This window comes from Thermococcus sp. 21S9 (assembly GCF_012027635.1).
In the GTDB taxonomy this organism is placed as follows: Archaea; Methanobacteriota_B; Thermococci; order Thermococcales; family Thermococcaceae; genus Thermococcus.
In genome coordinates this window covers 1,582,373-1,695,666 of the sequence record NZ_SNUS01000001.1, presented here as the reverse complement: position 1 = coordinate 1,695,666, position 113,294 = coordinate 1,582,373, and the positions used below count along the sequence as shown (strand labels likewise).

The following is a 113,294-nucleotide window of genomic DNA, read 5'->3' as shown; positions in this document are numbered from 1 at the left end:
AATAGAGTGCCTATGTCGGAGCCAATCGCTATCGCGACCGGCATTTTGCCGTCGTTCCTCTCGAGGTAGTCCCTCCAGGCCTGACTCCCGCGCTTGTGAACCTGCCAGTGGATTACACCCCTCTCGCCGTCGAGGAGCATGACGCGGTAGACGCTGATGGAGTTAACCCCTTTCGGGTCCGAGAAGCAGACGAGCGGGTAGGTGAGGTAGCGCGAGCCGTCCATCGGCCACGTTTTAAAGGCCGGAACGAAGTTCAGGGGCTCGTCCTCCACAACGTTCCTCGTGAACTCCGCTTTTCTCACGAGCTTTGGGAGATAGGCGCTCATCTCCTTCAGCTTCCCCAGCGAGGAGAGCTTGTCGGCAAAACCCAGGGGCAGGCTTTCCATGAGCTTGAGCGGTCTCTCGCCGATTTCCTCAAGCCTTTCAACGCCGAGGGCTTCCCTAACGGTCTCAACACTCGTGAAGAGGTTTCCGATAACTCTCCACTCAGGGTAACCCTTAACGCGCTCGAAGAGGACCGCACCGGCCTTTTGATACATCGCCCTCCTCAGAAACGCGGGAATCTCAAGCTCGGGCGAAAGCTCCTCACTAACTCTAATCAGCTCGTTTCTCGCTTCAAGCCATTCCAGATAGTCGCGCACGTCCCTCATGGGAGCACCTCCGGAAGGACCCTCAAAACCCTTTCCCCGTTGCACTCTATCACCTTAAGCTTAACCCCGTAAAGCCCGCTCAAAAGCTCCTCGGACAGGACCTCCGAGGGCTTTCCTTCAGCCACTATCCTTCCGTCCCTCATGAGGACGACCCTGTCGGCGAAAAGGTAGGCTAAGTTGGGGTCGTGGAGAACCGCTAGGACACCAACACCATCCCTCGCGAGCCTCTTAACGGTTCCGAGGACAAGGAGGGCGTTCTTGAGGTCGAGCTCACTCGTCGGCTCGTCGAGGAGGAGGTATTTCGGCGACGTCATCATCGCCCTCGCGAGGAGGAGAAGCCTTTTCTGTCCACCGCTTAGAGAAGTGTAGGGTTTTTCCCGATAAGCATCGAGGCCGAAGTGTTTGAGCAACCTTTCAGCCCTTTCCCTGTGCTCCTTCCCTGGCGAGCCGAAGGCCCCGAGTTCAGGGGTTGCCCCGAGGAGAACGAAGTCGAGAACCCTGAATGGGAACGTCGGGAAGTGGCTCTGAGGAACGTAGCCGAGCAGTTTCGCCCGCTCCCTGGGGGACAGCCTTAGAACGTCCCTTCCCTCAACCATGACGCGTCCCTTTTCGGGCCTCAACAGGCCGTAGATTAGACTCAGGAGCGTGCTCTTCCCCGCGCCGTTCGGCCCGATTAGGGCGACGAACTCACCCGTCTCAACCTCCAGGCTAACCCCCTCGATTTCGAAGTCCCCGTAGGAGTACGAGAGGTTTTCAGCCCTCAGCATCGAGCCTTGCCTCCATCTCCCTTACCTTCTCCATGAAGTCGAAGTCCTTGGCCTTATCGACCTCGCCCCGCCTGAAGTGCTTCCCGAACCAGTCGTAATACAATAGAGTCCTCCTCACGAACGCTTTAACGTCCTCCTCCCTGTAAAGGCTCTTGCTTTCGAGCTTCTCTCCCAAAACGGCATAAAACCTCCTCATCTTCCTTCTGTCCTCGTCGCTGAGCCTTTCAACGTCAATCTCGCCCCCGATGAGCGTTCCGTAGAAGGGCGGAACCTCGAAGGCTTCTATCAGTGGCTGGGAGTAGGCTATTCCCCCGTGGAGCTTCCCCATGAAGACCGAGCCCGCCAAGTGCATCGCCACCAGAAAGAACGCCTTGGGTATCTCCTCCAGCTCCTCCCTGTGCTCGCTTATCCAGTCCGTCAAATCCCAGTGCGGGCCGTCGCGGTAAACGGGTGCGCTCATGACGACCAGGTCGTAGCCCCTCGGCGAGGGGTTCTCCTTAACCTCCCTTACCTCCACTTCGTGGCCTTCCTCCTCGAAGAGCCTCTTGGCCAACTCCACGGCCCTTTCGGTCGTTCCGTAGCGGGTCGTGTAAACGATGAGAATTCTCAACTCCAACCACCTCCGGTTTTTCTGAGGAGATACGCGAAGAATGGAACACCCACGAGGGTCGTTATTATCCCGACGGGGATGTCCCCCGGAAGAAGGCGGACTATCACATCCGCCAAGACCATAACGGTTATTCCAATCGAGATTGTTGCGGGAATCAGCTTCGAGTGCTCGGGCCCGACGAGCATTCTCGCCGTGTGCGGGACTATCAGCCCGACCCAGCCAATTATACCCGTGAAGGAAATCACGAGCGCCGTTAGAATGGCCGACAGGAACACGAAAATCCCTCTCCAGAAGGAAACGTTCAGGCCGAGGAGCTCAGCCTCGTCGCCGAGGCTCATTGCGTTCAGGTTCCAGCGGAGGAGGTAGAGGAGCACGGCTATGAGGACGACTCCGGGAAGGGAATAAACCACCGTCTTCCACGTTGAGCTCGCCAAGCTTCCCATCAGCCAGACGACTAAACCGGATAAGCTCTCGCTCGGAAGGAGCAGTTCAAGGAGGGAAAGGAGTGCGGAGAAAAGGGCAGTAACGATTATTCCGCCGAGGATTAGCGAGACGGTAGAGACCCTGCCGTTGACGCGCGCGAGGTAATAAGCTAAGAAAACCGCCAAGAGGCCGAAGAGGAGCGCGAGCGGTGCGAGACCTATGAAGGGGAGAAAAGCGACGGCCAGTGCCGCGCCGAAGGCCACTCCCGATGCTACACCCAGAATGTAGGTGTCAACGAGAGGGTTTCTGAAAACCGCCTGAAGGGTCATCCCGCCCAGGCTCAGGGCCATTCCTGCCGAGACCCCCATAAGAGTCCTCGGAAGCCTGATTTCCCATATCACTGCCCTGGCCAAGTCATCAAGGTGGAGCGGGTTGGTCGGGTAGCTACCCACGAAGACCCCGAGGAGCACCGCAACCGCCGGGAGGATTGCCAGGAGTAACCGCTTCATTTCAAACACCGCAGAGCGAGTAGAGTTCCTTTGCGACATTTTCCCACTTCGGAAAGGCCCTTCCGTGTATAAACCTTCCGAGCTGGTAGATTCCCGGAATTATGCGGGGACTCCAGCGCATGAAGCTCTCAAGGTCGAGGGCCGAGCCGACTATGTTCACGTTTCCAAGCTGAACTGCTTCGATTGCCCTCCACTCGGCCGAGTCAAGGATTTCGTCCCTTATCTCCTCCATCTTCTCCCTGTCCGTCATTATGCTCGTGAGCAGGAAGAGGTGCTCCGCATCGCCGAAGGCCCTGAAGAAGCGCTCCTTCTTTACCGGATAGACCTTCCGCTTTGTCCGTATCCTTTCGCCGAGGTTTATCGCCCCGGCTTTTCTAACCGCGTCGCTCAGAACGTTGGTCCTCGTTACGACGTTGAAGTTCCGGTAGGTGAGCAGGACTTTGGGCCTCTCTTCGATGCCCTCAGTTATCTCGCCCAGCCTCGTTAGGTGCTTCTCATAGAACCCGCCGAGCTTTGAAAAGTCGCCCCTCGTTAGTTCGGCTATCCTCCTGCTCTCCTCGACGAGGCCTTCAACGGTCTCGAAGTCAACCAGCTCGACCCTTGCCCCTATACGCTCCCCAAAGGCCCTCAGCTCGTCCCCGGAGTGCAGGTTCTCAACCTTGAAGTCGAGGATAAGGTCCGGCTTAAGCTTCTCCAGAACGTCCCAGTAGGTCCTCTTGCTCCGCTTGAGGTACTTTCCGATGACCGGCTTATCCTTCAGCTCCGGCAGGCAGGGGTCGAGCCTGATTTCCTCGTTCACCCCGGCTATCTCCCCGGCTTTCCCGACGAGCTTGAGGATTTCCGCGAGACTCGCTGGAAAGACCGCTATCATCGTCCCACCCCAAAAGGAAAATCAGGAGAGGCCGTAAAACCTCTTCAGGAATTCCTTAGCTTTTTCGTTCCAGTCGGGGTAGTAGTCCGGGTAGATTGCCCTGCCGATGACCCAGATTCCCACTGCTAAGCGTGGACTCCAGCGGAGGAAGGAGTCCTTGCCCATGTCCGCCCTGAGGATTACGACGTTGCCATCTCTGACGGCCTTAATGCCCCTCCAGGCCTCGTCGCTGAGCATCTCCTTCCGGAGCTTCTCGACCTGGTCGTACGGGGTTACGGCGCTCGTGAGGAGGATTACGACGTCTGCATCGCGGTAGCTCGCGATTATCTTCTCCCTGTCCATCGGGACCCTAACCGGTGTGTAGCCGTTGAAGGTCAGGTTCACGAGGTAGTCCGCCCCAACGAGCCTGACGGCCTGAGCAAGGACGTCGTTGCCGTTGACGAGGTAGAGCTTGCCCATTATCGGCTGTATCATTACCACTTTCTTCCTCTTCTCCGCTGGAATCTTTGAGGCTATGGCCCTAACCTCCTTCACCTGCTCGTTGAAGTAGTCGTCGAAGGCCTTGGCCTCTTTCTCCTTTCCGAAGAGCTGGCCGAGGAGCGAAACGGCCCTGGGTATGTCCTCAAGTTTGTCCTCCCTCAGCAGGACGACCGGAATTCCGTAGCTGGCGGAGCGGTTGAGTAATTCATCAACGTTGTAGAACTTCTTCAGGTCGAGGTCAATTATTAGGTCGGGCTTTAGGGCTAAAACCTTCTCCCAGTCGTCAATCTTGAGCCTCGCGCCGACGACGGTCTTGTTCTTCAGGCTTTCACTCAGTAAAGCGTCGTACTGGGCCTCCCTTGGAATACCAACGACCTGCTCGCTCGCGTTGAGGAGCTGGATTATCTCGAGGGCGGAAGTCGAGAGAACGACCGCCCGCTGAACCGGAACTTTAACCGTGACGTTCCTTCCCGAGAAGTCCTTCACGGTTACCTCGTTCATTGCTTTGCTTGAGGTTTCGGTTGAGTTGCCCACGCAACCGGCCGAAACGACCGCGAGGAGAAGAACGACCGACAGGATTAGACCGCTCCATCTCATTTCCATCACCTCAAATAGGCTTTTGCCCTCCGAATGTTCCGATTGGAAGGTTCAGCCCGAGTTCGCCGGCGAGCCTGATGTATGAGCCCGGCTCGTACGGGCAGGCCGGGTCTTCGGCGAGAGGGTTCAGGTGATATGCGTAGGCCCTCGCCCTGCTTCCCCCGCAGATTTCCCTGAACTCGCACTTCCCACAGCGCCCCTCGAACTCGGCCGAGCGGAGCTTTTTCATAAGTTCACTCTCCCTGTAAATCTCAACCAAACTTTTATCGCGGACGTTGCCGACGCTGAAGGGCAGGAAACCGCTCGGGTAGACGTTGCCGTTGTAGGCGATGAAAACGATTCCCTTCCCGTCGCGTGTTCCCATCGTCTGTGCCCTCGCCTCGTTCCCTTCGCCGAGAAGCTCAACGAGCCGTTTCTTCAGCCTAAAGTAGAGTTCCCCGGGCTTGAGAACCTCGTCGGGGTCGAGTCCCTTCTCCTCCAGCGCTTTCCTCATTATAGCCACTCGCCTGAACATCGGACCCTCGGTGGTCCTCACGAGGAGGTGCTTCGAGGCTTCATAGAGGAAGTGCGTGACGTCTTCCCATTCCTCCGGCCTTAGGTCGCTCTCGAAGTTGCCCCTCCCGGTCGGAACGAGGTAGAAGACCTCCCAGATTTCGACGCCAAGGTCTTTGAGGAGCTTCACCATCTCGGGCAGTCCCTCAACGGTCTCGCGCATCACAACCGTGTTCACCTGAACGCTTAGGCCATGTTTTAGGAACTCCTTGATGGCCCAGACGGTTTTCTCCCACGTCCCCTCTATGCCTCTGATTGCGTCGTGGACATCTGAAAACGGGCTGTCGAGGCTTATGCTCACTGCTTTAACCCCGCTCTTTGCGATTCTCTCGATTGTTTCCTCTGTCAGGAGCGGTGTTACAGCGGGGGCGAGACCAACGCGAATGCCCTTCTCAACGGCGTACTCGATGAGCTCGAAGATGTCCTTCCTCATGAGCGGGTCGCCACCGGTGAGGATGAGTATCGGGTAGGGCCTTCCGAAGTCGGTGAGGGAATTGATGAGGGCCTTTCCTTCCTCGGTGCTCAGCTCGCCCGGCAGTGCCTGGAGTATCGCTTCAGCGCGACAGTGCTTGCACTTGAGCTGGCAGGCTTTCGTCGTCTCCCAGAAGACGAGGACCGGCTTCCTGTCGTAGGGCCAGCCGGTAGATTTGCCTCTGTGCATTTCGACCACCGTCTTTAGTTTCCAAAAAGAACTTTGCTGTAACGAATTATAAACTTTTCCCTAAAAAAGTTCGAATATCGAAAGAAGGAAAAGGAACTAATAGTAGCCCTCCGCCTCGGTGACCTTCCCGCCGAACATCTTGTAGACGTAGAGGGTGTAGGTCATGATGATTACTGCCAGGATTACTGAGACTCCAAGGACCGCCTGGAGCGTCAGTGGCGACGCCGCGAGGTCGTGTATGCTGAGCTTGAAGTTCGGGTCGGTGGTCGAGATGACCCAGTACGGGTACATCGTGTAGTAGATTAGGCCGACGACCAGCGGGAAGGCCAGCCAGCTGATGTAGAATGCCAGCTTGTCGACGCCCTTCTTGATGAGGTAGCCGTCGAGCAGTCCCGCGACGAGGATTACGACCGTCAGGAAGAGGCCGAGCGGGGTCATGAGCCTCTCGAACCTCAGCGGGGCCCAGATTTTCATGCCGATTACCGTCAGGAGCAGGAAGACCACTGTAAGCACCCAGAATGTGAAGGCGTACTTCCTCATGGTCTCCTGGAGCTTTCCGGTGGTCTTGTAGGCGCCCCAGTTGGCCCCGTGCCAGGTCACGGCGAAGAGCACGAAGAGGCCGACTATGAGCGGGTACGGCCTGAAGAGCGTCAGCAGTGAGCCGTGGAAGCCCTTGGCGTCGATGGGGATTCCCATGACGAGGTTGCCGACTATGACGCCGATGACGAGCGGGATTAACGCGCTGACGAGGGCGAAGAGCTTATCCCAGAGGTCCTTGTTCTTGTTCCTGAACTCGAAGCCGACAGCTCTGAATATGAACAGGAACGCGAGCAACCAGACCGCGAGGTAGAACGTGCTGAAGAGCGTCGCGTAGAGCGCTGGCCACATCGCGAACAGACCGGCACCCCAGGTGATGAACCAGACCTCGTTGCCATCCCAGACCGGCGCGATGGTGTTAACGAGGACGTCCCTGTCCCTCTGGTTCTTAATGAACGCGAGGAGCGTTCCTATTCCAAGGTCGAAGCCGTCAAACGCCAGGTACATTCCGAGGAGGAAGGCGGAAAAGTAAAACCAGGCAGTCGCGTAGTCCATCACTGACCACCTCCCGCGGTGCTAACGGCGGGGACCGGCTTCGCGGTGACGTCACCCTCAACCGGCTCGGGACCCTCCCTGATGAGCTTCCTGACGAAGTGGAGCCAGATGTAGAACAGTATGCTGTACACGACGACGAACGCTATCAGCGTAATCAGCACGCTTGTTGCTGAAACGTTGGCGGAGGCACCGGTCTTGTCGGTGACCATTCCCCAGACCATCCACGGCTGTCTTCCGACCTCGTGGGTGAACCAGCCGGCCTCGCCCGCGAGCCACGGAAGCGGAACGGTAACGACGAGCACCTTGAGGAACCAGCGAGCGTCGTAGAGCTTGCCGAGCAGGAGGAGGAGCACTCCGAGACCGCCGATGGCTATGAAGAGCGTTCCAAGGCCGACCATGACGCGGTAGGCGTAGAACATGAAGGCCACCGGCAGGGCGTCCTCAAGGACCTTGACCATCTTCTCGTTGGCCTGGGGGTCGTTGGGGTTTATACCGTAGGCCTGCATGAGGCTGTCTATGACCTGCTTCTTGACCTGTTCGTTCTCGTAGTTGGGGTTGTTGAGAACCTGTTCGTACCAGACGTACCTTGCCGCGTCGTGGAGGCCGAGCACCTGCGCGTTCCAGTCACCGAAGGCAAGCCAGCTCAGCAGTTTGGGAATCTCGATGGCGTACTTGACCTGCTGGTTCTTCTCGTCAACGATTCCGAAGACCACCATCGGCGCACCCTTCTCGGTGTGGAAGAGGCCCTCGTCGGCGGCAAGCTTCGTCGGCTGGTACTTGGCTATGACCATGCCTTCCTCGTGGCCGGTCGGATAGAGCTGGATTACCGAGCTTATCGCGAGAACTACTATGCCGAGGGCGAGTGCGCTCCTCGCGACCTGGACGTGCCTCTTCTTGAGCAGGTAGTAGGCGCTGACCGCGACGACTATGTAGGCACCGGTGAGGATTGCGGAGTTTATGGTGTGGGTGTACTGGCTAACCAGGAGCGGGTTGAAGACGGCCTTCATGAAGTCGGTCAGCTCAGCCCTCGGGCCGAGGGGTGTGTCCTTGATGATGTAGGCTGTCGGTGTCTGTTGCCAGCTGTTGGCGATGAGAATCCAGAGTCCAGAAAGGCTCGAACCGATGAACACGAAGAACGATGAAATCCAGGTTATGGCCCTTGGGAGCCTGTCCATACCGAAGAGAAGCACGCCGAGGAACGTCGACTCGAGGGCGAAGGCAAAGAGACCCTCAAGCATCAGTGGAGGACCGAAGATTGAGCCGACGAAAACCGAGTAGTTGGCCCAGTTTGCACCGAACTCGAACTCCATGACGATTCCCGTTGGGACGCCGAGGACGAAGAACACTCCCAGCCACTTGGTGAAGAACTTCGCCGCCTTGTGCCACTGCTCCTCGTTGGTTATAGCCGCCATGGTCCAGAGCAGGAAGACCATGAAGGCCATTCCTATGCTCGCGGGCACGAAAATCCAGTGGTAACCCGCGGTCAGGGCGAACTGTATTCTCGACAGCAGTACCGGGTCCATAGCGAACCACCCCTTAGTTCATCCTTCAAACTGAACTTACCGGGAAACAAACTTATAATGTTTTCGGAGCATCTAATTAAAGTAATGTTTTCCTTTAAGCGAGAACATAAAAGAAAGAATTAAACTTTTGCTTTCGGACTGTTGACCGATGGCATGCCGTGCCGGTGGAAAACCCAAATCATGTAGGCTATTCCAAAGACCATACCTGGCACTACCCAGACAACGTTGTGCATCAAGAACGCAATCAGTACAAAGACAAACGCGAGCACTATTGCCACCAATCCGGCAAGGACCTCCTTACCAGTCTCCGCCTGTACTGCCATGACACCACCTCCTTTCGAATTCAGAACTTGGGTCTTATATCTCTTTCGGACGAATCTTTTTCCGAACCTAATAGGTGCGATAATCAAAAGGGTTATATACCCCAAAACCTCACTCCCATTGGTAGAAGACCTGGAGGTGCACGCATGGCGAAGGTTCTGGTCCTTGGAGGGGGTACCGCCGGACTCGTGGCGGCGCGCTACCTGAAGGCGGAAGCGGACAGACTCAAGCTCGACGTTGACGTGACGATGGTGACTGCAAGTGAGAGACACTACATGCCACCACTCTTCATGGAGGTCGCGCTCGGTTCCGCCGAGGGTCACGAGACCTGGGCACCGATAAAGAACGCCGAGAAGGTCTACGGTTTCAAGGTTGACATCGATAGGGTTACCGAGATTGACCTCGACAACAGGCAGGTGAAAACCGAGGACGGAAAGGTTTACGACTACGACTACCTCGTCCTTGGCCTGGGCGTCAAGTACGTCTGGGACAAGTACAAAGGCCTTGCCGAGTACGGCTATCACAACTTCACCCTTGAAGGAGCCCTTGAGCTGAGGAAGGCCCTCTACGAGTTCAAAGGGAAGAAGATAGTCATCTACACCCCGGAAGCGCCACATCGCTGTGGCATATACCCCTACGAGATGGGCCTCAACCTCAGGATGTACTTCGAGCACCGCGGAATTGACGACGTCGAGATTACCGTCGTTCACCCGGACAAGGAGCCGGCCATCGGCCTCGGCCCGGACCTCGTCAGGTTCTTCAGGAGGGAGATGGAGAAGGCCAGGGTGAACTTCATAAGGAACGAAGGGCACGTTGAGATAACGCCGAACAAAGTCATCACCAAAAACGCCGAGGTTGAGTACGACCTCTTAATCAAAGTGCCACCCATAGCGATTCCCGACGTCATGGCCTTTATGGCCGACGAGAAGGACCCGCGCTGGGCCAAGGTTAAGGGGCCGGACTTCCGCTACCCAGGCTACGATGAGGTCTACGTCGTCAGCGAAGCGAGCATGCCACCACTCGGCCTTTTGACGGCCGGCGTTCCGCTCCACAACGCCTCGATAGTTTCCGCGACGAGCATACTCCACCAGATACACGGCGGGTTCCCGGTCGCGGAGTACGCCCCGACGATGTGCGTCGGCCACGGCTACAACACCGGTTTCATCGGCAACTGTGAATACGAGTGGACCGGAAGCAAGTACAGGCGCGAGTGCTACCTACTCTTCAAGAGCCCGCTGGTCAGGATGATGAAGGACTCCTTCTACAGGGGCTGGCTCGACAGTTTGAGGCTGTGAGGTGAGGAAGATGGGCGAGCTCAATTTCACCCCCGAAGAGATTTCCGCCGTTAAGGAACTGATAGAGGTTGCCGTGGCTTTGAAGAAGAGCGGAACCCTCGGAATACTCAAGGCCATGACCGAGAACGGGGATAAGTTGCTTGAAACCATAGCCGAGGAGAAGGCCGTCCTAAGACTCACCGCGATAGGAAATTCCGCCCTCGAACCGGTCAGGGAGCTCGAGGTTGAGGACGTCAGAAAGCTCAGCTGGAACACCGAGGAGCTTGTTAGGGCCCTGCTCAAGGCCCTCGCAGAGACCAACCCCAAGGAGGTTCCGAAGGTCGGAATGACGGGAGCGATTGGCTACCTCCGCGACGAGGACGTCCAGAAGGGACTCGGATTCCTCCTGACCCTCGCGAAGAACCTCGGCGCGGTTTTAAACGAGAAGTGACCCTTTCATTTTCTTTTGGAGGTGAAACCTTGAGGGTTCTCTTCACCTACATGGGAGCGCCGACGACGCCCGATGAAGTTGAGGACTTCATATTCCGCTTTCTCTACGACGTGAGGAAGGATATAGGCCTCGACGTGCCCGGGGCAAAGGCGATAATCCGAGGCATAGCCAAGGCCCGCGCCCGGGCAGTTAGGGGCCACTACGCGGTTATGGGCGGGAAAAGCCCGCTCGTGGATTACATGCGCGAGATTGCAGGGCTGGTGAGCGAGAGAACCGGTCACGAGATAACCCTCGGCATGTGCTATTCTAAACCCCTCCTCGAGGAGCTGAGCGACGGCTTCGACCTCGTATTTCCGCTCTACCATGTTTACTCCAGCTCGACAACCGAGAGGTGTCTGCTCAAGGTCAGGGAGCTCTTCAGCGATAGGCCCTACATCAGGGAGTGGTGGAACAACGAGAGGTTCATCGCCTGGGTCAGGCACAACATCGAGAAGGGCTTAGCTGAGAGCGGTTTTGAGAACCCATACGTGATTCTAAGCGTCCACAGCCTGCCGAGGAAGGTCATTGAGAGAGGTGACCCCTACCTGAGGAGCCACACCGAGCTGGCAAAACGGGTTATGAAAGCATTTGACCTCGAGTGGGAGATGGCCTTCCAGAGCAAATTCGGAAAAGGCGACTGGCTCGGGCCGGAGGTTCCGGAGGTCCTGGAAAGGCTCAGGGAGGAGGGTGTCGAGGAGGTTCTGGTTTACCCGCTCAGCTTCCTCGTTGAGAACGTCGAGACGCTTTACGAGCTCGACGTTGAATACCGGGAATTTGCTGAAAAGCTCGGACTGAGGTTTTACCGGGCTAAACTTGACCACAGGCACGATTACCTCATCTCGGCGATAGCCCAGGAGCTTAGGAGGTGGGAAGATGGGAAGGCTTAGCGACGCTTTCATAGCCTATGTCTTCGGCTTTGTCGGGGGGATTCCCCTGCTCCTCATGAAAGATACTGACGAGCTAACGAAGACCCACGCGGCTTACTCCAGCGTGGTGGGGTTTTTCTTCTGGATTGCCTTTATGGGAGCCTGGCACATGTACCCCGGCTACCCCGAGTTCGGCTGGTCGCTCTACGTCTTGGCCCTCTGGTACGTCTACGCCCTCTTCGGGGCCTGGAAGATGCTGAGGGGAGAGACCTACAGGATTCCCGGCATCGAGGGACTGGCCAAAAAGCTCATTAGGGCCCTTGCCCCAGCGGTGTGAGGGATGAAGATGAGAAAGGCACTGCCCCTCGCTTTAACTTTAACCCTGCTTCTACTCCTCAGTGCCCCGGTTACGGCCGACGAGTTCACCGAAAAGGGAAACGCCTTCATGGGGAACTTCATAAAGGCCATGAACACCGGCAACTACTCCCTAATAGAGCCATACATGAGCGAGAGGCTCAAGAAGGAACTCGGGGAAAGGGAGTTCGCCCAGCTGAGGGAGTTCACCATTACCAACTACGGAAAGTTGCTGTCCTTCAGCCTCGTCAACGAGAGTCGTGAAGGGGACATGGTAAAGCTGGAATACGAAGTTAAAGCCGAGAAGGGGACCTTTCCTGTCGCCCTGACGTATGAGAACGGCGAGCTCGTTGGAATCGGCCTTGGGGTGAGGGCAAAGCCCAATCCAGCGGGAATGGTCGCCATGATTCTCGGCTCCCTGCTCGTTCTGGGGGCGTTTTACTTCATCAGGAAGCCCTCGATTCCGGACCTCGTCCTCGGTGCTGGAATTGCGCTCGGCCTGTCGGTTATAATCCCCTTCTACGGGATAATCTCCCTCATCGTAGCGTATTCAACGGTTGCGCGCGCCCTGTTCACGGCCTGTACAACCGCGCTGACGGTCGAGGCAATTAAGTTCTACTTCTCCCGGAACAGGGACGGCCTTTCACTCGGTCTCGGCCTTGGAATCGGCCAGTACGTCCTCCTTTCCATCGGTACCTTCGTGGCGACGAACTTCATAATGCAACTGCCGGTTTCCTTCACGGGCCCGACCTACTGGGCCTTCCTCTTCGCGCTGGCCTTCACCGCTTTCCACGCGCTTTCGGCCGGGACGTATTCAAAGCTCCGCAACGTTAGGTTCCTCCTTCTCTTTGCCCTGATTGAGGGCCTCGCGCTCGTGATGGAGTCGCTTTCGCATCTTGGCCTTTCGCTGTTGCTCGTCCTTCTGGGAATAGTGGCAGGGCTCAGACTCGGGGGTGTCATCGATGGAATCGCTGGACGAGAGGCTCATTGAAGCACTTGAGGGGAGCGTTGAGCTCGCGAAGAAAATCGGGGAGTACATAATCCGGAGCGGTGGAAAGAGGATAAGGCCGAGGATAACCCTAGCAGTTGCAGAGGGCCTTGGACTCGACGAAAGCGATGCCCTTGACCTCGCCTCCGCGATAGAGCTAATCCACACCGCGAGTCTGGTTCACGACGACGTCATTGATTTGGCCGAGAAGCGAAGGAACAACCCCACCGTAGTCATGCGCTGGGGGCCGGAACTTGCCGTCCTTAGCGGTGACTTTCTCTTCGTCCGCGCGCTGAGGATTATAGCCGGCAAAAATGTTGAGATGGTTGACTACGTCGCGAAGGTCGTCGAGGACATGGTCAAGGCGGAGCTTTTACAGGAGGCCGTGCGCGGGAGCGTTCACCTCGACATCGAGACCTACTACAGGATAATAGACGGAAAAACCGGACGGCTCTTCGGCGCTTCCTTCGCGCTTCCCGCCTATTACCTCGGAAAGCCCTACTGGGAGGAGCTCGATAAAGCTGGAACGCTCGTGGGAAGGGCGTTTCAGATAGTCGACGACGTGCTCGACTACTTCCCGGGAACAGGAAAGGACCGCTTCAAGGACCTGCTCAACGGAAAAACAACCCTCCCGCTAATCCTCTACACGGAGCGCTACGGCTCCTCCTTCGTCGAGAGAATCCTCAAAAACCCAAGGGAGGAGGACCTGCTCGAGCTCTTTGAGAAGATGACCAAGGCCGGCGTCTTCGAGGAGTCCCTTAAGAGGGCGAAGGGCTACGTAAACGAGGCGCTTGGGCTCGTCAGGAACTTGCCCTTCGATGGAGGTGATGTCGTAAGCCTCGTCTCGGACTATTTCGAGGGAGTCTTTCGGAGGGTCAACGCCGTCGTCCCTTAGCCTATCGGATTTCACGAAAATGGGCATTTGACTAAATGTCTTTCGGGAAAGAACGAAAAACTTTAAAAAGGTTCGTTAGACAAACCTAATGGATTTTGGCCAGCGTGGAGGGGGAACTATGATAGGCCTTCTCGCAACGTTAACCTTCACAGTCCCGCTCATCGGTGGACTAATCCTCTTCAGGCTCGACGAGAGGAAAGCGGACGCGATAATGCTCGCATCTTTCGTATCGGCGATGATTGCCCAGCTCGGCGTTGCCGTTCTCTACCTCCTCGGCCACGAGGAGCTGATTCACATTACCTACCTCCAGAGCGCCCAGTTCGGCGAGGTTTACGGCCTTATAATCGACCCCATGAGCGTTTTGATAGGTACGGTCGTTGCCGTTGCGGGATTCATATTCATGTTCTACGGCGTCGAGTACATGAGCGAGAGAAACGTCGGGCACCCGGGAGGAAAGGGCAGGGGACTCTTCTACGCCTGGATGACGCTCTTTGAAGGCGCCACCCTCGGATTCATCTACTCCTCCACGTTCCTCAGCCTGTTAATCTTCTTCGAGCTGATGGGGCTTGCCTGTTGGGGCGTCGTGAGCTATTACAACACGAAGGAGGCGAGGAGGGCTGGCTTCAAGGCCTTCATAATCCCGAACGTTGGGGCGATGATAGGCTTCTACACGGCCATCTACATCGGCCTCACCCAGCTCCACGACCTCAGTCTGTTCTCGCTCTCGAAGGTTTCCCCCGAGGTAAAGCCCTGGTTGTTCCTGGCCCTGCTCATAGCGGGCTACACCAAGAGCGCCCAGTTCCCGACCTACTCGTGGATTCCGGACGCGATGGAAGCCCCAACTCCCGCGAGCGCCTTCCTTCACGGTGCGGCGATGGTCGAGATGGGCGTTTACCTCGTCGCGAGGGTTATCCAGTTCATCGGACCCCTCCCGGTCTGGGTCTTCTACTTCATGGCCGTCATGGTCTCCCTCACGCTCCTCATCCCGATACTCAACTATCCGGTTCAGAAAGATGCCAAGAGACTGCTCGCTTACTCAACGGTTGCCGAGGCCGGAATAATGTTCTCCGGATTGACTTACGCCGTCCTCGGCCTCACGGGCAAGGCACCTGGCTTTGACATCGGCCTCAAAGCCGCGATGTTCCAGCTCACGACCCACGCCTTCGTCAAGGGCCTGGCCTTTCTCACCGCCGGAACCTTCACGTACTCCCTCGGGACCCTCGACCTGAGGCGGATAAGCGGTCTAAGGGAAATCCTGCCCGTGAACGGCCTCGCGTGGACGGTGGCGCTCCTCGGACTGGCGGGTCTTCCCCCGATGGGCATAGCATTCAGCAAGGCCGAGCTGATAACCAACCTGAGCCTCGTCAAGGTTTCCGCCCTGGCCTGGCTCCCGATTATAATGGTCCTAACCGATTCGGCCGTCTTCCTCTGGGTCGGTCTCAAGTGGATTACCAAGAACGTCTTCGGCAGGCCCAACGTCGAAAAGGTCAGCACCCACCCGATAATAACCGCGTCGCTCTTGATTCTCATCGTCCTGACGCTGGTCTCGGCTTACCTCGCCTACCCGCTTGTCGAGGAGATAACCTTCTACGGGGTGATACCATGAGCCTCTACGTCCTGGAGCTGGCCCTCGGACTGCTATTCATAGCTTCACTCGTTGGCCTCGCCTCAGGAAAGCGGGCCTACTACGTTACCCTTGTCTCTTCCGTCTTCCTATTCGCGAGCGCCGTTGAAGGCTTGAACGGTCTCTCAGGTGAGATAATCCCCTTCCTTCCCACGACCATCAGGATAGATTCCCTTTCGGCCCTCTTCCTGCTCGTAACTGCCTTCATCACGTTCACGCTCTCGCTCTACCTGCTCTCCTATGAGGTGAAGGGGGACGAGAGGTTCCTGGCGATGGCCACCAACATGGCACTCCTCTCAGCGGTGGTCTTTCTGTCAACGAACAACATCGAGAGGCTCACGCTCTTTTACGAGCTCTTCGCGGTCTTTACGGCAGTGATGGTGTTGGCATCTGAGACGAGGGGCTCAAGAAAGGCCACCTGGCGCTACCTCGTCCTCACGCAGGTCTTTGGCATAATCCCCCTCCTCATAGCGACCGGCTTGGCTTACGGTGCCGTCGGGAACCTGCACCACCTGACTTTCCACGGCCTCCGTGAGAACCTTGAAAACCTCGCGGTCAGTCCTGCGTTTCTCCTCGTCCTCTTCCTTTCAGCTTCCCTCGTCAGGAGCGGGGCGTTCCCATTCCACGTCTGGGTTCCGAGGGTTTACCGCTCGCTTCCGAGTCCATTCGTGCCGGTTTTCCTCCTCGGCGAGGCCCTTGGGGTTTACCTGCTCCTCAGGGTTGCCCACTTCGTCCTCCCGTCTGGAGAGGCGCTCGGTTACGCTGTGGCCTTTATCGGCACGGTTACGGCCTTTGCGACGCTCTACTCCTTCAAGGAAATCCGGCTCAAGCGCAAGTTCGCCTACCACAGCGTCATGGACGTTGGGATAGCTTACTTTGCCCTCGGAAGCTCCCTCGTGCTCCAGGGGACATTCCTCGGAACGGTTGCACTCCTCGGAGCGTTGCTCCACGTCCTGTATCAGGTGCTCTACAAGAGCTCCCTCTTCTTCGGCCTCGGCGCGATAGAGCACTACGGCGAGGAGCCGAACATATGCTCGATGAGAAAGCTCCTCAAGGGGCACGTCATCGCACTCCTGATGTCGCTCTCCGTCTTTTCGATGGCCGGAATTCCGCCCCTCTCAGCCTTCGTGAGCAAGTGGCTCATCTACACGGCTTCAATGGGCACGACCAACGTCCTCCTCTGGCTGATGGTCGTCACGATAGCGTTCCTCGGAATATTCCCTCTGGCCTCGATAATCCAGGTCAGGAGGATAAACAGGCTAATCTGCAAGAGGGAAGTTGAGAGGGAGGAGGTTCCCTTCGCGATAAGAACTGTCACGGGAATAGTCTCGCTCGCGAGCTTCCTCGTGGCGGTATTCCCGTTCATCCTGCTCCCCTGGCTGACGGGGTCACTCGAAGAACTCGGCTACCCCCTGCCAGAGACTCCGTCACAGCTCTTCCTGGGAAGTCCCGGTTCGCTCATTGCACTCGTCACGCTCGTGGCTATGGCGGTCATCGGCTGGAGAATCGGTAAGATGCCAACGGAGCGCATCAGCGAGCTCCTTTTAATCTTCTACAACATGGGCGACATACTGCGCTTCACGGCCGACTACTTCCTCTCTCTGGGCAAGAGCTTTTACCTCAACAGGATTCTCCCAATCATAAAGGTCGTTCCGAAGCATGAGCTCCCGCTCATCAGGGACTACGACGACGCGCTCGACTACCCTGTGAGGCACCTTGACGAGGCGATGTTCATGCCACTCATAAGGGCCGTTGAAAGGCTCGCGCGCTGGGGCAAATCAAAGAACCTCGACATGAACGCGCTCATAAGTGGCTTTGCAATTGCGATGGCCGTCCTTATAGTCCTCCTGGGGGTGTTTGCATGAACGTTGAGGTCGTTTTCAACGAGGTCCTCTACTTCGCGGCCGTCATCTACACATTCGCGTTCGTCCTCTATGGAATCCGCGCGATTAAGGGCCCGACGACGGCCGACATAATCCTCGCCGTCGACTGCCTGTCCTTCGACATGGCGGCGTTTATGGTAATATTAGGAATCTACTTCAAGTCAATCATGCTCGCGAGCGGTGCGATAATCCTTGCCCTGTGGGCCTTCATGCTGGACATCTACTACACCAAGTACGTCCTCTACGGGGAGGTGGAGGTATGATTATCGAGGACGTCATTTTCATCATCGGGTCGGTCGCGATACTCCTTGGGGCGATTTACGACCTCATAGCGGCGATAGGCCTGCTCAGGTTCAAAGACTTCTATATGAGAACCCACGCCGCGACCGTTGGGACGGTTGGAGGCGCCGCATTACCGGTCTTCGGTGCAGGTCTGGTGGCGCTCGTCTATTACCCGCTCGGCGCCCAAAGGTTCTTCATGGCCGGAATAGCCTTCACCGTCGGCGTCTTAATCCTCCTCATAGCGCCCACAGGAACCCACTCCCTCGTCTCAGCGGTTTACTTCGGAAGGGTCGGAAAGAAGCCTCCTTTGGTAGTTGACCAGCTCGAGGAGGACTTACCAACGAGAGAGGACGTTGCGGAGCTCGTCCGCGAGCACGAGGAGTTGCCCGGAGAGGAGGAAGAACCCAAGTTCACCTTCAGGAGGCTGGCGAGATGATTGAGATTCACCTGATAATCCTCGCGATAGTCGTTTCCTTCGGCTTCGCCTTCAGCTACCTGGCCATGAAGGAGCACGACCTGCTCAAGGCCCTTGCTTTGAGCTCCGTCCAGTCAACGTTCTTCGCCCTCGGCTTCTACATACTCGCGGCTCCGGACATAGTTTTGGCCTACCTCGCCATAGCGGTTGGAGCCTATACAGCCCTCGTAATCCTCGCCATAAGCAAAACGGAGCGCTACGAGGTGGGAGAATGAAGAGGGACGTAATCGTCGCGGTTTCCTTCCTTGGGGCCTTCGCGTTCATTGCCTACGCCTTAGTCTACGCCAACGTCCTCGGTCTCGGCGGGGCAGAGCTAAGACCCCTCGGCGAGTTCTACCTGGGCCACGCCTTCGCCCATGAGGGCCTCACGAGCCACAGCCCTGAAGTCGTTACGGCCATAGTCTGGAACTACCGTGGTTTCGATACGCTCTTCGAGACCTTCGTCTTCTTCCTCGCGATAATGGGGGCCTTCAGCGTGCTCAGGCTCACCGACGAGCAGGAGAAGATTGTAAGGGAACTCGAGGCGAAGGAACCGCACAGGCAGATGGACCTCATAACCCGCGCAACCACGAAGCTCGTCGTGGTAATGATAATCGCTATCTCCGCCTCGATAGCGCTCCACGGCCACCTGACGCCGGGCGGTGGCTTCCAGGGCGGTTCGGCGATGGCAGTTGCTTCCCTCCTGCTCTTCGCGGTCTTCTCGAAGTTCACCCTTGAGAGAAAGGGCCTCAACCTGAGGCACACGATTTCAGCTTATGCCCTCGGCTTAGCTTTAATCCTCGCCACTGTCTTGGCTCCGGTTTTCCTCTACGGTGGCAAAGTCCTTGAGATAAACCTCCTGCCCGGCGAGACGGGCCTCTTCAACCTCGACGTCGGCGAATACACTGCGGTAACCTTCGGCTTCCTGACGGTGTTCCTCGTGCTCGGCGTCTCTGAGTGGATATTCAAGACCGTCCTCAGGGGGGAGGTCAATGATTAGCTTCCTCCTCGCCTACATCACGCTGACGCTCTTCGGCATGATACTCCTTGGAATCTACGGCGTAGCGACGCGCTCCAACCTGATTAAGAAAATCATCATGCTCAACGTCATGGGCGACGCGATAAACATGCTCTTCATCCTAATCGGCTACCGCCTCGTCTTCCCTGTCTTCCCGCCGATTTACGAGAAGCACATAACCTTTGAGGAGTTCCTGAGCAGGGCCGTTGACCCGGTTCCGCAGGCGCTCGTGCTCACGGCCATAGTCATCGGAATGGCCATGAACATACTTCTCGCGACATATGCGATACAGTTCTACCGCCTCCACGGGACGGTTGACGCCAGAGACATGGCCGAGATAATGGGGGGTGAGGGCGAGTGAACGTTAGATTTTCACCGGCGACGTTCTTCATAGTGCTGGCAACGTACCTGTTCTACACGGGCTCGGCCACGGAGTACGACATAATAACGGGCTCGATAGTCGCTCTCATAGTTTCCTTCATCGTCGGTCACTGGCTGGTGGAAAACGAGCTCAAGTTCTTCTCGCCGAGGAGGTGGTTCTACGCCATCGTCTACGCCCTCCGCTACTTCTTCATCGAGGAAACCAAGACGCACATTGATGTGGCAAAGAGGGTCTTCACGCTCAAGGCCAACCCCGGCATAGTGCGAATTCCCCTCGACGTTGAGAGCGACTACGGAAAGGTCCTCGTTGCAAACTCGATAACAAACACACCCGGAACGGTTGTGGTGGACATAAGCGACGACGGAAAGTGGCTCTACGTCCACTGGATTGACGTTTCCACGCTCGACGAGAAGGAAGTGAAAGAAAACATCGTCGCTTATTTCGAGGACTACGCGAGGAAAATCTTCGACTGAGGTGATAGCATGCAGGTCGGACTCGTTCCGGTAATTCCGCTCGGCTTCGCCTTCTTCCTGCCCTTCGTGGCCTTCATGACCGGCAGGAGACGGGCGATTGTGATAGCTTACTCGCTCATCGCCCTCACCGTTACGTTCCTCGCTGGAATCTGGCTGTTCAATAGGGCCTATTCGAGCAATGAACCCCTCGTCTACGCCTTCGGCAACTGGATAGCTCCGATAGGAATAGTTTTCGAAGTGGACAAGCTCTCGGCGACGCTCGTTTTAACGGCGACTTTCGGCTTCCTCCTTGCGGGAATATACTCGGCCAAATTCATAAGAACGCACGGCCTCGAGTTCTACTACACCTTCCTCCTCGGACTTGAGGCAGGGACGCTTGGAGCCTTCATGACGGGTGATGCATTCAACACCTTCGTCATGCTCGAGGTCATCGGCGCGAGCGCCTACGCGATAGTCGGTTTCTACCGCAACAGGAGCGAGGCCGTTGAAGGGGCCTTCAAGTACGGAATAAGCGGTGCAGTGGCGACGAGCCTTTACTTCCTTGCCCTCGGCTTCATCTACGCATCTTTCGGAACCCTCAACATGGCCGACCTGAGCGCCAAGTTCCACGGGGTTTCATTCCCGGTAACTACAAAGCTCTTTGGCGACCCAACGCTCGCTTTGGCCATCTTCTTCGCGCTGACCCTTGCGATGGTGGTAGTCAAGAGCGCAATCTTCCCCGGCCACTACTGGCTTCCGAGCGCTTATTCAGGCGCGCCGATTCCCGTTGGAGCGATACTCAGCAGTTTCGTTGAGGTCGTCGGAATCTACCTGCTCGCGCGCTACACCTACACGCTCTTCCACGGGCTTCCCTTCTGGAAGACCCTCTCGCTCGTCTTCCTCGTCCTCGGAACTGCAACGGCATTCCTCGGCTCGATTATGATGCTCGTCCAGAAGAACGTCAAGAGGCTGATTGCCTATTCCACGATACTCCACATGGGCTACCTCTTCATGACCCTCGGCGTCGGAACCCAGCTCGCGCTGATGGCAATCGACTTCCACATCGTCAACCACGCGATAGCGAAGACACTCCTGTTCTTTACGGTTGGAGCCTTCATCTACCGCAGGGGAGCGGTGAAGGTCGAAGACCTTGCCGGAGTCGGCAGGGAGATGCCGGTAACGACGTTCCTCTTCGGCCTGGCGACGCTCAGCCTCGTCGGCGTTCCCCCGCTCAACGTATTCTTCAGCAAGATGCTGATTTTCAACGCCCTCCTCCAGGTGAGCCCGCTCGTGGCCTCCGTCGTGATAATCACGAGCGCGATAGCGGCTTGGGCCTACTTCCAGCTCTTCATAACCCTCTGGCGCGGAAAGCCGGTCGAGGGACACCACCATGAGCACGGAGGACATGAAGAACCGGAGAGGCACGAGGTTCCGCTCTTCGTAGTGATTAACTTGGTCCTCGGAATCCTCGTGGTTGCGTTCGGCATTTTTGCCCCGGTGATAATCGACAGATTCTTCCACCCAGCTTCCGTTCAGGCGATGGACTGGCAGGGTTACGTTGAGGCCGTGAAGAAGCTGAGCGAGGCAGTGCTAAGTTCCTCCCTCCACTGATTCTTTTTTCATTGAGTTTCTCATTGGAAATTTGAGGAAATTCCAAAAGGGCTCTTAGAGTCCAGAGAGCCACTCGAAGAGGGAACTCCAGAGCTTGAGCGGTGTGAGTTCGGTCAGCATCAGCAGGCCAAGCAGGATTAGAATCACACCGAGGGCCTGTTCCCACCTTGCCTTGCCCTTTCCGCCCAGGGATAGCCTCCCTGAGAGGAACTTCCTGTTAACCCACTCGCCGAGGTCCTTCGATGCCGTCAGCAGGTAGACAGTGAGGCCCATCCCAAGGCCGTATGTGCCCATTACAATAACCCCGCTCAGCGTGTCCCCGCTTAGGGTGGCCGTTATCACCGCGAAGCCGACGTACGGTGCTATACAGCCGAGCCAGGTGGCCCCCAACGCCGAGCCCAGGGCGAAGTCATAGAGTACACCCCTCTTCCCCGTCACCCTGTCGGTGGGTGAGAAGCTCAGAAACCTTTCAAGCTTCGAGCTTACCCTCTCGCTCACGAATCCCGCGCCTATGACCATGAAACCGACACCGCCGATTAGGTACAGCGCCCCCTGTATCTGGGAGGCGTACTCGCCGAGACTCCCCACGAGTGCACCGAGCAGGGCGAAGGAAGCCACCATTCCCGCTATTATGGCCTCAACTTTCCTCCTTGCGAAGGTCAGGGAGAGGGTTCCAACCACGACCGGCAACACACAGGGCGAGAAGACGCTCAAGATTCCAGCCGAGAATATTGGCAGTAGGACGGCGAGGCTAAGGTTTGTTTCATTTGTCCCGGACGTCTGACCGGTTTGCTGGCCCTTCTCCGAGTTTTCGTTGGCGCCCTGGATGGTTTCGTTTCCGAGGGCCCTGTCAACGAAGAACGCCAGTCCTTCTGGACTGAGGGCGCCGACGGCCACTCCCCTGAGCACCATAGTGCCGTTGACGGCCCTGAATATAACCATCGTCGGTGTTCCCGGGACTCCAACACTGATTTCCTCTCCCGGAGATTTTGGTTGATAGTAACCGGCGTTGTCGGGCTGTATGACGATGACGGGGTCGTAAACCCGATATTTGAGCGTTGTTATAGAGCGGGCCCTGTAAACGTCAATCGAGACGAGAACCATACTTTTTAGGGCCTCCTCTGCCGTCGGAGTTGAGAACACACTCGTTTTCATATAATTACAGGCGGGACAGCTCTCCGAGTTGTAGAACAGGAAGAAGTAACGGCCGTCGTTCTGGGAGATGAGTGCTTGCAAGTCCTTTTCATTGGTGACGGTGTGGAAGGTAAGGTTACCGTATTTTACCGTCCCCGCGCTCACGAGGCCGGTCGCGAACACCAACAGCAGGCCAAGCAGTACAGCCTTCCTCACCACAGCCACCCACGGGAGTACCCGGGGAGGCTTAAAAACGATTTTCTGGAGAAAATTTCAATGAATGTGGCTTCATCGTTTCTTCCACGGCCTGCCAAAGGTGTTGTAGCTCACCTTCTCCCACTCGAAGACCTCCTCACCGTGCGGGGGCTTTTTCTCGGCCGGATAGCCAACGCCTATTATGCAGAGGACCCTGTAGTTTTCGGGAATGCCGAGGACTTCTCGCACGTACTCCTCCGCGCTCTTCCTCTCGTTGTGCATCCTGTTCCTTATCTGCACCCAGAACGCACCAAGGCCGAGGGCGAAGGCTGAGAGCTGTATGTGCTCGGCAACTATGCTCGAGTCCTCTATCCAGACGTCGCTCTTCGTTTCATCTGCGGTAACCACTATCGCAATAGGCGCCGTTGCCAAGCCCGAGGCCCCGAGCTTTGCCTTTGAGAGGGCCTTGAGCTTCTCCCTATCATCCACCACGATGAAGTGCCAGGGTCTTTTGTTGTAGGAGCTTGGGGCGAGGAACGCGGATTCGAGCAACTTGTTCACAAGCTCCCTCGGAACGGGCCTGTCCTGAAACCTCCGGATGCTCCTCCTCTTCCTGAGAACCTCGAAGAACTCCATGCCATCACCAACTGAAGTCCTCAATTAACATAAAAGGTTTTTACGCACAAGCTCAAAGGAATTAGGGGATTAAAATGATCTCAAAAAAACTCGCGTGGAGCGGTTTTGCGGGCGGTCTTGTCTACTGGCTCTTCGTTGCCTGGAGCATAAGCCGAAACCCCTGGTTCTCATTCTGGAGGAACGCGCTGAGCGACCTCGGAGGGGCCAAGGCAAACTCGCCCTGGATTTACAACGCCGGCCTGGTGGTTACATCGTTCTTCGTGCTGGCCTTTGCGGTCTATCTAATCTTAACGGCAGTCAACAAAGCCCAGACCGTTGGCGGGGCCTACATAAGCGTCTCGGCCATCTTCTTGGCTCTAATAGGGATATTCCACGAGGGAACGAGGCCCCACGTCTTCGTCTCGACGTACTTCTTCGTCCAGTTCTTCATGGGAGCTTTGATTTACGGCCTCGGCTCGGAGAAAAACGTCAGGATTGCCTCGCTCGTTCTCTTTGCCCTCGCGGTTATTGGGGCATTTTTCAGGTGGCCCTCAACGGCCCTCTTAGAAACCTACGAGATTCTCCTCGTCATGGCCTTCACCCTCGTCGTCGCGCTTTCCGGAGGTGGTGAAAGGTGAGCGCGCCGTTTCCCCCGATAAGGCGAACACCCGAAAGGAAGAGCCGAATCCTTAAGCCAGAAGACGCTGAAAAAGCAATAGAGCTCGTCAGGCAGGCCTTACCCTTCTTCAGGGCGGGAGAACCGATAGTTCACACCGACCACGTGGACGTTCCGGTTCTCTACCTCGACTTCGCGATAGACAGGGTTCACTACGACCCGCGAACAGGCAATCCCAGCCCGAAGGGCGCACCGCCCCACGCGGAGCCCTGCACTGAGGGGGCCCGCGAGAGGATAGACGAGGTCCTCAAAGAGGCTTACGTCCTTGAGGGGGCGGAGTTCAGGGAGCCGGAAGACTGCTGGGTCGTGCCTGTTGCCTGGAAAAGCTTTATAATCCTGCACGTCCGCGTCTCTGCGGACGGAAGCGAGCTGATTCCAGATTACCACCTAACCGAAGAGGTGAGGCGACACGGCCTGTAGGCTGAAAGAGTTCCTGAAAAGGGAGTGGTTCTTGAGCGTTCTGCTCCTCCTCTACGCCGGGTTAGTCCTGATAGACCGCTCCCTTCCCGGAAGAACGCCTGACCTCGTCGACTGGAGCAGTTTAAGCCTCATCACCGCTTTAATCATAACCTCGAAGGGTCTCGAGCTGTCCGGAGTCTTCAACAGGCTCGCGCCAAGGCTTGTAACGCGGGCAAACGGCTCGAGCAGGAGACTGCTTTTCCTTCTGCTTCCAACGATAGCCCTTTCCTCGGCACTGATAATGAACGATACAGCGATGCTCGTCTTCATTCCCCTCGTCGTGGCCCTCTCCGAGCTTTCCGGGATGGACAAGGCGAGGGCGGTAACACTTTCGGCGATAGCGGCGAACGTCGGTTCCGCTTTGACGCCGATAGGAAACCCCCAGAACATCATAATCTGGCGCGAGTACGGTTTAGGGTTCTTTGCATTCATCGAGGGCATGCTCCCCTTCGTTCTCCTCTGGCTCGGCCTGTTGCTGGCAATCGTCTTCTTCACTCCAGATGAACCGCTCTCAGTCCGCTCCCTTCCCGCGGTTGCCTTCAGAAAGGACCTCTTCATCGTCTCAGCCATTCTCCTCGGCCTCAACGTTTACCTTGGCGAAATCGGGAGGCACGAGCTCTCGATTGCGCTCACCCTGCTGGTCTTTCTTCTCCTCGAGCGGGACGTGCTTCTAAGCTTCGACTGGGCGCTCGTGCTCACCTTCGCGTTCATCTTCATAGACTTCAACGAGCTCTCGGCACTATTCCTTAAGGCGGGCCTGTTCCTCCCGACCGAGGAAGCCGGCCTCGTTCTGGCGTCTGCAGGATTAAGCCAGCTGATAAGCAACGTTCCGGCGACGGTTGTCTTCCTCGGTTCAAAGCCGAGCTGGCTTCCCTTAGCTGTGGGTGTGAACGCTGGTGGAACTGGAACTGTTGTTGGCTCTCTCGCCAATCTCATCGCGGTTAGAATAGCGAGGGTCTCTCTGAGGGACTTTCACAGGTATTCCGTACCGTACTTTATCGTCGTCCTCGTAATCTCTGCAGGGCTCATCCTTGCGTTTAATTTTTAAGCCCCAACTCTTTTCTCCAACCATGCTCCTCCACATCGGAATCGACGACACGGACTCACCCAACGGCATGTGCACGACCTACCTCGGCGCGCTCCTCTACCGTGAGCTGTCGCGCTTAGCTGAGCCCATCGACCTGCCGAGGCTTATACGACTGAACCCGAACATCCCATACAAGACGCGCGGGAACGGAGCGGTTGCGATGACCTTCGAGGTCGATGAAGAGCTTATCCCTGAGATTAAGGACCTCGTGCTGTTCTACGTCAACCAGCTCGCGGACTTCACACACGAGAATACAAACCCTGGCGTCGCTTTTCTCGAGGGCGAAATCCCCGAAAAACTGAGGGAGTTCTCGCTTAAAGCTTTGAGGGAGCACGTTACCATCGAGGAAGCCGAGAGGGTTGCGAGGGAGGTTGGAGCGGAAACCTTCAAGTTCAAGCTTGGCAGGGGCATAATCGGCGCTTTAGCTTCAATCGGCTATCCTTTAAAGACCTTCACCTACGAGCTTTTAGCTTACCGCGAGCCCGAGAACTGGGGGAAGGAGAGAAAAGTCGACGCCGAAAGCGTGTTTCTGGCCGACAGGTGGAGCTATCCCTTCACCTACGACAACGTGGATTATTACAAGAGAACCGTACTCATAGCCCCTCACGGCAAAGACCCCGTTCTCGTCGGAATCAGGGGGATTGATAGGGGAAAGGTTCTCCAGGCCTTTGAGATGGTCCGCTTTGGGGAGCCGATAGCTTTCTACCAGCTCTACAAGACGAACCAGAACACCGACGACCATTTGACTCCAAAAAAAATCGGCGAGCTGAGGCTATACGACAGCGCTGTTGTCAGGGGTAGGGTTTCCAGGCCATACTGGGAGCGCGGGAGGCACGTTTTCCTCGAGCTGGAGGACGAGACGGGAAAGATACGCGTCGCGGCATTCGAGCCGACGAAGAAGTTCAGGAACTACGTTCGGAAGCTCCTGCCCGGCGATGAAATCATCGCCGCTGGAGGGGTTAAGGAGCACGAGGGAGTTCTGACGCTCAACCTTGAGAAGTTCTACCCTGTGAAGCTCGTCCCGAAAATCGAATACAGAAAACCTAAGTGCCCGCGCTGTGGGGGAACGATGAAGAGCAAGGGCGACTACCTAAAGTGCAAGCGCTGCGGCTACAGAATGCCGAAGAAGCTGATTCCGGTTGAAGTCCCCCGCGAGCTGGAGAGGAAGATTTACGAGGTTCCGCCGGATGCGAGGAAGCACCTGTCGAGGCCTCTGGTGTTGCCGGGTGGGGAGGAGAGGATTTTAAATTCTTAAATAGTAAACTATAAATAGTAATTTTTATAAAGGTTTGAAAAGTTTAAAATGTTGGTGAATTAGAATGATTGAAGATATCAAAGTGAAAAATTTTAAGTCTTTTTCTGATACTGGCAAAAAGAAAATTAAACCCATTACAATTTTAATTGGTCCAAACAGTAGCGGCAAGAGCAGTTTTATCCAATTCCTTTTATTGCTAAAACAGACTATAGAAAGCACCTCTAGAGACAGCCCCTTGGTGTTAAACGGTAGATATGTCCAACTAGGGTCATTTAGAGAGATTATCCACAAGCAACGGGTCAGGAAATCAATAGAATTTGAATTTTCAGTAAGGCTAGATAATGTACTAAATGACCTACGATACCGTATACGCTATCGCCGTGATAATTTCCTAAGATATCTTCATGAATATGGGGACACCATTACATACAAATCTAAAATACGATACGTGAAACCTCCAATTAAAGGTGTTGTCCCTACGCTAAGACTACAAGAATTTGAGATACAATTGAACTCGGAAGAACGTAGAAACACGTCATTTAAAGTCGTCTTTAAATTTGACAGCAAAAATCAAAAGTATGAAGTATATATAAATGACAAGAAAGCTGGAAAATTATTCCAGAAAGCTTGGGTTTATAAAACAACAACGGGTCGCATCTACAACACTACTACAACAATACATCCTATTAATTTTTATATCCTTGCATATATGTCTCCAATTCTTGATATCGAAACACCTTCAGAATTTTCTGAAGGTGAAATACTTGTTGCAGAATTTTTATTAGATTCTGTTAGAACAATAGAAAAAATTATGAAAAAAATTTACTATATAGGTCCTCTCCGGGAGCGTCCAAAGAGATATTACATCCTCTCGGGAGATGTTCCTCTAGACGTAGGACCCAGTGGAGAAAATGCCCTGAGCACATTGTTGACATCAAAAAGGCAGGAATACTTGATAAAGAAAGTTAACGAGTGGCTAAAGAAGTTTGATTTAGCAAAACAGTTCCAAATAAAAGGCATAAAATCTCAAATACTCCTCGAAGCATTAGTTGAAGACCCTATTCAAGGGTTAAAATTGAACATTTCAGACGTAGGATTTGGACTTTCCCAAATATTGCCGATTATAATAGAAGGGTTTCACGCACCTTCTGATTCAATAATATTAATAGAGCAACCAGAAATACATTTGCACCCAAAACTTCAAGCAGATATGGCTGATTTGTTTATTGATATTGCAAAGTCTGGGAACAGGAAACTAATAATAGAAACCCACAGTGAACATATAATTCTCAGACTTCAAAGGAGAATCATAGAGGGGGTTATTCGCCCTGAGGACGTTGCTATATATTATTTTGAAATGACTAAAGAGGGCACCAATATACAAGATATTTCAATAAATGAACTTGGAGAATTGGAAAATTGGCCAAAAGGATTCTTTGAGGAGGACGCTAGAGAAATAATAGAGCTCACCAAGGCTAGACTCAATAAGATCCAAAAAACATCCACACATCAGAAAGAGTCCTCCTGACTAGTAAGAGGGGGGATGGAATTATGTCTACCCAAAAAGAGTGGGTAATAGATACAAATGTTCTTGTAAAAGCCAATATGTTCTCTAAATCAAAGAATATAGATAATGAATATTATGCTTGCTTCCAATTCCTTTCCATGTTCATGGATAAAGACAATCAGATATTGTGTGTTGATGATGAAGGAATAATACTTAATGAATACATGAAAAATGTGAATTTACATTTCGACTCGTTTATCTCTGCATTTTGGAAGATTGTCGTTGAAAGACAACAACGAATTTCTTATAAAAATATAAGAGGAGTTCCCAGAAAAATCGAAAAAACCCTAATGGATCTAAAGTTTGATCAAGATGACATAATATTTGTAAAAGTTAGCTATGTCTCAAAAGACAAAAGAATTGTAACTACTGATCAGGGCGAAGGAGATTATGATGAAAAGGTATGTAGCTATCTTGAAAGTATTGGAATAGCAGTTTATGATCCCACTAAAGCAAAAGAAATTATTAGTAACGAATAAGCTTAGAGATTAATCCCTCATAACCTTCCACACCAGTAGCGGGAAGACCAGCGTCGCGTCGGCCCATATCTCGACGTAGTCGGCCTTCGCCCTTATCTTGCCCCAGCTTACGCCCTCACTCGGCGGTGCACCGCTCAGTGAGCCGTCCCACGGGATTGCCGTCGTCACGTAAATCGCGTAGTCCGTTCCCCCTCTAAAGAGGTTGGCGTTGATTATCGCGTGCTTCGGCAACGAACCGCCGAGGATTATCGAGGCGGTCTCCTTGGCTGTAACAGCTAAATTGTTGAGCTTCACGATGTCGTTGGCGATGTCTATGATTAACTCTCTATCTCCGCGCTCCTCCTTGAAGAAGTAGAGCATGTCCCCTATCGAGCCGTCGGTAATCGCCGGACAGAAAATCGGGACGTTCCGCTTGTAGGCCCAGTAGATAACGCTCCTCTCCTTCTCCTTTCCGAGCTTCTCGTCCATGTAGCGACCCATCTCGTAGATGAACTCGCTCGCCGTTAAAACCCCGCGCTCCTTCTCCATCTCAAGAACCCGCTCGAAGAAGGGAATCATGTACTTCTCAAATTCAATGTAGCGGTCGTTGGGCACGAAGATGTTGCCTATCCTGTTGATGCCCTTCTCGCGCATCAGGGCATCGTTAACGTTCCAGTCGCCCAAGATAAAAGGCTTGAGTGCTTTTATGAAGTCCTCCTCTATTCCGCCGGCGGTGGTCACTATAACGTCAACCTTGCCCTCTTTCACAAGCCACGCGATTATCTCCCTCAAACCGGAGGAGATAATGTTCGAGGTGTAGCCGAGAAAAACGCGGACTTCTTCTCCCTTTGCCCTCTTCTCCTCGACCTTCCGCCAGATTTCTATTGCTTTGCCAAGGTGCGTCGCCTGAAAGCCTATGCGCTCGTAATGATCCAGAACCTCCTCAAGGCTTGAAACGTCGTCGAGCCACGGCCCCTCAACGGGAACTCCCTCAACCTCTTCGCTCTCCTTAAGCACGATATCTTTCGGCCCCGTCATGGGAGGGGGTTGGGAGGGAGGCGTTTAAAGCTTTCGTCAGCACTTCCCGCTCAGGACGGAGCCTATCAGCCTGGCAGTAACCGGAACCGGGAAGACCTTTCTCGGCGCCTTCTTTGTGAGCCACTCCTCTATCTCCTTCGCCCTCGCTCTCCCTTCACGCATCGCGGTTCCGATGTTTCTCGGCGCGACGACGTCTCCGGCGAAGAAAATCCCGGCCTCCTTAAGGATTTCCTCGTTCGCACAAACGACTTCGCGAATCGGGCTTGTTGGCAACTGACCGATAGCGTAGGCTACCACATCGGCGTCAACGATGAACCTTTCGTCCGTTGTAACGACGCTTCCCTCAACGATTTTCGTCCTCGCGAACTCAACCCCTTCGGCCCTGTTTTCGCCGAGGATTCTGACGGGCGATGCCATCTCGATGAACTCAAGACCCTCCTCGATGAGCTTCCTGATTTCGGCCTTTGCGTAGCTCTGCTCCAGGGAACGGCGGTAGACCATCGTGACCTTTTCAGCACCAAGGAGCCTCGATTCGAGGGCAACGTCAACCGCGGTGTAGCCCGCTCCGATTATGACGACGTGCTTGCCCTTCAAGTCGGGAACGCGGTCCCAGGGGTAGTAACCTATCCTCGCCATCTTTATGTGGTGGAGTAGCTTAAGCGCGTCGTAAACGCCCGGCAAATCAACGCCTGGAACCTTCAGCTTCCTCGGACGCCAGGCGCCAGTGGCTATGAGGAGGGCGTCGAACTCACTCAAAAGCCTCTCGAGCGATACGAAGTGCTCGGCCCACTCATCCCCAAGTTCACGCGGGGAGTCGTAGACAACCTTCGTCCTGAAGTGGAAGTTCACACCGAGCTTTTCGAGGTCCTTGACACCTTCTCTAACAGTTTTTATCGGTATTCTAACCTCAGGAATCGCGAAGGCTACCATTCCCCCGCCCTCTGGCATTTTGTCGTAGACGTGAACCTCGTAGCCCCTGCACGCGAGGTAGCCGGCGGCTGTGAGCCCTGCTGGACCCGCGCCGATGATTGCTATTTTAAAGGGCTTCGGTTCGCTCTTCTCCCTGCAGACGTAGAACTTCACTCTATCACCTCCAAAGTTTTTCGAAAAACCTGTTGAAAACCGAAGGTTTTGCACCTTAAGTTTCTTTTCCCGAAAACTTTGCCACAATGACATGGATTTCCCAAATTCGGGAAGCCTAATTCGTCACCGGGACAAAGGTTATTAGCCCACCCTCGTATGCGCTACCATGATTGAGGTTGACCTCGAGGGAATAGGTGTAATAGTTACGGCCTCCTCGCGCGGGATAGGCTTCAACGTCGCGCGGGAGCTTTTGAGGAGGAACGCAAGGGTTGTGATAAGCTCCAGAAACCGGGAAAACCTGAGAAAGGCCCTCGACGAGCTCTCGGGCTACGGCGAAGTTTACGCCGTTGAGGCCAATCTTTTTGACCAGCGCGACCTTGAGAACCTCGTGAAAGAAGGCTGGGAACTCCTTGGGGGAGTTGATGCCCTCGTCTGGAACGCCGGAAACGTCCGCTGTGAGCCGTGCCTCCTCCACGAAGCCACTTACCTCGACTGGATTGAAGCTTCAGCGCTTCACACGGTCGCGCCGGGCTATCTAACGACGCTCCTCGTTCAAACGTGGCTCGAGAAGAGGCGGAAGGGCGTTCTCGTTTACTTGAACTCGGTCTCGATAAAGGAACCGATGCCCCCGCTCATCCTTGCCGATGTAACTCGCGCCGGACTTGTTCAGCTGGCAAAGAGCGTTTCAAGGACCTACGGAGGTAAGGGAATCCGTGCTTACTCCGTTCTTCTCGGCAGTTTCGACACGCCCGGTGCGCGGGAGAACCTCAGGGCGGTTGCAGAGGCGAAGGGAGAGCCCTTCGAGGAGACGTGGGAACGCGAGGTGCTCGGCAGAACGCCCCTTCACAGAACCGGGAGGTGGGAAGAACTCGGCTTGCTCGTGGCCTTCTTGCTCAGCGATGATGCCGAATACATGCTCGGCTCCACTGTCGTCATAGACGGCGCGATGACGAGGAGCGTTGACCTCTGAAGCAACAGAATAGCAAAAGAGAGGTAAAAGGTTTTAACTCACCAGTCCGCCTCGTGAATCAGCTCGCCTTCCGCGAAGACGTGCGTCGGGTAGTTCTCGAGGTTGAACGGGTCTCCGTTCCAGACTACCAGAGAGGCCCACTTGCCCTTCTCGATGCTTCCGAGCCTGTCGTCAACGCCGAGTATCTTCGCGTTGTTGTGGGTGATTACCTTTATCGCTTCCGCCTTGCTCATGCCGAGCCTCACGAAGTGCCTGAGCTGTAGGTAGAGGTTCGCCTGGAGCGTGACCGGGTGGTCGCTCATGAGGCCGAAGAGGGGCCTGACTTCGAGCAAATACCTGGCGTTCTTCCAGTCCTCGTGCTTGAGTTCCACCTTGTAGGGGTGGCTGTCAAATGGGCCGTAGATTACGGGAACGCCCTCGGCCTTAATTTTTTCAAAGGTCTCCCTGCTGTGGACGTCGCCGGCGTGTTCAATGGTAATCTTCAGCCCGAACTTCCGCTTTATCATCAGCAGAGCAGCTATGTCGTCCTCTTTATGCACGTGGACGCGGAGGGGAAGTTCGCCCTTGAGGACCGGAATCAGAGCCTCGACGGTTGGCTCGACTTCCTCAGGCTCCTTCTTGCCTTTCTCGATGAGGGCTATCGTCTTCTGCGTCTTTATCAGCCAGTTGAGGAGGATTCCTATCGCGCCCATTCTCGTGCTCGGCCTGGTTCCCTTCCAGCTCGTGGTCGAGCGCGGGTTGTAGCCGAAAGCGGCCTTAACGCCCGCGTACTGGATGAAAGCGTCCTCGATGTCGCGCCCGTAGTTCTTTATGAAGACGGCCTTTCCGCCGATGATGTTTCCGCTTCCCGGTAGAACCGAGGAGTAGAGCACGCCGAACTCGATGGAGTGCTTAAACGCTTTGTCGTCCATGTAGATGGAGTAGAGCGCATCGACGAGCGGAAGAACCGAGTCCATCTGCTCGTTGGCTTCGCCCTCCTGGTAAGGTTCTCCGTATCTGTCCATTCCAATGTGGCTGTGGCCGTCTATGAATGCGGGGGTAACGACACCCTCCGCGACTACTTCTGCATCCTTCGGTTTCTCTTTCGTTACATCCATGATGCTCTTATCGAAAACGACGTAAACGTCCCTCTGGACGTTGCCGAGGCCGTCGTAGAGAAGGGTTGCCTTCACGGCTTTCACGTTAATCACCGTTAAAAATTGGAAGCTAACGTTTAAATGCATATCGTTGAGAAGCGCGACCGGTAGGTTTCAGCAGAGTTATATAAATAAAGAATTGAAGGATTAAATAATTATGTAAAAATTAAATCAGAAGTTGGGGACGTAGCCCATCTCCTCGGCGAGCTTCCTGAGCCTCTCAATCCTCTTCTCCGTCGGCGGGTGCGTTGAGAACAGCTCGGCGATGCTCATTCCCCTGAAGGGGTTGATGATGAACATGTGGGCGGTTGCCGGGTTGCCCTCGCGCATCGGCCTGTAGCGGACGGCCTGCTCAATCTTGAGGAGCGCGCTCGCTAACGCCCAAGGCTTTCCGCTGAGCTTCGCACCGCCCTCGTCCGCAAGGAACTCCCTTGAACGGCTTATAGCGGCTTGAATTAGCATCGCCGCGATTGGAGCGAGAATCGCCACGAGGATTGCGGCGATGATGTTGTCACCGTCACGGTCGTCGTAGGAGCCGAATATCGCTATCCAGCGCGCCCAGTAGGCAAGTTGCATTATCGCTCCTGCCATCGCGGCCGCGATTGTTCCAATGAGAATGTCCCTGTTCTTGATGTGGGTTAGCTCATGACCGAGGACGGCTTCAAGCTCGTCCCTGTTGAGGATTCTGAGAAGTCCCTGAGTTACGGCGACGACCGCGTGCTCCGGGTCCCTTCCTGTGGCGAAGGCGTTCGGAGTCTCGGTTGGGATTATCGCTATCCTGGGCATAGGAAGCCCTGCCCTCTCGGCGAGGTTTCTCACTATCGCGTAGAGCTCCGGCGCCTCGGTTTCGTCAACTATCCTCGCGTTGTACCAGCTCAGCACGATTTTGTCGCTGTACCAGTAGGTTATGAAGTTGAAGAGCATGGCGAAGAGGAACATTATGAACGCTAAGCTGGGCCCTCCGAAGAGGTAGCCGATTCCCATAAGCAGTCCGGTGAGGATTGCCATCAACAGCCCCGTTCGGAGCCACATTTCAAGCCCCATCGTCTCACCCCGGGGAAGAATACAAGGGCGAAAAATAAATCTTTTTGGTCAAAAGTGGGTAGAAAAGGGGCATCACATGCCCATACCCATGTCCATGCCACCCATTCCACCCATACCGCCCATTCCGCCGGCCTGTCCTCCCTCGGACTTGCTGGGCTTGGCGGCGATGACGTCGTCGATTCTGAGTATCATTATGGCGGCTTCGCTGGCGCTCTTGATGGCCTGCTTCGGAACGCGGAGCGGAGCGATGATGCCCTTCTCGAGCATGTCCGCCGGCTTGCCTTCGAAGACATCGATGCCTATTCCAAGGCCCTTGTTCTTGTGCTCGCTGATGACCTTGACCATTATGTCAACCGGGTCGAGTCCAGCGTTTTCAGCCAAGGTCTTCGGGATTATCTTGAGGGCCTCTGCAAAGGCCTCGATGGCCAGAGCCTCCTTACCGCCGACCTGCTTGGCGAACTCATCGAGCCTTATGCTCAGCTCAATCTCCGGGGCACCGCCGGCCGGGAGTATCGCACCGTCCTCCATGACGTCCTTGACGACCTTGATGGCATCCTCGAGGGCCCTCTCGACCTCGTCAACCACGTGCTCGGTTCCACCGCGAATGAGTATGGTTACCGCCTTCGGGTTCTTGCAGCCCTCGACGAATATCATGTTCTCGCCGGCAACCTTCCTCTGCTCGACGAGTTCCGCCTCACCGAGGTCCTCTGGAGTCAGGTCCTTAACGTTGGTGACTATCTTGGCGCCAGTAGCTTTCGCGAGCTTCTCCATGTCGCTCTTCTTGACGCGCCTGACGGCCATTATGCTGTGCTTGGCGAGGTAGTGCTGGGCGAGGTCGTCGATGCCCTTCTGGACGAAGAGAACGTTGGCCCCGGTCTTGGCTATCGCCTCAACCATGTCCCTGAGCATCTTCTCCTCCTGCTCTATGAAGTCGAAGAGCTGGTCCGGGCTGGTGATGTTTATCTTCGCATCGGTCTCGGTCTTCTTGACCTCGAGAGCGTCGCCGATGAGGGCAATCTTGGCGTTCTCAACCCTCTTGGGCATCCTCGGGTGGACGACCTCCTTGTCGATGACGACACCGCGAATGAGCTCGCTCTCGTCAACGCTCTCGCCGGGCTTCTTCTCTATCTTGATGTTGTCGATGTCAACCTTGTACTTTCCGTTCTCCTTCTCGGCGACCTGCCTGACGGCCTCAACGGCGAGCCTGGCCAGAAGCTCGCGGTGGGCCTCGGCGCTCTTTCCGGTGATTGAGGTGCCGGCTATCTTGAGGAGGGTCTCCTCGTCGTCCGGATTGACCTTGATGGCTATCTCGTCGAGTATCTCCTGGGCCTTCTCGGCCGCCATGGTGTATCCCTTGACGATTATGCTCGGGTGAATGTTCTGGTCGAGAAGCTCCTCGGCCTTCTTGAGGAGCTCACCGGCGATGACAACGGCAGTAGTAGTACCGTCACCGGCCTCCTTGTCCTGAGTCTTCGCAACCTCAACCATCATCTTGGCAGCGGGGTGCTGAAGGTCAATCTTGTCGAGAATGGTCGCGCCGTCATTAGTGATGACGATGTCGCCGAGGCTGTCAACCAGCATCTTGTCCATTCCCTTCGGTCCGAGGGTGGTTCTAACCGTCTCTGCGACAATCCTCGCCGCGAGGATGTTGAGCCTCTGGGCGTCCTTACCTATATACCTCTGGGTTCCCTCCGGGAGAATAACAACCGGTTGTCCACTCATGCTCATTTTGACATTCCTCCAAACCTTTTACCTTTTTGCGGAATCAGTTCGTCAGCGCTCTATATAAATTTTTGGTTCAAATTGTTCAAATTTTTGGTTTAATTTTGGTCAATCGACAGAAAAATTCGGGAATGGTTATGGAAAGGGCTAAAACCTTGGGGAACAATGACGGGTGGTGAGTGGTCTATGGACGTAAAGGTCTACAACCTTTCCCCGGACTTCGCGAGGAAGGTCTTAGATGACATCGAACGCTATGGGATTGTCGCGGTGGACGTTGAGAACAGGGTTTCCCTCCTCGACGACATGCTCAAATCGGACGGGGAGAAGCTCAAGTACGCGCGGGAGAAGGTGAAGGAGGGCAACGTTGATAAGGCCGTGCTGGTCGTTCGAGACGGGACGGGAACGCTTGTGATAAACGTCGAGAACGTTGTTGAGATTCGGGTTGAGCTCGGGGAGTATGAGGAGTTGCTTCGGGAAGCAGGGGTGATTGAATGAGGCTCATAGCCCAGGGGGCCGAGGCGAAAATCTACGAGGGGACCTTTGAGGAGGTATTTGGCGTTGACCTGCTGAACGAGAGGGTAATCGTGAAGCACAGGGTTCCAAAGAGGTACAGGATTCCGGAGATAGACGTCAAACTGAGAAAGGAGCGGACCGTTAGGGAAGCCCGAATCCTCCACAGGGCGAAGGAGTTCGGCGTGAACTGCCCGTACGTCTACGAGGTCAACCTGCGCGACATGGTAATCGTGATGGAGTTCATAGAGGGCAAAAGGTTGAAGGAGCACCTTGAGGAAGTCCCAATGGACGAACGCTTAAGCCTCTGCCGGGAAATCGGGAGGCAGATAGGCAGGCTCCACAAAGCCGGCATCGTTCACGGCGATTTGACAACGAGCAACATGATTCTCCGCGACGGGAGGGTCTACCTCATAGACTTCGGCTTGGCCGACTTCGATTCGACACTCGAGGCGAGGGGCGTTGATTTACATCTCCTCAAGAGGGCGATGGAGAGCACGCACTACACCTGGTTCGAAGAGGGCTTTAGGGCCGTTTTAGAGGGCTATGCAGAGGTTCTCGGCGAGAAAGCGAGGAAGGAAATCGAGGAGAAGATAGAGGAGATAGAGAGCAGGGGAAGGTACCGGGAGCGGAGCTGGCTCAAAGCTTGAACCTGTTGACTTCCTCCATGAGCCTCTGGACGACCTCTTCGAAGTCCGCGAGCGTTGCGCGGACCTCCTCCAGCGCCGAGGTCTGCTCCTCCGCCGCGGCGCTGACCTCCTCTGCCGCCGCCGTGGTTTCCTCCGCAGATGCCGCGAGGTTCTCAAGGAAGCGCAGACCCTCGTCTATCTTCTCGCCCTCCTCAAGGACCTTGTTCTTGAGCTCGTTGGCCTTGACCTCCATCTCCTCCATGAGCTCGGCTATGTGGGTGAGGTACGAGACGCTCTCCTTGAGGACTTCCGTTGACTGGGCAACGGTCTCTACGCTCTTTCCGGTGACCTCGACGCTCTCGTCAATCTTGGCCATAATCTGCTCCACAATGTTCCTGATATCGTCGGCGGCCTGCTTGCTCTCCTCCGCGAGGTTTCTAATCTCCTCGGCAACGACCGCGAAGCCTTTACCCGCCTCGCCTGCCCTCGCCGCCTCAATAGCCGCGTTCAACGCGAGCAAATTCGTCTGCTCCGCGATGCCCGTAATCACGTTGGTTATGTTGGCTATGTTCTTGCCCATCTCGGCAACGCCCTTGACGGTCTCCTCAATCATCAGCATCATGTTCCTTATCTCTTCAATCTGCCCGACGGCCTCTTCGCCCTTCTGGCCACCCTCCCTGGCAAGTCCGACAACCTCACTCATGGACCTCTCAAAGTCCTCCATCGTGTTTATGGTCTCCTTTCCTATCTCGTCAATGTAGCGCATTGTTTCGGTCATGTGGTTGATGTTCTCCTGCTCCCTCTGCGCCTCGATGCTGACCTGGTTGATTGCCTCGGCAACCTGCTGTATGGCCTCGCTAATCTGGTCTATGTTCTCCTTGATGAGGGCGCTCCTCTCGTTTACAATCTCCGCCGCGTCCTTAATCGATGAAACCATCCTGTGGAGGTTCTGGCGCATCTTCTCTATTGCCGTCCGAATCTCCCTGAGGTGTCCGTCGAGCTCAACGTCCTCAACCGTTAGGTCTCCTTCGGCGATTCTGTCGAGGATTCTGATGATGGCGTTCATCTGCTCCTCTATCTCCCTGCGGTACTGCTCCACCTCTGGAGGAATCTTTGCCTTCCCCGCTATGTTCTTCGTCAGCAGTATTCCTGCTCCCACTCCGACGATACCACCAATCAGGCCCGCTATGGGGCCCGCTAAAAACGCAGGCACTATAGTCAGGCCAAAGGCCAGAACCGGTGACGCTATGAGCGCGCTCTTCTCATCCATGCCTCATCCCCCAGGGGAGTACGCGTTAAAAATACTTAAAGCTTTCTAATCAATTGAAGTAAGAACATAACGTCAAAAAGGTGTAGTAACCACCTACACAGGGACCTACACATTCCGTCCGAAAGATTGCAGGATACGCTCGTATATCTCCCTGTCCTTTCCTCTCGCCTTTCTTGCGAGTCTCTCGACTATTAACTCGGGGGTGCTTCTGCCGAGCTTTCCGAAGATGGGCTGTCTGTCAACGATGAGGTTCAGGTTCTCGTCGAGGCCCTTTGCCTCTATTCCATCAACCCTCGCGAAGGGGAGCTCCTTCTTGAGGTCCTCGCCGAGGTGGGAGACGATAACGACCCTAAATCCCCTCTCGTGGGCCACCTTGAGGAGCTCGCCGATTATCTTCACAGCGGCACCGGGTTCAGTTATCGCTTCGAACTCGTCTATCAGGATTAGCTTCCTTCCCTTACCGCGCAGGGCCCTCACAAAGGACTTAAGGGCGGTCTCAAAGGCCCCAGCCCCATAAACGCTCCTCTTCCGCCGGAAGAAGAACAGCTCGTCGAGGGGATCGAGCCAGGCCCTCTCAGCGGGAACAGGGAAGCCCATGTGGAAGAGTATCTCAACCTGTGTTATCAGCTCGAGCAAACTCGTCTTTCCACCGCTGTTCGCGCCGGTGAGGATTACAACGTCTTCATCGTTAATCCTCTCCGCGCCGGGAGCGCTAAAGCCCTCGGGCTTCCTCCCGACGGCGTAGCTCACAGGCTGTGGGTTCTCGATGAAAAGGTGCCTCCCGCGCAGGAACGCGATTCCACCGCCCCAGATTTCCGGGAACGAAAAGCCCTCCGCAAATTCCCTCACGGCCAGGAGAAAGTCGAGCTCGTGAACCCTCTCAAGTTCCTCCTTAAGCCTGGGAATGAGCGGGCCAATCTCATCGAGGATTTCCCTTGCCTTTAAATAGCGCTCAAGAGCTAATTCGCGTTCGAGAAGGTTCCTGAGTTCTTCGACCTTCTCAGCCGGAACGCGAATTGGATAAAGCTCCTCCCGCGAGAAGAGCTCCACCGTAACGCCGAGCCTTTCAGAGAGGTCACGCTCGGCCTCGTTTATCAGCTCAAGGATTTCCTCTTCGACATCACTGAAGTGCTGGAATATGGCGTCGTAGTTCCCCTCGCGGAGCTGGGCGAGGAAACTCAAGAGTTCTTTTCCGCTGAGGGTCAAGCTGAAGCTCTCGAGCCTCTCGCCGATTCTCTCGTTGAGCTCGCGCTCCTTCTCCGCTATCAGCTCGTCGAGGGATTCAAGGAGCTTTTCGCGTCCCATCACCTCCTCGAACTCCTTCAAGGCATCGAGCATTCTCGGAGCAACGCTACCCTCGCCGGTCAGCTCGCCGATTCTGGCGAGGGCCTCAAGTGTCCCCCTGTTCCTCCAGAGGGGCAGGATGTAGAGCTCTGGAGCTATCTCCTGCGGTTTCAGCTCGACGTCAACCCCGTAGCCAATGGTGCTAAGGACAATAGGATACTCGCGGGCCTCCTCGACGTCTGTTGTAACGTGGCACAGGTTCAGGGCTTCTGCCGTTTCAACCTCTGACTCGTCGACGAGGAGGACCCTGTCGTTCAGAAACTCCCTCTGGAACCTTATCGGCCTGACCTTTGAGATTAGGCCCCTCATCTCGGGCTTTACCTTTGAGAGGCCCTCTCTGAGGTAGGCCTGCCGTCCCTTTATCTCGTCCGGGTCGTTGGTGAGGGAAAAGCGCTCGAGATAGGCCTCGCTACCCGGAAGGCTCAGCTTTCTTCGAATCTCAGACAGGATTGCCCTGTGAACAGCCCTCGCCTCTGGGTTCAGCTTCGGTTTCATCTCCGGAAGCTACGCCCGGGAGTTTATAAGGTTGACCGGCATCGAAAGGTTTTTGTTTTCGGCCGGGCGAATCAACTCAAGGTGGTAATATGGAGGGTCGCGACGCTTCGGTTGGAATAGTGTTCGGTGAATCGAGCACCGACCACTTCACGTTCATAGTCAACCCCAAGAACGAGCTCCCGCGCTTCGGCGAGTTTTTGATTGTCAAAAACCGCGAGGGAGACGAGGTTTTGGCTCTCCTCAAGTCCATCAGAAATCTCAACTGGCTTATGGAAGCCGGAAGGGGAAGCTACGACTACGTTGAAAAAACCGTCAACGTTTTCTCGCGCGGAATCCTCGACAAGAGTGAGGAGATACTGGCTACCGCCAAGGTTCTCGGCGTGCTTAGAACGAGGGACGGCGAGTTTCTGGTAAAGCCCGCCCCCAACCGCGTTCCCATAAAGCCCGGCGAGAGAGTTTATCTGGCCAGAGACGAGGATTTGGAGAGAATCTTCGCCAACGGCCACCTCAGGATTGGAAAGCTCATCGCGAGAAGCGATATCGAGGTCCGCCTCGACGCCAACAGGCTCGTTTCGAGGCACTTCGCGGTTCTGGCCGTTACCGGAGCCGGCAAGTCCAACACGATAGCGGTTCTCACAAAGGAACTCGTGGACAACGTGAACGCCACCGTCGTAATCCTCGACCCCCACGGCGAGTATCAGCGGTTGAGCTGGCCCGGGGCGCGCGTGAACCCGATAAAGGCCACGATAGACCCCGGGAGAATAAGGCTGAGCGAACTGGCAACGCTTTTGGGAATAGCCGAAAACGCGAGCCTCCAGAGGCGCTTCCTCGGGCTCGTTTACAGAACCGTCAAGGAGGAGATGAGACGGGACGGAAAGGTCGTCGGGGGCTTACCATTCCTCGAGGCGATGGAGGACAAGATAGAGGGGTGGATTAGGGTTTACGAGAACACCGACGACAAGGTAATCTACTACTACAACGAGAAGGGTATAGAGACGCCGAGGAAGATTCAGGCGAGGGATTTGGACTCGCTGATAAGGCTGAAGGACTACATAGGTGAGCTGAAGGCCAACTTCGGCGAGTTCATAAGTCCGGTAGATGTGCTCGGCGAGATAAGGCCCGGCATGGTGAACGTCATAGACCTCAGCGGAATGGAAGAGGAGCAGATGATAACGCTCGCGAGCTTCGTTCTGAGGGGCATACTCAAGAACCGCATCGAGTACATCAAAGCCGTCAGAACGAACGACAGGCTCACCGCGAGGGAGATACTGGAAGCTTACCCGGCCGTGAAAAAGCCAATCCTCGTCATAGTTGAAGAGGCACACATATTCGCGCCGAGGGGCGAGAAGAACCCCGCAACCCTGTGGCTCGGCAAGATAGCGCGAGAGGGCAGGAAGTTCGGCGTCGGCCTTGGAATAGTATCACAGAGGCCGAAGAAGCTGGACGACGACATACTCAGCCAGACCAACACCAAGATAATCCTCAAGCTGGTTGAGCCCAATGACCAGCGCTACGTCCAGCAGGCGAGCGAACAGATAAGCGAGGACCTGTTGAGCGATATAGCCTCCCTGGGCGTCGGTGAAGCGGTTATAGTCGGCTACGCCATCACGATTCCGGCGATGGTGAAGATTTATAACTTCGAGAAGGACTTCAACGGCCACTATGGGGGAAGGGACATAGACATCGTCGAGGAGTGGCTCGAGGGGAAGGAGGAAGAGGTTAGCGAGGAGGAAGCCATAGCGTCCCTCCCGCTGTGAGGTGTTAAGATGAGGTTCGCGCACATAGCCGATGTCCATCTCGGCAGGGAGCAGTTCAACCAGCCCTTCCGCTACGAGGACTACGTTGGGGCCTTCCGCGAGGCGGTTGAGAAGGCCGTTAAGGCTGGGGTAGACTTCATACTCATCGCTGGAGACCTCTTCCACGTGAGCAGGCCGTCGCCGAAGGCCCTGCGCGATGCGGTTGAAATACTCGAAATCCCGAGGAGAAGGGAAATCCCGGTCTTTGCCATCGAGGGCAACCACGACAAGACGATTAGGGAAGCTTCCGTCTTCGACCTGCTCGAGCACCTCGGCCTTCTAAGGACCCTTGGCCTCAGGAGAGAGGAGAAGAGGGACGAGTTCCTGAGGAGCAAGAGGATAGCGGACCGCTACCTCGTCTGGGCCGAGGTTGATGGCTTTAAAATCTACGGCCTGAGGCATCATACGCGCTGGCAACTCATAAGGGGCAACACCAACGTCCTGAAGGCCCTATTCAAGAAAGGGGACATCCTGATGCTCCACCAGGCCGTTGACTACCTCGCGAAGGACACACCCTATCAGGACGCCTTCGACCTAAAGCTGAGCGAACTCCCCGAGAATTTCTCCTACTACGCCCTCGGGCACATCCACGTGAGGAAGGTTGCGGAGCCGGAGCAGACCGGCTTGAACGGGCCAATCGTTTACCCCGGTTCGCTCGAGAGGACAGACGTGAGGGAGGCGAGCCACGTAATAGTTTACGGCGAGAAGGACAGAAAGCCGAAGGTCAGGGAAAACAACCAGCCGAAGGGCTTCTACATCGTCGAGGACTTCAAGCCGGAGTTCATTGAGGTCGAAACGAGGCCCTTCTACCGCGTTACAATTTCCGGAAACTCAAAGGCTGAGCTCAGGCGGAGGGTCGAGGAGGTAGCGGAACTGATTCCGAAAGATGCCGTGGCAATCATCTACCTCGAGGGAACTGTGAAGGGTGGCGTTAGTCTAGCGGAGTTCAACGACCTGCTGAAGGACTTTGGCATAGCCTACTACGCCTTCAGGAGCAGGGTTACGAGCGAGGCGATAATCTCGAGGGAGCGCGTGAGTGAGGAGATACTGACCGAGTGGGAGAGGGAGCTCTTCCTCCACATGAGGAGCGAACCGAAGGAGTTCCCGCTCGACGAGTTCATGGACTGGCTCCTTGAAAAGTATCGCCTCGGCGTTCCAGCGGAGATGAGCGCAAGAGCCCGCAAACCAGCGGAAGAGCCGAAGAAACCGGAAAACGTTGAAAAGAAACCGCCGAAGGAGAAAAAGCACGTGAAGGTAACTCCGAGGAGGGAGAAACAGGAAAAGCCAAAACCCGAGAAGAAGACCGGAAAGAAACCGAAGCCGGCAAAGCCGTCGAGCCTCGACGCGTGGCTCAGGGGTGGTAAGCTATGAGGGTCAGGAAAATCGAGATTCGGAACTTCAGGGCCCACCGGAAAAGCGTTGTCGAGTTCAGCGACGGAATAAACCTGATAATCGGCCAGAACGGGGCCGGAAAGAGCTCAATCCTCGAGGCCATCTTCGCCTCGCTTTACCTCGGACACCCGAGCTTCCCTAAGGGTTATCTGAAGGCCAACGCCCGCGTCGGAACCGGGGAGCTTTCTTTAAGCTTAGAGTTCGAGCACAACGGCAAAACCTACCGCATAACCAGAACCACGAAGAAGAGCGAGCTCCTCGAGAACGGAAGGCTCATCGCGGAGAAGAGCTCCGATATAGCGCGCTGGATTGAGCGAAACGTTTATCCTCTTCAGGTTTACACGAACGCGCTCTACATTCGACAGGGCGAGATTGAGGGCATAATCACCAACCGCGAGGTCATGGAGAAGGTTCTGCGCAAGGTTCTTGGAATAGAGGACTACGAAAACGCCGAGAGGAACTCGGCCGATGTAATCCGCGAGCTGAAGAGGAGGAAGGAGAACCTCAAGAGGCTCATCGAGAGGAAAGCCGAAATCGAGGAGAACCTCCGCGAGGCCGAGAAGAGGTTCGCCGAGACGCTGAGGAAGATTAGTGAGCTGAGGAAGAGGGAAAGGGAGCTTTCAGCCGAGGTAGAGAAGCTTTCCAAGCTCTACCGCGAGATGAAGGAGAGGAAAGAGCTGATAGCCGGCCTCGAGAAGAGGATAGCGCTCCTCGAAAAATCGCTGGCGAGCGAGGAAAAGCTCCTCAGGGAAAGGGAGAAGAGGATTGAGGAGCTGAAGCTCGAGCTCGAGGAGCTGGAAGAGAGAAAGGCGAGACTTGAAGAGCTGAGGCCCCTTGCAGAGGAGTATACCGAGCTCGGTAAACTGCTGAAGCTGAAGGACGAGCTCTCGAAGGTTGAGGTCCGGCTCTCCTCGCTGAGGGAAAAGCTCCACTCCCTCGAGAAGGAAACCGCGAAGAGAGAGGAACTGGAAAAGAAGCTTGAGGAGCTGAAGAAAAGGGAAGAGGAGACGAGGAAGGAATACGAGAGGCTCAAGGAGAAGCACAGGCTCTACCAGCGCGCCCTGTCAACCCTCGGCGAGGCAGAGAAGTACAGGAAGGAACTCGAGAGGGCCGGATACACCATCGAGAAGCTTGAGAAGGAACTCAAAGAAATCGAGGAAGCCAGGGAAGAACTCGAAAAACTGAGCGAGGAGATTTCAAAGGTCAGGGAGAGAATAGCCTCGCTGAAGGGAAAGAAAGCCGAGCTTAGGGCCAACATGGAGAGGCTGGAAGGGGCCAAAATCTGCCCCCTCTGTAGGAGACCCATAGATGAGCACGAGGAGGGCGAAATTCTGGCCGAATACAGGGCCGAGATATCGAGGATTGAGAAAGAAATCAAGGTCCTTGAGGGGGAACTCGAAGGGCTGAGAAAGCGCGAGGTTGAGCTTAAGAAGCTCCTCGCGAAGGAAACAAAGCTGATTCGCCTCAAGAAGACGGCCGATTTGCTCAGGGAGGCGAAGGAAAAGCTTGAGGAGCTCGGTGTTGAGGAGCTCGAGAGGGACGCCGAGCTCTTCGAGGAAACGAAGGAGAAGCTCATCGGCCTCAAGAAGGAAATCCGGGGCGTGAGGGAGAGGATTGAGGAGCTCGAGGGCCTTGAGAAGGAAACGGAGGAAGTAAAGAATGAACTCCACGCCCTCGAGGGGAGGAAGGCAGGCATTCTAAAGAGGCTCTCCGAGAGGGGATTTAAGTCCTTCGAGGAGGTTGAGAATAAACTTAAGGAACTCGAGAAGCCCTACCACGAGTTCCTCTCGCTGAAGGACGTTCCAAGGAGGATTGAAGCCCTCGAGAAGAAGCTCGACATCGAGCGGAGGAAGGCCGATGAGTCAAGGGGGAACATGAAGCGCCTGAAGGCCGAGCTTGAAAAAGTGAGAAAAGAGCTCGAGGATGCCAGAAAGGACTTCTCGGAGGAGGAATTTGAGAGGGCCGAGAGGGAATACCTTGAGAAATCGAGAGCCCTTGAGAGGGCGAGGGCCGAGCGTGAAGGGGCGGAAAGCCTGAGGGACGAGATAGCTCGCCTGATAGACGAGCTGAAGGCGAACCTCGGGGAGATTGAAAGGGCCGAGAGGGAACTTGAGCTCCTCGAGAAGGCCCTCGCGGATATGACGGCCTTCAGGGAGAAGGTAGCCCGGCTGAAGGCGGAGGAGGAGCTCAGGGGCCTTGAAGAGGTGCAGAAGCTGGCCGGAGAGCTGTTCTCGGAGATGACCGAGGGCAAGTATCAGGGGATAAGACTGAGGCGCGAGAAGCGCTATGGGAAGGAGAGGATTGAGCTCAAAGTCCTCTACGCAGGCAACGAGGTGGGAATAGACTTCCTCAGCGGTGGGGAGAGGATAGCGCTCGGTCTGGCCTTTAGGCTGGCCCTCTCGCTCTACAAGGTGGGCAACCTTGAACTGCTCATATTGGACGAGCCAACGCCCTTCCTGGACGAAGAGCGGAGGAAGAAGCTCGTGGAGATTATATCGAGCCAGCTGAGGAAGATACCGCAGGTAATCATCGTCTCGCACGACGAGGAGCTGAAGGACGCGGCCGATTACGTGATAAGGGTTACCAACGCCGGTGAAGCGAGGGTGGAGGTGGAGAGCCTTGGAGCGTATTGATGACAGGCACCTCGAGGAAATCAGGCACTTCCTCAGGGAGAGCAGGAAAGAGCTCGGAAAGCTCGTTCCCCTCGTGAGGAAGCACTACCGCTGGGAGAGCCTACCCGAGCCGAAGAAGGCGAGGGTTTACGCCGTTGACGGTAGTAGAATGGCCAGGAGGCTCAGTGGGGCGATAATCTACGCCGTTTCAGCTTCGGCTGTCGGCGACGACCTCTACTACTGGAACGACATCGGGGCGCTCTTCCCCTACAGCAACGCCGACGACAGGATAAGGGTTCACATGGACACCTTAGAGAAGAGAATGGGCGCTCTCGTTGGGGAAATGTCCGACCTCGTGCTCATGGACGGCACGATAAGCGGGGCCCTCATAAGACCGCCGAGCTACGCGAACTCAACCACGAACCAGCTCTATGAAAGACACGGGAGGACGCTCTTGGAGGCCTCGCTGGACTTTCTCGATGCTCTGAACCTCAAGTGGAGGGAGTGGAAACGGGAGCTCAAGAAGGGCGTCATCTCTGGCCCATCTCTGCTCGCTCGCGGGAGGGAAGGGAAGTCAATCTTCAAGATACTGGAGGAGAAGGGTTCGAGGAGCATTCGCGGAAAAATATGGTGGGTTGTGGATGCCGAAAACCTGATAGTCCTCTTTGAGTATCTCGAGTATCTCCACGCCCTCGACAGGCTTTTGGGAAACGAGATAGCCTCAATAGCGAAGACCTTCTACCGCTCCGACGTCATAGGGACGGTAGCCGAGAGGGAGAAACTGAAGAAGGTCCCGATAATGGTGGACACGCCGGTCGTTGCTTCGCTGACCGATGGGAGCGGTTACCTGCGCTTCTCGTCGAAGGTCGGCAAGAAAGAGGCTCTCGCTCAACTAATCCTCGACCTCATGGAGCACGGCTTTTTCGAGAACCTCCGCGAGATTCTCGTCCTCGACGGAAGGAAGATAGAGGGCGCGAGGATACGGCCGGCCTACGTCCGCTTCGCCGATGGGGGATTGATTTACCTCCTCGAGGTTCCGGAGAAGCAGGACTTCGAGGAGACGCTGGCGAAAATCCTCTCTGTGGCAGAAGACGAATACGTGATTCCGCTCGAGTACGCGCACCACTCGGTCGTAATCAAGAAGAGGGAGTTCGACGCCTACGTCGACGCAATCCTGAGCGCGATAGTTGGAGAGGACGAGGCTTACCTGAACTTCCTGCGCTACGGAAGGGAACCTCTGGAGTGATGGAGATGATTAAGGTTGGAACGTGTGGCTTCTGCGAGGGGAGGGCAAAATACTTCCGGGACTTCGACGCGGTTGAGGTCCAGCAGACGTTTTACCGAATCCTCCAGGAGAAAACCCTTGAGCGCTGGAGGAAGGAAGCCCCGGAAGGTTTTATCTTCGCGATGAAGGCATTTCAGGGCGTAACGCACCCTCCAAACAGCCCGACGTGGCGGAGGAGCAACGTGAAGCCGAGCAAAAACGTCGGTCTTCTCAGGCCAACGAGCGACGCCCTTCACTTCTGGCGCCTGACGCTCAAAGAGGCCGAAACCCTCGGTGCGCGCTTCATTCTAATTCAGTTGCCGAAGAGCTTCAGGGAGGGCGAGGAGAGCTTCGCCAACGCGGAAAGGTTCTTCGAGATGATTGACAGGGGAAACTTCGAGATAGCCGTTGAGCTGAGGGGCTGGAGCGAGAAGGGCGTTAAGCGCTTCGTTAGGGCCTTCGACGTCATAGACGTGACCGACCCGCTCGTGAGGATTCCGCTCCACAGCGGTGAGACGAACTACTACCGCCTTCACGGGCGCTACGAGAACGGGCGGATAATCTACCGGCACTCCTACAGCGACGAGGAACTTCAAAGAATCAGGGAGCGCGTCCTCGGCTGGAACAGGGGCGAGAGCTTCGTCTTCTTCAACAACACCGACATGTGCAGGGACGCGAAGAGGTTCAAAGCACTCATTTAGGGCTCAGGCACGGGTCCAGCTCATCACCGTCAGCCGAGGGTGTCGTCATCATCGCCCAAAAAGGAAGGGGTTCAGCCGAACCCCGGCTTCCTGACCTTCACCACTTCTCTGTTCACGAGCGTCGGCGGGATTTGACCGTTCTTGAACGCGATGAGATTCCTCGCCACGAGCTCGGCCATTCCTTTCCTCGCTCCAAAGGTCGCGCTACCGATGTGGGGCGCCAAGACCACGTTCTTCAGGCTGAATAGCTCTTCGTTGTAGTACGGCTCCTCCTCGTAGACGTCGAGACCGGCCCCGGCAATCCAGCCCTCCCTAAGGGCCCTGATGAGCGCGTCGGTGTCAACGACCTTTCCGCGCGCTATGTTCACGAGAATTGCCGTTTCCTTCATGAGTCTAAATTCATTCTCGCCTATCATGTGGTAGGTTTCCTTAGTCAGGGGAACCGCCAGAACCACGAAGTCGCTCTCGCTCAGGAGCTCGTCGAGGGGCTTGAACTCTGCGTTGAGTTCCTTCTCCGCTTCTGGCTTTCTCCTCCTCGAGTAGTAGAGGATTCTCATGCCGAAGCCCTTGGCCCTTCTCGCCACCGCCTGCCCGATTCTGCCGAAGCCGATGATTCCGATGGTTTTGCCGTAGACGTCGTAGCCCAAGAACCAGCGCGGGTGCCAGGCAATACCGCGCTTCTTCCACTCGCCGGAGCGCGTGAAGTTATCGGCCTCGATTAAGCGTCTCGCCGTCGCTAGGAGAAGCGTCCACGCGAAGTCAGCCGTTGCGTCGGTGAGGACATCAGGAGTGTTCGTTACGTAGATTCCCCTCCGCGTCGCCTCTTCAACGTCTATGTTGTCGTAGCCGACCGCGTAGTTCGCGACGATTCTGAGCTTCGGGGCGTTGTCGAAGACCTCTCTGTCAATCCTCTCGCTGAGCATCGTGACGAGTGCGTCAGCATCGCGGACCTTCTCGAGGAGAACTTCCCGGGGAATTTCCCTCTCCTCCGGCCAGACCTCGACCTCGAAGTGCTCCTTCAAAAGCTCGATGCCGTTCTCGGGAATCGCGCGCGTGATGAAAACCCTCGGCATGACCACCACCGGATAAAGAAAAGGGGAGAAGCTTTTAGCGTTTTCTCAGCTTGTCAACGAGCCAGATGAGTATTGGTAGGATTATGAAGGCCATCATGTCTCCGGTGTCACCGGCGAAGGCCAAGACGTCAGCGAAGTTCTTTACGCCGGCGAAGTATACGATTGCAGGCGGAATAACCGTCAGGCCCCATGCTATCGGCCTCTTGAGCTTGACGAACTCCTCGTTGTTGCTCTGCTGTGCAAGGGCGATTCCGATGTAGCTCGTGGTTATTGCAAGGAGTGGAATGAGGTTTCCGATGATTTTTCCAATGTGCCCGTAGAGGAGCTCAAGGCCCTGCGTGGCTATCTGGGGCGTGTTCCTGCCGAAGGCGAGGAGGAAGGCGACCATGAATACCGCGTAGATGGCCGTCGGGATGATGAAGGCCCAGACGAGGACCTTCTTGGTCTCCTCGTAGCTTCCGAGGCCCTTGTAGACGTCTGGAATTACCGTGTGGCAACCGAGGGCGAAGATGGCAACGCCCGTTATGCTGAGGATTCCCGAGAGGTCAGTGTAGAGGCCGTTGCTGAGCTTCGCGTGGGGAATCAGCATGAGGGTGACCGCTATGAAGAGGGCGAGCATGACGTAGCTCATCGCCAGCTCGGTCTTTCCGCTCGCCTCAAGACCGCGGTAAACGACTATCGAGGCGAGAACCCAGAATATGAACGCTCCGGCCGTTTCGCTTATCCCGAAGAGGTTCGCAAAGACGCTTCCCATTCCCGCTATGTAGGCGAGGATTGCCCCAAAGCTCATGATGAAGATGCTGACGTACATCAGCCAGCCACCGGCCTTTCCGAGGACGCGCTGGGCTATGGTGCTCATCTGCGCCCCGCCCATTCCGGCGGAGAACTTGAGGACGATGAAGCCGGTCCAGAGCATCAGGAACATCACACCGATGAGCACCGCCAGTGCCGGTATGAGGCCGACCTTACTCGCCGCGTAAGGCAGTCCCAGCACTCCCGCACCTATCTGCGTCCCCACGAGGATGGCCAGTGCCTCTCCTTTGGTTATGCGCTTCTTCTCAACGCGAATCGTGCTTACCCTGAGACCCCTCACGGCTTTCCTCTTCCGGAGGTTCTGAATCAGGATGAGCTTTTTTCTCCTCTGCGCCGCTATACGGGCCGAGTAATAACGACCGTGTGAGGTGGTAACCTTCCTTCTCTCAACTCCTTCCGAAACGGGCATCCTCTCACCCCCGCACAATGTCCCGATGAACACAATTTAAACCCTCGCTCGAAAGGTTGAAGGAGGTTTCTAATATCCTTCGACCACCCCGGGGATTGGATAGAATTTTTAAGTTTCCGGTCGAGATACAACCATGCTGAGCCACGCCGCTAAAATTCTGGCGAGGTCGCGCTTTGCGATAGCCTTTACCGGTGCAGGAATCAGCGCTGAGAGTGGTGTGCCAACGTTCAGGGGTTTCAACGGCCTGTGGAAACGCTACCGGCCGGAGGAGCTCGCAACGCCAGAGGCCTTCAAGCGGGACCCCCACCTCGTCTGGGAATTCTACCGGTGGAGGATGCGCAGGATTCTGGATGCGAAGCCGAACCCCGCTCATTACGCCCTTGCGGAGCTCGAACGGATGGGAATCCTCAGGGCGGTGATAACCCAGAACGTTGACGATTTGCACCGCGAGGCGGGGACAAGGAACCTGATAGAGCTCCACGGAAACATCTTTCGGGTTCGCTGTACCTCCTGCGATTACAGGGAGAACCTGAAGGAAAGAGGTCGGGTCTATGAGTTCGTGGACTCAACGGATCTCCCGAAGTGCCCCCGCTGTGGTTCTCTCCTCAGACCCGACGTGGTCTGGTTCGGAGAGGCCCTGCCGAGGGATGCCTTAGAAGAGGCCTTTCGACTGGCGGAGAAGGCAGATACTGTCATCGTCATCGGGACGAGCGGAGTTGTTTATCCCGCCGCTTACATACCATACATCGTCAAGGAGAGGGGCGGAAGGGTTATAGAGGTGAACGTCGAGAGGAGTGGAATAACGCCGATAGCGGACGTCTTCCTGCGCGGGAAGGCAGGCGAAGTACTTCCAAAGCTCGTTGAGCTCGTGAGGGGATTGAAATGAAGTTGCTCCTGGTGGGTTTTACCGAGGATGAAATTGAGAGGATTGCAGAGCTCGGTTACCCGGTTCTGCCGGTTCCCGAGCACTTCAGAAAGCTCACCCCGGCGGAGATACTCGAGAGGACAACGGAGGGCGGAAAGCTCGACTGGGCCGGAGGAAAGTTCCTGATTATGCACGGTCTGGACAACGAGGGCATCAAGAGGGTTATAAATGAGGTCAGGAAGCTGGCCGAAGGAAGGGTAATCTTTGCGACGACGACCGAGACGAACCTTAAATGGACGCTGGAGGAGCTCCTTGATGAGCTGAGACGGGAAGATGAGTACTTCAGGGCCATGAGGGAGGCGAAAAAACAGGTCAAAGGGAAGAAAGGAATTTTCCTCGACATCGGCAACGTTAAATAGTTGGGAGGAGAAGAAACCCGAGGGGTCGGGGTATGATTAGGGCCGTCCTGTTTGACCTTGACGACACGATTGTTGACACCACCCGCTTGGCAGAGATGGCGCGTCGAAACGCGATAGAGAATATGATACGCCACGGTCTTCCCGTTGACTTCGAGACCGCCTACAATGAGCTCCTTGAACTGATAGCGGAGTACGGAAGCAACTTCAATAGGCACTTTGACTACCTCCTCAGGCGCCTCGAACTTCCCAACAACCCCAAGTGGATTGCCTCCGGCGTTATAGCCTACCACAACACGAAGTTCGCCTACCTGAAGAGCGTCCGGGGCGCAAGGAAGGTCCTCCTCGAGCTCAAGAAGGACGGTTACATCCTCGCGATAATCACCGACGGCGACCCGATAAAGCAGTGGGAGAAGATACTCCGCCTCGAGCTGGACGAGTTCTTTGACGACGTCTTCATCTCCGATTACCTCGGCGTCAAGAAGCCCCATCCGAAGATTTTTAAGCGGGCCCTCAAGAAGCTCGGTGTTAAACCGGAAGAGGCCATAATGGTCGGCGACAGGCTCTACTCCGACATCTACGGGGCCAAGCAGGTGGGGATGAGGACCGTCTGGTTCAGGTATGGAAAATACCGCGACCGGGAGCTCGACTACCTCGACTACGCCGACTTCACGATTGAGAGCCTTGAAGAGGTTCCGAAGATTGTGAGGGGACTAAACAATGAGGAAAAAGAGCGTTCAGATTCGGAAGTTCATGCTGATTGACTCCGCCTACAAGTCGAGAATCCTGCGGGGAGACAAGGTTACAACCATACGCTACGGTAGCTACGAGGCGAAGCCCGGGAGCGAGGTTTACCTCGTGATAACGCCGAGCGACACTGCCATAGCGAAGGTCAGAATCACGAAGGTCGAGCGGAAGAAGGTTAGGGAACTCACCAACGAAGATGCCAAGCTCGACGGCTTCTCGGACGTTAAGGAACTCCTTCGAGAGCTGAACAAAATCTATGGAGACCTCTACGGAGACGACGAGGTCACGGTAATAGGCTTCGAGGTCGTCAAGACCTTCAAGGACGGAATCCCACTCAAGTGGCTCAAGGGACTCAACTACCGAGAGCCGGAGGAGATAGCGCGCCTCTACCTCGAAAACCAGGACAGGCTCAACTTCAACCGCGAAACGGACTTCATAATGCGCAGGATTTACAACGAAGGCCTTGGAAAGGCTGTCAGAACCTTCGGGCCGAAGAGAGTTCGAAATGCTCTCCTCAAGGTTTACCACGGCCTCTACAACGAGGGACTGATTTAGAAAAGCTTTTGAGGAACTCTCACCTTCTCCAACCATGCCCAGCGAATCCCTCAAGAACTGGAAGTTCCTGCTGAACACGGCGTTGCTGGCGCTCCTCCTTATCCTCCAGCTCACGGGTTTAATGGCCGGCATAAACTCCCGGGTTGACGCGCTCCTTCCATCACCGAACCCGGGCCTGATGAACGCCCTGACGGCCTTCGGAAGCGACCTGTTCCTCGTTCCCTTTGCAATCGCTGTTATCTACCTTGACGTCAGGAACTCGGGAAAGCTCTCGAGGGAGACGCTCGTTTTCCTCGTCTCGGCCTTTGTCGGCCTCGTCATAGTCGGTGTTCTCAAGGTCGCAATCAACGAGCCGAGGCCCCGCAACCACGGGGGCTTCTCCTTTCCATCGGGCCACACCTACAGAGGCGCAATAATCGCGGTCTACGCCTCGAACCGCTGGAAGAGGGCAACTCCCCTGGCGGTTCTCTTCGCGGTCGGAGTTGCGATGACGCGGTTGCTCCTTCACGTCCACTGGTTCGGCGACGTCCTCTTCAGCCTGCTCCTCGCTCCCTGGGTCTACAGCATCGTCAAGGCCACCCAGGACTCGTGGCTTCCGCTCTACAGGCGGGTAATCTCAAGGCTCGGCCTGGGGGTGCTCGACGTTGAATAGCTTCCTTGAGGTCTTCCTGCTCTCCCTTGTGCCGACCTTTGAAGGAAGATATGCGATAGTCTACGGCATCGGACGGGGGTATCCACTCTGGGAGACGCTTTTGAGCGCTTCCCTTGGTGTGCTCACCCTTTCGCTCCTCCTGCCTGCACTGCTCCCCTACATAGACCGGATAATGCTCTGGCTCGAAAAAACGCCCCTCAGAAAGGTGGCACACCTCTACCTCTACTACGTCGAACGCGTTCGAAAAAAGGCACACCCCTACGTGGAGAGGTGGGGCTTTATAGGCCTCACGATTTTCGTTGCCATTCCCCTGCCTGGGACGGGAATATGGACCGGGGCTTTGGCGGCTTACCTCCTCGGAATCGAGAAAAAGCAGACGGTTCCAGCTCTAATCCTCGGCGGGCTCTTGAGCATGGCGATAACGGTCCTACCTGCCCTTGGCATCTTTAGCTGACTACCTCCAGACGGCCAAGCCCTCCATGACCAGGACGTCCAGTCCGGCCTTTCTAAACGTCCTCAGCGCGTCCTCCGGTGAGCACACTATGGGTTCACCGTGCATGTTGAAGCTCGTGTTCAGCACTGCTCCGATGCCGGTTCTCCTCTCGAATGCTTTGATGATTCCGTAGTAGCTCGGATTCACCTCTTTCCTCACTGCTTGAGGCCTCGTCGTGCCGTCCACGTGAATAACAGCTGGAGCAAGCTTCCGGAACTCTTCGCTCGCGGTGTAGCTCATCGTCATGAACTCGTTCGGCTTCCCTTCAAGGTCTTCAAGGTATTCCTCGGCCTTCTCCCAGAGCAGAGATGGTGCGAAGGGCTGGAAGACGTCCCTTTTGAGGGCTAAGTTGAGCCTCTCCTTAACCTTTTCGTCGGAAGGATTCGCCAGAATCGAGCGGTTGCCAAGGGCCCTCGGTCCGAACTCCATCGCCTCCTGGAAGAAGCCGACGAGCTTCCCCTCACTCAGGACGTCGGCAATGAACTTTTCGTTGACTTCCTCAAACTCGAGCCCCTCCTTCCTCAGGAACTCCTCAACGTAAGCCCTCCCGTAGGACGGGCCGAGGTAGACGTGCTCGAGCTTGAAGGGCTTCCATTTTCCGTCGAGCCTCTCGAGCTGGGCCCTGACGAATATCGCGGAGCCGAAAGCTAATCCGCCGTCGTCCATCGCGGGGAAGACCCACAGGTTATTGTCCCCGAAGATTCTCCTAAGGACTGCGTTGGCCTTGACGTTCTGAGCCACACCACCGGCGTAGGCTAAAGGAAGGTCCTTCAAACTCAGCTTAACGCCGAGCTCCTCGAGGAGCTTTTCAAGGTGTCTCTGAGCGCTCGCCGCTATCTCGATGGCCTTCCTCTGGAGCTCGCCGTCGAGCTTCCCGCGCTTCATCTGGTTGGCAATTTCTTTCGCCTTTGAGAGCGGATAGCCGAAGAACTCGGCCAGCTTTTTGGTTGCCTCAACGCCGATGACCTTGAGGTGGTTTTCAAAGGTCAGTCCGTTCAGCTCGATAATCGCGCTCAAATCATAGGCCGGCCGTCCGTAGGAGGCGAGGCTCATCACCTTTCCCTCGTGGCGCATCGGCTTGAATCCTAAAAGCTCCGTAACCGAGGCGTAGAAGTCGCCAAGGGAGTCAATGTAAGTGCTCTGCGCTATCCTAATCATCTCGCCGTCTCTCGCCACGTAAATCGAGGAGCTTAGACCGTCCCCAGCGGCGTCTATGCTAACCGCTAAGGCCTCGCGCCAGCCCGAGGTGTAGTAAGCAGAAGCGGAGTGAGCGAGATGGTGCTCGACGAAGAGGACCTTTCTCTTGAACTCCGGGCCGAAGATGGCCTCCAACCTTTTTTCGAGCTCTAAGAGCCTCTTCCCCTTCCTGAAAATCCCGGCGACGGCTATTACCTCAACGTCCTCCGGGCTTGCTCCGGCCATCTCAAGAACGGCCTTGATGCTCAGCTCGGGAAAGCCCCTGTACTTCTTGACCCGGTTTAGGCGCTCCTCGTTCACCGCGAAAATCTTCTCGCCGTCTATCAGAACAGCCCCGGCGTCGTGGCCGTCGTGGACTCCGAGAATCATTTTAACACCTCCATATCCCTAAGGTCCCACACGAAGCCGAGTTTCCTCAGCTCTTCTTTGGATTCCACGCTTCTGGCGATTATCCCGAAGTGGAACTCCCATCCGGCCAGGCCCATAAGCTTTGACTTCCTATCGAGCCCATCAAAGACCTTTCTGGCGTCCCTCTCACTCAGGTCTCTCCATTTAACCTCTATCAGGAGGACCTTCTTCTCAACCTCATCCATCGCAACGAGGTCAATCTCCTCGCCCTTCCGCCACCACCGTCCAACCCTCGTCGGTTTCAGAGGGAGTTTCTCCTTAATTTTCAGCAGAAACTGTCTGGCAACCTCTTCAAAAATCCTCCCGACGTGTTCGTCCAAATCCTTCATAACGAGCCTCGTGAGCATGTCGCCGTTTCCGGTCTCGATTAAATCGGCGTTGGGATGAACGTACCTAAACCAGAACGAAAAGTAGGGGTCGTCAATGTAGTACCGTCCCTTTCTGCTCTTTTTGCTCTCCGTTACCGGAACTTCCCGTCTCACGATTCCGAGGTTAATCAGAACTGACAGGTACTTCCCAACCGTTCCCCTCTCGAGGCCGGTCTCGTTCATTATCTCGCCGAGGGTCGTTCTTCCCCTCGCAATTGCCTCAAGAACGGCGAAGTAGAGCCTTGGCCTCTCAAGCTCTTCCCTAAGGACGAACTCGGCGTCGCCGTAGAGGAGACTGTCCTGTCTGAAGTAGTTCTCGGTGAGGTTCTCCTCAACGCTGAGCCCATCGTCGAACTCAAGAAGATAGGCGGGGGTTCCCCCGAGGATTGAATAGACTCTAACGAAGTCCTCCATCGAAAAACGGGGGAGAAATTCCCTCGCGCTGAAGAAGTCGAGGGGCTTTACCCTCAGCTGGCCGGTTCTCCTGCCGTAAAGCGGGCTCTTGTATCCTAAAAGGCCTTCCATCATCGAAACGCTTGAGCCGCTTATTATAAGGTAAAGCTTTCCCTCCGAGAACTTGGTATCCCAGTAGTCCTGAAGAATTGAGGGCAGGGCTTTGTTCGAAAGAACGAGGTATGGGAACTCGTCTATTGCCACGATTAGCCTTTCTTTCCTGCTTTTTTGATAGAGGTACTCAAATAGGGCATCCCAGTTGCGGAATGGATTTTTGAGAAGGACGTCGTCCCTGAAGTAAGAGGCAATCCTCTCCGAGAACCGCCTGAGGTTCTCAAGCTCGCTCGTTTCCCTCGCGAGGATGTATATACCTCCGTGTCTCCTCAAAAACTCCGTTATTAGGGCAGTCTTCCCGACCCTTCTCCTTCCGTAGATTACCACGAACTCAGCACTCCCGCTCTCAAGTCTCCTCTCAAGGAGCCCGATTTCCCGTTCCCTGTCTATGAACCTGCGAGACAATTTACCCACCAATAATTTACTTTGCAGTAAATTGTTTAAAAGGGTAGCGGAGGGAAAAGAATCAGTAGGTTCTCGCAAACCTCGCCACGAACTTCGCTTCCCTACCGCAGACCGGGCACTTCTTGCCTTCGATGCCCTCTCTGGCTTTCTCCTCCGGGTAGGGCGTTCCGAGCATCTTCGCGTCGAGGTCCTCTTCCATTTTAAGCCCGCACTCCTCGTCACCGCACCATGGAATCTCGACTATTCCGCGCCTGTCCTCGAAGACGGCCTTGGCTTCCTCAATCGTATCAACGCGTTTGATGTGGCTCTCGAGGAACTCCTTGGCGCGGTTGTAGAGGTTCTCGTGGATCGAATCGAGGGTCTTCTCTACTTCCTCGACTATGTTATCGCGCTCGACGGTTACCTTCTCGAAGGTGTCGCGCCTCGCGAGGACGGCTTTCCTTCCCTCGACGTCCCTCGGGCCGACCTCTATTCTCAGGGGAACGCCCTTCAGCTCCCAGTCGTAGTACTTCCTTCCAGGCCTTATGTCGCGCTCGTCCACATGCACCCTGAAGCCCGCTTTCCTCAGCTCCTCGGCTATCTCCCTCGCGTAGGCGAAGACGTCAACGCTCGCATCTTTCTTCGGAATGGGCACGATAACGACCTGAATCGGCGCTATCGTCGGCGGGAGAACCATTCCGCTGTCGTCGCCGTGAACCGCTATTACAGCTGCTAAAAGGCGCTCGCTCATTCCAAAGGTCGTCTGGTGGACGTACTCGTGGTCGCCATTCTCGGTCTCGTACTGGATGTTGTAGGCTTTGGCGAAGTTCTGCTTGTAGTTGTGCATCGTGCCTATCTGGAGCGTCCTCCCGTCGGGCATCATTATCTCGGCCCCGAGCGAGTAGAAGGCACCGGGGAACTTGTCCCAATCGGGTCTCTTGGAGATTATGTAGGGCAGGGCGAGGAACTTCGCGAGGCGGTCGAATATCTCGAGGTCCTCCTTTATCTGCCTCTCGGCATCTTCGAAGTCGGTATGAGCCGTGTGGGCCTCGAAGAACCTGCTGATTTCCCTAACGCGAATGAGGGGCCTCGTGTGTTTGGTTTCGTAGCGGTAGACGTTGACTATCTGGTATACCTTGAAGGGCAAATCCGCGTGGGAGCGAATCCAGAGGGAGAACATTGAGTACATGGCAGTTTCGCTCGTGGGCCTCAGAATGAGCCTGACGTCGAGGGGGTCAAGGCCTGCATGCGTTACCCAGTAAACCTCGTCCTCAAAGCCCTTTATATGTTCGGCCTCCTTCTGGAACTCGGTTTCAGGGATGAGCGCCGGGAACAGAACTTCCTCGTGGCCGGTCCTGTCCATCTCGGCCCTTATGAAGGCCTCGATGTTGCGCATGATTTTCAGCCCGTACGGAAGCCAGACGTTCATTCCCTTGACCGGGTAGCGCTTGTCGATAATTCCCGCCGTTTCGAGGAGCTCGTTGTACCACTCGCTGAACTCGTTGCTCCACTTCTCACGCTTTACCTTCCCCATCTGCACCACCTAAAGGGAGAACTGGAAGGAGTTTTTAAGCTTTCTCGGGCCGGCCTTGACATTCGTCCAGCCGGAAACCTTATTAGGGACGTTTCGATAGTCATCTTAAGGTGATAGCATGAGGCCGAAGGTGGCCGTCCTCTTCAAGATGAAGAGCAAACCCCTTGAGGAACTCAAGAAATGGGCGGACGTTGACGTTATCCTCTACCCGAGCGTTGAGGAGCTTAAAGATGTCATCGGGAAGTACGACGGGCTGATAGTTTCCCCCCTCAACCCGGTCCCCGGCGAGGTCCTCGAACATGCAGACAGGCTGAAGGTTATAAGCTGTCACTCGGCCGGCTACGACCACGTTGACATCGAGACTGCAACCAGGAAGGGAATCTACGTCACCAAAGTGGCCGGCGTCCTCAGCGAGGCGGTAGCGGAGTTCGCCGTCGGCTTAACGGTAGCGCTTCTGAGAAAAATAGCCTACGCCGACAGGTTCATTCGCTCTGGAAAGTGGGACTCCCACAGGACGGTCTGGAGCGGTTTCAAGGGCATCGAGACGGTTTACGGCAAAACCGTTGGAATCCTTGGTATGGGGGCGATAGGAAAGGCCATAGCGCGGAGAATGAAGGCGATGGGGACGGAGATACTCTACTGGTCGCGCTCGCGGAAGCCGGATATCGAGGGGGAAGTTGGCGCGAGGTACCTTCCCCTTGACGACGTGCTGAGGGAGAGTGACATTGTAATCCTCGCCCTTCCAGCGACGAAGGAAACCTACCACATCATCAACGAAGAGCGGTTGAAGCTCCTTGAGGGCAAGTATTTAGTCAACATCGGGCGCGGAACCCTTGTAGATGAAAAGGCCCTCGTTAAAGCCCTCAAAGCGGGGAAGCTGAAGGGCTACGCGAGCGACGTCTTCGAGAACGAGCCGGTTCAGGAGCACGAGCTTTTCGACTACGAGTGGGAGACGGTTTTAACGCCCCACTACGCCGGCCTCTCGAAGGAGGCTATGGAGGACATGGGCTTTCAGGCGGTTAGAAACCTCTTAGCAGTTCTGCGTGGGGAAGTTCCTGAAACGCTCGTCAACAGGGAAGTCCTGAAGGTTCGCCCTCCGGAAGAGGTAAAGATGCTCTGAGGTGGTTTGAATGCTTGCTGAGGAATTGAGGGAGATAACTCGGATTCCTGGAATTTCAGGCTACGAGGAGAAGGTAAGGGAGAAAATCGCGGAGTGGCTTGAACCCTACGCCGACTACACCGTTGATACAATCGGCAACCTCATCGTCGAACTCGGCGAAGGTGAACTGAAAGGCATTTTCATGGCCCACATGGACGAGATAGGGCTTCTGATTACCGGGATAAGGCCCGACGGAAAGCTCACCTTCAGAAAGGTCGGAGGGATAGACGACAGACTGCTCTACGGCAGGCACCTCGACGTTGTAACCGAGAACGGAAAGCTCGACGGCATTATTGGAGCACTTCCGGTTCATCTCAACCTTGAGAGGAAGTTCGACACGGTTCCCTGGAACAAGCTCGTCATAGACATCGGGGCCGAAAGCAGGGAAGAGGCGGAGAGACTCGGCGTTAAAGTTCTCGACTATGCTGTCTTCAAGAAGCACTTCGCGGTTCTCAACGACCGCTACGTCTCAACCCGCTCCCTCGACGACCGCTTCGGGGTTGTGGCACTGATTGAGGCGATAAAGGACCTGGTCGACCACGACCTCGACGGCAGGTGGATTTTCGCCTTCACCGTTCAGGAGGAGATTGGACTTAAGGGGGCCAAATTCCTTGCGGAGCGCTATTCGCCGAAGTACGCCTTCGCGGTGGATTCCTTCGCCTGCTGTGCGGAGCTTACAGGCGACGTCCGCTTAGGCGGGGGCGCGGTGATAAGAGCAGTGGACAACTCGGCCATCTACACGAGAAGATTGGCGAGGAGAGTAGCTGAGATAGCCTCACGCAACGGGATTCCCCTCCAGGTAGGAGTTACGGGCGGTGGAACCGATGCCTCGGCCTTCCAGCACAAGAGCGAGGTTTTAGCGCTGAGCGTCCCGATGAAGTACCTCCACAGTGAGGTCGAGACGCTCCATCTCGGCGACCTTGAGGCCCTGATAAAGCTGATTGAGGCGATAGCGCTGGAAATGTAAACCCTTAAATATTCCCAACATGGTAGTGGGAATGGTGGGAAAAGTGGGAATAACGAAGGTTGACTCCCGGGGCAGGGTTGTAATCCCGAAGGACGTCAGGAGAAAGCTCAACATCAAGCCCGGCGAGGAGTTCCTCGTTACGGAGATAGACGGCGATACGATAGTCCTGAGGCGCTTCAACGTCAAGAAAATGCTCGAAAAGCTCGTCAAGAACTCAAGGGGAATGGATTTAGAGGAACTTGAAGCTGAAACCGAGGAAGAGGGGAACAGGGTTGCGAAGGAACTCTACGGACTCTAAATTTCTGCTCGACACAAACGTCTTCATAGCGGCGGTTAAACGGGGCTGGACCGACACGACCGAGCTTTTACTCCATTTTTTAATCAGCAAACGCTACGTTCTGGTGGCAAACGACGTCTTGATGGCAGAATATCGAAAATACGCCGAAAAGCTCAACGCGCTGGACTTCTATGAGTTCATTAGAAGGCGAGTTACGATTGTAAACCCAAGCAGGGAGGAAGTGCTTCGCGTTCTCCCGTATTTCCCAGAGACACAGCTTGCGGATGCCGTCCACGCGGCGACGTGCCTGAAAAGCGGGGCAATCCTCGTTACCAACGACAGGCACTTTGAGAAGGTTTCTCGCGCAGGTGTTATTGAGGTTTGGAGCATAAGCAGGGCAATAAAAACGCTCCTTGGAGGTGATTGAGTGCTGAAATACCTCGGCTACTTCGCTGTCGGTGTCTTCATTGGAATTCTCGCGGCACTGTTCGGCCTCGGAGGGGGCTTTCTGATAGTGCCAACCCTCAACCTGCTCGGCGTCGAGATGCACCACGCGGTCGGAACTTCGAGCGCGGCGGTTGTCTTCACGTCGCTCAGCTCGGCGATAGCCTACTCAAGGCAGAGGAGGATACACTACAAGGTGGGTCTTTTGCTGGCCTCTACGGCGGTTATAGGCGCCTACATAGGGGCATGGCTCACATCGTTCATCAGCGCCTCCCAGTTGAAGGTCATCTTCGGGTTGGCGTTAATCGTCGTCGCCGTCAGGATATACCGGAAGAAGACTGCGGAACCGAGCGAGGTCAAACTCGAGGACGTTAAGGTGAACTATAAGCTCGTCCCGGTCGGTGGCTTCTTCGCGGGAATCGCGAGCGGTCTGCTCGGCGTTGGCGGAGGAATCATCAACGTGCCCTTCCTGACTTACCTCGGACTGCCGATTCACTACGCGGTAGCAACCTCAAGCTTTGCCATAGTCTTCACTGCAACGGCCGGAGCGCTCAAGCACTACATGATGGGCAACGTGGAGACGCAGTGGCTTGTCCTCCTCGTGCCGGGCCTCATACTGGGGGCGCAGATAGGGGCCAGGATAGCCAAGAGAACGAAGGCGAGCAGTCTGAAGAAGGCCTTCGCCGTCGTGATGTTCCTCCTGGCGTTGAGAATGATTCTCAAGGGACTTGGCTTCGCGGTTCCGTGAGGTTTTTAAAAGGCCCCCTTAACTTTTTCCCATGAGCAATTACGCCCTCTACTTCGCCGTGGGTGTGACTGTTGGAATCGTTTCTGCCCTCTTCGGCTTAGGCGGTGGCTTCGTCCTCGTTCCGGTTCTCAACCTGCTTGGTGTCAGCATTCACCAGGCCGTCGGAACTTCAAGTGCCGCTGTTGTCTTCACGGCCCTCAGCTCAACGATTGCCTACTCGAGGAGAGGGATGATTCACTACAAGACCGGCGTCCTGCTTTCAATTCCCGCCATCGTAGGGGCATACCTTGGGGCCGTCATGACAACCTATGTGACCCCGGGAGAGCTTAAAGTAATCTTCGGCGTGACCCTCCTGTTCGTCGCTTACAGAATGTACACGAAGGAAACCGCGGAGCTTGGTGATTTGACGGTTTCAGAGGTCAAAATCGACTACCGCCTCGTCCCAATCGGCGGGTTTTTCTCGGGGATTGCCAGCGGTCTGCTCGGCGTTGGTGGCGGAATAATCAACGTGCCCTTCCTCGTGTGGCTCGGCATGCCGATGCACTACGCCGTCGCGACCTCGAGCTTCGCCATAGTGTTCACCTCCGCGAGTAGCGCCCTCAAGCACTACATGATGGGCAACGTTGAACTCCACTGGCTCGTCCTCCTCGTGCCCGGCCTGATAATAGGGGCCCAGCTCGGCGCGAGGCTCGCGGAGAGGGTTAAGGCGTCCTCCCTAAAGAGGGCCTTCGCGATTGTGATGGTAATCCTGGCTTTGAGGATGATAGTGAGTGGTTTGAGGTGATAACATGGAGGAGCTCGCCGAGAAAGTTCGCGAGAAGTTCGGCCTTGAGGTCAAAGACATGGCCGACGCTTGGAAACTCGTTGAGTGGCTCGAGGAGAGGGAGTGGGTCGTCTACATCATAACGGCCAAAAACAGGAAGCAGGTCGATGCGTGGCACCCTCGCTACGGAACCCTCTTTGCCCAGTTCGGGGAGGTTCCAAACTTTGGGAGCATCTTCGAGGGTATCTTGACCGTTGCGCTCCTAGCTAAGGAGCTTGAGGAAAAAGGAACGATTTGAAACGCGCGTTCCACCGCGACCCTAAAATATTCGGGCCCCCAAGAGGGGGACGGTGATGGCCGTGAGGAAGTTGCTCGTGGTAATACTGACGGCCCTGCTCGTGGGGAGCGTGGTGCCCTTTGCCCTTGCAAGCGGGTCTGAAAACACCACCGGGACAAACGAGGTTCCGCAGGAGAAGGTCGTCGCCCAGAAACTCATAGACAACCTCAAGAGGCTCGCTGAGGTTACCGAGGCAAAAGTTCCCGAGAACATGACGAACTCAACGTATCTAACCTTAGCTGAGGAACACTACAACAAAGCCCTGAGCGAGTTCCAGGATGGAAACTACAACGCCTCCATGGTGGACGCGCTGATGGCGATGCACTACTACCGGCTCGTGCTGTCGGAGATTAGCCCGATGAAGGGAGCCGGTGCCAACGTGGAAGCCCAGTTCAGGGCACAGGTTGAGAGAACCAGGGCTTACCTGCGCTACGCTGAGAGGCTCATCAACGTTGCCGGCGAGAGGGGACTAAACGTCACCGAGGCGCGGGAGCTCTACAACGAGACCCTTGAGGCGTTCAAGCTCGTGATGGAGGACGTACGCTCCGGAAACCTGACAAAGGCAAGGGAGGACTACGAGGTTGCCCTCCAGAAGAAGGCCGAACTCGACTCCGCGTTGAAGGAACTGAGGCTTCAGATGCTCCACCAGAATGCGGAGCAAGTGGTTGAGCGCTTCCTTGCAAAGGGCGAGAGGGCAATCCAGCTCGCCAACAGGACCCTGAGCGAGAACCCGAACCCCGAGCTGAACGAGACTTACACCGCGTTCCTTGAGCTCTACACGAGCGTCAAGACCCTCGCGGACGAGGGCAAGTGGGACGAGGCCCTTAACCTCATAATCGAGAAGAGAGACGTGGTCAAGGAGTTCCAGATGGAGCTCGGCAGGGGAAAGGTCATGGCGAGGGGCCACTTCAAGTGGGAAGGGAACTTCGAGAAGCTCAAGGAACTCCACGAGAGGATAATCCACGACGGCAGGGAGCTCAAAAAATTAAAGCGCGAGGGCGTTGACGTCTCAAAGGCGGAAGTTCAGTTGAGGAGTGCAATGAACGAATACAAGCTCGGAATCCGCCTGCTCCGTACAGGACAGCCTGAGAAGGCGAAAGAACACTTTGACACCGCCGTCACCCTCCTGAAGGAGGTGGAGGCATTCATCAACGCGCACTCCTGACCCTTTCATTTTGGAGGTGGAGGAATGAGAAGGATTCGATGCACGGCGCTCATCTTCGCAATGCTTCTGCTGGCTTCCCCGGTCCTCGCCCAGGAGACCGTAAAGCTCTTCGTTTACGAGGACGGCTACGTCCAGGTGGAAATCTCGATAGTGCCCGATAACTACACCGAACCGCTAATCGTGCCGGTTACCGAACACGCCCAGGACATCATCGTTGAGGACTCCCGGGGAAACCCCATCGATTTCCAGGAAACCAACGGATCCCTCCTGATTTACCCCGGAAGCGCCGAGCTCGTTAGGGTTTCCTACTACACCCCCGACCTCACATCCAAGAGGGGAATAGTCTGGACGGTTAACTTCTCCTCCGAGGTTCCCTTTGAGGTCCTCCTGCCCGATGGTGCCGTTATCGTTGATTTAAGCGATATTCCCCTCCGGATTAACGGGACCTCCATAACGATGCCTCCGGGCAACCAGAGCGTCTCATACATCATTGAAAACCCCCCAACTGGCAAGAACCAGAAGAGCGGTGCCCTTGAAGTCCTCCTGGCCTTTGGCGGGGCTATTCTCATCGGAGGAGTGTTTTTCATATGGTGGCGAAAACGGGCCGGAAACGATGGCGGTGAGACCAAAGCTGACCCCATTGAAGGGGCCCTTGAAAGCGACGAGCTGAGGGAAGAGGAAAGGCTTGCGCTGAAGTACCTGCTGGAGCATGGCGGACGGGCCAGTCAGGCTGAGATAAGGGACGCGCTTGGGATTCCTAAGACAACCGCGTGGAGGATGTTCAAGCGCCTTGAGGAGAAGGGTCTCGTTAAAATCATCCGGGGGAGGAAAGAGAACTGGGTGGAGTTGAAGCGTTAGAGAAAACGTTATATCCCCCTCGCCCCTAATTCTATTCGCCTGAAATCGAAAGGAACTTGCGGAAACGTTTTAAGTCCTTTGTTCCACCGCTTCCCTAATTAGGGATGAGCCGTAACTTAAAGCGGTGATAACCGTGAGGGAAATCGCGTTCATGATTATCGGGATACTCCTCGTCTCACTTGTCCCGGCAGTCGGTGGGGTTAGTTCCGAGACCGTCTCTACGTCAACGAGAGCAAACGGACTGCTCCTTGCACTGGACAGGCTCGCCAACTACACCCACTCCCTCAACTGCACCTCAGAGCAGGCAGACGCCCTTAGAGAGAAGGCCTGGGAGCTGTACAGGGCAGGGAACTACAACGAGAGTGCCGAGGAAGCTCTTAAGGCGATGGGCCTGTACCGCTCCGCGCTCGAATACTGTAAAACTACCGGGGAGGAGAACATGACGCAGGACTGGGTCTCTGTCGCCGAGACGGAGCTGGGCATCACTTCAAACGTCCTTGAATACGCGAGAAAACTGCTCGAATCTAACGAGCTGAGCGAGGAGGACAGGGCAAGGGTCGAGGCTGAGTACAACCAAACGCTCCTCGCGTACAACGCCGTGAAAATCGCTCTGGAGAATAACGACACACAGGACCTCCCCCATAAGGTAGCGTTCCTTCAGACTTCGAGGGAAAGACTCGAGGAGGCCATAAACCTGGCGGTTCAAAACTCAGTCAGGGAACGGGCCGAACTGATGGGCAGGGCCCAGCTTCGGAGGATTGACAGGCTTATGGCGATGGGCGTTAACTCGACTGAGCTCCTAACGCTACGGGCCGAGCTCGAAAACGCCATCAACAGCGGGGACTCGGAGAAGGTTCTCCAGTTGCTCAAGGAAATAACCCGGGTTCTCGCCGATATGGGGCGGTCGGGGAAGATTGGGGAGATTGTCCACACAACTCCGGGCCACCCATCGTTCCCGGGTAGCTCTGAGGAGGGCTCACCGGGCGCGCCCCCAAAGAAGAGCATGCCGGGCAACAACTCCGGTGAGAGGAGATAAACCCGGAGGGAGAACTGTGAAAAAGTCCCTGGCAGTGATGCTCCTGCTACTCACCCTGCCAATAGTTTTGGCTCAGGCTACGGTCGAGAGGGTTTCAGTCGAGGTTTACAGTAGTGGATACGTTAAGGTGACCGAGGTAGTGGTGCCCTTCAATTACTCCGTGGCCGTTGAGGTGCCCCTCCTGAGCGAGAACGTTACAGGCCTCTCCGTTCTGGACGAGAACGGAAAACCACTCCTCTTTGAGAAGAACAGAAGCGTTCTAACGGTTTACGTCCTCAACTCGACTACCCGGATAACAATTACCTACTTCACCGACTCCCTGACCTCAAAGGAGGGAAAGGTCTGGAACCTTACCTACAGCTTCCCGTATCCCGTTACAATCAAGCTCCCGCCCGGGGCCATTGTCGTTGATTTGAGCGACGTTCCCCTCACGATAACCTCGAACTCGATAACAATGCCCCCCGGCAACCAGAGCGTCTCCTACATCCTCCCGCCCCCGACCACATCAACTACGTCATCTCCATCACCCACCCAGACACCCACAACGACCACCACGTCGAGCACGTCATCAACGCCCTCGAGCACGACCTCGAGCACATCCTCACCCGTAGCAATTCCCTCAACGAGCACCTCCCCAGGTGAGCCGAGCACCCCCGCGTCCTCCGGCGGAAGGAACCTGCTCCCGATACTCGGCCTCCTGGCGGTCGTTGGCATTCCCGCGGTTGCCTACTGGGCGAGGAACAGGAAACGCCCGGGAGGACTTCCCATCTCAAAGGACGAGCTAAAGGAAAAGCTTGAAGCGATGGGTCTCACCGACGAGGAAATCAACGCGCTCCTCTACGTCTACGACCAGGGCGGAAAGGCCAAGCAGGCAGACGTCAGGAAGGCCCTCGGTATTCCTAAAACTACCGCGTGGAGGATGTTCAAGCGCCTCGAAGAGAAGGGCCTCGTACGGGTCTACAAGAGGGGGAAGGAGAACTGGGTGGAGCTGGTACTTTAAGGTGCCGGCCTCTCTGGAACCTTTCTGCTTTTATGAAAATATGAAAAGTTGTTGGCTGAGTATGATACCCGCGCCATAACTTTTGTTATTGACTTTCAGAAGCACAATACCGTCTAAAGAGTGGATTTGAAGAGTGAAAGAGCACAAACAAAAGGAGGGAAAAAGCTCACCTAATCCTCGCGCCGAGCTTTACCTCCTTGTCGGGCATCAGCAAAGCCACGTTCTCGCCGTCATCAGCGGCTAAGAGCATTCCCTGGCTCTCGACACCGCGGAGCTTCTTGGGTTCGAGGTTCGCTATGATGACGACGGTCTTGTTGAGGAGCTCTTCCGGCTTGTAGTACTTCTTAAGGCCGGCAACGAGCTGTCTGACCTCGTCTCCCAGGTCAACCTTGACCACATAGAGCCTGTCGGCGTTCGGGTGGTCCTTGACCTCGATTATCTTTCCAACGCGGAGGTCGAGCTTCGCGAAGTCGTCAAAGCTGACGTAGTCCATCTTTCCACCCTCCTTTTTCTTCACCTTCTCCTTCTTCGAGGCCTTTCCGGGCTTTTCGGACTTGACCTCGAGTTCCTCACCGTAGACGCTCTTAAGTATTGCCCTCGCCTCCTCTTTGTTCTTGAAGCGCTCCAGGGCGACCTTCACAACATCGTCCCGCTTGTAGTACTTGTCGAGGAGCACCTTCGCGCTCTCCGGGTTTCCTCTGGCGATGTAGTTGAGTATGAAGTAGATGATGTCCTCGTCGGTGACCTTCCTGAACATCGGAGTTGCCTTCCTGACGCGATGACCTGAGGGAATCTCGGTGAACTCCCAGCGCTTGAGCTCCTCGAGGTTGAGCAGGTGCCATATCTTCTCGCTGGCATCTGGCAGGAACGGCTCAAGGAGAATTCCGAGGGCCTTGACTATCTGGAGCGAGACGTTTACCGTTGTTGCCGTCCTCTCGCGGTCGGTCTTTGCCGTCTTCCAGGGTCTCTGGTGGTCGAAGTAGCGGTTGCCGAAGATGGCCAGCTCCATTACCCTTCTGAGCGCGTCCTTGAAGCGGTAGTTCATTATGAGCTCGCCGACCTCCTCGAAGGCCTTCTGGATTTCCTCAAAGGCTACTTTGTCCAGCTCGTTGAGCTCGCCCCTCTCGGGGACGATTCCGTCGAAGTAGCGGTTCACGAAGGTGAGCGCGCGGTGAACGAAGTTGCCAAGGTTGTTCACCAGCTCCTCGTTTATCTTCACCTTGAAGTCGGCGAAGCTGAAGTCGCTGTCGCGAGTTTCGGGCATTATCGCGGTGAGATAATACCTCAGGTAGTCGGCCGGGAATGCGTCGAGGAACTCGTGAACCCAGATGGCCCAGTTCCTGCTGGTGGAGAACTTCTTACCTTCCAGATTGAGGTACTCGTTGGCCGGGATGTCGTATGGGAGGTTCCACTCGGCCTCGACTTCCTTGTCTTTGTATTTGCCGTAGGCCATCAGGAACGCCGGCCAGAATATCGCGTGGAAGGGTATGTTGTCCTTGCCGATGAAGTGTATAACTTTGGTCTCGCCGTCGAGGTTGAGCCAGAACTTCTTCCACTCCTTCTCCTTGTCGGCGCGCTTGAGAGCCTCGATGGTGATGGAGATGTAACCGATGGGAGCTTCAAACCAGACGTAGAGGACTTTCCCTTTAACGTCCTCGTCGTCGAGCGGGACCGGGATTCCCCAGTCGAGGTCGCGCGTTATGGCCCTCTCCTCAAGGCCCTCGTTAATCCACCCCAAAACGGTGTTCTTGACGTTGGGCTTCCAGTGCTGGCTCTCAACCCACTTCTTGAGCCTCTCCTCGAAGTCCTGCATTTTGATGTAGTAGTGGGCCGAGTCCTTGAAGGTTATCGGGTTTCCGCAGATGTTACAGCGCGGGTTGATGAGGATTTCCGGCGTTAAAGGCCTCCCGCAGACCTCACACTGGTCTCCGCGCTGGTTTTCGGCGCCACAGTAGGGGCAGGTTCCGATGACGTACCTGTCTGGCAGGAACATCTTGTCGTGCTCGCAGTAGGCCTGCTTGGTGACCTTCTTGACGAGGTGGCCGTTTTCAAGGGCTTTCAGGAAGAACTCCTGGCTTATCCTGTAGTGCACCGGTAGCTCGGTTCTGCCGAAGTAGTCGAAGCTGATTTTAGCCCTCTCGAAGGTTGTCTTTATGTGCTCGTGGAACTCGTCGACGATTTCCCTCGGGCTTCTGCCTTCCTTGAGCGCGCGGAAGGTTATCGGCGTTCCGTGCTCATCTGTACCGCATATGAAGAGCACTTCCTTACCCTTCAGTCTGAGGTAGCGGACGAATATATCGGCCGGCAGATACGCTCCCGCCAGGTGGCCCGCGTGAATCGGCCCGTTCGCGTAAGGGAGTGCCGAGGTTACCATGTAGCGCACCATTTCAACCACCGTTGGCCGTTGTTTCTGGCGCTTATAAGACCTGCGGGTTTTAAACATTACGGTGGGTTATTAAGTTGTTCACTAAATATGCATGGTTTGACATAAAATCGGCCGGCACTTTTCTCCGGAACATCACGGTGAGAACGGGCCGAGACCAGAGGGGCCCCGTTAGAGAGGAAAATTCAAAACGAGCGGGCGGAAGAGGCGGTTGGAAATCGGATTTTACAAATCTCAAAATGCGACATAGTGTTCCAGATTTTCAGTTAAAATGTTACGAAGTTTTTTCGAAGCGAATAGAGCAGATACGAGCGGGGAGCTTTTCACTGGAACCCTGATGGGGTTCAATAATTTCACCCGACAAAACCAAAACTGCCTCAAAACCGGCATTAAAACGCTCTCGTGAGTCTGGAAATCCCAACAGTGCCTTCCGGTCAAGCGTGAGGACGGCACCCACTCCCGCGAGAGACAACGTGGCGGTCAGCACGCCGACCCGGGTAAACGCGGGTTTCCAGAAAGGCTTAAATATTGGGAGGTTATTCCTCCTTTGTTGGGTGAAAGAGCGGGTTTTGCGCCCTGTTGCAATAAGACTCGAAGAGAATTGAAAGCGACGTCATCTCCAGGGCCGAGGCGGAGCCAGACCTCAGTTGCAATAAGACTCGAAGAGAATTGAAAGAATTACTTCTGGTATGAACTTTTCTGGCGGGTTACGAGTTGCAATAAGACTCGAAGAGAATTGAAAGGCATTGAAATATACTACACATACGAAGGACGTAACTATGGTTGCAATAAGACTCGAAGAGAATTGAAAGTTCACATAGAAAACGCCGAGCGTATCTCCATCCTTCTGTTGCAATAAGACTCGAAGAGAATTGAAAGAGGCTTTTGACTTCGACGAGCTGACCCGTATCACCGTGTTGCAATAAGACTCGAAGAGAACTGAAAGTCAACTGAGGAGATACTCAGGGAGAGGCTTCGAGCGGTTGCAATAAGACTCGAAGAGAATTGAAAGCTCGTACCCCTCTTCATCCTCACCCCCGTACAAGAGGGTTGCAATAAGACTCGAAGAGAATTGAAAGAGGGCTGGTCAGCGCGGGCTATATTAAGCTCTGGCAAGTTGCAATAAGACTCGAAGAGAATTGAAAGCGTTAATGAGTTTCTCAATCGCTAAGGCCTTCCTACTGTTGCAATAAGACTCGAAGAGAATTGAAAGCAGGAGAGAAAGTTCCTCTCGAAGAATTGAGAGTTCAGGTTGCAATAAGACTCGAAGAGAATTGAAAGCTTGAGAGACCCCCTCGACACGGGCCTGGGGTAGGGAGGTTGCAATAAGACTCGAAGAGAATTGAAAGCAAGGAGCTTGCGAGCGTCGGTGGTGGGCTTGATGTCGTTGCAATAAGACTCGAAGAGAATTGAAAGAGAGCCTCTCCGGGACGAAAATCTCAAGGGCCTTGTGTTGCAATAAGACTCGAAGAGAATTGAAAGATGTTGTTAAGCACTGTTAGAGCTATGTCAATCGCTGTTGCAATAAGACTCGAAGAGAATTGAAAGAATTTTCCTCTATTAGGAAAATGCGCGGAAATTCAGGGAAGTTGCAATAAGACTCGAAGAGAATTGAAAGGGGGCGAGGTCCAAGGCCTCTGCCACCTCTGCGGGAAGTTGCAATAAGACTCGAAGAGAATTGAAAGATTTGGTATTTTACTACCGACAACTTTGGAGGGATAGTTGCAATAAGACTCGAAGAGAATTGAAAGCAGTGATTGCGTCAGTCGCAATTCCAGGGCTGTCGATGTTGCAATAAGACTCGAAGAGAATTGAAAGTCAATAAGACATTAGAGCATGAGCCTTTAAAGGGTTGTTGCAATAAGACTCGAAGAGAATTGAAAGATGTAATGATTGAAGAGGGGGAAACTCACATAGGCGGTTGCAATAAGACTCGAAGAGAATTGAAAGTGATGAATTGACGCCCTTAGCCTACCCGTGCGCACCGTGTTGCAATAAGACTCGAAGAGAATTGAAAGCTCTTCTTCTTTGTGCGCTCCGCTTTCATCGTCCAACCGTTGCAATAAGACTCGAAGAGAATTGAAAGGGCTAGAGCTGCAGCGTCAGGTGCTCCCCAGTTCTCGTTGCAATAAGACTCGAAGAGAATTGAAAGCCGAAGACGCGACGGACTTATGGCGGGAGCTGGATTAGTTGCAATAAGACTCGAAGAGAATTGAAAGAGCTCCTCTGTATTGACACCGGGGACGAGAATGAGACGTTGCAATAAGACTCTAAGACCCGAAGAAATTTCTCAGAACAAAATAGGGCATCCAAGGAAAAGGAAACCTCAAACCTTAATCCTCTTCCAGACCGTCCCCTGCGGTGTGTCCTCCAGCTGGATGCCGAGCTTTCTCAGCTCGTCCCTGATTCTGTCGGCCAAATCGAACTTCCTCTCCTTCCTGAGCTGACTCCTTACCTCAACGAGCAGGTTTATGAGTTCCTCCTCGTTTCCGGTCTTCTGCTCCTTAAAGTAGTCCTCGAACAGGCCGAAGACCTCGCCGACGTCCTTGAAGAACTCCCAGGCCTTCCTGAGGATGCTCTCCTTCGGCTTTTCCACCTCGGTGAGGTATCTATTGATAGCGTTGCTGACCTCAAAGACCGCCTTCAAGGCCTCGGCCGTGTTGAAGTCGTCGTCCATCGCCTCGTAGAACTTCCTCCTTGCGTCCCTTATGGCCTCGTAGGCCTTAAATTCAGGCTCGTCCCAGCGGAAGGAAATCTCCGCCTTCTCCATCGCCACGCGGATGTTTTCGAGAGTGTTGTAGAGCCTCTCAAGGTTGTTCTTGGCGTGCTCTATGCCCTCTTCGCTGTAGTCGAGGGGCGAGCGGTAGTGCCTCTGGAGGACAAAGAGCCTTATAACCTCCGGGTCGTAGCGCTTGAGAAGCTCTCTAACGGTTACGAAGTTGCCCAGGCTCTTGCTCATCTTCTCGCCGTTCACCATCAGGAAACCGGTGTGCATCCAGTAGTGAACCCACTCGTGGCCGAAGCAGGCCTCGCTCTGGGCTATCTCGTTCTCGTGGTGCGGGAAGATGAGGTCGTTTCCTCCGCCGTGGATGTCGAAGCTCTCGCCGAGGTATTTACTGCTCATCGTGGAGCACTCTATGTGCCAGCCGGGCCTTCCCTCGCCCCAGGGGCTTTCCCACTTGGGCTCGCCGGGTTTCGCCTTCTTCCAGAGGGCAAAATCCTCGGGGTTCCTCTTCCCCTCGCCGGGCTCGACGCGCGCGCCCTTCACGAGGTCTTCGAGCTTTATCTTGCTCAGCTTTCCGTAATCTTTGAACTTCCTGACCTCGAAGTAAACGCCGTCGCTACCTTCGTAGGCGTAGCCCTTCTCTTCCAGCTTCTTCACGAAGTTGATTATCTCGTCCATGTGCTCGGTGACGCGGGGATAAACGTCGGCCGGCTTGACCTTTAAAGCTTTCATGTCCTCGAGGAAAATCATCAAAAAGCGCTCGGCCAGTTCCTTCGGGTCCTCGCCGGTCTCGTTGGCCCTCTTGATGATTTTGTCGTCTATGTCGGTGAAGTTCATGACCATGAGAACCGTGTAGCCCTTGTGCTCAAGGTAGCGCCTGACGACGTCGAAGGCAATGTAAGTCCTCGCGTGGCCGAGGTGAGGGTAATCGTAAACCGTTGGACCGCAGACGTACATTCTAACCTCGCCTTCGCGGAGCGGTTTGAACTCCTCCTTCTGCCTCGTGAGGGTGTTGTATATCCTAATCGCCATTCCCACCACCGGGGCCTTTTGGGAGGGCCTTTTTATTAGCTTATCGTTGCGGGAAAGCTTAAAAACCAACTCCACAACTCCGGTTAGAGCCCGAAAAAGGGGGTTGTAAAGATGGTCAAGGTTGAGAAGGGAGACGTCATAAAGCTCCGCTATACAGGAAGGATTAAGGAAACCGGCGAGATTTTTGACACTACCGATGAGGAGATAGCCAAGCAGGCCGGCATTTACAAGGAGAACGGCGTTTACGGTCCGGTCCCGATAGCGGTCGGCGCCGGCCACGTCCTTCAGGGTCTCGACGAGGCTCTTGAGGGCCTCGAGGTTGGCAAGAAGTACGAGATAGAGATTCCGCCCGAGAAGGGCTTTGGAAAGCGCGACAGGAAGCTCATCAAGACCTTCACCCTCGGCCAGTTCAGGAGGCAGGGCATAATCCCGTTCCCGGGAATGCCGGTCGAGATTGAGACCGAGGGCGGAAGGAAGCTCAAAGGAAGGGTTCTCACCGTCAGTGGAGGTCGCGTCAGGGTCGACTTCAACCACCCCTACGCGGGCAAGCACCTGGTTTACGAGGTCGAGATAGTTGAGAAGGTTGAGGACCCGATAGAGAAAGTCAAGGGCATGATTGAGCTCCGCCTCCCGAGGGTCGACGCCAACAAGGTCATCATCGAGGTCGGCGAGAAGGACGTCGTCGTTGACTTCACCCCGGTTCTCGACGAAGTTGACAGGGGAACCCTCGCCCTCGGCGAGATACTCCTTGAGAGCGACCTCAAGTTCCTTGGCTACGAGGAGATAACCTTCAAGCCGAACGTTGAGGAGCTCCTCAAGCCTCCGGAGGAGGCCGAAGCCGAGACAGAGACCACCGAGGAAAAGGTTGAAGGGCAGGAGAAGACCGAAGAGGCCGAGCCCGCTGAAACTACCGAAGCCACCGAGGAGACCACCGAGACCACTCAGGAGGAAAAGCCCGTCGAGGAGAAGGAAGAGGGCGAGGAGCCGAAGGAAGAAGCCGAGAAGGTCGAGGAGAAAAAGGAGAAACCCAAGAAGAAAACCAGGAAGAGCACCAAGGGCAGGAAGACCAGGAGAACCACCACCAAGAAGACCACCAGCAAGAAGAAGACCAAGGCCGCCGAGGAGAAGGAAGAGAAGTCTGAGTGAGGTTTTTAACCCCCAACCTCATTTCTTTTCTGGGGGTGTGCATGCCGGGTCGCTTCGATATTCTGCTGGAAGACCTTGGGAGCAGGTTCACAAAGGACGACATTCCAAAGATTAAGAACGCCCTTCTGGCCCTTAGGCGCGTTATGGAGATTCCAGTGTCGTACCTCAACCCCTCAAGCGGTTATCATCCAGTCGTCATCTTCAAGAAGCGCTTTGGCAGGGTTCAGAAGGAAGTCCCCGTCTCGATACTCAACCTCAGAATCCTGAACCGCTACAACATGCCTGGCTGGAGGAGGGAAGTGGAGTTCTGGCTCGACAACGACGTGGTCATCCAGGAAAACCTATACGGAATGGAAGCGCTCCTCATCGGAGACCCGCGTGGGCTTAACAGGCTCTCGGACGTCATAAGGAGGCTTGCCCAGTACATGACGGTTCGTCCGTCGAGGCTCGTGCTGTTCTACAACACGATTTACATGGATTACGGAGGTGGGCGTTACATCCAGCTCCTCCTTAGGGGCAACGACCTTGACGTGAGGCTCATAAGGATGAAGCTCAGCGAGGCCGCGAACTACCTCGGCAAGGCCATAGAGTACATGGACTCGGCCTTCGGCAACAAGAACGTAGACTTTTACAAGCTCCTCTTCGCCCACGCCTCCGAGACCTACAGCTCCTTCGACTGGTTCTTCCACCGCTACCTATACCCCAAACTAAACCCGGAGCAGAGGGAGTTCCTGGAGGAGATGCAGGACTACCGGAACTTCCTCAGACTGCTCTACGACCACATCAACAGGCTCAACAAGGACAGAATCGGCGACGAGGTCGGAATCCGCGTCATCAGGAGGGCGAACCCCAAGAGGCCCCTGGAGATAGGAATAGCCTTCACAAACCGCGGAATCGAGGTCAGACGCTATGCCAACACTGTCCAGATAAGCTTCATGGTGTGAAGAATGGACAGAGCTTCGCTTCTCTACGTCCTTCTCTTTCCCCTGAGCTTCGTTCCCTGGCTAATCCCGGCCTCTTTCTGGGAGCACGTTGCCGTTGTCCTCGTTGCCTACCTGCTCGTTCCCCTGGCAATCTCGATGGCCCTCGGCTTCAGACCAGAGGAGCTGGGACTCAAACCTCCAAACCGTAAGGGCGTCAAGCTGTTCCTCCTGTTCTTCGCCCTCTCGATTCCACTGAGTCTCTACGGGGCTACAATTCCCTCGATGCGAAACTACTACCCGGTTTTTCCCTACTCGGGCCCGGGAAGCTTCCTCCTCGGGGAGCTCGGCATGGGTCTGATAATGCTCGCCCACGAGGCCTTTTACAGGGGCTTCCTCCTCTTCCCGCTCGCCAGAAAGAACGAGTGGCTGGCGATAGTCCTCCAGGACATCCCCTACACGCTCGTCCACGTAGGGAAGCCCAGAATAGAGGTGCCCTACGCGTTGGTGGCAGGAATAATCTTCGCAAAAATGGATTTGGAAGGGGAGAGCTTCCTCCCGAGCTTCCTCCTCCACTGGCTCGGCTCAGCGTTTTTCGACGTCCTTTGCGCTCTTTAGCCTAGCCGTCCCGTAGCCGACGAAGAGCACCCTGTCCGGGTCGAGGGCCTTTAAAACCTCAGGCCTGTGGGTGATTATCAGGGCAGTTATGCCAGCCTCGCGTATTATCTCAGCGACTTTCTTTGCAACGCGCATCGCCGTCAGCGTGTCGAGGTGGGCCGAAAACTCGTCAATGAGGAGCAGGTTGGGTTTCTCTGCCAAGAGCGAAGCTATCCTCGCCCTCTCCTTCTGACCCGTGCTCAGCTCGCCGTACTTCGCCCTGTAAAGGACGGCGTCGCTCAAACCGGCCCTGTTGAGTATCTCCACGGCGGCGTTGAGGTCGCCTATCTTCCTGTAAACGTGCTCCAAGATGCTCTCGGTTCCAAAGGTCGGCTCGAACTCGCCGGGAATCATCACCGAGACCTTGGCGTTGTCCGGAACCTCAATCTCACCCTCCGTCGGTCTAAAACGCTCCTCCCACCAGCCGTTGACCGAGCCGAGGATGAGCCTCAGCAGTGTCGTTTTCCCCGCTCCGCTCGCGCCGACGACGGCTATGAGCTCACCTGGCCGGATTTCGAAGCTCAAGTTCCTTAAAACGGGCCTCTGGATGACGCGGTGTCTAACTCCAAAGGCCTTCAGCAGTTCCTGAATCTCCTCGGGTAGGCCCTTTATGTCGAGCTCGCTCTCAAAGACCTTGCTGACGTTCTTGAAGACTATCGGCCCCGCTAAAGGCTCAACCTTTCCGTAGCTCGGCTTCCAGAGCCTTCCGTCCTTTGGAGCGTAGGGGTCTTCCTTCAAAAAGCGCTCAATGTATTCTTTAGCCTCCTCGGTCAGCGGGTAGAAGAGGACCGGCCTTCCGCTCGCGGTCTCCCAGAGGAACTTGAAGCCGACCTTCTCGAAGAACGGGTTGTAGCGGGCCATCTGCGCTATGGTCTCGACGATGTGCTTCCTCTTCCGCATCTCGGGAATCCTGCGCTCGACTATCCACTCGAGGGCCGACTTGACGCTCAACTGCCCCAGCCCGTCGGAGCGGTAGTCCGGGTGAACAACTACGCGCGCAATCCTCGCGCCGGCGGTGTTCGTCTCTGCCAAAGCCCTCCACTTGGCCTGCTCCCAGAGGTAGGAGCGGGCGATTCTCCTCTTTCCATATTTCTTCTTCAGCTCTTCGTAGAGCTCCTTCATTATGCGCTCCGGCCAGAACGCCGGGTGGAACCACTCCTCGGGAAAGACCTTCTCGCGGATGTTCTTCTCAATTTCGCCGTTCGGCAAGCGACGGTGCATGAGCGGTATCGGCGGGTCAACGCGGACGTAGCTGAGAATCCTCGGCTCGTATTCTTCCCTCTCGACGAGCTCGAAGATGAGGAAGCGCGACGCCGGGGTCGAGCCCTTTATCTCGAGTATGTGGCTCTCAGCCCCGCAGATTGGGCACTTCTGCTTGGTGTTCGCCTCGAAGATGTGGCCGTTCTCACAGCGCCATAAGGCCACCTTCTCCTTCTGGCTCGCGTAGTGGTACTGCTCCAGCTCGGCAATCGCCTCGAAATCGGACTCGTATTTCGCCTCCCTCGCCCTGATTTTGTAGGTGTAGAGGAGCTCGCCGGTCAAAGGCGAGTAGCGCTTGGCCTCAACGGTTTTCTCGAAGAGTGGCCATACGGGAATTCTATCGCCCTCGTAGAACTTCCACAGCCTATAATCGTCGAAGTCGAGAACCTTGACGCCGTCCTTTTCCTTTGGCTTATGGAGGACTTCAACCTCAACCTCATCGCCGTTCAGAAACCATTGGGCGACGTTGCCCGTCATGTAGAGGCGGTACTTTTCGCCATCAGCTTCAATCTCGAGGATTCCAAACCAGCGGTGCTTGAAGCGCGGGATTTCGCTACCCGTAACCTTTCCCCTTATGAGCATGGAATCACCGAGATAAATAGGGAAGAGGGAGTTAAAACGTTAGCCCAAGAGCTTCCGCACCCTCTCCACGACCTCCCCCGCGTCCCTCCCGAAGACCAGAACCATCGGCTCCTTTCCCCAGTCGCCGAGATGGTAAACCACGTCGGGCCTTTCTCCGGCCCTCTTTACTGCCGTCTCGATGCCCCACTCCATAGTCCCCCTCTCTGCCCTCTTCACCTCTTCAGGCTCTTCCCTGCGGTCGTAGAACGAAACGACGAGGCCGAGTTCCTTCGCCTTCTCTATCAGCTCCCTTGAGTACCTCAGGTTCAGAACCGCTTTAAGCTCCGGATAGAACTCGCGCATCTTGAGGAGGGCCCTTCTCAGGTGGTCGCTGGCGTTGAGCTCAACGGGGCCGACGGGCTTTACGGTCTTCCCGTAGCGGACGATTCTGCCCTTGACGGCGAAGACTTCTCCAAAGGGCGTCGCGAGGGCGAAGTTCGTTCCCACCTCCGGAACGTGCGGGTTGAGCCTTTCTCCAAAGGCCACCAGCTCTTTAACGGCCCCTTCAAGCTCTTTCTCAGCTTTCCAGCGGTGGAAGTCTCTCTCCAGCTCCCAGAGAGGGTTTACGGCCTTAGCTTCCGCCTTTGAAAACCTGATGGAGTTCTCAACGAAGCGCTTCGCCATCTCGACGGCTTTCGGAAGCTCAAGCCCCTTGGCGAGGAACGTCGCCAGAGCCGAGGAGAATGCACAGCCTGTCCCGTGGGTGAAGCCCATAACATTTTCTCCCGGGAACTCGTAGAGTCTCCCGCGCCAGTAGAGGACGTCGGTGAGGTCAAGGTGTCCCCCAGTTACGACCGCACCCTCGGCGCCGAGGTCCTCCACGAGGGCCTTCGCGGCTTTTCCCATATCCTCAACCGAGCGAATTTTAACTCCAGTAAGCGCTTCGGCCTCCGGGACGTTGGGAGTGACTATCGAGCCTGGAATGAGGGTCTTGAGAGATTCAGCGTTGCCAATGAGCTTTTTTCCGGTGCTTGAGGCCATTACCGGGTCGAAAACCCGGGTAAAGCCTTCCGTCTCTTCCATCACGACCCGGGCAACCTCACCACTCCCGAGCATCCCGATTTTGACCGCTTTAATCTCAAAGCCGTCCTTAACGGCCCGTATCTGCTCCCTTACAACCTCGGGCGGAAGGGTGTGGTGGCCCCTAACCTCCGAGGGGTTCTGGTAGGTAACAGCGGTCAGAACCGGGAGCGGGTGCTCGCCCAGAGCAGAGACAGTCTCGATGTCAGCCTTTAAACCGGCCCCGCCACCAGTGTCAAGGCCCGCTACAATCAGGACGGCCATTCCATCACCTCAGCTTCTCGAGGATTTCGAAGGCCGCTTTCTGTCCGCTCAGGAACATTCCGCCGAATATCGGCCCCATCCTCGGCGCTCCAGCGATAGCATTGGCGGCCATTCCCGTAACGTAGAGGCCCGGAAAGATTTCCCTCGTGTGCTTCACAGTCAGCTCCTCCCCTCTCTCGGCCCACATCGGTCCCTCCCCGGGAACCTGGAGGAAACCGCGCCTGACGAGGTGCTGGGTTATCTGCGCCCCGTGGCCGGTGGCGTCAATCACAAAGCGCGCCTCGACCGTGAGCGGGTCCACGTGAAGGCCCGTCATCATCACAGGTGTCCAGTTGATTACGATTCCCGCGATGCGGTTCTCCTTGAGAACCAAATCCTCGACCTCAACCATGTTGAAGAACCTCACGCCGGCCTTTACGGCCCTGCTCGCTATCGTCGTAGCCGTCTCGATGGCGTCGGCAACGTAGAGGCCGTTCCTGAAGGGTCTGTAGTCTATCCCGAACTCATCGAGGATTTCCCTTGCCTCCTCCTGAACGACGATTTTGTTGAAGCCCATCGCACCGCCCCAGATTCCACCGCCTATTGAGAGCTTCTTCTCGAATATCGCCACCTTCGCACCGTTCTTCGCGAGGTAGTAGCCTGCTACCATTCCCGAGGGGCCGGCACCTACAATAGCGACGTCGAGGCTCAGGCTTTCGAGAAGCTCGGAAGTGTAGGCCTCTATTATCGCCCTGCTTATCTCTATCTCCCTAAGCATCACGACCACCCAAAAATCTTTTAAGTTCCGCTCAAAACTAAGTTTTGAAATTTAAAAACTTTGTTATAAACGGGTTTTAAACTGCAAATGAAATGCGATGTGGGTAAAAAGAGTACATAGCAGAATATATGACTGACCGGAAATACCACCCGGGCAGCAGCCAGAACACTGGCACAGATGGTATTACCAGCTTTCAACTATAGTTGTGTTGATGTTCTTGAACGTTACAGTGACTTCGTTCCTTTTTATGAAACCGACACGGTAAATTTTGTAAATCCGAAGTTTAACGGTTATATTGAGTGATACATTCAGCGGCAGGATATCCCCATTGGAAGAATCCCCTAAGACATGGGGCAGGAGGCCAACAACAATTGTGTACAAATCTTTACCCCGTTTCGTTCGTCTGACCTCGAAGTCCCATTCAATGTTGGAATCGTTCGAATATATTTGAATACTCTCTATCACCGGAAAAATCCCCTTCGCAAACTCTCCCGAATCGCCCACTTCTCTAAAGCTGATGTAAGCTTCCCGGTAAGTTACAGGGGAATACCAAGAGTATGCCTCAAAACTCACACAGATGTCACCAGAACCTGTATAAACCTTCTGAATAGCCCTTGATTCTCCATATCCCAAAAACATACTCTCATTACATGGTCCCGATGGGACAACGTAGGCAGCGTTTGCCAGCAGGAGAATGACTATGTACACCCCAGCGGGAATCATGATTATTTTCCTCATCTCCACCCCTCGAGTTCTGCTTTCTCATTACCAGCATTATTTTGAAAATAAAACATGATTAAAAAAATCTTCACTTCGATTGAATGCCCAAAAATCTTTTAAGTTCAGCTCAAAACTGAGTTTTGAAATTTAAAAACTTTGTTATAAACGGGTTTTAAAACCGGGTGATTGGCATGACCCAGCTTGAGGATGCCAAGCGAGGAGTAATCACCGAGGAGATGAAGTTTATCGCCGAGTGGGAGGGGATAAGTGCCGAGAAGCTCAGGAGGAGCGTGGCAAAGGGGCACACGGTGGTATTCAGGAACGTCCGCCACGACTGGGTTAAGCCGGTGGCAGTTGGCAACGTCGTCCGCGTTAAGGTCAACGCCAACATTGGAACGTCGCGCGACATAGTGGACGTTAAAGCTGAGATAGAGAAGGCTAAGGTCGCCGTGAAATACGGCGCCGACACGATAATGGACCTCTCAACCGGTGGCGACCTTGACTCGATAAGAAAGGCCATAATGAAGGCGGTTGACGTGCCCATCGGCACCGTGCCGATTTACCAGGCCGCCGAGGAGATGCTGGCTAAAGGAAAGGCCATCATTGAGATGACCGAGGACGACATGTGGAGGGCCGTCGAGAAGCACTTCAGGGACGGCGTTGACTACACGACGATTCACGTTGGAGTTACGAAAGAAGTCGTCGAGAAGATGAAAAGGGTAAAGAGAGTCGTCGGCATGGTCTCGCGCGGAGGAACTTTTCTCGCGGCGTGGATACTCCACTGGGGCGAGGAGAACCCGTTCTACAGGGACTACGACTACCTGCTCGAGCTCGCCAAGGAGTACGACGTTGTTCTGAGCCTCGGCGATGGACTTAGACCCGGCGGTCTTCCGGATGCCGGCGACGAGCTTCAGATTGCCGAGCTTTACACCCTCGGAAGGCTCGTGAGGCGCGCGAGGGAAGCCGGAGTCCAGACGATGGTCGAGGGTCCCGGCCACGTGCCGATTGACCAGATTCCGGCCCAGATAAAGCTCGCGAAGGTGGCAACGGACAACGCACCCTTCTACGTCCTCGGCCCAATCGTTACCGACATCTTCCCGGGCTACGACCACATAACTTCAGCCATAGGGGGAGCGATAGCGGCTTTGAACGGAGCGGACTTCCTGTGCTACGTTACTCCAGCCGAGCACCTCGGACTGCCGACGGTCGAGCACGTCCGCGAGGGAGTAATCGCGACGAAGATAGCCGCCCACGCAGTCAATTTGACCCGCTTCGAGGCCGACTTTAAGAAGGACTACCTCATGAGCCTCGCGCGTGGAAGGCTCGAGTGGGCCGGACAGTTCGAACTGAGCCAGGACAGGGAGAAGTTCATCGAGATAAGGAAGGAGAGGCCGACGAAAACCGAGGCCTGCTCGATGTGCGGTGATTTATGCGCGATAAAGCTCATCAACGACATGCTGAGGAAGGGGTGAGAGCTTGAGGCTCGTCTATTCCGGCAAGACGAAGGACGTTTACGAGGACGGCCCCTACCTCGTCTTCCACTTCAAGGACGCCGTTCTCGGGAGGGAAGGCAGTGAGGACAGCGGGGGCAACGAGGTAATCGGCGAGAAAGCCGGGAAGGGAAGCCTCGTTTTGAAGCAGACCGAGTTCTTCTTCAGGTTGCTTGAGGAAAACGGCGTGAAGACGCACTTCGTGGAGAGGATTGACGATAGAAAAGCCCGCTTCCTGAAGGCCGAGAGGATTCCGCTGGAGGTCATCTACCGCGAGCTGGCCTACGGGAGCTTCCTTCGGCGCTACAAAGGCTGGGTGAGGCCGTTCCAGAGGCTCGGGATAGTGGAATTCACCCTGAAGGACGACTCGCTCGACGACCCTCTCATAGCGGAGGAAGCCGTTATTGCCCTCGGAATCTCGAACAGAGAAGAGGTTGAGGCGATGAAGAAAACCACAAGAAAGGTTGCGGGAATCCTGCGGGAGTTCTTTTCCTCGAAGGGTCTCCAGCTCGTTGATTTTAAGCTTGAGTTCGGCAGGCTTGACGGCGGGCTAATCGTCATAGACGAGCTAAGCGGAGATACCATGCGCGTCGCGAGGAACGGGAGGATTCTGACGCGCGAGGAACTCTCGGAGGTGGTTGGATGATAATCTCGACGATAGCGTCTCATTCATCCCTCCAGATTCTCCTCGGAGCCAAAGACGAGGGGTTCATGACGAGGCTCTACGTGAAGCCCGAAAGGAGGGCCTTCTACGCCTCCACGAGGCTCGCGGACGAGCTTGTCGTCACTGAAGACATGGGCGCGATTCTTGACGACGACGGGATAGTAATCCCCCACGGCTCCTTTGTGGCTTACCTCGGCCTTGAGAGAATAGAGAGGGCCAGGGCAAAGCTCTTTGGCAACAGGCACTTCCTCAAGTGGGAAACCAGCTTTGAACTCCAGGATAAAGCTCTCGACGAGGCGGGAATTCCGAGGGTTCGGGTCATCGAGCCCGATGAGATTGAGCCGGGGAAGCTCTACTTCGTCCGCCTTGAGGGGCCGAGGGGAGGGAGCGGGCACTTCATAGCGCGCGGGGAGGAGCTTGAGGAGAAGTTAGGGGAGCTTAGGGAACCCCACAGAATAGAGGAGTTCGTCCCGGGCGTTTACCTCTACGTCCACTTCTTCTACTCGCCGATTCTGGGGAGGCTCGAACTCCTCGGCGTCGACGAGCGCGTTGTTATAGCCGATGGAAACGCCCGCTGGCCAGTGAAACCGCTCCCCTACACGATAGCGGGGAACGTTGGCGTCGCTTTGAGGGAGTCGCTCCTTCCGAGGCTCTACGACTACGGTCTGGCATTCGTGGAAGCCATGAAGAAGCTCGAACCGCCCGGAATCATCGGCCCCTTCGCGCTCCACTTCGCCTACGACGGTAGCTTTAGGGCGATAGGCTTCGCCTCGCGCATCGACGGCGGTTCAAACGCCCTCCACTGGTACGGAAGGCTCTACTGGGACGAGCCCATGAGCGTCGGAAGGAGGATAGCGCGGGAAATCAGGCTGGCCATCGATGAAGACCGGCTCGGGGAGGTGGTGACGTGACCTACACTGGCAGAACCCTCGGGGTCGGGCTTATGAAGGGGAAGCCCTTCGCCTTCTACCTCCTCTGCTCCCGCTCCTTTCCGAGAAGGAGGGCAATCGTAAGGGAAAACGCCGTCTACATCGAGAACTTAACAAAGACAGACAACCCCTACGTGAGCTACCCTGTGGTGAGGCTCCTCAGCGAATACGCCGTAGTCACGAACGGCCTCCAGACGGACTTCATAGCCCAGGCCCTTGAGTGGGAAAGCCCGAAAAAGGCCCTAATCCACGTTCTTGATGCCCTCGACTACGAGAGAGATGAATACAGCACACCGAGGATAGCCGGGATAATCGGAACCGACGGTAAGGGCTGGCTCGGCTTCGCCGGAAGGGATGAGTTCTGGGTGAAGGAACTGAAACTGAGGGAAGGAAAGGCCTTCGTCACGGCAACCTACAACCTCGGTTTCACCGAGCTTGAGTTTCCAGCTTTCGAGAGTGCTGAAGAACTCGCGAGAAAGGCTCTGGAGCTTCCCTTTGAAAAGAAGGTGCTCGCCATTGGGATAGTGGAAGACAAAGGGTGGAGCGTCGGGACGGCAAACGTTTTTATCCCCTCCGCCGAACGTTAAGACGGTGATTTTCATGGACGAATATATATGGGCCGAGAACCTGAGGGATGAGCGCGTTCTGAAGCTCGTCGAGGAGGAGAATAAACGCTTCAGGGAGTTCATAGGAAAGCTGAGCGACGAACTCTTCCCCGAGGTCTGGGAGTACTACTCGATTCCAACCCTTGTTTCTGCGAAGCTGACGGGGAAGGGCGTTGTGGCGATGTACCGCGAGAGGGACCGGCAAATCATCAGGTGGCTCGGCGGGGAAGTCATAGTTGACTCAAAGGAGCTTGAAAAGGAGCTTAACGACGAGGTTCTTCTTCAGGGCTTCACCGCGGACGGAAAGGGCAGGTTCTTGGCATACAGCTTCTCGATAGGCGGTGCCGACGAGGGGATAACGAGAATAATAGACCTCGAAACCGGCGAGCTAATCGAGGAGTTCAGGCCGTCGGTGTGGAACGTCACCTTCCTTGAGGACGGCTACTACTTCGCCCGCTTCTACAGGAGTGGGGAGACCCCCAATGGAGTTAAGGCTCCAGCAGTGAGGCTTTTCAGAAAGGACAAAAGCGGAGAAAAACTCGTCTTCGGAGAGGGCCTCGGCTCCGGCTACTTTATCTCGCTGAGGAAGAGCAGTGACAAGAGAACGGCGATGGTTACGGTAACCTTCGGCTGGAACAGCGCGGAAATCTACGCCGGTCCGATAGACGAGCCCGAGAAGTGGGAGAAGGTTTACTCAGCGGACGTTCCGGTTGAACCGGTTGACGTCCGCGACGGCAAACTCTACCTCCTGACGAGGGAAGGGAAAGGCTTAGGAAAGCTCATCGCGGTTGGTGAAAAAGTCGAGGAGGTAATCCCCGAGGGCGAGTTCCCCCTTGAGTGGGCCGTCTTGGTTGGGGACAAAATCCTCGCGGGCAGGCTCGTGCACGCGAGCCACAGACTTGAGGTTTACTCGCTCGACGGAGAAAAGCTTAACGAGATAACCTTTGACCTCCCGGGGAGCGTTTACCCGCTCGATACCGATGGAAAGAGGGTTTTGCTCCGCTACGAGAGCTTTACAATCCCATACCGGCTCTACGAGTTCGACGGAGAGCTCAAGCTCATTGAGGGACAAGAAATCGAAGGGAACTTCAGGGTCGAGGAGGACTTCGCGGTCTCGAAGGACGGGACGAGAGTTCACTACTTCCTTGTTAAGGGCGAGAGGGACGAGAAGAAAGCGTGGGTCTTCGGATACGGGGGCTTCAACATCTCGCTGACGCCTCGCTTTTTCCCGCAGGTGATTCCCTTCATAAAGCGCGGGGGAACCTTCGGAATGGCCAACCTGCGCGGTGGAAGCGAGTACGGCGAGAAGTGGCACAGGGCGGGAATGAGAGAAAATAAGCAGAACGTCTTCGACGACTTCATAGCCGTCCTTGAGAAGCTGAAGGGGCAGGGATACAGGGTCTCCGCGTGGGGAAGGAGCAACGGTGGTCTTCTCGTCTCGGCAACCCTCGTCCAGAGGCCGGACGTGATGGATTCCGCTCTAATAGGATACCCAGTTATAGATATGATGCGCTTCCACAAGCTCTACATCGGTAGCGTCTGGGTTCCGGAGTACGGCAACCCCGACGACCCGAGGGACAGGGAATTCCTGCTGAAGTACAGCCCCTACCACAACGTCAGGCCTGCAGAATACCCGCCGACGCTCATCTACACAGGTTTGCACGACGACCGCGTGCACCCGGCCCATGCAATAAAGTTCTTCCTGAAGCTGAAAGAGGTGGGAGCGCCGGTTTACCTCCGCGTCGAGACCAAGAGCGGGCACATGGGCGCTTCTCCCGAGACGAGGGCGAGAGAGCTGACAGATTTGCTCGCATTCGTGCTTAAGACCCTCTCTTGATTCCCACTCATGTTAGTTGTGCAGTTCTCCCCTATTCCTTTTTTCGAAGTTCTGCCGAAAGGTATTCGGCCTCCACGGGGAGAGATAAGCTTATATTGGGAACGCCGTTAAAAGATATGGCTGAGAGGCAATGGTCGCAGGAAGGATTTCAACCGGGGTCCCTGGCCTTGATGTAATGCTTCACGGCGGGCTGATTCCCGGGAGGGTTTACCTCGTCAAGGGCTCCCCTGGAACCGGAAAAACCACCCTGGCAATGCACTTTGCAATGGCGGGGGTGGCGAACGGTGAGAGTGTACTGTACATAACCCTGGAAGAGCCCGCCGAGAACATAAGAGAGGACTTCGGAAGGATGGGCTTCGACGTTTATCACGAGGACTTCACCCTAATCGATGCCACCCCAACAACCGAGCACTACGTCCTTGTGGAGGACTTCTTCGAGACCTTTGCAAAGAACCTCAACAAGCTCACGGAGTCAATAAAGGAACAGTTCAGGATGAGGCGATACTCGAGGGTCGTCGTTGACCCGATAACCATGCTCAAGCTCGCCAGCAGGGAGGAGATTGATTACAGGAAGGCATTTCTGACCTTCGTCAAGAGCATGATGCGTCTCAAGGTAACTGTTCTCATAACGTCCGAGCTCGAGAGGACAGACATCGAGGAATACCTTGTCAGCGGTGTCATCGAGATGAAGCTCTTCGAGAGGGACGGCAGGCTGACGCGGGCCATTAAGGTTACCAAGTTCCGCGGAAGCGGATTCGACAACGTCATAAGACCCTACGAGATAACCGAGACCGGGATGGTGGTTCACCCCGACAGAACGGTGCTGTGAGGGTTTGGGATGCTTCCCCAGGAGGTCAGGTCTATTCTTGAAGAACTTCGCGCCGAGAGGATACGCGGTGCCAGCTGGATGGCCAGACGGGGGGCGGAAGCCTACCTGGTTCTATCGGACCTCCTTGAGGGGGAGGAGCTTAGAAAGGCCCTCATAGAGCTCAGGCACGAGCTTCCAAGGATAAACCCGACGATGGCTTCCCTCTACAACCTCTCGCGCTTCATTCCCGTAACGGACAATCCTATCCTCGTCAGGTCCCGGGCGGAAGAGTTTCTCCGCCTGATTGACGAGGCGAAGAAGACAATCGGCAACATCGGAAGCGAGCTCATAGAGGACGGAGACACGGTTATAACGCACTCCTTCTCGTCGGCGGTCTTCGAGATACTCCGGACTGCAAAGGCCAAGGGGGTGAACTTCAAGGTAATTCTCACCGAGAGCGCCCCGGACTACGAGGGAATAGCACTGGCGAGCGCCCTCGAACGGGAAGGAATCCGCTTCGAGGTCATAACAGACGCCCAGCTCGGCCTCTTCGCGAGGAACGCCACGATAGCCCTTGTGGGAGCGGACAACGTAACGCGCGATGGAGCGGTTGTGAACAAAGCCGGCACATATCTCCTCGCCCTGGCGTGCCACGAGAACGGCGTTCCCTTCTACGTTGCAACCGAGAGTTTCAAACTCCACCCCGAGCTTAAGAGCAACGAGGTCGAAATCCTCGAGAGGCCCTACGCGAGGCAGGGCTACCGCGTGAGGAACTTCCTCTTCGACATCACACCCTGGAAATACATCCGGGGCATAATAACGGAACTCGGGATTCTCGTCCCGCCGAGGGAAATTTAAAGAAAAGGAAGGAAATCAGCTCTCCTCAACCAGCCAGAGGAGAGCGCCCTTGATGAACGGCCAGTTGCTCTTGATGTACTTGCCGTAGTAGGCATCGCTGAGGGCCTTGCTTGAGCCGTAGACGACTATCTTGCCCTTTCCGAAGGTTACTGCAACGGCAACGACGGGCTCGCTTCCCTTCTCGTAGATGGTGTTGCCGTTGGCGTCAACAGCGTAGGCGCTCTCGTAGCCCTTGATTATCCACTTAGCGTCGCCGGTAATCTTGAGGGTGTCACCGTTGTAGTACATCGTCCAGTTCTCGGGGATGTACTTGGTGATGGCGCAGTTCCTGTTGTAGATTCCGACGAACGGATAGTAGGGCTTTCCACTGTTCTTCTCGTCGTCCATGAGCTCGGTCTTCTCGAACTGGACGCCGGTACCCTCGAGGAGCTCGTTGAGACTGTCGCTGAGATACTTATACCAGTCGCCGGCCACGAACAGGGCACCGCCTTCCTCAACGTACTTCCTGAGTGCCTGTATTTCCTCGTCGCTCAGCTTTGTCTTGGGGTTGGTGAGTATAACGACGTCGTACTTCTTCAGCTCATCGTAGGTGAGCGGGGCGTAGGTCACGTTGACCTCCCAGCCGAGCTTCTCTATGTCCTCCTGGAGGCCGGTGAAGCCGTATTTGGTGAAGTAGTACTGACCGTGCGAGAGGTCTATGAGTACCTTGGTGATGTGAATCGTGTAGTTAGCCGTAGTCTGGTTGGTGACGGTTCCGTTCGAGGGTGCGGTCACGTTTCCGGTCGTCTGATTGGCCGTCTGGTTGGTCTCGTTCGCCGGCGGGTGGCAGAGTGGCTCAACCTTGGCGAGCGTTTCCTGGAGTATCGGAAGAACCTTCTCTATTCTCTCCGTGACGTCCTGAGCAAGGAAGCGCGCCTTCCTTATGTGGACCATAACGGAATAGGTGTAAAGCCTGTTTCCGGAAAGGAAGAGTGCAGTCCTCTTCTTCATCTCAAGGAACTTGGCGTACTCGGCCTTGGTGAGGTTGTAGTTGGTCTCAATCCACTTAACGTCGTCGGAGAGGTCGCCGAGGTTCACACCGCACTTCTGGAGCTCCTGGACGGTGGTTGTAAAGTTAGCGTAGAGCTCATCGAGCTGGGGTGCAATCTTGTTGTAGCCGTTCTCATAGAAGTAAGTGAGGCCATAGAACAGCCTGTACGGGTTGACGTAGACGTGAACCTGCTTGGTTATGAAGTCGTTAACGCCCTCCCCAACGATTTCAGCGGTCACGTTGTAGTCACCGGTGGCGGTCGGAATCCACACCTTCTCGAGGGTCTCGGTGCTCTTGGGCCCGAGGGTGAGGTTCTCGGTGTAGAGCGGGACGCCGTTTATCTTGAGGTAGAAAGTAACGTTGGTCTCCGCGTCTCCGCTGTTGGTGATGCTGACATAAACCTTGCTCGGGAGCCCAGAGTAGAGGGGCTCGTTTATGTTGAGGGAGCTAACGGCAACGGGAACGTAGTACACAATCTCAAGATATGGACGTTCGTCAACATACTTGCTCTCCTTGGAGTTGTATCCAACACTCTCATCTACAATGCCCTCGGAATCAGAGATTAGAACAAAGCTAACAACTTTATCAGTCTCAAACTGAGACCTGACGAAGTCCGTCACATTCCAGACAGACCAGTGCTTTACCGGGTAGTCCCCTCTGTTCGAGTCTGGAACAAGGTCCTTATCAAGGAACTGGCCCGCAAGGGGTTTGTTGTCCCAAGTTATTGTATCCTCGCTCCAAGAGTCATTTTCAACGGCATAAACGCTGACGTTAATCGGCTGGGCATATGTGCCCCAGTATGTATACAGGTGGAGGGTAGCACTGACTATAACTGCACCAGGAGGTATCGACGAGAGGTCGAACTTGAGGTACGCTCGCTCATTTCCATGGTCCCGATAGTATGTCCCCACGTAGAGGTTATATGAAGACCCATAGTTCGTATCGGGCGTGGTGCTTTTAACGTATGCGTCGTCGGTTGGCCCTATTGAAACCGTCTTTATTACATAGTTTGATGTTGCACCCACCTCTGCGAACATGGGCGTTGGAATCAGCCCTACCAAGAATAGTAACACAATTGCAACGGCCAGACGCTTCATAGCATCACCCGAGCTTTATCCACAGCCCCCCTAAAAAGCTTTCCGGAAGCCTAATAAACATGGGGATGTTAAAAACGCCGGTGATGCCCATGCCAATAACCACCAAGACTGGCGATAAAGGCCTGACCGGTCTCTTCACGGGCGAAAGAGTCGCCAAAAACTCCCCGATAATGGAGGCAAACGGGACGATTGATGAACTCGACAGCTTCATCGGTGAGGCAAAGCACTACGTGCCGGATGAGATGGTGGGAATCCTTGAAAAGGTTCAAGTCCAGCTCTACGACCTGATGGCGGAACTCGCGAGCAAGGGCAAATATGCCAAGGTCGGTGATGAGGAGATTAAATGGCTCGAAGAGCTCACGAGGAAGTACGAGGACGAGCTCCAGCTCAGGGCATTCGTCCTGCCGGGCTCAACGGTGGCGAGTGCCAAGCTCGACGTCTGCAGGGCGATAGCGCGAAGGGCAGAGCGGAAGGTCGCGAAGCTCTACCTTGAGGTCGGCATAGGGGAGAAGGCACTCGTCTACCTCAACAGGCTCAGCGACCTGCTCTTCGTGATGGCGAGGCTCATAGAAAAGCGCGAGGGAAAACTGAGGGAGGTCAAATAGAGCGCCGGTACTCCTCCATTGCCTCCTCGTAGCGGTCGCTGAGGAGTTCGTTTGCCCTGCTTTCCACGTCTTTCAATGCCTTCTCGGCCTCTTCAAGGCTCGGGCTGACGACGGCAACTCCGAGCCCGCCGATTCGCTTTATCGCTATCACCTTCTTCCCGTTGCGGATGAAAACCTCCACGCTCCCCTCAAGGCCCAGCTCTCCAGCATTCTTCTCGATGTAGTGGAGAACGTCCTCTATGTGCGCCCCGAGCCTCTCGTTGCCCTCAAGGCTGAGGCCGTCCTGGGTGATGACCATCTCATAGATTTCTGGCTTGTCCTTCCACAAAAATGAAAGAATGCGAATGGGCATGGCGACCACCTCAGTAGAGCATCTCCTCAAGTTTCGGAAGGACCTTCCTGAGCTCAAGCTTCATCCTGCCGAGGTTGAGGTCGGCGTCGCCGATGACTATCAGGTAGTAGTCGCTTCCTATCGGGTTGGTGAACATCCTGGCGTTCTTGAACTCGAGAATGGCCTCCTTGAGCTCCCCTGCCCCGAACTGGTCGCCCATCAGCTTTATGGCAGAAACGAGCTCGTGGAGGACTCCGGCGATGGCCTCGCGGTCGAGGTTCTTCTTCATCGCCGACTCGATGACGAGGCCGTCCTTGTCGACCACTATCGTTCCTATGACTCCGTCGATTTCCAGCATGTCCGTGAGTATTTTACCCATCACGAGGTCCACCGCGCTCATTTTACCACCCCCACGAGCTCGTCAACAAAAGTTACAAAAAGTATTTAAAAGTTTTACGGCCTCGGATTCATCACTTCTCCCTCTGGTGGTCCGTCAACGTCTTTTAGAAGAACATCCCGGTATTTCACCCAGTAGTAGACCACCACGACCGCCATGCCAGACCATATCCCGAGCGCCACGAGCCACGCCGGGTAGAGGTTCAGAAGGGGACCGACGAGGACGAGACCGAGGGGCGTGGCAATCCTCGTGAGGATTCCAAGGGCCGAGAAGACCCTACCGCGAACCTCGCTCGGAACGGCGCGCTGAATCTTCGACTGTATCGGAATGTCTATGAAGGCCTCTGCAACTCCCATGACAATCGCAACGGCCATCAGGAGGACGAAGGCCCCGTTTCTGTCCAGGTTCGATGCGGGCGATATTAACCAGACGAACACCATCATCACGAGGCCGTTGACGAACATCGCCCTGAAGAGGAAGCGCCCGGCCTCCTTACCGAACTTCACTGCTATGATAACGTTCCCCAGCAAAGCCCCGCCCATGAAAAAGCTCTCCATGAGGCCGAACTGGACGCTCGTGAACTTGAGCACTTCCCTCATCGCGTAGGGGAGAAGCACTGCTCCGAAGGGCGCCCCGAAGATTCCCATGAATATCGCGAACGTCATCAGGGTCTTAAGGTAGCTGTGTCTGAAAATGAAGCGGACCCCCTCCTTTATGTCGCTCAACACCTGGCCGATGCCTTCAATCGGCTTCGCCTTCCACTCGTAGTGAATGAGCATCTCGAACAGGCCGGAACCGAAGAAGCTGACCGCGTTTATCAGAATCGCGAGCCTAATCCCGCCGATTCCGTAGATTAAACCACCCAAAGCAGGACCGAGGAGGCGCGCTATTATGGTCAGCGAGGCAACCGTCGAGTTGGCCTTTTCGAGGAGCTCCTTATCCACCAAATCCGGGAACATCGCCCCCGTTCCCGCGGAGAAGAACGAGCCGAGGATTGCCATGACAACCTGAACGGCGAGGAGCTGATAGATGCCGAGGAAGTTGAAGGCGATGACGCCGAATAGGAGGACTCCCCTGAGCAGGTCGAAGCCGACCATGAGCCACTTTCTGTTATACCTGTCGCCAACGACACCGGCGAAGGGCATGACGATGATTGAGGGGATTATCTCCGCTAATATGAAGAGCGTCATCATCGAACCGCTGTGGGTCTGGTCGAGCACGTAGAGTGGCAATGCGACGTCCTGAACCGCCCAGCCGAGCTGGGAGATGAAACGACCGATGGCAAAGAGCCAGAAGTTCCGGCCGAGGCCCTTAGAGTTCATACCTATCACCGCATTCTTTAACTCTTTAGTTGTCGAATTAAGTGATTAAAGGATTAAAGAATCAAACCAGCTCGACCCGGACGTCGCCGTTCACGGTCTTCACCCGGATTAGGAAGTCCCCGGTTCCAATGACGCCGTCGGGAATCCCGACCAGCTCCACGTCGCCGTTGACCTTCTTCGCCTCAACCCTCGCATCGCAGAACTCCGTTAGCCGGAGGGTTATGTCACCGTTAACGCAGTTCACCGAGACGTCCCCTTCAAGCTCCTCAATCGTTACCGTTATGTCTCCGTTCACAGTGGAAACCTCCAGCGGGCCGGCAACGGGCAGGTAGGCCTCTATCTCGCCGTTCACGCTCTTTATCAGCTCGGCCTCGCAGTCACTCAGCTTTATCTCCCCGTTCACTGTGGTCACTTCCGTGAAACGAACCCCTTTGGCTGTGAGCTCCCCGTTCACGTTCTTGGCCCTCACAGGGACGCCTTTAGGCACTTTAAGCTCCATCTCGACCCAGCCTTCCTCGGCCTTGACGATGCCCACGAACCTGAACTTTCTCTTCGGCTCCTCCCTTATGACGAGCTTCCCGTTTTCGTTCTCGATTATCACTTCCACCTCGCCGTGTGTCGTGTAGTTAACCTCGACGTGGTCGTTTTCCCAGCCCTCAATCTCAATCCGGCCGTTCGTGGCCTTCAGGTCAACTTCCCGGACGTTTTCAAACATCATCGAACTCACCCCAGGTATCAACTACAATGACACCTTTCATGCTTGAAAGCTGAATTCTGTGCTCGCCACTCCCAAGGAGGCGTCCCGAATTCAGGATAACCCCTTCATAGTTCCCTTCAACCTCAATCAATGCATCGCAATCATCGGGCAGGGACAGCCTGAGGGAGCCCATGACGACCGAGACATCGATTGGTGCCTCCAGTTCAAGCACCTTGAGCTCAATGCTTCCCATTGAGAGCGCTATCTCAGTCCTTTCCCAGACATATATGGAACCACTGAGCCTCGCTGGGCCGACTGCGAGTTTTCTAACGGTGCAGTCTGTAAGCGTCCCGGTGGTCTCCCCAATCGCGAGGGAGCCGAAGCTCACCCCTTCGGCGTGCAGAGAGGCTCTCTTCATTCCCGCCGATACTTTCACGTTCCCTGGGACTCTTACCACCAATCGAGCGCGTTCTTTGTTCTTCCTCGGAAGGTTTCTGAGCTTCCAGCCGGTGGAAGTGAGGATTTTAAGCTCTCCTGAGCTTTTCTTCAGGGAAAACGCCGACTCCGACAAGGCTTCAACGTGAACAGTCCCGTCGGGCGAAGGAAGTATTTCCACGTCCGCATCGACGAGCTTCATCCAGACCGTTTTAATATCCCCAAATTCCACAAGGAGGGCACCCTCAGCGCAGTTGGAACACTCTTCTGGCCCCATGCCATCACCCCACGTAGTTCATCAGCTCGTCGAGGAGCTCCTTGACGCGCCGGGTCAGCCTTGCCCTGTCAACTCCGAGCCCCTCGATGAGGCCCGCGCTCTGCTCCTCAACGATTTCCTTCGCCTTTCTAACCACGAGGCGGTAGGCTTCCTCGTTCTCTATGGTGTGGGTCCTTCCGCCCGCCCTAATCTTGACGACCCCATCCCTGGCGGAGATTACAACGTCCTCGATGCGTATCTTCGCCCGCCCCTTGCCTACGGTAACTGAGATATCTCCGGAGCGGAGCGAGACGGCTTCACCGAGGCTGAGTGTTTCGTTTCCGCTCCTGTAAACAACCCTGTTCCCGTCGACTTCGATGGAGAACTCGTCGGTCTGGATTTTCAACCGGTCGCCGACCTTGGTGAGCTGGAAGCCGTTGCGGAGCTCCCTGATGGTGAGCATGCCCTCAGGCTTCTTTGGGTTCCCGTCGCGGATTCTGAAGGGTCCTATCTTCACTTCCTCTCCGTGGGGCGTTTCGATGACCTCAACGAACGGGACCTTGACGTACTCGAAGTCCTCGCCCTCGTAGACCCTGACGATGCCGAGGTCCACCGCCGTTGAGCCCTTCTTAACCTTCCTGTAGAGCCTGTCCGGGTTAATCAGGCGGTTCGCTTCCTCAACGAAGCCCTCGTCGGCCTTCGTTTTCTTCCCGACTTCAACCTCGCCCCAAACAGCCACCGGGCTTAGGAGGGCCCGTCTTATCGTTCCTATCGGCGTTTCGGCTTCCACCTCAACGTCGCCGTCTATCACCCAGCCCACCCGCTTTCCTCCGAATTTGACTGGGTACGCCTTTCCACTTCCCTTCAGCCTCACGTCGCCGAAGTCGGCCCCCCTGAACTCGTAGGCCTTCTTCTCGACCTTCCAGTCAAGGTTTCTCTCCTTACCCTTTCCAATTAGGAGCCCGGCTATGGCGAGGACGACGGCGTAGGCGAAGGCCCTCCCCGCCAGGTTGTGAAGGTCCGCGGGCATGCCGAGCCACCCGCCGAAGTACAGGAACAGGGACGTCCAGAGGAAGGCCTTGGCGAGCGCGAATATAATCCCGCTAATCGTTATGCCGAGCCATTTGCCCACGTTCAGCAGTTCGAAGGCGAATATCAGCGCGATTATCGCGTAGACCATGTAGCGGTTGTAGGGTTCGAGGCCGAGGTGGCCCTTGAAGAGCCAGACTATCAGCAGGACGGCGGTTATCTTCTTCAGGTACTCCGCGACCTTGAAGCGCGGGCTTTCCTCGGTATAAAACGGATAGCTCATTCTTCCACCTCCTCAAGTGCGGTTATGATTTCAAGCAGGCGCAAAAACAAACGTCCGTCGGGCGAGATTTCGTACTTGTCGCCCTTTCTGACCATTCTCGTCTTGAGAAGGAGCTTGAGATGATGCGAAACGGTTGGACTTTCAACGCCGAGGGCCTCTTTAATCTCCTTGAAGCCCATCGGCCGTTTGGATAGCATTTTGAGAATTCTAATCCTGTCCGGGTTTGCCAGAGCCTTGAGGGTCTTCGCGGCTTTCTCCTCGTCGAGTTCCGGGAGCTGGCCGTCGCTCAGCTTCTTCCTGAGCCTCTCCTTTATGGATAGCATGACCTCATCAACGGGGTCAACGCTTTCCTCAAGCAGGGCCAGCTTCCTCCTTAGTTCCTCAAGCTGGGCCTTCAGCTCGTCCATGCTACCACCGGGTACAGACTTTTGTAGTACAATTTTCTGTACTTAACTGGTGCCGAAGGTATATAAAAGTTTATCGGTTTTACCGTCAGGGCAATGAATCTAAGAAACTGAGGAACGTACGGCGTAACAAAGTCAGAGAAGGATAAAAGAGGCAAAGATACTGGGATTCATCCGAGCCTGGATTCTATGGCCCTAATCTCGTCGTCGAGCAGGTCCCTAATCTGCTTGAGGAGCTCAAGGTACTCCTTCAGCGTTTCCTTGTTTATCTTCCGCTCCTTACCGCGCTCGTCCAGCTTCTTTTTGAGCCTCTCGTGGTAGCTTATCGCGGTGTAAAGTGAGCGCAAAGCCAAGTCATTAGACGTCCTCAGGTACTCCCAACCCTTGTCGGTGAGCCTGTACTTTACGCGCCTCACCTTACCGCGATACTCTTCCCTCGGTTCAAGAAGACCTTCCTCGACCATCTTGTTGAGGAGAGTGTAGAGGTTGCTGTGGCTCGGCTTCCAGATTCCAACGGTGAACTTCTCCAGCTCCTTGAGTATCTCGTAGCCGTGGGTTTCCCCCTTCAGGCCCACGATAACCAGGATGATGTTCTTCAGCGGGACCGTGAAGAGGCCCTTTATGATTTTCCTCTCGAACTCCGTCTCAACCACCCCTGACATGTAGATGACCAAAAACCTTTATAAACTATTCCCCTTGATGACATGTCGAAAATAGACATGTTTAAAAATGAAGTGTTGAAGTGCAACATAGGTGATGAGCGATGGCATGGAACGATTGGATTGTGAAACACGCAAAGCTCATCGTCGCGGTCTGGATAGTGGTCATAGTTCTCGCGACACCGCTGGCGATGAAGCTTAGCAACATCACCAACTACAGCATGAGCCAGTTCATGCCCAAGCACGTTGAAAGCGTTGAAGTTCAGAACAACATGAGCAAGTACTTCCCGAGCTTCTCCCAGAACGACAACATGACTTACATAATCATTACCAACATCAACGTCAACAGCCCCCAGGCCAAGGAGGCCTACGAGCGCTTTAAGGTCGAAGCGAAGCCGTACGGGAGCAATTTTACCTCCTATTACGATGCCATTGATTTGCTCCACAACAAGTCCTACGACATAGCCCTGAACCTCACCAGAACGACGGCCAACCTGACCGGAATCTTCTACGCCTCAGCAATCAACGCCAGCAGGGCGTACCGGATGACGGTCATACAGGTTGAAAACCTGACCGACCAGGTGAAGGTTCTCAACGAAACCGTTCCAGACCTGGCAAGGGCCTACCTTGCCCTCGAGGCCAACCTGACGACCCTCTACAACCAGAGCCTCGCCCTCAGGGAGGCGCTTAACCAGACGGACCTGGCCTACGTTGAGCTCCACCAGAACCTAACCCGGGCGAGCGAGCAGTTGAAGAACCTGAACTCGACGATAGCGGGCCTCAACGCCGGTCTCTACAACCTGAGCGACGGCTACGCCAAGACTTACCTCGGTGTCCTCGGAACCTACGGGGCCCTCGTCCAGTCCGGTGCCTACGAGAGGGGCCTTGATGAGGGCACGGCCCAGGCGATAGCGACCCAGCTCGGCGTTCCGGTGGAACTCGTTTACGTTGTCTACAACGCGACTTACCCTGCCTACTCCGCCTATGGGGCAAGCGCTATAACCGACGGTTTCCTCGCCAACGTTACGAAGGGCATTGTTCTGAGCCAGATAACCGACCCGATGCAGAAGAACCTCGCGGAGGCTTACTCGGTTGCGTTCTACAGGGGAGTTATGGCCTTTGACGAGCAGGCCGGAAGCAACTACGCCCTCATTCAGCTTGGCGAGAACGCGGTCAGGCCCGTTGAGGAGATAGCGAGCAGCGCACTCAAGAACCTGCCGGCTGTCATCGAGATGGCAGGTGGTAGCTACACCGTTCCAGGCTTCGGTGAGGTTCCCGCGAAGACTCTCGCCTACATCGTCAACGTCTCGATAAGCCTCGGAAGGGACCCGAGCGCATTGGCCGTTGAAGATGCTACAATCGAGGTCGCAAAGGCCCTAATGGCAGGCAGTCCGCTCCTCCAGATGCCCAACGCCGACGAAGTACTGAGGACTCTCCTCGTCTACGGTCCGACCAAAGAGCTCGAGGAGAACCTCCTCGCAGGGGCGCTGGCTGAGAAGCTTCCAGCAGAACAGAAGCCGTTGGCCAGGCCAATAGCGAAGACGATCGTTACCTTCGATGCCAACGCAACCGGCGTTCTGGCGAAGAACCCGGAGATGCTAAAGAAGGCAACGGTTTCACTGCTCGCCGAGCTTGTGAAGGAGAAAGGCGTTGAGCTTCCGGAGAGCGTCATAAGCGAGGTCTACGACTCAAACGGAAACGTCGCGCCGATAGCGAAGGAAATCTTAATTCAGAAGACCGCCGAGAAGCTTCACAACGAGAAGGTAGCCACGATTATGGTCAACGCCGTCGTCAAGAACCCTGAGGAGCTCGCCAGGGGAATTGGCGTGAAGGAAGCCGTCAAGGAGATTATCACGAGCCTCGCCGGGAACGTGCCGATAGACATCGGAAAGGTCGTTGACGACATTTATGCTGGAAAAGACACCTACACGATAGCCTACGAGCTCTTTGAACAGGGCGTCAACGAGAAGCTCGCCAACGTGACGGCCCCAGAGGACGTCAAGGAGACGCTGAAGGAGATAATGCTCGCGGTCGCGAAGAACTACCCGATGAGCGACTCTGATATTGAGGCCCTCGTCAAGGAGAAGACGGCGAAGCTCGTCGAGAAGTTCGTGAAGGAGATAAACCTCGGGGTTGAGCTCCACATCAACGCCACCCAGCTCGTGGACATAGCCTTCCAGTTCAGGGACGACCCAAGCAAGATAACCAGGGAGGACGTCAAGCCGATAGAGGAGCAGATTTACCCGTCCATTTACAGCCTCGCCAAGGATTACATCGGCATGCTCAAGAGCCCGGACAACACGACGATGCTCATAATGATGGTTCCGAAGAGCCTCAACACGACTGACCTTGAGGAGCAGAGCAAGTTCCAGTACGAGAACACCCTCAAGGCGAAGGAAGTCCTTCTGAAGGAGATGAAGAAGTACTACCCGAACGCCCAAGCGTACATCAGTGGAACGCCGGTTCAGACCTACGAGATGATACACTACGGTAAGGAGGACAACAACAAGACCACGAAGTTCAGCTTCGCCGGAGCGCTCATAGTGCTCTTCATAATCCTCGGCTTTGCGCTCCTCGCGACGCTCCTGCCGTTCACCGGTGTCGCGACGGCAACGCTCACCGCTCTGGGAATCCTCTACCTGCTCGCCAAGGGGGACATCATCAACGTCGGAAGCTGGGCCCAGATGATTACCGTGACGACTGCGTTAGGTCTCGGTATAGACTACTCGACTTACTACCTGCACCGCTTTAAGGAGTACTTGGCTGAAGGCTACGACCACAACAGGGCTGCGAGCGAGGCGTTGAAGAGGGCCAAGGACGCGGTTTTAGCCAGCGCCTCAACGGACATCATAGCCTTCGCAAGCTTCATACTCGCCTGGGAGTTCCCGATATTCAAGCAGATGGGTATCATAGCGCCCATAGCGGTCATCGTCGTCCTCATAGCGAGCCTGACATTCATACCGGCCATAACCGTCCTCATCGGCGACAAGCCGATATTCTGGTGGCCGAGGCACATCAGGCACGTTCAGGAGACCAACGTGCACGAGGAGAGCAGAATCGCCAAGTGGTCAATCAAGCACGCCAAGGCGGTCATACTCATATTCATGCTCCTGCTCGCGCCGGCCGTTTACGCCTTCGCCAACTTCAACGGAACCCACGACATCAAGCTCTTCCTCCCGAAGGACAGCGAGACCTACCACTTCCTCGAGGTGAGCCAGAGCAAGCTTGGTGCTGATGTCATGGGCGCAACCTACGTCCTCATCAAGTTCAACCACCCGGTTACCGATAAGGACCTCGCGACCATCAACGAGATTGTGGGGGACATCGAGAAGATTGACGGCGTCAAGTACGTCTACACCGTGACCCAGCCCTTCGGAAAGCCGGTCAACGCGAGCCTTGACAAGCTCAAGGCCATCGGCGGAGGCAAGTACATCTCGACCACGGGGAACATGGTGCTCATCGAGGTCGTCAGCAAGTACCAGGCCACGAGCAAGCCCGCCCACCAGATGGTCGAGCAGATTAGGAACCTCATGAAGAGCTACGAATCCAGCGGAAAGATAGCAAAGGGCATGGTCGGCGGTGGAGCTGCTTTGGACCTCGACCTCAGCAACCTCATCAACAACATATTCTGGCACAGAATCTTCCCAGTGGCGCTCGTGCTGATGTTCCTGTCACTCATACCGACGCTCAGAGGAATCCCGGCGGTCATCTCGACGATGGCCACCATCGGCACCGGAGTGCTCCTCAGCATAGCGATATCCACGTGGCTCTTCCAGAAGGTCTTCGGGCAGGAAATCATGTGGTTCCTGCCACTGATGGTCTTCGTCGTGCTCATGGGAGTCGGCATAGACTACAACAGCTTCTACCTGGTCAAGGCCAGGGACGAGTTCGAGCGCCGTTCGCCGAAGGAAGCCCTCATAGTTGCTGCCGGCAGCATGGACCTCGTCGTCATCGGCCTCGCGGCGGTGCTGGCGACGACCTATGGGGCGCTGATGACCAGCTCAACCTGGGGAACGAGGGAGATAGGATTCGCGCTGGCCGCTGGAGTGCTCATAACGGCAACCCTGGCAGTCTACTTCCTCGGTCCGGCCATGATGAGCCTCTTCGGCGAGAAGGCCTGGTGGCCACTGCACAAGGCGGAGAAGAAGGGGAAGAAATGACCCCACACTTCTTTTTTCTTCATAATTCTTTCGAAGACTGAAGACTCTGAAAGGGTACTAAAAATTTTTAAGTAGTTTAAGTAAAATGACTATTGGGGGATTACATGAGTACTTTAAGATTAATTGGTTTAAAAATTAAGAACTATAGATCCATCAAAGAGCTTCCAGAGGATAAAGAATATCAGGAGATTGAAAACTTTGTTACAATCATCGGAAAAAACGATGCTGGAAAGTCAAACATTTTAAACGCAATCAGGATAGTTTTGGAGAATGTGAGAGTAACTAAAGAAGATTTCCATAAAAATACCAATGAAAACATTGAAATATCTTTAATATTTGATGTTACTGACAATGATGAGATTATGAGAGGCATAAATTCTAGCGGTAACCTCCCAAGAGGACAAGGACTTGAAGCGTTTTTTAATAAATCTTATAAACAGAACCCCAAGAACAGTAAGATAAAAATAAAAAGGATTTTTGAAAAAGAAAAGCTTAAAGGGCGTAATTATAAGGGGGAGACTGTTGTAGAGTATTTTGACGAAAGTAAAAATAAATGGACTAAAATTGAAAATAAAGGTCTTATCCGCACAATACTGCACGCTCTCCCCGAGGTTATCTACATTTCGGCAATAAGAGATGTAATTGAGGAAACAACACAAAAATCTGGTTTTTTAATGTCTAAGCTTCTTTCTCCAATTCTAGAAAAACAAAGTGAAAAAAACCGGGATAATGAACAGAAAAGTATAGTAGAACTAAAAAAAGAGCTTCAAGATGCAATCCGTAAAGAGTCCAAAAAGTTAGAAGAAATTATTTTAGCTGAAATGGCTGTATTTAGTGATTCAATTGAAAAAATAGAAATTGAACCAAATAAGCTCCAAATTAACTTTAGTCCTAGAATACGAATCAAAGATAAACACTTGCCAAATGGTGTCCCACTTGAACAGAGAGGTGCAGGCCTTAGAAGTGAATTTCTTTTGGCTATGTTTAGAGCATGGGCGGAGATTGGTGCAGGAAAGGGTTATATAATCCTCTTTGAAGAACCAGAACTTTATTTACATCCAGAGGCTCAGAAAAAGATGTTCTATGCATTAAAACGTATAAGCAACGAGGCTCAGGTTCTCCTAACAACTCATTCAACAATATTCGTGGATAGAAGTGATTTAAAATCAATATGGCTCATACAGAGAGAAAATGGAGAAACAAAGATTAAAACATTCGAGAAAGCTGAAGGGTTATCTGAAATCCTTGAGGAAATTGGAGCGGCTCCAAGTGATTTATTCCTATCAAACGGTATTATTTATGTTGAAGGAAAAACGGAGATTAAAGTATTCAACAAAATCGCAAAAGCAATATGCCCTAAGTGGGAAGAGTATAATATTGCAATTATTAGTTTAGGAGGAAATAATATTTATGATTTATCTGATACACTTTTGTCTAATGGATTTGCTTCATTAACTCCCAATGCAATTATTGTTGTAGATTCCGATGGAAGTGAAATTGATGACAATGGAAATTGCAAACCGGAACCTAAAAAGCTTGAGATAAAAGAAAAATTTGAAAAATATGGGATTACTGTCCATATTCTCAAAAAGAGAGAAATCGAAAATTATATTTTGCCTGAAATTATCGAAAAATACTTCACTGAAGGATACATTAACTCTAAATATAAAACTAAACTCAAAGATCACCCTAGAGACATTGGGAATAAAATTGAAAAGTATTTTGAAAGAAAATATTTTAATTATTTCAAAAAAATAGAGGCTAGATTAAGAAAGCTAGAAGAAAAACACAATGAGCTCAAAGCTATGACAATATCTCCTTGCCAAGATATCGTTAAGAGTGTTGACAAGCTACTATCTCGTAAAAAATGGAATGACGAAAAAGCGGAGATAACCCCAAAACTATTTGAAATGATGCTTAAAGAGAAAAAAGTCCCATCTGAATTTAGGGAGATACTTGAAAAAGCAATAAGAAAATGTGGATTTGAACCGGAATTTAGTGATGAGTTCGATTATATTCACTGAGATTATATTCACTAGCTATTCAAGTTCAAATATCTCAATATTTTTTTAAACGCTGAGCTTTAGTTCTAACCATGAACATCGCCGAGATGCTCGCGCTCATAGCTCTGGGCTACGTTCTCAAAAGGCTGATTAAATCGGAGAAGCCCTTCGATTACCTCCGGATTCTGGTCAACGACGTTCTGCTCGCCCTGTTTATCTTCGGCAACGTCGCGAGCAAGGATTTGGCCTATCTACTCAGCATAAAGACGGTCTTCCTCTACGTCTTCCTCGTCATCGGCATAAGCCTGTCAACGTCCTACCTCTACGGTCGCTTCAAGCTCAAGGACGACCCCTGGGCCGGCGCGCTGATGGTGCTCTCTATCTACCCCAACACCGCCGCGCTGGGCTTTCCAATCGCGAGCCTCTTCCTCAGCGACATAACGCCGGCGATACTCTACTCGACGACCAACTCGATGATAGTCATTCCGATTGTGACTTTCATAGCGGCACACTACTCCAGCGGGGGCGCGAGCGTCAGGGAGAGCTTTCTGAAGGCCCTCAAGTTCCCGCCAACGCTGGCCAATTTAATCGCTTTGGCACTCGTGGTAGCGGGGGTAAAGCTCCCCGCCGGAATCATCGAGCCGATAAAAACAATCGGCTGGCTCAGCATACCGCTCCTCCTCATCTACTTCGGCTCGAGGATAACGCTGAGGGCCTTCGACGTCAGAAAGCTCCTGGAAGTTGGAACCTTCAGGATTGCGATTCCCTTCGCCTTCGTTTTCCTCACCCTCCGCTGGGCCAAGCCCGAGGTCTTTTACTCGGTTCTCGTCGAGGCGAGCATGCCCCCAGCAATAGCGGCCAACGCGATTTTAGCTCAGTACAGGCTCAAGGCCGAGGAAGCGATAAGCGTAACCTTCGTTCTCACTCTCCTCGTCATTGGGCTCTTCGTCGCCCTGCGCTTTCTGATTTGAGAATTAGGGCGACCTAAGGAAAGGATAATATATCCCCTGGGCCAAGTTAATTTAATACCGGCGCTGGTACCGTTTAGTTCTTTGGAGGGCTTCCCATGAGGAAGGCAGTTGCGGTGGCGGTCGTCATTTTGATTGTTCTCGGGGCCGTCGCCGGGACGGTCTACGTCGGGTATTCGCAGGAACCGGGGCGTGAGGTGGCCCCAAGAAACGACGGGGATAGCCCTGACCCCGAATCCGCTCTCATTAAGTTCCTCGAACGTCCGTCCGATGGGCTCTTGAAGTTCCAGGATGGCGCGGAAGGGGAGTATGAACTCCCCCAACTCCCCAATGCTCATGACATCATCGTTTCGCGGGCCCCTCCCAACAATCCCGACCCCGATGGAGCCATATGCCAACGAAAAAACCAAGCATGTCGTTTGTGGGGAACTAAAACAGCTCTTCTCGGCCTTCCCGTGGGATTACCCTCCGGACCGCGTTTTCTTGGGGTGGTGTCATGAAGAGGGTTTTGATTGCAATCCTTCTCGTTTTTGTGGTTCTATCCGCCGGCTGTATGGGCGGAACCAACACGCCAACCACCGAGAGCCAATCCGCGACCAGTTCAACGACCGCGCCCGGAGAAAGCCCGGAGACAGAGCCCTGGGCCTACCAGAGCCTCAACCTTGAGCCGACGGAAGAACTTGGCTACTCCCTTCACACGGGTTCGCTGTCGGGCACGAACGCCGAGGTGGAAGTCATAGTCATTGACAAGCCCGCGGACTTCGCGAAGACGAGCGCCAACTGGGAGGCATCGCCGGACGAGGTTTCCGCCAGCAACGTGGTCTTTCAGGTCGGAAAGAACGTTTACTACTTCGAGCTCAGGGACGATGGGGTTTACACTGAGGCCGGAAGGGTGGTTGGCGACCTCTTCGACTTCATACGGCTTGACGATGACAAGTACATCGGCTGGGAGAACGGGGTCGTTCGCGTTTACCTGCGCTCCCTCAACAAGTACCGCGAAAAGAAGGGTGTACTTGCCTACGCGACCACGGTGATAGGGGGAAAGCTCGCGATAGTGACGTCCTTTGAGGACAACCTCACCGTCACGACCTTTGAGAGTGGAAACGCCGAGAGCGAGGAGTACACCTTTGACTGCACAATCCTCTCTATGCACCCGGCCTTTGGAGAAGGGACCATCGCGGGCTTCTACATGGGGACCACCTGCGGGTTCTACTACGTTGACCCCGACCTCAACGTCCACGATTCCGGCCTCGGCGATGATAGCTGGCAGATTGTCTCGAACGACCACGACGAAGTTGGAAGCGTGGTTCTGTACTCAAGCGACTCAAGTTCGGTCGTCACGACCTACTACGACTGGGACGACGACGCGGTTTACGTGAGCGAGCCTCTGAAGGTTGAGAAACGGCCGTCATCGGCATCGCTCAGCTGGTTCTACCTCGCGCTCGCGTACGGGAACAAGCTCTACCTCTACGAGCTTGGCGAGGACAGCGCGTACCACTACGTCGGGACCATAACCTTCCCCGACCTCGTTCTCGACGTCAAACTCGTTCAGCCCGACGACAACACGCTTGAAATCGGGGTGGCGTGGAGCAGGGGCTTCGCCCACATCGTCGTTCCCGTTTCAGAGCTCAAGGGCGAGCACACCTTCAGCGTTGGAAAGGAGCTGAGTGAGAGCACGGGAACGGAGACGACGGGCGAGACGGGCACGTCTACCTCCGCGCCGGGGGAGCTGAACCTTGAGGGCGTTCTCGAATCGTTCACCTTCGAGGAGGTTAACTTCGGAGACCTCAAGGGCGTGAAGATTCACCTGCTGAAGAGCCCGGATTATAGGAACGTTCACGACTGGATGGGATGGGCCTCGTACGCCTCGGCAGGGCTTCCCGACGTCTACTTCGCCTTCGGGAATTACCTCGTTAGGGTCAGGGGCGGGGAGATAAGGAACCTGTACTACAGCGGTGAAGACATCAACAAGTACAGCCTGAGCGCCGTCTATGTTCTCCCCGCGACGCCAAAGGACATCTCAATCAACATCTACGACTCCGACGAGCCCTTCTTCGCGGGAACCGACGGAAAACTCTACCTAATCTACGACAACGAACTGAAGAGCGAGGACACGCCAAAGGGCAAAATCCGGTATTACGAAACCACCGGCTACGTGAGCTGGAACATAGACGCCGACGGCGTGACCGCCCTCGCGAGGAGGAGCAACTATTACTACACGGCCTGGAAGGGTAAAACGCTCTACGTGATTGCTTACACGAGCGACCAGCTTTACGACGCCCGCCAGAATGGACTGCCCGCGGTCACACCCAAGTCGATAACGCTCCCCGAGGACATCGTGGCAGTTTATCCGATGAAGTACGGAGAAGGTCTGCTGATAAGAACCGAGACCGGCCTCTACCTCTACGACGTCGCCGGCTACTACAAGTACGGGGCCGGAAAGCTCTACACCCTGCTCACCAACGCCCCCGGAAAGTTCGCCTACCAGCACTACACAGAGGACGCGGTGATATACAACGGTGACCGCTTCACCTGGATTGAGCTGACGGGCAAATACGATTCCAACGACATCTACGTCCCGGTAGTCGAGGTATACCCGGCAACAGTTACGATTTCCGGAGCCAAAACGTTCTCGATAATGTACAACACCTACGACACCCAGCTGGCCGTTGGCTTCGACGGGAGGATAGCCCTATACAACGTGACGACCGGCTACTACTATGACGAGAACGACAACAGGGTGTACTACCTCAACCTGACGCTCGACCAGTCCTTCAGCGTTCCATTCACGCCCGACTACGTCTACGGTGAGGACGAGTGCTACTGCCACGTCAGCTACCACGCGAACTACTACTACGCCTGGGCCGGAAACGACTTCTACGTCCTCCTTGGACCCAACCACAGGAGATGGTGAACTTTCTTTTTTCAAATTTCAAGACCCGGAAGGTGAGATGAAATGGGGTTTATGGATTCCCTGAAGAAGGCAACATCAACAATCGTGAAAAACATACGGCACAAGGAGTTCAAGCTCAGGGCCGGAGAGCTCGCGGAGAAGTGGAACGTCCTGAGCAGGTACCGGCCGGAGATTAAGATAAGGACTGGCAACCAGGACTGGTGGTGGGAGATTTCGAGAGTCTACGTGGCGGAGAAGGAGGTAGGCCTCATACGAAGGTCTAAGGTGAAGAGGGTCTTCATCGAGTACATCGAGCGCTACGAGGACTACTACGACGAGGACGAGGAGGAAGAGCGCGGTTGGTTCGACTACCGGCGCGAAAGCGACATCGTGAAGATGGAGAAAGGCCTCGATGACAAGGTCGAGATAAGGCTGACGCTCGCCAACTACGAGAAGATGCTTGAGAAAGAGGGGGAGATTCTGAAGTGAGGGCGGTAAGACTTCTGCTCGTGCTCCTCGTCGTTGGCGTTCTCATCGCGAGCGGTTGTACGGCCCAGAGCCCAACCAGAACCCCCGATGAGGAGCAGGGCGCGACCGGAACGGGCTCGTCGAGCACGCCTTCCGTTTCAACGGGAACCGGCGAACAGACGCAGACCGGGGAAACGCCGGCTGGAGTCGAGGAAAAGCCCAGCGGGGTCGTGACGGCGGAGGTCTTCAACAGAACCCTCGCGGTGAACGCCTCCCTCGTTCCGGACTCGACCTTCGACTGCCTCTCGAAGGCACCCGGGTTGATAAAGGCCTACTACTCGGCGGTTAAGGACGAGAAGAACGTCAGCAGTTTCTTCGACCTGAGCGTCGTGGACGAAGGGTCCCTCGTCGAGCTTCACGAGGCCCTCTACCGGGCGGTTGACTTCAGGGAGCTGAGCGTAAGCGAGCCCAACTGCTCCGTCATCAGCACGAACCTCGTGGCGTGCTCCTACCACTACAGCGCCGTTCTCGTCAAAGACGGACAGGAGAAGGCCGTCGAGAGGGACTACATCACTTTCCTCGCAGGGGACTCCTGCAAAATCGTCTGGACGGAGGAAGGAAAATGAAGAAGACGCTCCTTCTCATCTTCCTCCTACTGGCTTCACTGGCCCGGCCAGTGCCAGCAGTCGCCGATTCTTCGGCCTACCTCGACACCGACGGGGACGGCCTGAGCGACGCATTTGAGCTGGCCTACAACGAGACCCACTACGGTATGGTTTACCACCTCAACCCGGCCAACCCCGACAGCGACGGCGACGGTCTCTCAGACGGCTTCGAGCTTAAGTTCGGGAGCAGTCCTTTTCTGAGCGACACCGATTTCGATGGCCTGGGCGATGCCATCGAGGCCTTCTACGGCACGAACCCGAGGAGCCCGGACACCGACGGTGACCACCTGAGCGACAAGTTCGAGGTCTACGGCGATTTCGGAGTCAAGTTGCCCCCGTCGGACCCAACTTCCTGGGACACTGACGGCGACGGGATAGACGACTACTTCGAGGTCAAGATGACGACGGCCTGGAAGGAGGCATGGGAGAGGCCGTTCTACCTGAATTCCGACTGGGACGGCGACGGAATAGTTGACGGCAACGAGATTCTGCCCTACGATGGCTCGTATCACCCAACGGTCGACCCGTATTCGGCGTATGAAATGGACGGCGATTCTCACCCGAGCCCCCTCCTCAACGGTCAGAAGTTCTACATCTGCTTCACGAGCCCGGACTGTGACGGGGACGGGCTGAACGACAGGGACGAGCTGGAAGCCGGGACGAACCCGGTGGAGATAGACTCCGACGATGACGGCCTCTACGACGGCTGGGAGGTCAGGCTCGGCACGAATCCGCTGGCAGGTGATACCGACGGCGATGGACTGAGCGACCTCAAGGAGATCCTCCCGGAGCTCGCGTATTACGCCTACCACAACGCAACTCCTGACTGGGTCGTTATAACCGATACACTCGCATATTACTACAACTGGACACTCGATTACAGCCTGACGTGGAGCATGGTCTGCGCCCAGAACTACGACTACCTGCTCTCAGCCTATCCTGAACCCATCGTAGACGATTCCTACTTTGAGTACCAAGGCCAGGTCTGCTTTATCCCGCCGGCAACGAACCCGCTCTCCCCAGACACCGACGGTGATGGTTTGAGCGACGGCGAGGAGGTGAACTTTGAATACGCCTATTTCTTCGCAAACATCACGGAGATGCGTATTACTCATCTAAACCCTGCAAACCCGGACACTGACGGTGATGGACTTCTGGACTCGGTTGACGTTGTTCCAGTAGTCCCGGAGGGAGTTACCGAGGTTTACAAATCTTCCACAGGTTCATCGAGCGCGCAGGACCTTGACTCCGACGGAATAATCGAAGGGGACTCCTGCGCCTACTTCCAGGACTGCGACGGGGACGGGATAAGCGATAACGCCGAAGTTACGTGGTGGCACACCGACATGAGGAAGCCGGACACCGACGACGATGGATTGACGGACTTCGAGGAGATTTCGATAAGAACGGACCCAACGAAACCAGACACCGATGGCGACGGATTCTCGGACTTCGTGGAATGGAAGGAAGGAACGGACCCGACCGACCCGCTGTCCCACCCGAAGGCCCCGCCGGCGATAGAGGTGCCGAAGTACGGGGAGGTCGAGGACAAGCTAACGGAACCGCCGAAGCCAAAGGTAGAGCACGATGTGAAGTTTTTGCTGAACGGAAGAGAGATAGAGCCCGACGGGTTCATAACGGTGGTCCTTGACGGCGACACAGCGGAGTTCCGGATTGAAGCTCCCCCGGTTACAGTCATCTACCCGGAAGGGCGGGAAGAGCGGTACAATCTCAGCTACATAAGCATTTACGGCAACGACGATGACCGCGTTGAGGGAGCCAACGGCACGTACACGATAACCTTCACGAACCTGACCGAGATTGGGTTCTCCTTTGTATCCTTTAACGTTGAGCTGAACTACGGCGACTGGAAGAGATATTTCTACACCTTCAACATCGAGGCGAAGTACCGGACAGACCCAGTGGTGAGGCTCCTCAACGCGACGTGGGACGAGAACCTCGACGTCGGAAAGCTACGGTTCGAGTGCCGGTTCTGCAAGAACGTGACGATAACCGTCCCCGGGGCCCTCGTCAACGGACAGGAGAAGAGGACAATCAACTTCGGAACCACGAGAAGCCTGAGGTTCTTCTACGCGAGGATAGTGCCCCACCGCTACACCGTTCCGGGTGAAGGCGACGTTGGAACCGTTTACACGAAGTACGAGGACAGCGTTGAGGTCATGAAGACCGGGAAGGACATCGGCGTCCTGACGGCGAAGATGGTCGAGGCGAGGAGCATAGGCTCGAAGATAGTCTACGGCATGGTCGCAACGGCCAAGGGGGTAAAGACAATCGTTGGCGGTGTCGAGGCCTTTATTCCCGAGGACGAGGACGCGCCGGCGGAGGAGGGCATTGACGCGCGCGACTCCAAGAAGTTCTCGAAGGAGGCCTTCAAGGAGGGCCTGCTCGACTGGGTCAAGGAGAAGCTCATCGATGCCACCTTTGACTACGTCACCGAGAAGGCAGTCCAGTACGCGGACGAGAGCGAGCTCGAAGCCAGAAGGCACGAGACGACCTACCACGTGACTGTTAAGGCCTGCAATGACTTCGGCTGCAGGGTTTACAGCTTCTCCGTCAGGGGCTACGCCTACGACGTTGACTGACGCGGTCCTTTCTTTTTTTTACGTCGTTCAAACAGAGGCGAAGGGTGAAGACCGATGGAGCCACAGCTGATAGTTCCAGTTCAGGAGATAGCGAGGGGAAGACCCAAGTTTGGAATATGGGCCGTTGTGGGAGATAAGGTCTACTACATCAGAATGAAGGAGGGAACGTGGGGCGACGCCCTGAACAGGGGACTCATGTACGGAGGGGCAAGCCTATCCATGTACGTCGCCTTCCAGGCGGGTCAGGAGTACCAAGAGGCCGTTGAGAGGTACCTCTCCTCCCTTGAACTTCCGCCGGACTTCATAGAGCGCGCCGATGACTACGCGAGGGAGAGCGAGAGGAGCTTCGTGGCGAGGGTTGAGGAGACCTCCATAAAGCGCGGAAAGGGCTTCCTCGGCAACGAGGCCAACGGTCAGACCCCGGTCGAGCTTAAAGCCCCCAACGGCTCGGTGAAGTTCTACGTTCCGACGGAAACGTTCGAGAAGATAAAGCCACTCCTCCTGACGATGCCCTTCAGGGAGTACAGAGAAGCGAGGATTTGGGTTTTTTAGTGTTTTCAATTTTTCCCCGCTCCGGGAGGGGCAGTTCCGGGCAAAGGTTTTTAAATCCATTCTCAATTCCCAACGCGAAGGGGCGGCTGGCGGGAGCTGGCCGTCACCGGGAGGTGGTTGTATGGCAAGGATGCACGCGAGAAAGAGGGGTAAGTCAGGCTCAAAGAAGCCTCCAAGGACCGCTCCGCCGACCTGGGTGGAGTACACCGCCGAGGAGGTTGAGGCTCTCGTCGTTAAGCTCAGGAAAGAGGGCTACAGCACCGCCATGATAGGAACGATTCTCCGTGACCAGTACGGCATACCGAGCGTTAAGCTCGTCACAGGCAAGAAGATAACCAAGATTCTTGAGGAGAACGGCCTCGCGCCCGAGTACCCTGAGGACCTCATGGCCCTCATCAGGAAGGCCGTCAACCTCAGGAAGCACCTTGAACAGCACCCCAAGGACAAGCACTCAAGGCGCGGTCTCCAGCTCACCGAGAGCAAGATTAGGCGCCTCGTCAAGTACTACAGGAGAACCGGAAAGCTTCCGGCGAAGTGGCGCTACGACCCGGAGCAGGCAAAGCTCCTCGTTCGCTGACCCTCTCCTTCTTCTTCCTTGGTGATGCCCCGTGGACAGGGAAGCCTTTCTGGAGAGGGTTCGCGAGGGAGCCGAGCTTATTAAGATGCACATCGAGTTAGGTCACACCATAAGGCTAATCTCGCACCGCGACGCGGACGGGATTACCGCCGGCGCTATTCTGGCCAAAGCGATAGCGAGGGAAGGCGGAAGGTTTCAGCTCAGCATCGTCAAGCAGGTCAGCGAAGAACTCATCGACGAGCTCGCGCGGGAGAACAGGGAGATATACGTCTTCAGCGACCTCGGAAGCGGTTCTATAGAGCTGATTGAGAAGAAGCTCGACGGGACGGTCGTCGTGGCCGACCACCACCCGCCGGAGGGAGACTTCTCGAGTGAATCCAAGGTTCTCATCAACCCGGTTCCCTTCGGGGCCAACAGCGTCCGCGATTTGAGCGGTTCCGGCGTCGCCTACTTTCTGGCCAGGGAGATGGACGGGAAGAACAGGGATTTGGCCTACGTAGCGACCGTTGGCGCGGTTGGAGACATGCAGGAGATAGACGGCACCTTCCACGGCCTCAACCTTGAAATCCTTGAGGACGGCAAAAAGCTCGGAATCCTCGAGGTCAGAAAAGAGTTGAGGCTCTTCGGCAGGGAGAGCAGACCGCTCTACCAGATGTTGGCTTACGCGACCAATCCCGAAATACCGGAGATTACCGGCGACGAGAGGAAGGCAATCGAGTGGCTCCGCGCGAGGGGCTTCGACCCGGAAGTCCACTACTGGCAACTCCGCGAGGAGGAAAAACGGAAGCTCCACGAGGCTTTGCTCGTCCACATGATAAAGCACTCCGCGCCGAAGGAGGCAATAGACAGGCTCATCGGCGACGTGGTGATAAGCCCGCTCTATCCCGAGGGCGACGTCAGGCACGAGGCGAGGGAGTTCGCGACACTCCTCAACGCTACTGGCCGTTTAAACGCGGGAACGCTCGGAGTGGCGATATGCCTCGGCGATGAAGACGCATACAAGAAGGCCAGGAAGATGCTCGAGGACTACAAGAGGGAGCAGATAGAGGCGAGGAAGTTTCTGATTCAGAACTGGAGCATGGCCGAGGAAGGCGAGCACGCCTACGTCTTCTACGCCGGCAAGAACATCCGCGACACACTCGTGGGCATAGTGGCGAACATGGCCATCAACGCCGGTTTGGCAAATCCCGAGAAGCCCGTCGTTGTGATAGCGGACAGCGAGGAGGACGAGAACCTCGTCAAAGCATCGGCCAGGACGACCGAGAAGGCCCTTAAGAAGGGCTACCACCTTGGAGAGGCCCTGAAGGAGGTCGCCGAGAAGCTCGGTGGAGAAGGCGGTGGCCACGCCATTGCCGCGGGCATAAGGTTCCCCAAGGGCAGGATAGACGAGTTCATCAGGTACTTCAACGAAGCGCTGGCGAAGCAGGTGAAGAGAAATGAGGATTGAGGCGAACGTTGAGATACGGTGGCACTACGGCGATGAACTCAAGGCCAGGGCAATAGCGGAGGCGATAGAGGTCGACAATGAGGCCATGCCGGCGGAGCTAAAGAAAAGTTTAAATGTGCGAACCCGATGGGTTGATGGAGACGTCATAACAAAGGTTAAATACTCGGGTGAGATTGAGACCCTCATCAAAGCGCTCGATGATTTGGTGTTTTCGGTCAAGGTCGCCGAGGAAATGACCGAAAAGGTGTGAATTGGAGGTGTTAAGATGGCAAGGGGTAACCCAAGGCGTAGGGCAGCCGCTACCAAGGATAAGTGGAAGATGAAAGACTGGTTCGTGATTTACGCTCCGGAGTTCTTCGGAAGCAAGGAGATTGGCCTCACCCCGGCCGACGAGCCGGAGA

109 protein-coding genes and 1 CRISPR repeat array (2 of these 110 running past the window's edge) are annotated in these 113,294 nt (G+C 55.2%); of the genes, 70 read left to right on the top strand and 39 right to left on the bottom strand.

Annotated features, from left to right (window positions below):
* From E3E28_RS09525 to E3E28_RS09480, 10 genes are all read right to left on the bottom strand, one after another.
* Positions 1–650: the 5' portion of a UbiD family decarboxylase gene (locus E3E28_RS09525; protein ID WP_167914886.1), read on the bottom strand. Its footprint begins 808 nt before the window's first position; only the first 650 of its 1,458 coding nucleotides appear in the window; the start codon lies at positions 648–650; the stop codon falls past the left edge of the window.
* Positions 647–1,417: an ABC transporter ATP-binding protein gene (locus E3E28_RS09520; protein ID WP_167914885.1), complete on the bottom strand. Its 771-nt coding sequence runs from the start codon at positions 1,415–1,417 to the stop codon at positions 647–649. Before E3E28_RS09520 ends, E3E28_RS09525 begins: the two co-directional genes overlap by 4 nt.
* On the bottom strand, positions 1,404–2,027 hold the full coding sequence (locus tag E3E28_RS09515; protein WP_167914884.1) for a flavodoxin domain-containing protein: 624 nt from the start codon (positions 2,025–2,027) through the stop codon (positions 1,404–1,406). The genes E3E28_RS09520 and E3E28_RS09515 overlap by 14 nt, the downstream gene beginning before the upstream one ends.
* Positions 2,024–2,959: an iron ABC transporter permease gene (locus E3E28_RS09510; protein ID WP_167914883.1), complete on the bottom strand. Its 936-nt coding sequence runs from the start codon at positions 2,957–2,959 to the stop codon at positions 2,024–2,026. Before E3E28_RS09510 ends, E3E28_RS09515 begins: the two co-directional genes overlap by 4 nt.
* Position 2,960: 1 nt before the next feature.
* Positions 2,961–3,830 carry an ABC transporter substrate-binding protein gene (locus E3E28_RS09505; protein WP_167914882.1) on the bottom strand — a complete coding sequence of 290 codons (870 nt, stop codon included), beginning with the start codon at positions 3,828–3,830 and terminating at the stop codon, positions 2,961–2,963.
* A gap of 21 nt (positions 3,831–3,851) precedes the next feature.
* Positions 3,852–4,913, bottom strand: a complete 1,062-nt coding sequence (locus E3E28_RS09500; RefSeq protein WP_167914881.1) for an ABC transporter substrate-binding protein — start codon at positions 4,911–4,913, stop codon at positions 3,852–3,854.
* Positions 4,914–4,917: 4 nt separating this feature from the next.
* On the bottom strand, positions 4,918–6,120 hold the full coding sequence (locus E3E28_RS09495) for a TIGR04053 family radical SAM/SPASM domain-containing protein (protein WP_167915399.1): 1,203 nt from the start codon (positions 6,118–6,120) through the stop codon (positions 4,918–4,920).
* 96 nt (positions 6,121–6,216) lie between these two features.
* Positions 6,217–7,212, bottom strand: a complete 996-nt coding sequence (cydB, locus tag E3E28_RS09490) for a cytochrome d ubiquinol oxidase subunit II (RefSeq protein ID WP_099211017.1) — start codon at positions 7,210–7,212, stop codon at positions 6,217–6,219.
* Positions 7,212–8,735 (bottom strand): cytochrome ubiquinol oxidase subunit I, encoded by a 1,524-nt coding sequence (locus tag E3E28_RS09485; RefSeq protein ID WP_167914880.1) that lies wholly within the window; start codon positions 8,733–8,735, stop codon positions 7,212–7,214. The genes cydB and E3E28_RS09485 overlap by 1 nt, the downstream gene beginning before the upstream one ends.
* A gap of 119 nt (positions 8,736–8,854) precedes the next feature.
* The gene (locus tag E3E28_RS09480) at positions 8,855–9,058 is read right to left on the bottom strand and encodes a hypothetical protein (protein ID WP_099211012.1); all 204 of its coding nucleotides are present in this window, start codon (positions 9,056–9,058) and stop codon (positions 8,855–8,857) included.
* Positions 9,059–9,202: 144 nt separating this feature from the next.
* Here E3E28_RS09480 and E3E28_RS09475 point away from each other — a divergent pair, with 144 nt between their 5' ends.
* The 15 genes from E3E28_RS09475 to E3E28_RS09405 all read left to right on the top strand — a co-directional run bounded on the left by E3E28_RS09475 (position 9,203) and on the right by E3E28_RS09405 (position 21,629).
* Complete coding sequence (locus E3E28_RS09475; RefSeq protein WP_167914879.1) at positions 9,203–10,351, top strand: NAD(P)/FAD-dependent oxidoreductase; 1,149 nt, start codon at positions 9,203–9,205, stop codon at positions 10,349–10,351.
* A 10-nt stretch (positions 10,352–10,361) separates the two neighbouring features.
* On the top strand, positions 10,362–10,781 hold the full coding sequence (locus E3E28_RS09470; protein WP_167914878.1) for a DUF1641 domain-containing protein: 420 nt from the start codon (positions 10,362–10,364) through the stop codon (positions 10,779–10,781).
* Positions 10,782–10,810: 29 nt separating this feature from the next.
* Positions 10,811–11,707, top strand: a complete 897-nt coding sequence (gene hemH, locus E3E28_RS09465) for a ferrochelatase (RefSeq protein WP_167914877.1) — start codon at positions 10,811–10,813, stop codon at positions 11,705–11,707.
* The gene (locus tag E3E28_RS09460) at positions 11,694–12,023 is read left to right on the top strand and encodes a hypothetical protein (protein WP_099211004.1); all 330 of its coding nucleotides are present in this window, start codon (positions 11,694–11,696) and stop codon (positions 12,021–12,023) included. Before hemH ends, E3E28_RS09460 begins: the two co-directional genes overlap by 14 nt.
* Positions 12,024–12,026: 3 nt before the next feature.
* Positions 12,027–13,031 (top strand): DUF3887 domain-containing protein, encoded by a 1,005-nt coding sequence (locus E3E28_RS09455; RefSeq protein WP_167914876.1) that lies wholly within the window; start codon positions 12,027–12,029, stop codon positions 13,029–13,031.
* Positions 13,003–13,923, top strand: coding sequence for a polyprenyl synthetase family protein (locus tag E3E28_RS09450; protein ID WP_167914875.1), 921 nt, complete (start codon positions 13,003–13,005; stop codon positions 13,921–13,923). The genes E3E28_RS09455 and E3E28_RS09450 overlap by 29 nt, the downstream gene beginning before the upstream one ends.
* 118 nt (positions 13,924–14,041) lie before the next feature.
* Positions 14,042–15,529, top strand: coding sequence for a hydrogenase 4 subunit D (locus E3E28_RS09445; protein ID WP_167914874.1), 1,488 nt, complete (start codon positions 14,042–14,044; stop codon positions 15,527–15,529).
* A complete protein-coding gene (locus E3E28_RS09440) occupies positions 15,526–17,412 on the top strand; it encodes a complex I subunit 5 family protein (RefSeq protein WP_167914873.1) in 1,887 nt (628 codons plus the stop codon). The genes E3E28_RS09445 and E3E28_RS09440 overlap by 4 nt, the downstream gene beginning before the upstream one ends.
* A complete protein-coding gene (locus E3E28_RS09435; RefSeq protein ID WP_167914872.1) occupies positions 17,409–17,693 on the top strand; it encodes a monovalent cation/H+ antiporter complex subunit F in 285 nt (94 codons plus the stop codon). Before E3E28_RS09440 ends, E3E28_RS09435 begins: the two co-directional genes overlap by 4 nt.
* Positions 17,690–18,148 carry a monovalent cation/H(+) antiporter subunit G gene (gene mnhG, locus E3E28_RS09430; RefSeq protein ID WP_167914871.1) on the top strand — a complete coding sequence of 153 codons (459 nt, stop codon included), beginning with the start codon at positions 17,690–17,692 and terminating at the stop codon, positions 18,146–18,148. The genes E3E28_RS09435 and mnhG overlap by 4 nt, the downstream gene beginning before the upstream one ends.
* On the top strand, positions 18,145–18,402 hold the full coding sequence (locus E3E28_RS09425; protein ID WP_042689942.1) for a hydrogenase subunit MbhD domain-containing protein: 258 nt from the start codon (positions 18,145–18,147) through the stop codon (positions 18,400–18,402). Before mnhG ends, E3E28_RS09425 begins: the two co-directional genes overlap by 4 nt.
* Positions 18,399–19,166 (top strand): Na(+)/H(+) antiporter subunit B, encoded by a 768-nt coding sequence (locus tag E3E28_RS09420; protein WP_167914870.1) that lies wholly within the window; start codon positions 18,399–18,401, stop codon positions 19,164–19,166. Before E3E28_RS09425 ends, E3E28_RS09420 begins: the two co-directional genes overlap by 4 nt.
* A complete protein-coding gene (locus E3E28_RS09415) occupies positions 19,159–19,545 on the top strand; it encodes a sodium:proton antiporter (RefSeq protein ID WP_167914869.1) in 387 nt (128 codons plus the stop codon). The genes E3E28_RS09420 and E3E28_RS09415 overlap by 8 nt, the downstream gene beginning before the upstream one ends.
* Positions 19,542–20,039 carry a Na+/H+ antiporter subunit E gene (locus E3E28_RS09410; protein WP_167914868.1) on the top strand — a complete coding sequence of 166 codons (498 nt, stop codon included), beginning with the start codon at positions 19,542–19,544 and terminating at the stop codon, positions 20,037–20,039. The genes E3E28_RS09415 and E3E28_RS09410 overlap by 4 nt, the downstream gene beginning before the upstream one ends.
* Before the next feature lie 9 nt (positions 20,040–20,048).
* Positions 20,049–21,629 (top strand): proton-conducting transporter membrane subunit, encoded by a 1,581-nt coding sequence (locus E3E28_RS09405; protein ID WP_167914867.1) that lies wholly within the window; start codon positions 20,049–20,051, stop codon positions 21,627–21,629.
* 54 nt (positions 21,630–21,683) lie between these two features.
* Here E3E28_RS09405 and E3E28_RS09400 read toward each other — a convergent pair whose 3' ends face one another.
* Both E3E28_RS09400 and E3E28_RS09395 read right to left on the bottom strand, forming a co-directional pair.
* Complete coding sequence (locus E3E28_RS09400) at positions 21,684–22,988, bottom strand: cytochrome c biogenesis protein CcdA (RefSeq protein WP_342764492.1); 1,305 nt, start codon at positions 22,986–22,988, stop codon at positions 21,684–21,686.
* A 63-nt stretch (positions 22,989–23,051) separates the two neighbouring features.
* Positions 23,052–23,594, bottom strand: coding sequence for a nitroreductase family protein (locus E3E28_RS09395; RefSeq protein WP_167914866.1), 543 nt, complete (start codon positions 23,592–23,594; stop codon positions 23,052–23,054).
* Between the two features lie 74 nt (positions 23,595–23,668).
* Here E3E28_RS09395 and E3E28_RS09390 point away from each other — a divergent pair, with 74 nt between their 5' ends.
* The 6 genes from E3E28_RS09390 (at position 23,669) to E3E28_RS09365 (ending at position 29,096) form a co-directional block, all read left to right on the top strand.
* Positions 23,669–24,211 (top strand): DUF998 domain-containing protein, encoded by a 543-nt coding sequence (locus tag E3E28_RS09390; protein WP_167914865.1) that lies wholly within the window; start codon positions 23,669–23,671, stop codon positions 24,209–24,211.
* Complete coding sequence (locus E3E28_RS09385; protein WP_167914864.1) at positions 24,208–24,669, top strand: hypothetical protein; 462 nt, start codon at positions 24,208–24,210, stop codon at positions 24,667–24,669. Before E3E28_RS09390 ends, E3E28_RS09385 begins: the two co-directional genes overlap by 4 nt.
* Positions 24,670–24,700: 31 nt before the next feature.
* Positions 24,701–25,756, top strand: a complete 1,056-nt coding sequence (locus E3E28_RS09380; RefSeq protein WP_240921667.1) for an SLC13 family permease — start codon at positions 24,701–24,703, stop codon at positions 25,754–25,756.
* Between the two features lie 22 nt (positions 25,757–25,778).
* A complete protein-coding gene (gene tiaS / locus E3E28_RS09375) occupies positions 25,779–27,050 on the top strand; it encodes a tRNA(Ile2) 2-agmatinylcytidine synthetase TiaS (RefSeq protein WP_167914863.1) in 1,272 nt (423 codons plus the stop codon).
* 64 nt (positions 27,051–27,114) lie between these two features.
* A complete protein-coding gene (locus E3E28_RS09370; protein WP_167914862.1) occupies positions 27,115–28,578 on the top strand; it encodes a DUF3696 domain-containing protein in 1,464 nt (487 codons plus the stop codon).
* A gap of 23 nt (positions 28,579–28,601) precedes the next feature.
* Positions 28,602–29,096: a hypothetical protein gene (locus tag E3E28_RS09365; protein WP_167914861.1), complete on the top strand. Its 495-nt coding sequence runs from the start codon at positions 28,602–28,604 to the stop codon at positions 29,094–29,096.
* Between the two features lie 9 nt (positions 29,097–29,105).
* On the opposite strand, the gene E3E28_RS09360 is transcribed toward E3E28_RS09365, so the two are convergent.
* Positions 29,106–30,113 carry a deoxyhypusine synthase gene (locus E3E28_RS09360; RefSeq protein ID WP_167914860.1) on the bottom strand — a complete coding sequence of 336 codons (1,008 nt, stop codon included), beginning with the start codon at positions 30,111–30,113 and terminating at the stop codon, positions 29,106–29,108.
* A 36-nt stretch (positions 30,114–30,149) separates the two neighbouring features.
* A complete protein-coding gene (locus E3E28_RS09355; RefSeq protein ID WP_167914859.1) occupies positions 30,150–31,196 on the bottom strand; it encodes an FAD-dependent oxidoreductase in 1,047 nt (348 codons plus the stop codon).
* A 166-nt stretch (positions 31,197–31,362) separates the two neighbouring features.
* On the opposite strand from E3E28_RS09355, the gene E3E28_RS09350 reads away from it, so the two are divergent.
* Complete coding sequence (locus E3E28_RS09350; protein WP_206203821.1) at positions 31,363–32,166, top strand: SDR family oxidoreductase; 804 nt, start codon at positions 31,363–31,365, stop codon at positions 32,164–32,166.
* 38 nt (positions 32,167–32,204) lie between these two features.
* Here E3E28_RS09350 and E3E28_RS09345 read toward each other — a convergent pair whose 3' ends face one another.
* The 3 genes from E3E28_RS09345 to thsB form a co-directional block, all read right to left on the bottom strand.
* Positions 32,205–33,347, bottom strand: coding sequence for an amidohydrolase (locus E3E28_RS09345; RefSeq protein ID WP_167915395.1), 1,143 nt, complete (start codon positions 33,345–33,347; stop codon positions 32,205–32,207).
* A gap of 126 nt (positions 33,348–33,473) precedes the next feature.
* Positions 33,474–34,346, bottom strand: a complete 873-nt coding sequence (gene htpX, locus E3E28_RS09340) for a zinc metalloprotease HtpX (protein ID WP_167914858.1) — start codon at positions 34,344–34,346, stop codon at positions 33,474–33,476.
* A 72-nt stretch (positions 34,347–34,418) separates the two neighbouring features.
* Positions 34,419–36,074, bottom strand: coding sequence for a thermosome subunit beta (gene thsB / locus E3E28_RS09335; protein WP_167914857.1), 1,656 nt, complete (start codon positions 36,072–36,074; stop codon positions 34,419–34,421).
* A 180-nt stretch (positions 36,075–36,254) separates the two neighbouring features.
* On the opposite strand from thsB, the gene E3E28_RS09330 reads away from it, so the two are divergent.
* Positions 36,255–36,563: a hypothetical protein gene (locus tag E3E28_RS09330; RefSeq protein WP_167914856.1), complete on the top strand. Its 309-nt coding sequence runs from the start codon at positions 36,255–36,257 to the stop codon at positions 36,561–36,563.
* Positions 36,560–37,228: a Kae1-associated kinase Bud32 gene (locus tag E3E28_RS09325; RefSeq protein ID WP_167914855.1), complete on the top strand. Its 669-nt coding sequence runs from the start codon at positions 36,560–36,562 to the stop codon at positions 37,226–37,228. The genes E3E28_RS09330 and E3E28_RS09325 overlap by 4 nt, the downstream gene beginning before the upstream one ends.
* Here E3E28_RS09325 and E3E28_RS09320 read toward each other — a convergent pair.
* Both E3E28_RS09320 and E3E28_RS09315 read right to left on the bottom strand, forming a co-directional pair.
* Positions 37,218–38,477 carry a methyl-accepting chemotaxis protein gene (locus E3E28_RS09320; RefSeq protein WP_167914854.1) on the bottom strand — a complete coding sequence of 420 codons (1,260 nt, stop codon included), beginning with the start codon at positions 38,475–38,477 and terminating at the stop codon, positions 37,218–37,220. The genes E3E28_RS09325 and E3E28_RS09320 overlap by 11 nt on opposite strands.
* 105 nt (positions 38,478–38,582) lie before the next feature.
* Positions 38,583–40,316 carry an endonuclease MutS2 gene (locus tag E3E28_RS09315; protein ID WP_167914853.1) on the bottom strand — a complete coding sequence of 578 codons (1,734 nt, stop codon included), beginning with the start codon at positions 40,314–40,316 and terminating at the stop codon, positions 38,583–38,585.
* 89 nt (positions 40,317–40,405) lie between these two features.
* On the opposite strand from E3E28_RS09315, the gene E3E28_RS09310 reads away from it, so the two are divergent.
* The 5 genes from E3E28_RS09310 to E3E28_RS09290 are packed head-to-tail and all read left to right on the top strand — an operon-like array spanning position 40,406 to position 48,081.
* Complete coding sequence (locus E3E28_RS09310; protein WP_167914852.1) at positions 40,406–42,073, top strand: ATP-binding protein; 1,668 nt, start codon at positions 40,406–40,408, stop codon at positions 42,071–42,073.
* Positions 42,074–42,082: 9 nt separating this feature from the next.
* On the top strand, positions 42,083–43,483 hold the full coding sequence (locus tag E3E28_RS09305; protein WP_167914851.1) for a DNA repair exonuclease: 1,401 nt from the start codon (positions 42,083–42,085) through the stop codon (positions 43,481–43,483).
* Positions 43,480–46,137 (top strand): DNA double-strand break repair ATPase Rad50, encoded by a 2,658-nt coding sequence (rad50, locus tag E3E28_RS09300; protein ID WP_167914850.1) that lies wholly within the window; start codon positions 43,480–43,482, stop codon positions 46,135–46,137. The genes E3E28_RS09305 and rad50 overlap by 4 nt, the downstream gene beginning before the upstream one ends.
* Positions 46,124–47,362: a DNA double-strand break repair nuclease NurA gene (locus E3E28_RS09295; RefSeq protein ID WP_167914849.1), complete on the top strand. Its 1,239-nt coding sequence runs from the start codon at positions 46,124–46,126 to the stop codon at positions 47,360–47,362. Before rad50 ends, E3E28_RS09295 begins: the two co-directional genes overlap by 14 nt.
* A gap of 5 nt (positions 47,363–47,367) precedes the next feature.
* A complete protein-coding gene (locus E3E28_RS09290) occupies positions 47,368–48,081 on the top strand; it encodes a DUF72 domain-containing protein (RefSeq protein ID WP_167915394.1) in 714 nt (237 codons plus the stop codon).
* Between the two features lie 71 nt (positions 48,082–48,152).
* On the opposite strand, the gene gyaR is transcribed toward E3E28_RS09290, so the two are convergent.
* Both gyaR and E3E28_RS09280 read right to left on the bottom strand, forming a co-directional pair.
* Complete coding sequence (gyaR, locus tag E3E28_RS09285; RefSeq protein ID WP_167915393.1) at positions 48,153–49,154, bottom strand: glyoxylate reductase; 1,002 nt, start codon at positions 49,152–49,154, stop codon at positions 48,153–48,155.
* 34 nt (positions 49,155–49,188) lie between these two features.
* Positions 49,189–50,376, bottom strand: a complete 1,188-nt coding sequence (locus tag E3E28_RS09280) for an aromatic amino acid transport family protein (protein ID WP_167914848.1) — start codon at positions 50,374–50,376, stop codon at positions 49,189–49,191.
* 133 nt (positions 50,377–50,509) lie between these two features.
* Here E3E28_RS09280 and cobB point away from each other — a divergent pair, with 133 nt between their 5' ends.
* The 6 genes from cobB to E3E28_RS09250 are packed head-to-tail and all read left to right on the top strand — an operon-like array spanning position 50,510 to position 54,065.
* Entirely contained in the window at positions 50,510–51,262 is a 753-nt protein-coding gene (gene cobB / locus E3E28_RS09275) for an NAD-dependent protein deacetylase (RefSeq protein ID WP_167914847.1), read from the top strand.
* Complete coding sequence (locus tag E3E28_RS09270) at positions 51,259–51,660, top strand: DUF3783 domain-containing protein (RefSeq protein ID WP_167914846.1); 402 nt, start codon at positions 51,259–51,261, stop codon at positions 51,658–51,660. The genes cobB and E3E28_RS09270 overlap by 4 nt, the downstream gene beginning before the upstream one ends.
* A gap of 32 nt (positions 51,661–51,692) precedes the next feature.
* Positions 51,693–52,421, top strand: a complete 729-nt coding sequence (locus E3E28_RS09265; RefSeq protein ID WP_167914845.1) for a TIGR02253 family HAD-type hydrolase — start codon at positions 51,693–51,695, stop codon at positions 52,419–52,421.
* Positions 52,378–52,959: an ASCH domain-containing protein gene (locus tag E3E28_RS09260; protein WP_167914844.1), complete on the top strand. Its 582-nt coding sequence runs from the start codon at positions 52,378–52,380 to the stop codon at positions 52,957–52,959. Before E3E28_RS09265 ends, E3E28_RS09260 begins: the two co-directional genes overlap by 44 nt.
* A gap of 34 nt (positions 52,960–52,993) precedes the next feature.
* On the top strand, positions 52,994–53,611 hold the full coding sequence (locus tag E3E28_RS09255) for a phosphatase PAP2 family protein (RefSeq protein ID WP_167914843.1): 618 nt from the start codon (positions 52,994–52,996) through the stop codon (positions 53,609–53,611).
* Positions 53,604–54,065 (top strand): COG2426 family protein, encoded by a 462-nt coding sequence (locus E3E28_RS09250; protein WP_167914842.1) that lies wholly within the window; start codon positions 53,604–53,606, stop codon positions 54,063–54,065. The genes E3E28_RS09255 and E3E28_RS09250 overlap by 8 nt, the downstream gene beginning before the upstream one ends.
* Here E3E28_RS09250 and E3E28_RS09245 read toward each other — a convergent pair whose 3' ends face one another.
* From E3E28_RS09245 to proS, 3 genes are all read right to left on the bottom strand, one after another.
* A complete protein-coding gene (locus E3E28_RS09245; protein WP_167914841.1) occupies positions 54,066–55,670 on the bottom strand; it encodes a carbamoyltransferase in 1,605 nt (534 codons plus the stop codon). It lies immediately after the preceding gene.
* Complete coding sequence (locus tag E3E28_RS09240; RefSeq protein WP_167915392.1) at positions 55,667–57,049, bottom strand: ATP-binding protein; 1,383 nt, start codon at positions 57,047–57,049, stop codon at positions 55,667–55,669. The genes E3E28_RS09245 and E3E28_RS09240 overlap by 4 nt, the downstream gene beginning before the upstream one ends.
* Before the next feature lie 61 nt (positions 57,050–57,110).
* Entirely contained in the window at positions 57,111–58,562 is a 1,452-nt protein-coding gene (proS, locus tag E3E28_RS09235; protein WP_167915391.1) for a proline--tRNA ligase, read from the bottom strand.
* A 118-nt stretch (positions 58,563–58,680) separates the two neighbouring features.
* On the opposite strand from proS, the gene E3E28_RS09230 reads away from it, so the two are divergent.
* The 11 genes from E3E28_RS09230 to E3E28_RS09180 all read left to right on the top strand — a co-directional run bounded on the left by E3E28_RS09230 (position 58,681) and on the right by E3E28_RS09180 (position 67,316).
* Positions 58,681–59,682: a 2-hydroxyacid dehydrogenase gene (locus E3E28_RS09230; RefSeq protein WP_167914840.1), complete on the top strand. Its 1,002-nt coding sequence runs from the start codon at positions 58,681–58,683 to the stop codon at positions 59,680–59,682.
* Between the two features lie 10 nt (positions 59,683–59,692).
* Positions 59,693–60,688, top strand: coding sequence for a M42 family metallopeptidase (locus E3E28_RS09225; RefSeq protein ID WP_167914839.1), 996 nt, complete (start codon positions 59,693–59,695; stop codon positions 60,686–60,688).
* Between the two features lie 31 nt (positions 60,689–60,719).
* On the top strand, positions 60,720–60,986 hold the full coding sequence (locus tag E3E28_RS09220; protein ID WP_206203819.1) for an AbrB/MazE/SpoVT family DNA-binding domain-containing protein: 267 nt from the start codon (positions 60,720–60,722) through the stop codon (positions 60,984–60,986).
* Positions 60,961–61,392 carry a PIN domain-containing protein gene (locus E3E28_RS09215; RefSeq protein WP_167914838.1) on the top strand — a complete coding sequence of 144 codons (432 nt, stop codon included), beginning with the start codon at positions 60,961–60,963 and terminating at the stop codon, positions 61,390–61,392. The genes E3E28_RS09220 and E3E28_RS09215 overlap by 26 nt, the downstream gene beginning before the upstream one ends.
* On the top strand, positions 61,393–62,157 hold the full coding sequence (locus tag E3E28_RS09210; RefSeq protein ID WP_167914837.1) for a sulfite exporter TauE/SafE family protein: 765 nt from the start codon (positions 61,393–61,395) through the stop codon (positions 62,155–62,157).
* Between the two features lie 31 nt (positions 62,158–62,188).
* Positions 62,189–62,941 (top strand): sulfite exporter TauE/SafE family protein, encoded by a 753-nt coding sequence (locus E3E28_RS09205; protein ID WP_167914836.1) that lies wholly within the window; start codon positions 62,189–62,191, stop codon positions 62,939–62,941.
* Between the two features lie 4 nt (positions 62,942–62,945).
* Positions 62,946–63,218, top strand: a complete 273-nt coding sequence (locus tag E3E28_RS09200; RefSeq protein WP_167914835.1) for a hypothetical protein — start codon at positions 62,946–62,948, stop codon at positions 63,216–63,218.
* 55 nt (positions 63,219–63,273) lie between these two features.
* Positions 63,274–64,422: a hypothetical protein gene (locus tag E3E28_RS09195; RefSeq protein WP_167914834.1), complete on the top strand. Its 1,149-nt coding sequence runs from the start codon at positions 63,274–63,276 to the stop codon at positions 64,420–64,422.
* Between the two features lie 24 nt (positions 64,423–64,446).
* On the top strand, positions 64,447–65,280 hold the full coding sequence (locus tag E3E28_RS09190) for a winged helix-turn-helix transcriptional regulator (protein WP_167914833.1): 834 nt from the start codon (positions 64,447–64,449) through the stop codon (positions 65,278–65,280).
* Between the two features lie 133 nt (positions 65,281–65,413).
* Complete coding sequence (locus E3E28_RS09185; RefSeq protein WP_167914832.1) at positions 65,414–66,316, top strand: hypothetical protein; 903 nt, start codon at positions 65,414–65,416, stop codon at positions 66,314–66,316.
* Between the two features lie 16 nt (positions 66,317–66,332).
* The gene (locus E3E28_RS09180) at positions 66,333–67,316 is read left to right on the top strand and encodes a MarR family transcriptional regulator (protein WP_342764491.1); all 984 of its coding nucleotides are present in this window, start codon (positions 66,333–66,335) and stop codon (positions 67,314–67,316) included.
* A 166-nt stretch (positions 67,317–67,482) separates the two neighbouring features.
* On the opposite strand, the gene metG is transcribed toward E3E28_RS09180, so the two are convergent.
* Together metG and cysS are read right to left on the bottom strand one after the other, a co-directional pair.
* Positions 67,483–69,702, bottom strand: coding sequence for a methionine--tRNA ligase (metG, locus tag E3E28_RS09175; RefSeq protein WP_167915388.1), 2,220 nt, complete (start codon positions 69,700–69,702; stop codon positions 67,483–67,485).
* Positions 69,703–70,277: 575 nt separating this feature from the next.
* A CRISPR array of direct repeats spans positions 70,278–71,985; the repeat unit is 30 nt; unit sequence GTTGCAATAAGACTCGAAGAGAATTGAAAG.
* 40 nt (positions 71,986–72,025) lie between these two features.
* Positions 72,026–73,456 carry a cysteine--tRNA ligase gene (cysS, locus tag E3E28_RS09170; protein WP_167915387.1) on the bottom strand — a complete coding sequence of 477 codons (1,431 nt, stop codon included), beginning with the start codon at positions 73,454–73,456 and terminating at the stop codon, positions 72,026–72,028.
* 111 nt (positions 73,457–73,567) lie between these two features.
* Here cysS and E3E28_RS09165 point away from each other — a divergent pair, with 111 nt between their 5' ends.
* Genes E3E28_RS09165 through mrtA form a run of 3 tightly spaced genes read left to right on the top strand, consistent with a single transcriptional unit; the run spans position 73,568 to position 76,140 of the window.
* A complete protein-coding gene (locus E3E28_RS09165) occupies positions 73,568–74,602 on the top strand; it encodes a peptidylprolyl isomerase (protein WP_167914831.1) in 1,035 nt (344 codons plus the stop codon).
* Between the two features lie 41 nt (positions 74,603–74,643).
* Positions 74,644–75,546 (top strand): hypothetical protein, encoded by a 903-nt coding sequence (locus tag E3E28_RS09160; RefSeq protein WP_167915386.1) that lies wholly within the window; start codon positions 74,644–74,646, stop codon positions 75,544–75,546.
* Between the two features lie 3 nt (positions 75,547–75,549).
* Entirely contained in the window at positions 75,550–76,140 is a 591-nt protein-coding gene (gene mrtA / locus E3E28_RS09155) for a CPBP family archaeomyxosortase MrtA (protein ID WP_167914830.1), read from the top strand.
* Here mrtA and E3E28_RS09150 read toward each other — a convergent pair.
* From E3E28_RS09150 to E3E28_RS09135, 4 genes are all read right to left on the bottom strand, one after another.
* A complete protein-coding gene (locus E3E28_RS09150; RefSeq protein ID WP_167914829.1) occupies positions 76,108–78,021 on the bottom strand; it encodes an ATP-binding cassette domain-containing protein in 1,914 nt (637 codons plus the stop codon). The genes mrtA and E3E28_RS09150 overlap by 33 nt on opposite strands.
* A gap of 39 nt (positions 78,022–78,060) precedes the next feature.
* Complete coding sequence (gene thiD, locus E3E28_RS09145; protein WP_167914828.1) at positions 78,061–79,344, bottom strand: bifunctional hydroxymethylpyrimidine kinase/phosphomethylpyrimidine kinase; 1,284 nt, start codon at positions 79,342–79,344, stop codon at positions 78,061–78,063.
* Positions 79,345–79,348: 4 nt separating this feature from the next.
* Positions 79,349–80,101, bottom strand: coding sequence for a sulfide-dependent adenosine diphosphate thiazole synthase (locus E3E28_RS09140; protein ID WP_167914827.1), 753 nt, complete (start codon positions 80,099–80,101; stop codon positions 79,349–79,351).
* A 183-nt stretch (positions 80,102–80,284) separates the two neighbouring features.
* Positions 80,285–80,839 carry a hypothetical protein gene (locus E3E28_RS09135; RefSeq protein ID WP_167914826.1) on the bottom strand — a complete coding sequence of 185 codons (555 nt, stop codon included), beginning with the start codon at positions 80,837–80,839 and terminating at the stop codon, positions 80,285–80,287.
* Positions 80,840–81,012: 173 nt separating this feature from the next.
* On the opposite strand from E3E28_RS09135, the gene thiC reads away from it, so the two are divergent.
* From thiC to E3E28_RS09100, 7 genes are all read left to right on the top strand, one after another.
* Positions 81,013–82,293, top strand: a complete 1,281-nt coding sequence (thiC, locus tag E3E28_RS09130) for a phosphomethylpyrimidine synthase ThiC (protein WP_167914825.1) — start codon at positions 81,013–81,015, stop codon at positions 82,291–82,293.
* A gap of 4 nt (positions 82,294–82,297) precedes the next feature.
* Positions 82,298–82,957: a phosphoribosylaminoimidazolesuccinocarboxamide synthase gene (locus tag E3E28_RS09125; RefSeq protein WP_167914824.1), complete on the top strand. Its 660-nt coding sequence runs from the start codon at positions 82,298–82,300 to the stop codon at positions 82,955–82,957.
* Positions 82,954–83,886: a formate--phosphoribosylaminoimidazolecarboxamide ligase gene (locus E3E28_RS09120; protein ID WP_167914823.1), complete on the top strand. Its 933-nt coding sequence runs from the start codon at positions 82,954–82,956 to the stop codon at positions 83,884–83,886. Before E3E28_RS09125 ends, E3E28_RS09120 begins: the two co-directional genes overlap by 4 nt.
* Positions 83,883–84,491, top strand: a complete 609-nt coding sequence (locus tag E3E28_RS09115; RefSeq protein WP_167914822.1) for an IMP cyclohydrolase — start codon at positions 83,883–83,885, stop codon at positions 84,489–84,491. The genes E3E28_RS09120 and E3E28_RS09115 overlap by 4 nt, the downstream gene beginning before the upstream one ends.
* A gap of 13 nt (positions 84,492–84,504) precedes the next feature.
* Positions 84,505–86,346, top strand: coding sequence for a prolyl oligopeptidase family serine peptidase (locus tag E3E28_RS09110; RefSeq protein ID WP_167915385.1), 1,842 nt, complete (start codon positions 84,505–84,507; stop codon positions 86,344–86,346).
* 130 nt (positions 86,347–86,476) lie between these two features.
* Positions 86,477–87,175 (top strand): ATPase domain-containing protein, encoded by a 699-nt coding sequence (locus E3E28_RS09105; protein WP_167914821.1) that lies wholly within the window; start codon positions 86,477–86,479, stop codon positions 87,173–87,175.
* 9 nt (positions 87,176–87,184) lie between these two features.
* Entirely contained in the window at positions 87,185–88,012 is an 828-nt protein-coding gene (locus tag E3E28_RS09100) for a translation initiation factor IF-2B subunit alpha (protein WP_167914820.1), read from the top strand.
* Between the two features lie 15 nt (positions 88,013–88,027).
* On the opposite strand, the gene E3E28_RS09095 is transcribed toward E3E28_RS09100, so the two are convergent.
* On the bottom strand, positions 88,028–90,139 hold the full coding sequence (locus E3E28_RS09095) for a DUF4350 domain-containing protein (RefSeq protein WP_167914819.1): 2,112 nt from the start codon (positions 90,137–90,139) through the stop codon (positions 88,028–88,030).
* Positions 90,140–90,228: 89 nt separating this feature from the next.
* Between E3E28_RS09095 and E3E28_RS09090 the strand changes: the two genes are divergently transcribed.
* Positions 90,229–90,744: a cob(I)yrinic acid a,c-diamide adenosyltransferase gene (locus E3E28_RS09090; RefSeq protein ID WP_167915384.1), complete on the top strand. Its 516-nt coding sequence runs from the start codon at positions 90,229–90,231 to the stop codon at positions 90,742–90,744.
* Here E3E28_RS09090 and E3E28_RS09085 read toward each other — a convergent pair.
* The 8 genes from E3E28_RS09085 to E3E28_RS09050 all read right to left on the bottom strand — a co-directional run bounded on the left by E3E28_RS09085 (position 90,737) and on the right by E3E28_RS09050 (position 96,560).
* Positions 90,737–91,096, bottom strand: a complete 360-nt coding sequence (locus tag E3E28_RS09085; protein ID WP_167914818.1) for a hypothetical protein — start codon at positions 91,094–91,096, stop codon at positions 90,737–90,739. The genes E3E28_RS09090 and E3E28_RS09085 overlap by 8 nt on opposite strands.
* 10 nt (positions 91,097–91,106) lie before the next feature.
* Positions 91,107–91,475, bottom strand: a complete 369-nt coding sequence (locus tag E3E28_RS09080) for a roadblock/LC7 domain-containing protein (protein WP_042689568.1) — start codon at positions 91,473–91,475, stop codon at positions 91,107–91,109.
* 53 nt (positions 91,476–91,528) lie between these two features.
* On the bottom strand, positions 91,529–92,794 hold the full coding sequence (locus tag E3E28_RS09075; protein ID WP_167914817.1) for an MFS transporter: 1,266 nt from the start codon (positions 92,792–92,794) through the stop codon (positions 91,529–91,531).
* A gap of 61 nt (positions 92,795–92,855) precedes the next feature.
* Positions 92,856–93,512, bottom strand: coding sequence for a DUF4097 family beta strand repeat-containing protein (locus E3E28_RS09070; RefSeq protein ID WP_167914816.1), 657 nt, complete (start codon positions 93,510–93,512; stop codon positions 92,856–92,858).
* Positions 93,502–94,203: a DUF4097 domain-containing protein gene (locus E3E28_RS09065; protein ID WP_167914815.1), complete on the bottom strand. Its 702-nt coding sequence runs from the start codon at positions 94,201–94,203 to the stop codon at positions 93,502–93,504. Before E3E28_RS09065 ends, E3E28_RS09070 begins: the two co-directional genes overlap by 11 nt.
* Positions 94,204–94,207: 4 nt before the next feature.
* Complete coding sequence (locus E3E28_RS09060; protein ID WP_167914814.1) at positions 94,208–95,494, bottom strand: hypothetical protein; 1,287 nt, start codon at positions 95,492–95,494, stop codon at positions 94,208–94,210.
* A complete protein-coding gene (locus tag E3E28_RS09055) occupies positions 95,491–95,901 on the bottom strand; it encodes a helix-turn-helix transcriptional regulator (protein ID WP_167914813.1) in 411 nt (136 codons plus the stop codon). The genes E3E28_RS09060 and E3E28_RS09055 overlap by 4 nt, the downstream gene beginning before the upstream one ends.
* Before the next feature lie 167 nt (positions 95,902–96,068).
* A complete protein-coding gene (locus E3E28_RS09050; RefSeq protein WP_167914812.1) occupies positions 96,069–96,560 on the bottom strand; it encodes a PadR family transcriptional regulator in 492 nt (163 codons plus the stop codon).
* 101 nt (positions 96,561–96,661) lie between these two features.
* On the opposite strand from E3E28_RS09050, the gene E3E28_RS09045 reads away from it, so the two are divergent.
* From E3E28_RS09045 to E3E28_RS08985, 13 genes are all read left to right on the top strand, one after another.
* Entirely contained in the window at positions 96,662–100,717 is a 4,056-nt protein-coding gene (locus E3E28_RS09045) for an MMPL family transporter (protein ID WP_167914811.1), read from the top strand.
* Between the two features lie 92 nt (positions 100,718–100,809).
* Positions 100,810–102,741: an ATP-dependent endonuclease gene (locus E3E28_RS09040; protein WP_167914810.1), complete on the top strand. Its 1,932-nt coding sequence runs from the start codon at positions 100,810–100,812 to the stop codon at positions 102,739–102,741.
* A 71-nt stretch (positions 102,742–102,812) separates the two neighbouring features.
* Positions 102,813–103,691 (top strand): AEC family transporter, encoded by an 879-nt coding sequence (locus tag E3E28_RS09035; RefSeq protein WP_167914809.1) that lies wholly within the window; start codon positions 102,813–102,815, stop codon positions 103,689–103,691.
* Positions 103,692–103,786: 95 nt separating this feature from the next.
* On the top strand, positions 103,787–104,188 hold the full coding sequence (locus tag E3E28_RS09030) for a hypothetical protein (protein ID WP_167914808.1): 402 nt from the start codon (positions 103,787–103,789) through the stop codon (positions 104,186–104,188).
* Entirely contained in the window at positions 104,185–106,602 is a 2,418-nt protein-coding gene (locus E3E28_RS09025; RefSeq protein ID WP_167914807.1) for a hypothetical protein, read from the top strand. Before E3E28_RS09030 ends, E3E28_RS09025 begins: the two co-directional genes overlap by 4 nt.
* Before the next feature lie 42 nt (positions 106,603–106,644).
* Positions 106,645–107,070: a hypothetical protein gene (locus E3E28_RS09020; RefSeq protein WP_167914806.1), complete on the top strand. Its 426-nt coding sequence runs from the start codon at positions 106,645–106,647 to the stop codon at positions 107,068–107,070.
* Positions 107,067–107,675 (top strand): hypothetical protein, encoded by a 609-nt coding sequence (locus E3E28_RS09015; RefSeq protein ID WP_167914805.1) that lies wholly within the window; start codon positions 107,067–107,069, stop codon positions 107,673–107,675. The genes E3E28_RS09020 and E3E28_RS09015 overlap by 4 nt, the downstream gene beginning before the upstream one ends.
* Positions 107,672–110,317, top strand: coding sequence for a calcium-binding protein (locus E3E28_RS09010; RefSeq protein WP_167914804.1), 2,646 nt, complete (start codon positions 107,672–107,674; stop codon positions 110,315–110,317). Before E3E28_RS09015 ends, E3E28_RS09010 begins: the two co-directional genes overlap by 4 nt.
* A gap of 54 nt (positions 110,318–110,371) precedes the next feature.
* A complete protein-coding gene (locus E3E28_RS09005) occupies positions 110,372–110,869 on the top strand; it encodes a hypothetical protein (protein ID WP_167914803.1) in 498 nt (165 codons plus the stop codon).
* Between the two features lie 121 nt (positions 110,870–110,990).
* Positions 110,991–111,446, top strand: coding sequence for a 30S ribosomal protein S15 (locus E3E28_RS09000; protein WP_167914802.1), 456 nt, complete (start codon positions 110,991–110,993; stop codon positions 111,444–111,446).
* A gap of 31 nt (positions 111,447–111,477) precedes the next feature.
* On the top strand, positions 111,478–112,893 hold the full coding sequence (locus tag E3E28_RS08995; RefSeq protein ID WP_167914801.1) for a DHH family phosphoesterase: 1,416 nt from the start codon (positions 111,478–111,480) through the stop codon (positions 112,891–112,893).
* A complete protein-coding gene (locus E3E28_RS08990) occupies positions 112,883–113,143 on the top strand; it encodes a KEOPS complex subunit Pcc1 (RefSeq protein WP_099210509.1) in 261 nt (86 codons plus the stop codon). Before E3E28_RS08995 ends, E3E28_RS08990 begins: the two co-directional genes overlap by 11 nt.
* Before the next feature lie 15 nt (positions 113,144–113,158).
* Positions 113,159–113,294, top strand: partial view of a 30S ribosomal protein S3ae gene (locus E3E28_RS08985; RefSeq protein WP_099210511.1) — the start only. 467 nt of this gene lie beyond the right edge of the window; 136 of the gene's 603 nt are visible here — the first part of the coding sequence; it begins with the start codon at positions 113,159–113,161; its stop codon lies beyond the right edge, outside the window.

What these genes read in the sequence shown, in the direction of transcription:
- E3E28_RS09460 (WP_099211004.1), top strand. Translation starts at nt 11,694, where the DNA reads ATGGGAAGGCTTAGCGACGCTTTCATAGCCTATGTCTTCGGCTTTGTC.
- E3E28_RS09030 (WP_167914808.1), top strand. Translation starts at nt 103,787, where the DNA reads ATGAGGAAGGCAGTTGCGGTGGCGGTCGTCATTTTGATTGTTCTCGGG.
- E3E28_RS09140 (WP_167914827.1), bottom strand. Translation starts at nt 80,101, where the DNA reads ATGCTTAGGGAGATAGAGATAAGCAGGGCGATAATAGAGGCCTACACT.
- E3E28_RS09020 (WP_167914806.1), top strand. Translation starts at nt 106,645, where the DNA reads ATGGGGTTTATGGATTCCCTGAAGAAGGCAACATCAACAATCGTGAAA.
- E3E28_RS09320 (WP_167914854.1), bottom strand. Translation starts at nt 38,477, where the DNA reads ATGGATGAGAAGAGCGCGCTCATAGCGTCACCGGTTCTGGCCTTTGGC.
- E3E28_RS09520 (WP_167914885.1), bottom strand. Translation starts at nt 1,417, where the DNA reads ATGCTGAGGGCTGAAAACCTCTCGTACTCCTACGGGGACTTCGAAATC.
- E3E28_RS09505 (WP_167914882.1), bottom strand. Translation starts at nt 3,830, where the DNA reads ATGATAGCGGTCTTTCCAGCGAGTCTCGCGGAAATCCTCAAGCTCGTC.
- E3E28_RS09455 (WP_167914876.1), top strand. Translation starts at nt 12,027, where the DNA reads ATGAAGATGAGAAAGGCACTGCCCCTCGCTTTAACTTTAACCCTGCTT.
- E3E28_RS09495 (WP_167915399.1), bottom strand. Translation starts at nt 6,120, where the DNA reads ATGCACAGAGGCAAATCTACCGGCTGGCCCTACGACAGGAAGCCGGTC.
- E3E28_RS09220 (WP_206203819.1), top strand. Translation starts at nt 60,720, where the DNA reads ATGGTGGGAAAAGTGGGAATAACGAAGGTTGACTCCCGGGGCAGGGTT.
- E3E28_RS09500 (WP_167914881.1), bottom strand. Translation starts at nt 4,913, where the DNA reads ATGGAAATGAGATGGAGCGGTCTAATCCTGTCGGTCGTTCTTCTCCTC.
- E3E28_RS09080 (WP_042689568.1), bottom strand. Translation starts at nt 91,475, where the DNA reads ATGAGCGCGGTGGACCTCGTGATGGGTAAAATACTCACGGACATGCTG.
- mnhG (WP_167914871.1), top strand. Translation starts at nt 17,690, where the DNA reads ATGATTATCGAGGACGTCATTTTCATCATCGGGTCGGTCGCGATACTC.
- E3E28_RS09060 (WP_167914814.1), bottom strand. Translation starts at nt 95,494, where the DNA reads ATGAGCTATCCGTTTTATACCGAGGAAAGCCCGCGCTTCAAGGTCGCG.
- E3E28_RS09450 (WP_167914875.1), top strand. Translation starts at nt 13,003, where the DNA reads ATGGAATCGCTGGACGAGAGGCTCATTGAAGCACTTGAGGGGAGCGTT.
- cobB (WP_167914847.1), top strand. Translation starts at nt 50,510, where the DNA reads ATGCTGAGCCACGCCGCTAAAATTCTGGCGAGGTCGCGCTTTGCGATA.
- E3E28_RS09055 (WP_167914813.1), bottom strand. Translation starts at nt 95,901, where the DNA reads ATGGACGAGCTGAAGGCCCAGCTTGAGGAACTAAGGAGGAAGCTGGCC.
- E3E28_RS09435 (WP_167914872.1), top strand. Translation starts at nt 17,409, where the DNA reads ATGAACGTTGAGGTCGTTTTCAACGAGGTCCTCTACTTCGCGGCCGTC.
- E3E28_RS09225 (WP_167914839.1), top strand. Translation starts at nt 59,693, where the DNA reads ATGCTTGCTGAGGAATTGAGGGAGATAACTCGGATTCCTGGAATTTCA.
- E3E28_RS09475 (WP_167914879.1), top strand. Translation starts at nt 9,203, where the DNA reads ATGGCGAAGGTTCTGGTCCTTGGAGGGGGTACCGCCGGACTCGTGGCG.
- E3E28_RS09160 (WP_167915386.1), top strand. Translation starts at nt 74,644, where the DNA reads ATGCCGGGTCGCTTCGATATTCTGCTGGAAGACCTTGGGAGCAGGTTC.
- E3E28_RS09085 (WP_167914818.1), bottom strand. Translation starts at nt 91,096, where the DNA reads ATGCCCATTCGCATTCTTTCATTTTTGTGGAAGGACAAGCCAGAAATC.
- E3E28_RS09265 (WP_167914845.1), top strand. Translation starts at nt 51,693, where the DNA reads ATGATTAGGGCCGTCCTGTTTGACCTTGACGACACGATTGTTGACACC.
- E3E28_RS09070 (WP_167914816.1), bottom strand. Translation starts at nt 93,512, where the DNA reads ATGATGTTTGAAAACGTCCGGGAAGTTGACCTGAAGGCCACGAACGGC.
- E3E28_RS09370 (WP_167914862.1), top strand. Translation starts at nt 27,115, where the DNA reads ATGATTGAAGATATCAAAGTGAAAAATTTTAAGTCTTTTTCTGATACT.
- E3E28_RS09270 (WP_167914846.1), top strand. Translation starts at nt 51,259, where the DNA reads ATGAAGTTGCTCCTGGTGGGTTTTACCGAGGATGAAATTGAGAGGATT.
- E3E28_RS09395 (WP_167914866.1), bottom strand. Translation starts at nt 23,594, where the DNA reads ATGGAGTTCTTCGAGGTTCTCAGGAAGAGGAGGAGCATCCGGAGGTTT.
- thiD (WP_167914828.1), bottom strand. Translation starts at nt 79,344, where the DNA reads ATGGCCGTCCTGATTGTAGCGGGCCTTGACACTGGTGGCGGGGCCGGT.
- E3E28_RS09290 (WP_167915394.1), top strand. Translation starts at nt 47,368, where the DNA reads ATGATTAAGGTTGGAACGTGTGGCTTCTGCGAGGGGAGGGCAAAATAC.
- E3E28_RS09510 (WP_167914883.1), bottom strand. Translation starts at nt 2,959, where the DNA reads ATGAAGCGGTTACTCCTGGCAATCCTCCCGGCGGTTGCGGTGCTCCTC.
- proS (WP_167915391.1), bottom strand. Translation starts at nt 58,562, where the DNA reads ATGGGGAAGGTAAAGCGTGAGAAGTGGAGCAACGAGTTCAGCGAGTGG.
- gyaR (WP_167915393.1), bottom strand. Translation starts at nt 49,154, where the DNA reads ATGCCGAGGGTTTTCATCACGCGCGCGATTCCCGAGAACGGCATCGAG.
- cysS (WP_167915387.1), bottom strand. Translation starts at nt 73,456, where the DNA reads ATGGCGATTAGGATATACAACACCCTCACGAGGCAGAAGGAGGAGTTC.
- E3E28_RS09065 (WP_167914815.1), bottom strand. Translation starts at nt 94,203, where the DNA reads ATGGGGCCAGAAGAGTGTTCCAACTGCGCTGAGGGTGCCCTCCTTGTG.
- htpX (WP_167914858.1), bottom strand. Translation starts at nt 34,346, where the DNA reads ATGGGGCTTGAAATGTGGCTCCGAACGGGGCTGTTGATGGCAATCCTC.
- E3E28_RS09090 (WP_167915384.1), top strand. Translation starts at nt 90,229, where the DNA reads ATGCCAATAACCACCAAGACTGGCGATAAAGGCCTGACCGGTCTCTTC.
- E3E28_RS09110 (WP_167915385.1), top strand. Translation starts at nt 84,505, where the DNA reads ATGGACGAATATATATGGGCCGAGAACCTGAGGGATGAGCGCGTTCTG.
- E3E28_RS09005 (WP_167914803.1), top strand. Translation starts at nt 110,372, where the DNA reads ATGGAGCCACAGCTGATAGTTCCAGTTCAGGAGATAGCGAGGGGAAGA.
- E3E28_RS09135 (WP_167914826.1), bottom strand. Translation starts at nt 80,839, where the DNA reads ATGAGGAAAATAATCATGATTCCCGCTGGGGTGTACATAGTCATTCTC.
- E3E28_RS09200 (WP_167914835.1), top strand. Translation starts at nt 62,946, where the DNA reads ATGGAGGAGCTCGCCGAGAAAGTTCGCGAGAAGTTCGGCCTTGAGGTC.
- E3E28_RS09105 (WP_167914821.1), top strand. Translation starts at nt 86,477, where the DNA reads ATGGTCGCAGGAAGGATTTCAACCGGGGTCCCTGGCCTTGATGTAATG.
- E3E28_RS09190 (WP_167914833.1), top strand. Translation starts at nt 64,447, where the DNA reads ATGAGAAGGATTCGATGCACGGCGCTCATCTTCGCAATGCTTCTGCTG.
- E3E28_RS09470 (WP_167914878.1), top strand. Translation starts at nt 10,362, where the DNA reads ATGGGCGAGCTCAATTTCACCCCCGAAGAGATTTCCGCCGTTAAGGAA.
- E3E28_RS09325 (WP_167914855.1), top strand. Translation starts at nt 36,560, where the DNA reads ATGAGGCTCATAGCCCAGGGGGCCGAGGCGAAAATCTACGAGGGGACC.
- E3E28_RS09150 (WP_167914829.1), bottom strand. Translation starts at nt 78,021, where the DNA reads ATGCTCATAAGGGGAAAGGTTACGGGTAGCGAAATCCCGCGCTTCAAG.
- E3E28_RS09390 (WP_167914865.1), top strand. Translation starts at nt 23,669, where the DNA reads ATGATCTCAAAAAAACTCGCGTGGAGCGGTTTTGCGGGCGGTCTTGTC.
- E3E28_RS09350 (WP_206203821.1), top strand. Translation starts at nt 31,363, where the DNA reads ATGATTGAGGTTGACCTCGAGGGAATAGGTGTAATAGTTACGGCCTCC.
- E3E28_RS09165 (WP_167914831.1), top strand. Translation starts at nt 73,568, where the DNA reads ATGGTCAAGGTTGAGAAGGGAGACGTCATAAAGCTCCGCTATACAGGA.
- E3E28_RS09010 (WP_167914804.1), top strand. Translation starts at nt 107,672, where the DNA reads ATGAAGAAGACGCTCCTTCTCATCTTCCTCCTACTGGCTTCACTGGCC.
- E3E28_RS09000 (WP_167914802.1), top strand. Translation starts at nt 110,991, where the DNA reads ATGGCAAGGATGCACGCGAGAAAGAGGGGTAAGTCAGGCTCAAAGAAG.
- E3E28_RS09330 (WP_167914856.1), top strand. Translation starts at nt 36,255, where the DNA reads ATGGACGTAAAGGTCTACAACCTTTCCCCGGACTTCGCGAGGAAGGTC.
- E3E28_RS09035 (WP_167914809.1), top strand. Translation starts at nt 102,813, where the DNA reads ATGAACATCGCCGAGATGCTCGCGCTCATAGCTCTGGGCTACGTTCTC.
- thiC (WP_167914825.1), top strand. Translation starts at nt 81,013, where the DNA reads ATGACCCAGCTTGAGGATGCCAAGCGAGGAGTAATCACCGAGGAGATG.
- cydB (WP_099211017.1), bottom strand. Translation starts at nt 7,212, where the DNA reads ATGGACTACGCGACTGCCTGGTTTTACTTTTCCGCCTTCCTCCTCGGA.
- E3E28_RS09075 (WP_167914817.1), bottom strand. Translation starts at nt 92,794, where the DNA reads ATGAACTCTAAGGGCCTCGGCCGGAACTTCTGGCTCTTTGCCATCGGT.
- E3E28_RS09025 (WP_167914807.1), top strand. Translation starts at nt 104,185, where the DNA reads ATGAAGAGGGTTTTGATTGCAATCCTTCTCGTTTTTGTGGTTCTATCC.
- thsB (WP_167914857.1), bottom strand. Translation starts at nt 36,074, where the DNA reads ATGAGCATGAGTGGACAACCGGTTGTTATTCTCCCGGAGGGAACCCAG.
- E3E28_RS09485 (WP_167914880.1), bottom strand. Translation starts at nt 8,735, where the DNA reads ATGGACCCGGTACTGCTGTCGAGAATACAGTTCGCCCTGACCGCGGGT.
- E3E28_RS09315 (WP_167914853.1), bottom strand. Translation starts at nt 40,316, where the DNA reads ATGAAACCGAAGCTGAACCCAGAGGCGAGGGCTGTTCACAGGGCAATC.
- E3E28_RS09120 (WP_167914823.1), top strand. Translation starts at nt 82,954, where the DNA reads ATGATAATCTCGACGATAGCGTCTCATTCATCCCTCCAGATTCTCCTC.
- E3E28_RS09480 (WP_099211012.1), bottom strand. Translation starts at nt 9,058, where the DNA reads ATGGCAGTACAGGCGGAGACTGGTAAGGAGGTCCTTGCCGGATTGGTG.
- E3E28_RS09050 (WP_167914812.1), bottom strand. Translation starts at nt 96,560, where the DNA reads ATGTCAGGGGTGGTTGAGACGGAGTTCGAGAGGAAAATCATAAAGGGC.
- E3E28_RS09205 (WP_167914836.1), top strand. Translation starts at nt 62,189, where the DNA reads ATGAGCAATTACGCCCTCTACTTCGCCGTGGGTGTGACTGTTGGAATC.
- E3E28_RS09245 (WP_167914841.1), bottom strand. Translation starts at nt 55,670, where the DNA reads ATGATTCTCGGAGTCCACGACGGCCACGACGCCGGGGCTGTTCTGATA.
- E3E28_RS09280 (WP_167914848.1), bottom strand. Translation starts at nt 50,376, where the DNA reads ATGCCCGTTTCGGAAGGAGTTGAGAGAAGGAAGGTTACCACCTCACAC.
- E3E28_RS09255 (WP_167914843.1), top strand. Translation starts at nt 52,994, where the DNA reads ATGCCCAGCGAATCCCTCAAGAACTGGAAGTTCCTGCTGAACACGGCG.
- E3E28_RS09095 (WP_167914819.1), bottom strand. Translation starts at nt 90,139, where the DNA reads ATGAAGCGTCTGGCCGTTGCAATTGTGTTACTATTCTTGGTAGGGCTG.
- E3E28_RS09445 (WP_167914874.1), top strand. Translation starts at nt 14,042, where the DNA reads ATGATAGGCCTTCTCGCAACGTTAACCTTCACAGTCCCGCTCATCGGT.
- E3E28_RS09365 (WP_167914861.1), top strand. Translation starts at nt 28,602, where the DNA reads ATGTCTACCCAAAAAGAGTGGGTAATAGATACAAATGTTCTTGTAAAA.
- E3E28_RS09405 (WP_167914867.1), top strand. Translation starts at nt 20,049, where the DNA reads ATGCAGGTCGGACTCGTTCCGGTAATTCCGCTCGGCTTCGCCTTCTTC.
- E3E28_RS09260 (WP_167914844.1), top strand. Translation starts at nt 52,378, where the DNA reads ATGAGGAAAAAGAGCGTTCAGATTCGGAAGTTCATGCTGATTGACTCC.
- E3E28_RS09310 (WP_167914852.1), top strand. Translation starts at nt 40,406, where the DNA reads ATGGAGGGTCGCGACGCTTCGGTTGGAATAGTGTTCGGTGAATCGAGC.
- E3E28_RS09230 (WP_167914840.1), top strand. Translation starts at nt 58,681, where the DNA reads ATGAGGCCGAAGGTGGCCGTCCTCTTCAAGATGAAGAGCAAACCCCTT.
- E3E28_RS09305 (WP_167914851.1), top strand. Translation starts at nt 42,083, where the DNA reads ATGAGGTTCGCGCACATAGCCGATGTCCATCTCGGCAGGGAGCAGTTC.
- tiaS (WP_167914863.1), top strand. Translation starts at nt 25,779, where the DNA reads ATGCTCCTCCACATCGGAATCGACGACACGGACTCACCCAACGGCATG.
- metG (WP_167915388.1), bottom strand. Translation starts at nt 69,702, where the DNA reads ATGGTGCGCTACATGGTAACCTCGGCACTCCCTTACGCGAACGGGCCG.
- E3E28_RS09195 (WP_167914834.1), top strand. Translation starts at nt 63,274, where the DNA reads ATGGCCGTGAGGAAGTTGCTCGTGGTAATACTGACGGCCCTGCTCGTG.
- E3E28_RS09440 (WP_167914873.1), top strand. Translation starts at nt 15,526, where the DNA reads ATGAGCCTCTACGTCCTGGAGCTGGCCCTCGGACTGCTATTCATAGCT.
- E3E28_RS09420 (WP_167914870.1), top strand. Translation starts at nt 18,399, where the DNA reads ATGAAGAGGGACGTAATCGTCGCGGTTTCCTTCCTTGGGGCCTTCGCG.
- E3E28_RS08990 (WP_099210509.1), top strand. Translation starts at nt 112,883, where the DNA reads ATGAGGATTGAGGCGAACGTTGAGATACGGTGGCACTACGGCGATGAA.
- E3E28_RS09045 (WP_167914811.1), top strand. Translation starts at nt 96,662, where the DNA reads ATGGCATGGAACGATTGGATTGTGAAACACGCAAAGCTCATCGTCGCG.
- E3E28_RS09100 (WP_167914820.1), top strand. Translation starts at nt 87,185, where the DNA reads ATGCTTCCCCAGGAGGTCAGGTCTATTCTTGAAGAACTTCGCGCCGAG.
- E3E28_RS09360 (WP_167914860.1), bottom strand. Translation starts at nt 30,113, where the DNA reads ATGACGGGGCCGAAAGATATCGTGCTTAAGGAGAGCGAAGAGGTTGAG.
- rad50 (WP_167914850.1), top strand. Translation starts at nt 43,480, where the DNA reads ATGAGGGTCAGGAAAATCGAGATTCGGAACTTCAGGGCCCACCGGAAA.
- E3E28_RS09425 (WP_042689942.1), top strand. Translation starts at nt 18,145, where the DNA reads ATGATTGAGATTCACCTGATAATCCTCGCGATAGTCGTTTCCTTCGGC.
- mrtA (WP_167914830.1), top strand. Translation starts at nt 75,550, where the DNA reads ATGGACAGAGCTTCGCTTCTCTACGTCCTTCTCTTTCCCCTGAGCTTC.
- E3E28_RS09415 (WP_167914869.1), top strand. Translation starts at nt 19,159, where the DNA reads ATGATTAGCTTCCTCCTCGCCTACATCACGCTGACGCTCTTCGGCATG.